Source organism: Cupriavidus sp. F041 (genome assembly GCF_057814235.1).
Map to the genome: position 1 here is coordinate 1,986,058 of NZ_JBVASY010000001.1, position 110,345 is coordinate 2,096,402.

The 110,345-nt window shown below is 62.4% G+C and carries 111 protein-coding genes and 4 pseudogenes (1 of these 115 running past the window's edge); 67 read left to right on the forward strand and 48 right to left on the reverse strand.

Annotated elements, in window-relative coordinates; translation table 11 throughout:
* The first annotated feature begins 148 nt into the window (after positions 1-148).
* From ACZY0R_RS08970 to ACZY0R_RS08990, 5 genes are all read left to right on the forward strand, one after another.
* Positions 149-832 (forward strand): 3-oxoacid CoA-transferase subunit A, encoded by a 684-nt coding sequence (locus tag ACZY0R_RS08970; RefSeq protein WP_441635438.1) that lies wholly within the window; start codon positions 149-151, stop codon positions 830-832.
* Positions 833-852: 20 nt separating this feature from the next.
* Positions 853-1,500, forward strand: coding sequence for a 3-oxoacid CoA-transferase subunit B (locus tag ACZY0R_RS08975; RefSeq protein WP_043357060.1), 648 nt, complete (start codon positions 853-855; stop codon positions 1,498-1,500).
* Between the two features lie 98 nt (positions 1,501-1,598).
* Positions 1,599-2,801 (forward strand): 3-oxoadipyl-CoA thiolase, encoded by a 1,203-nt coding sequence (gene pcaF, locus ACZY0R_RS08980; RefSeq protein ID WP_488858057.1) that lies wholly within the window; start codon positions 1,599-1,601, stop codon positions 2,799-2,801.
* 224 nt (positions 2,802-3,025) lie between these two features.
* Positions 3,026-3,757, forward strand: a complete 732-nt coding sequence (locus tag ACZY0R_RS08985; RefSeq protein ID WP_488858058.1) for an SDR family NAD(P)-dependent oxidoreductase — start codon at positions 3,026-3,028, stop codon at positions 3,755-3,757.
* 124 nt (positions 3,758-3,881) lie between these two features.
* Positions 3,882-4,901, forward strand: coding sequence for a Bug family tripartite tricarboxylate transporter substrate binding protein (locus tag ACZY0R_RS08990; RefSeq protein WP_488858059.1), 1,020 nt, complete (start codon positions 3,882-3,884; stop codon positions 4,899-4,901).
* Between the two features lie 200 nt (positions 4,902-5,101).
* Here ACZY0R_RS08990 and ACZY0R_RS08995 read toward each other — a convergent pair whose 3' ends face one another.
* Positions 5,102-5,323 carry a hypothetical protein gene (locus ACZY0R_RS08995; protein WP_488858060.1) on the reverse strand — a complete coding sequence of 74 codons (222 nt, stop codon included), beginning with the start codon at positions 5,321-5,323 and terminating at the stop codon, positions 5,102-5,104.
* Between the two features lie 379 nt (positions 5,324-5,702).
* Here ACZY0R_RS08995 and ACZY0R_RS09000 point away from each other — a divergent pair, with 379 nt between their 5' ends.
* Positions 5,703-6,254 carry a PadR family transcriptional regulator gene (locus tag ACZY0R_RS09000; RefSeq protein ID WP_488858061.1) on the forward strand — a complete coding sequence of 184 codons (552 nt, stop codon included), beginning with the start codon at positions 5,703-5,705 and terminating at the stop codon, positions 6,252-6,254.
* A 101-nt stretch (positions 6,255-6,355) separates the two neighbouring features.
* On the opposite strand, the gene ACZY0R_RS09005 is transcribed toward ACZY0R_RS09000, so the two are convergent.
* Both ACZY0R_RS09005 and ACZY0R_RS09010 read right to left on the reverse strand, forming a co-directional pair.
* Positions 6,356-7,357, reverse strand: coding sequence for an NAD(P)H-dependent flavin oxidoreductase (locus ACZY0R_RS09005; RefSeq protein ID WP_488858062.1), 1,002 nt, complete (start codon positions 7,355-7,357; stop codon positions 6,356-6,358).
* A 45-nt stretch (positions 7,358-7,402) separates the two neighbouring features.
* Positions 7,403-7,783, reverse strand: a complete 381-nt coding sequence (locus tag ACZY0R_RS09010; protein ID WP_488859596.1) for a nuclear transport factor 2 family protein — start codon at positions 7,781-7,783, stop codon at positions 7,403-7,405.
* A 389-nt stretch (positions 7,784-8,172) separates the two neighbouring features.
* Between ACZY0R_RS09010 and ACZY0R_RS09015 the strand changes: the two genes are divergently transcribed.
* Together ACZY0R_RS09015 and galE are read left to right on the forward strand one after the other, a co-directional pair.
* Entirely contained in the window at positions 8,173-9,201 is a 1,029-nt protein-coding gene (locus tag ACZY0R_RS09015; RefSeq protein ID WP_488859598.1) for a tyrosine-type recombinase/integrase, read from the forward strand.
* 173 nt (positions 9,202-9,374) lie between these two features.
* Positions 9,375-10,394, forward strand: coding sequence for a UDP-glucose 4-epimerase GalE (galE, locus tag ACZY0R_RS09020; RefSeq protein WP_488858063.1), 1,020 nt, complete (start codon positions 9,375-9,377; stop codon positions 10,392-10,394).
* Positions 10,395-10,578: 184 nt separating this feature from the next.
* On the opposite strand, the gene ACZY0R_RS09025 is transcribed toward galE, so the two are convergent.
* Entirely contained in the window at positions 10,579-10,884 is a 306-nt protein-coding gene (locus ACZY0R_RS09025; RefSeq protein ID WP_488858064.1) for an H-NS histone family protein, read from the reverse strand.
* A gap of 349 nt (positions 10,885-11,233) precedes the next feature.
* Between ACZY0R_RS09025 and ACZY0R_RS09030 the strand changes: the two genes are divergently transcribed.
* From ACZY0R_RS09030 to ACZY0R_RS09040, 3 genes are all read left to right on the forward strand, one after another.
* Positions 11,234-11,839 (forward strand): flavin reductase family protein, encoded by a 606-nt coding sequence (locus ACZY0R_RS09030; RefSeq protein WP_488859600.1) that lies wholly within the window; start codon positions 11,234-11,236, stop codon positions 11,837-11,839.
* Positions 11,840-12,035: 196 nt separating this feature from the next.
* Complete coding sequence (locus tag ACZY0R_RS09035) at positions 12,036-13,763, forward strand: methyl-accepting chemotaxis protein (RefSeq protein ID WP_488858065.1); 1,728 nt, start codon at positions 12,036-12,038, stop codon at positions 13,761-13,763.
* Positions 13,764-13,896: 133 nt separating this feature from the next.
* Positions 13,897-15,846, forward strand: a complete 1,950-nt coding sequence (locus tag ACZY0R_RS09040) for a putative bifunctional diguanylate cyclase/phosphodiesterase (RefSeq protein ID WP_488858066.1) — start codon at positions 13,897-13,899, stop codon at positions 15,844-15,846.
* A gap of 48 nt (positions 15,847-15,894) precedes the next feature.
* Here ACZY0R_RS09040 and ACZY0R_RS09045 read toward each other — a convergent pair whose 3' ends face one another.
* Entirely contained in the window at positions 15,895-16,647 is a 753-nt protein-coding gene (locus ACZY0R_RS09045; protein WP_488858067.1) for a hypothetical protein, read from the reverse strand.
* 396 nt (positions 16,648-17,043) lie between these two features.
* On the opposite strand from ACZY0R_RS09045, the gene ACZY0R_RS09050 reads away from it, so the two are divergent.
* From ACZY0R_RS09050 to ACZY0R_RS09155, 22 genes are all read left to right on the forward strand, one after another.
* Positions 17,044-17,427, forward strand: a complete 384-nt coding sequence (locus ACZY0R_RS09050) for a response regulator (RefSeq protein WP_045235471.1) — start codon at positions 17,044-17,046, stop codon at positions 17,425-17,427.
* A 169-nt stretch (positions 17,428-17,596) separates the two neighbouring features.
* Positions 17,597-18,073 carry a chemotaxis protein CheW gene (locus ACZY0R_RS09055; RefSeq protein ID WP_488858068.1) on the forward strand — a complete coding sequence of 159 codons (477 nt, stop codon included), beginning with the start codon at positions 17,597-17,599 and terminating at the stop codon, positions 18,071-18,073.
* Between the two features lie 45 nt (positions 18,074-18,118).
* Complete coding sequence (locus tag ACZY0R_RS09060) at positions 18,119-19,759, forward strand: methyl-accepting chemotaxis protein (RefSeq protein ID WP_488858069.1); 1,641 nt, start codon at positions 18,119-18,121, stop codon at positions 19,757-19,759.
* Positions 19,760-19,921: 162 nt separating this feature from the next.
* Complete coding sequence (locus ACZY0R_RS09065) at positions 19,922-21,763, forward strand: methyl-accepting chemotaxis protein (RefSeq protein ID WP_488858070.1); 1,842 nt, start codon at positions 19,922-19,924, stop codon at positions 21,761-21,763.
* A 76-nt stretch (positions 21,764-21,839) separates the two neighbouring features.
* Positions 21,840-22,574 (forward strand): DUF4088 family protein, encoded by a 735-nt coding sequence (locus tag ACZY0R_RS09070; protein WP_488858071.1) that lies wholly within the window; start codon positions 21,840-21,842, stop codon positions 22,572-22,574.
* 411 nt (positions 22,575-22,985) lie between these two features.
* Positions 22,986-23,303: a flagellar transcriptional regulator FlhD gene (flhD, locus tag ACZY0R_RS09075; RefSeq protein WP_006162633.1), complete on the forward strand. Its 318-nt coding sequence runs from the start codon at positions 22,986-22,988 to the stop codon at positions 23,301-23,303.
* Positions 23,300-23,905, forward strand: a complete 606-nt coding sequence (gene flhC / locus ACZY0R_RS09080) for a flagellar transcriptional regulator FlhC (RefSeq protein WP_276288384.1) — start codon at positions 23,300-23,302, stop codon at positions 23,903-23,905. Before flhD ends, flhC begins: the two co-directional genes overlap by 4 nt.
* A gap of 457 nt (positions 23,906-24,362) precedes the next feature.
* Complete coding sequence (gene motA / locus ACZY0R_RS09085; RefSeq protein WP_045235737.1) at positions 24,363-25,226, forward strand: flagellar motor stator protein MotA; 864 nt, start codon at positions 24,363-24,365, stop codon at positions 25,224-25,226.
* An 18-nt stretch (positions 25,227-25,244) separates the two neighbouring features.
* The gene (gene motB, locus ACZY0R_RS09090) at positions 25,245-26,237 is read left to right on the forward strand and encodes a flagellar motor protein MotB (RefSeq protein WP_488858072.1); all 993 of its coding nucleotides are present in this window, start codon (positions 25,245-25,247) and stop codon (positions 26,235-26,237) included.
* A 59-nt stretch (positions 26,238-26,296) separates the two neighbouring features.
* Positions 26,297-28,303, forward strand: coding sequence for a chemotaxis protein CheA (gene cheA / locus ACZY0R_RS09095; RefSeq protein WP_488858073.1), 2,007 nt, complete (start codon positions 26,297-26,299; stop codon positions 28,301-28,303).
* A 21-nt stretch (positions 28,304-28,324) separates the two neighbouring features.
* On the forward strand, positions 28,325-28,819 hold the full coding sequence (gene cheW / locus ACZY0R_RS09100) for a chemotaxis protein CheW (RefSeq protein WP_035866976.1): 495 nt from the start codon (positions 28,325-28,327) through the stop codon (positions 28,817-28,819).
* Between the two features lie 73 nt (positions 28,820-28,892).
* Positions 28,893-29,795: a CheR family methyltransferase gene (locus ACZY0R_RS09105; protein ID WP_488858074.1), complete on the forward strand. Its 903-nt coding sequence runs from the start codon at positions 28,893-28,895 to the stop codon at positions 29,793-29,795.
* A complete protein-coding gene (cheD, locus tag ACZY0R_RS09110) occupies positions 29,795-30,451 on the forward strand; it encodes a chemoreceptor glutamine deamidase CheD (RefSeq protein ID WP_045235733.1) in 657 nt (218 codons plus the stop codon). Before ACZY0R_RS09105 ends, cheD begins: the two co-directional genes overlap by 1 nt.
* Positions 30,452-30,474: 23 nt before the next feature.
* Entirely contained in the window at positions 30,475-31,551 is a 1,077-nt protein-coding gene (locus ACZY0R_RS09115) for a protein-glutamate methylesterase/protein-glutamine glutaminase (RefSeq protein WP_035866982.1), read from the forward strand.
* Between the two features lie 88 nt (positions 31,552-31,639).
* Complete coding sequence (gene cheY, locus ACZY0R_RS09120) at positions 31,640-32,035, forward strand: chemotaxis response regulator CheY (RefSeq protein ID WP_043357014.1); 396 nt, start codon at positions 31,640-31,642, stop codon at positions 32,033-32,035.
* A gap of 10 nt (positions 32,036-32,045) precedes the next feature.
* Positions 32,046-32,681, forward strand: a complete 636-nt coding sequence (gene cheZ, locus ACZY0R_RS09125; RefSeq protein WP_035866991.1) for a protein phosphatase CheZ — start codon at positions 32,046-32,048, stop codon at positions 32,679-32,681.
* 257 nt (positions 32,682-32,938) lie between these two features.
* A complete protein-coding gene (flhB, locus tag ACZY0R_RS09130; RefSeq protein ID WP_488858075.1) occupies positions 32,939-34,081 on the forward strand; it encodes a flagellar biosynthesis protein FlhB in 1,143 nt (380 codons plus the stop codon).
* A complete protein-coding gene (gene flhA, locus ACZY0R_RS09135) occupies positions 34,078-36,165 on the forward strand; it encodes a flagellar biosynthesis protein FlhA (protein ID WP_488858076.1) in 2,088 nt (695 codons plus the stop codon). Before flhB ends, flhA begins: the two co-directional genes overlap by 4 nt.
* Before the next feature lie 13 nt (positions 36,166-36,178).
* The gene (flhF, locus tag ACZY0R_RS09140; RefSeq protein ID WP_488858077.1) at positions 36,179-38,626 is read left to right on the forward strand and encodes a flagellar biosynthesis GTPase FlhF; all 2,448 of its coding nucleotides are present in this window, start codon (positions 36,179-36,181) and stop codon (positions 38,624-38,626) included.
* Between the two features lie 3 nt (positions 38,627-38,629).
* The gene (locus ACZY0R_RS09145) at positions 38,630-39,448 is read left to right on the forward strand and encodes a MinD/ParA family ATP-binding protein (RefSeq protein WP_488858078.1); all 819 of its coding nucleotides are present in this window, start codon (positions 38,630-38,632) and stop codon (positions 39,446-39,448) included.
* 39 nt (positions 39,449-39,487) lie between these two features.
* Entirely contained in the window at positions 39,488-40,204 is a 717-nt protein-coding gene (locus ACZY0R_RS09150; protein WP_006162649.1) for an RNA polymerase sigma factor FliA, read from the forward strand.
* Positions 40,201-40,629 carry a flagellar protein FlhE gene (locus tag ACZY0R_RS09155; protein WP_488858079.1) on the forward strand — a complete coding sequence of 143 codons (429 nt, stop codon included), beginning with the start codon at positions 40,201-40,203 and terminating at the stop codon, positions 40,627-40,629. The genes ACZY0R_RS09150 and ACZY0R_RS09155 overlap by 4 nt, the downstream gene beginning before the upstream one ends.
* A gap of 655 nt (positions 40,630-41,284) precedes the next feature.
* Here ACZY0R_RS09155 and ACZY0R_RS09160 read toward each other — a convergent pair.
* The 3 genes from ACZY0R_RS09160 to flgA form a co-directional block, all read right to left on the reverse strand.
* Entirely contained in the window at positions 41,285-41,743 is a 459-nt protein-coding gene (locus ACZY0R_RS09160) for a flagella synthesis protein FlgN (protein WP_488858080.1), read from the reverse strand.
* Between the two features lie 53 nt (positions 41,744-41,796).
* Entirely contained in the window at positions 41,797-42,099 is a 303-nt protein-coding gene (flgM, locus tag ACZY0R_RS09165) for a flagellar biosynthesis anti-sigma factor FlgM (RefSeq protein ID WP_488858081.1), read from the reverse strand.
* Between the two features lie 159 nt (positions 42,100-42,258).
* Positions 42,259-42,978, reverse strand: coding sequence for a flagellar basal body P-ring formation chaperone FlgA (gene flgA, locus ACZY0R_RS09170; protein ID WP_488858082.1), 720 nt, complete (start codon positions 42,976-42,978; stop codon positions 42,259-42,261).
* A gap of 220 nt (positions 42,979-43,198) precedes the next feature.
* Between flgA and flgB the strand changes: the two genes are divergently transcribed.
* From flgB to flgL, 11 genes are all read left to right on the forward strand, one after another.
* Entirely contained in the window at positions 43,199-43,612 is a 414-nt protein-coding gene (flgB, locus tag ACZY0R_RS09175) for a flagellar basal body rod protein FlgB (protein WP_035874951.1), read from the forward strand.
* A 7-nt stretch (positions 43,613-43,619) separates the two neighbouring features.
* Positions 43,620-44,027: a flagellar basal body rod protein FlgC gene (gene flgC / locus ACZY0R_RS09180; RefSeq protein WP_488858083.1), complete on the forward strand. Its 408-nt coding sequence runs from the start codon at positions 43,620-43,622 to the stop codon at positions 44,025-44,027.
* Between the two features lie 13 nt (positions 44,028-44,040).
* Positions 44,041-44,712: a flagellar hook assembly protein FlgD gene (locus tag ACZY0R_RS09185; RefSeq protein WP_045235724.1), complete on the forward strand. Its 672-nt coding sequence runs from the start codon at positions 44,041-44,043 to the stop codon at positions 44,710-44,712.
* Between the two features lie 34 nt (positions 44,713-44,746).
* Complete coding sequence (flgE, locus tag ACZY0R_RS09190) at positions 44,747-45,988, forward strand: flagellar hook protein FlgE (protein WP_488858084.1); 1,242 nt, start codon at positions 44,747-44,749, stop codon at positions 45,986-45,988.
* Between the two features lie 50 nt (positions 45,989-46,038).
* Entirely contained in the window at positions 46,039-46,782 is a 744-nt protein-coding gene (gene flgF / locus ACZY0R_RS09195) for a flagellar basal-body rod protein FlgF (RefSeq protein ID WP_035874962.1), read from the forward strand.
* Between the two features lie 50 nt (positions 46,783-46,832).
* On the forward strand, positions 46,833-47,618 hold the full coding sequence (gene flgG / locus ACZY0R_RS09200) for a flagellar basal-body rod protein FlgG (RefSeq protein ID WP_035874965.1): 786 nt from the start codon (positions 46,833-46,835) through the stop codon (positions 47,616-47,618).
* Positions 47,615-48,298 carry a flagellar basal body L-ring protein FlgH gene (locus ACZY0R_RS09205; RefSeq protein WP_045235722.1) on the forward strand — a complete coding sequence of 228 codons (684 nt, stop codon included), beginning with the start codon at positions 47,615-47,617 and terminating at the stop codon, positions 48,296-48,298. Before flgG ends, ACZY0R_RS09205 begins: the two co-directional genes overlap by 4 nt.
* 14 nt (positions 48,299-48,312) lie before the next feature.
* Entirely contained in the window at positions 48,313-49,446 is a 1,134-nt protein-coding gene (locus tag ACZY0R_RS09210) for a flagellar basal body P-ring protein FlgI (RefSeq protein WP_488858085.1), read from the forward strand.
* Positions 49,447-49,448: 2 nt separating this feature from the next.
* Positions 49,449-50,483, forward strand: coding sequence for a flagellar assembly peptidoglycan hydrolase FlgJ (gene flgJ, locus ACZY0R_RS09215; protein WP_488858086.1), 1,035 nt, complete (start codon positions 49,449-49,451; stop codon positions 50,481-50,483).
* A gap of 239 nt (positions 50,484-50,722) precedes the next feature.
* Positions 50,723-52,639, forward strand: a complete 1,917-nt coding sequence (flgK, locus tag ACZY0R_RS09220) for a flagellar hook-associated protein FlgK (RefSeq protein ID WP_488858087.1) — start codon at positions 50,723-50,725, stop codon at positions 52,637-52,639.
* 36 nt (positions 52,640-52,675) lie between these two features.
* Positions 52,676-53,905, forward strand: coding sequence for a flagellar hook-associated protein FlgL (gene flgL, locus ACZY0R_RS09225; RefSeq protein WP_488858088.1), 1,230 nt, complete (start codon positions 52,676-52,678; stop codon positions 53,903-53,905).
* Between the two features lie 2,798 nt (positions 53,906-56,703).
* Here flgL and ACZY0R_RS09230 read toward each other — a convergent pair.
* Positions 56,704-56,898: pseudogene (locus tag ACZY0R_RS09230) on the reverse strand (cold-shock protein); the annotation flags it as partial.
* A 615-nt stretch (positions 56,899-57,513) separates the two neighbouring features.
* Between ACZY0R_RS09230 and ACZY0R_RS09235 the strand changes: the two are divergent.
* Positions 57,514-58,122, forward strand: coding sequence for a hypothetical protein (locus tag ACZY0R_RS09235; RefSeq protein ID WP_488858089.1), 609 nt, complete (start codon positions 57,514-57,516; stop codon positions 58,120-58,122).
* Between the two features lie 38 nt (positions 58,123-58,160).
* Here ACZY0R_RS09235 and ACZY0R_RS09240 read toward each other — a convergent pair whose 3' ends face one another.
* The 4 genes from ACZY0R_RS09240 to ACZY0R_RS09255 form a co-directional block, all read right to left on the reverse strand.
* A complete protein-coding gene (locus ACZY0R_RS09240) occupies positions 58,161-59,855 on the reverse strand; it encodes an IS1634 family transposase (protein ID WP_488858090.1) in 1,695 nt (564 codons plus the stop codon).
* 382 nt (positions 59,856-60,237) lie between these two features.
* Positions 60,238-60,789, reverse strand: a complete 552-nt coding sequence (locus ACZY0R_RS09245; protein WP_488858091.1) for a cytochrome b/b6 domain-containing protein — start codon at positions 60,787-60,789, stop codon at positions 60,238-60,240.
* Between the two features lie 21 nt (positions 60,790-60,810).
* Complete coding sequence (locus tag ACZY0R_RS09250; RefSeq protein WP_488859602.1) at positions 60,811-61,077, reverse strand: PepSY domain-containing protein; 267 nt, start codon at positions 61,075-61,077, stop codon at positions 60,811-60,813.
* Between the two features lie 94 nt (positions 61,078-61,171).
* Positions 61,172-61,492, reverse strand: a complete 321-nt coding sequence (locus ACZY0R_RS09255) for a hypothetical protein (RefSeq protein WP_488858092.1) — start codon at positions 61,490-61,492, stop codon at positions 61,172-61,174.
* 464 nt (positions 61,493-61,956) lie between these two features.
* On the opposite strand from ACZY0R_RS09255, the gene ACZY0R_RS09260 reads away from it, so the two are divergent.
* Together ACZY0R_RS09260 and ACZY0R_RS09265 are read left to right on the forward strand one after the other, a co-directional pair.
* A complete protein-coding gene (locus tag ACZY0R_RS09260) occupies positions 61,957-62,607 on the forward strand; it encodes a hypothetical protein (RefSeq protein WP_488858093.1) in 651 nt (216 codons plus the stop codon).
* A gap of 668 nt (positions 62,608-63,275) precedes the next feature.
* Positions 63,276-63,611: a hypothetical protein gene (locus ACZY0R_RS09265; protein ID WP_488859604.1), complete on the forward strand. Its 336-nt coding sequence runs from the start codon at positions 63,276-63,278 to the stop codon at positions 63,609-63,611.
* A 58-nt stretch (positions 63,612-63,669) separates the two neighbouring features.
* Here ACZY0R_RS09265 and ACZY0R_RS09270 read toward each other — a convergent pair.
* The 10 genes and pseudogenes from ACZY0R_RS09270 to ACZY0R_RS09315 all read right to left on the reverse strand — a co-directional run.
* Positions 63,670-64,227: pseudogene (locus ACZY0R_RS09270) on the reverse strand (IS630 family transposase); the annotation flags it as partial.
* A gap of 166 nt (positions 64,228-64,393) precedes the next feature.
* Positions 64,394-66,178 (reverse strand): group II intron reverse transcriptase/maturase, encoded by a 1,785-nt coding sequence (ltrA, locus tag ACZY0R_RS09275; RefSeq protein ID WP_488858094.1) that lies wholly within the window; start codon positions 66,176-66,178, stop codon positions 64,394-64,396.
* A 271-nt stretch (positions 66,179-66,449) separates the two neighbouring features.
* Complete coding sequence (locus ACZY0R_RS09280; protein WP_488858095.1) at positions 66,450-66,866, reverse strand: helix-turn-helix domain-containing protein; 417 nt, start codon at positions 66,864-66,866, stop codon at positions 66,450-66,452.
* A gap of 214 nt (positions 66,867-67,080) precedes the next feature.
* The gene (locus ACZY0R_RS09285; protein WP_488858096.1) at positions 67,081-67,506 is read right to left on the reverse strand and encodes a PXPV repeat protein; all 426 of its coding nucleotides are present in this window, start codon (positions 67,504-67,506) and stop codon (positions 67,081-67,083) included.
* Positions 67,503-67,829, reverse strand: coding sequence for a hypothetical protein (locus ACZY0R_RS09290; protein ID WP_488858097.1), 327 nt, complete (start codon positions 67,827-67,829; stop codon positions 67,503-67,505). Before ACZY0R_RS09290 ends, ACZY0R_RS09285 begins: the two co-directional genes overlap by 4 nt.
* 198 nt (positions 67,830-68,027) lie before the next feature.
* Positions 68,028-68,471, reverse strand: a complete 444-nt coding sequence (locus ACZY0R_RS09295) for a GNAT family N-acetyltransferase (RefSeq protein ID WP_488858098.1) — start codon at positions 68,469-68,471, stop codon at positions 68,028-68,030.
* A gap of 358 nt (positions 68,472-68,829) precedes the next feature.
* Positions 68,830-69,498 (reverse strand): hypothetical protein, encoded by a 669-nt coding sequence (locus ACZY0R_RS09300; protein ID WP_488858099.1) that lies wholly within the window; start codon positions 69,496-69,498, stop codon positions 68,830-68,832.
* A gap of 329 nt (positions 69,499-69,827) precedes the next feature.
* Complete coding sequence (locus ACZY0R_RS09305; RefSeq protein WP_488858100.1) at positions 69,828-70,049, reverse strand: GDCCVxC domain-containing (seleno)protein; 222 nt, start codon at positions 70,047-70,049, stop codon at positions 69,828-69,830.
* Positions 70,046-70,333: a mercury resistance system periplasmic binding protein MerP gene (gene merP / locus ACZY0R_RS09310; protein ID WP_488858101.1), complete on the reverse strand. Its 288-nt coding sequence runs from the start codon at positions 70,331-70,333 to the stop codon at positions 70,046-70,048. The genes ACZY0R_RS09305 and merP overlap by 4 nt, the downstream gene beginning before the upstream one ends.
* A gap of 9 nt (positions 70,334-70,342) precedes the next feature.
* Positions 70,343-70,693, reverse strand: a complete 351-nt coding sequence (locus ACZY0R_RS09315; RefSeq protein ID WP_488858102.1) for a mercuric transporter MerT family protein — start codon at positions 70,691-70,693, stop codon at positions 70,343-70,345.
* Positions 70,694-70,756: 63 nt separating this feature from the next.
* Here ACZY0R_RS09315 and ACZY0R_RS09320 point away from each other — a divergent pair, with 63 nt between their 5' ends.
* A complete protein-coding gene (locus ACZY0R_RS09320) occupies positions 70,757-71,158 on the forward strand; it encodes a MerR family transcriptional regulator (protein WP_488858103.1) in 402 nt (133 codons plus the stop codon).
* A gap of 159 nt (positions 71,159-71,317) precedes the next feature.
* Positions 71,318-72,097 (forward strand): FTR1 family iron permease, encoded by a 780-nt coding sequence (locus ACZY0R_RS09325; RefSeq protein ID WP_488858104.1) that lies wholly within the window; start codon positions 71,318-71,320, stop codon positions 72,095-72,097.
* Between the two features lie 311 nt (positions 72,098-72,408).
* On the opposite strand, the gene ACZY0R_RS09330 is transcribed toward ACZY0R_RS09325, so the two are convergent.
* The 4 genes from ACZY0R_RS09330 to bufA1 are packed head-to-tail and all read right to left on the reverse strand — an operon-like array spanning position 72,409 to position 74,924.
* Positions 72,409-72,876: a DoxX family protein gene (locus ACZY0R_RS09330; protein ID WP_488858105.1), complete on the reverse strand. Its 468-nt coding sequence runs from the start codon at positions 72,874-72,876 to the stop codon at positions 72,409-72,411.
* 35 nt (positions 72,877-72,911) lie between these two features.
* Positions 72,912-73,727, reverse strand: a complete 816-nt coding sequence (locus ACZY0R_RS09335; RefSeq protein WP_488858106.1) for an HvfC/BufC family peptide modification chaperone — start codon at positions 73,725-73,727, stop codon at positions 72,912-72,914.
* Positions 73,699-74,589, reverse strand: a complete 891-nt coding sequence (gene bufB, locus ACZY0R_RS09340) for an MNIO family bufferin maturase (RefSeq protein ID WP_488858107.1) — start codon at positions 74,587-74,589, stop codon at positions 73,699-73,701. Before bufB ends, ACZY0R_RS09335 begins: the two co-directional genes overlap by 29 nt.
* A 14-nt stretch (positions 74,590-74,603) precedes the next feature.
* Complete coding sequence (gene bufA1, locus ACZY0R_RS09345) at positions 74,604-74,924, reverse strand: BufA1 family periplasmic bufferin-type metallophore (protein ID WP_488858108.1); 321 nt, start codon at positions 74,922-74,924, stop codon at positions 74,604-74,606.
* A 110-nt stretch (positions 74,925-75,034) separates the two neighbouring features.
* Between bufA1 and ACZY0R_RS09350 the strand changes: the two genes are divergently transcribed.
* Positions 75,035-75,718 (forward strand): sigma-70 family RNA polymerase sigma factor, encoded by a 684-nt coding sequence (locus tag ACZY0R_RS09350; protein ID WP_488858109.1) that lies wholly within the window; start codon positions 75,035-75,037, stop codon positions 75,716-75,718.
* Positions 75,715-76,368: an NrsF family protein gene (locus ACZY0R_RS09355; RefSeq protein ID WP_488858110.1), complete on the forward strand. Its 654-nt coding sequence runs from the start codon at positions 75,715-75,717 to the stop codon at positions 76,366-76,368. Before ACZY0R_RS09350 ends, ACZY0R_RS09355 begins: the two co-directional genes overlap by 4 nt.
* Positions 76,369-76,981: 613 nt before the next feature.
* Here ACZY0R_RS09355 and ACZY0R_RS09360 read toward each other — a convergent pair.
* Together ACZY0R_RS09360 and ACZY0R_RS09365 are read right to left on the reverse strand one after the other, a co-directional pair.
* Positions 76,982-77,347 carry a DUF3562 domain-containing protein gene (locus ACZY0R_RS09360; RefSeq protein ID WP_488858111.1) on the reverse strand — a complete coding sequence of 122 codons (366 nt, stop codon included), beginning with the start codon at positions 77,345-77,347 and terminating at the stop codon, positions 76,982-76,984.
* An 841-nt stretch (positions 77,348-78,188) separates the two neighbouring features.
* A complete protein-coding gene (locus tag ACZY0R_RS09365; RefSeq protein ID WP_488858112.1) occupies positions 78,189-78,332 on the reverse strand; it encodes a hypothetical protein in 144 nt (47 codons plus the stop codon).
* A gap of 303 nt (positions 78,333-78,635) precedes the next feature.
* On the opposite strand from ACZY0R_RS09365, the gene ACZY0R_RS09370 reads away from it, so the two are divergent.
* The 4 genes and pseudogenes from ACZY0R_RS09370 to ACZY0R_RS09385 all read left to right on the forward strand — a co-directional run bounded on the left by ACZY0R_RS09370 (position 78,636) and on the right by ACZY0R_RS09385 (position 80,458).
* On the forward strand, positions 78,636-78,944 hold the full coding sequence (locus ACZY0R_RS09370; protein WP_488858113.1) for an acylphosphatase: 309 nt from the start codon (positions 78,636-78,638) through the stop codon (positions 78,942-78,944).
* 57 nt (positions 78,945-79,001) lie between these two features.
* Positions 79,002-79,262 (forward strand): annotated as a pseudogene (gene hfq / locus ACZY0R_RS09375) (RNA chaperone Hfq); the annotation flags it as partial.
* A 137-nt stretch (positions 79,263-79,399) separates the two neighbouring features.
* Positions 79,400-79,717 carry a hypothetical protein gene (locus ACZY0R_RS09380; RefSeq protein WP_488858114.1) on the forward strand — a complete coding sequence of 106 codons (318 nt, stop codon included), beginning with the start codon at positions 79,400-79,402 and terminating at the stop codon, positions 79,715-79,717.
* Between the two features lie 363 nt (positions 79,718-80,080).
* Positions 80,081-80,458: a hypothetical protein gene (locus ACZY0R_RS09385; protein ID WP_488858115.1), complete on the forward strand. Its 378-nt coding sequence runs from the start codon at positions 80,081-80,083 to the stop codon at positions 80,456-80,458.
* Positions 80,459-80,648: 190 nt separating this feature from the next.
* Here ACZY0R_RS09385 and ACZY0R_RS09390 read toward each other — a convergent pair whose 3' ends face one another.
* Complete coding sequence (locus ACZY0R_RS09390; RefSeq protein WP_488858116.1) at positions 80,649-80,966, reverse strand: hypothetical protein; 318 nt, start codon at positions 80,964-80,966, stop codon at positions 80,649-80,651.
* A 362-nt stretch (positions 80,967-81,328) separates the two neighbouring features.
* On the opposite strand from ACZY0R_RS09390, the gene ACZY0R_RS09395 reads away from it, so the two are divergent.
* Positions 81,329-81,778: a hypothetical protein gene (locus ACZY0R_RS09395; RefSeq protein ID WP_488858117.1), complete on the forward strand. Its 450-nt coding sequence runs from the start codon at positions 81,329-81,331 to the stop codon at positions 81,776-81,778.
* 855 nt (positions 81,779-82,633) lie between these two features.
* Here ACZY0R_RS09395 and tnpC read toward each other — a convergent pair.
* The 4 genes and pseudogenes from tnpC to ACZY0R_RS09415 form a co-directional block, all read right to left on the reverse strand.
* Positions 82,634-84,244, reverse strand: a complete 1,611-nt coding sequence (tnpC, locus tag ACZY0R_RS09400; RefSeq protein ID WP_488856669.1) for an IS66 family transposase — start codon at positions 84,242-84,244, stop codon at positions 82,634-82,636.
* Positions 84,245-84,382: 138 nt separating this feature from the next.
* On the reverse strand, positions 84,383-84,736 hold the full coding sequence (gene tnpB, locus ACZY0R_RS09405; protein WP_488856668.1) for an IS66 family insertion sequence element accessory protein TnpB: 354 nt from the start codon (positions 84,734-84,736) through the stop codon (positions 84,383-84,385).
* Positions 84,736-85,209 (reverse strand): IS66-like element accessory protein TnpA, encoded by a 474-nt coding sequence (gene tnpA / locus ACZY0R_RS09410; RefSeq protein WP_488856667.1) that lies wholly within the window; start codon positions 85,207-85,209, stop codon positions 84,736-84,738. The genes tnpB and tnpA overlap by 1 nt, the downstream gene beginning before the upstream one ends.
* 57 nt (positions 85,210-85,266) lie before the next feature.
* Positions 85,267-85,566 (reverse strand): annotated as a pseudogene (locus ACZY0R_RS09415) (alpha/beta fold hydrolase); the annotation flags it as partial.
* A gap of 372 nt (positions 85,567-85,938) precedes the next feature.
* Between ACZY0R_RS09415 and ACZY0R_RS09420 the strand changes: the two are divergent.
* The 4 genes from ACZY0R_RS09420 (at position 85,939) to ACZY0R_RS09435 (ending at position 89,832) form a co-directional block, all read left to right on the forward strand.
* Entirely contained in the window at positions 85,939-86,904 is a 966-nt protein-coding gene (locus ACZY0R_RS09420) for an IS5 family transposase (RefSeq protein ID WP_488859606.1), read from the forward strand.
* Positions 86,905-87,200: 296 nt separating this feature from the next.
* Entirely contained in the window at positions 87,201-88,286 is a 1,086-nt protein-coding gene (locus ACZY0R_RS09425) for an IS630 family transposase (RefSeq protein WP_488857529.1), read from the forward strand.
* 159 nt (positions 88,287-88,445) lie between these two features.
* Positions 88,446-88,799: a hypothetical protein gene (locus tag ACZY0R_RS09430; protein WP_488858118.1), complete on the forward strand. Its 354-nt coding sequence runs from the start codon at positions 88,446-88,448 to the stop codon at positions 88,797-88,799.
* 793 nt (positions 88,800-89,592) lie between these two features.
* The gene (locus ACZY0R_RS09435; RefSeq protein WP_488858119.1) at positions 89,593-89,832 is read left to right on the forward strand and encodes a hypothetical protein; all 240 of its coding nucleotides are present in this window, start codon (positions 89,593-89,595) and stop codon (positions 89,830-89,832) included.
* 210 nt (positions 89,833-90,042) lie between these two features.
* Here the strand turns inward: ACZY0R_RS09435 and ACZY0R_RS09440 are convergent, their stop codons facing one another.
* The 3 genes from ACZY0R_RS09440 to ACZY0R_RS09450 all read right to left on the reverse strand — a co-directional run bounded on the left by ACZY0R_RS09440 (position 90,043) and on the right by ACZY0R_RS09450 (position 91,370).
* Positions 90,043-90,303 (reverse strand): hypothetical protein, encoded by a 261-nt coding sequence (locus ACZY0R_RS09440; protein WP_488858120.1) that lies wholly within the window; start codon positions 90,301-90,303, stop codon positions 90,043-90,045.
* A 3-nt stretch (positions 90,304-90,306) separates the two neighbouring features.
* Complete coding sequence (locus ACZY0R_RS09445) at positions 90,307-90,570, reverse strand: hypothetical protein (protein ID WP_488858121.1); 264 nt, start codon at positions 90,568-90,570, stop codon at positions 90,307-90,309.
* A 527-nt stretch (positions 90,571-91,097) separates the two neighbouring features.
* A complete protein-coding gene (locus ACZY0R_RS09450; protein WP_488858122.1) occupies positions 91,098-91,370 on the reverse strand; it encodes a hypothetical protein in 273 nt (90 codons plus the stop codon).
* Positions 91,371-92,118: 748 nt separating this feature from the next.
* Between ACZY0R_RS09450 and ACZY0R_RS09455 the strand changes: the two genes are divergently transcribed.
* Positions 92,119-92,895: a reverse transcriptase domain-containing protein gene (locus ACZY0R_RS09455; protein ID WP_488858123.1), complete on the forward strand. Its 777-nt coding sequence runs from the start codon at positions 92,119-92,121 to the stop codon at positions 92,893-92,895.
* Positions 92,896-93,250: 355 nt separating this feature from the next.
* On the opposite strand, the gene ACZY0R_RS09460 is transcribed toward ACZY0R_RS09455, so the two are convergent.
* Complete coding sequence (locus tag ACZY0R_RS09460; protein WP_488858124.1) at positions 93,251-93,667, reverse strand: glycine zipper family protein; 417 nt, start codon at positions 93,665-93,667, stop codon at positions 93,251-93,253.
* Between the two features lie 13 nt (positions 93,668-93,680).
* A complete protein-coding gene (locus ACZY0R_RS09465) occupies positions 93,681-94,112 on the reverse strand; it encodes a hypothetical protein (protein WP_488858125.1) in 432 nt (143 codons plus the stop codon).
* Between the two features lie 542 nt (positions 94,113-94,654).
* On the opposite strand from ACZY0R_RS09465, the gene ACZY0R_RS09470 reads away from it, so the two are divergent.
* Positions 94,655-95,068 (forward strand): IclR family transcriptional regulator domain-containing protein, encoded by a 414-nt coding sequence (locus tag ACZY0R_RS09470; RefSeq protein WP_488858126.1) that lies wholly within the window; start codon positions 94,655-94,657, stop codon positions 95,066-95,068.
* Here the strand turns inward: ACZY0R_RS09470 and ACZY0R_RS09475 are convergent.
* On the reverse strand, positions 95,065-95,571 hold the full coding sequence (locus tag ACZY0R_RS09475) for a hypothetical protein (protein WP_488858127.1): 507 nt from the start codon (positions 95,569-95,571) through the stop codon (positions 95,065-95,067). The two genes, ACZY0R_RS09470 and ACZY0R_RS09475, sit on opposite strands and share 4 nt — an antisense overlap.
* 202 nt (positions 95,572-95,773) lie before the next feature.
* Here ACZY0R_RS09475 and ACZY0R_RS09480 point away from each other — a divergent pair, with 202 nt between their 5' ends.
* On the forward strand, positions 95,774-96,721 hold the full coding sequence (locus tag ACZY0R_RS09480; RefSeq protein WP_488859608.1) for a pseudouridine-5'-phosphate glycosidase: 948 nt from the start codon (positions 95,774-95,776) through the stop codon (positions 96,719-96,721).
* 348 nt (positions 96,722-97,069) lie between these two features.
* Here the strand turns inward: ACZY0R_RS09480 and ACZY0R_RS09485 are convergent, their stop codons facing one another.
* The 3 genes from ACZY0R_RS09485 to ACZY0R_RS09495 all read right to left on the reverse strand — a co-directional run bounded on the left by ACZY0R_RS09485 (position 97,070) and on the right by ACZY0R_RS09495 (position 100,677).
* Positions 97,070-97,441: a hypothetical protein gene (locus ACZY0R_RS09485; protein ID WP_488858128.1), complete on the reverse strand. Its 372-nt coding sequence runs from the start codon at positions 97,439-97,441 to the stop codon at positions 97,070-97,072.
* 412 nt (positions 97,442-97,853) lie between these two features.
* Positions 97,854-99,593: an FAD-dependent oxidoreductase gene (locus ACZY0R_RS09490; RefSeq protein WP_488858129.1), complete on the reverse strand. Its 1,740-nt coding sequence runs from the start codon at positions 99,591-99,593 to the stop codon at positions 97,854-97,856.
* 31 nt (positions 99,594-99,624) lie between these two features.
* Positions 99,625-100,677, reverse strand: a complete 1,053-nt coding sequence (locus tag ACZY0R_RS09495; protein ID WP_488858130.1) for an alpha/beta fold hydrolase — start codon at positions 100,675-100,677, stop codon at positions 99,625-99,627.
* Between the two features lie 789 nt (positions 100,678-101,466).
* Here ACZY0R_RS09495 and ACZY0R_RS09500 point away from each other — a divergent pair.
* Positions 101,467-102,738: an epoxide hydrolase family protein gene (locus tag ACZY0R_RS09500; RefSeq protein ID WP_488859610.1), complete on the forward strand. Its 1,272-nt coding sequence runs from the start codon at positions 101,467-101,469 to the stop codon at positions 102,736-102,738.
* 403 nt (positions 102,739-103,141) lie between these two features.
* Here the strand turns inward: ACZY0R_RS09500 and ACZY0R_RS09505 are convergent, their stop codons facing one another.
* Positions 103,142-104,230: a sodium:solute symporter family transporter gene (locus tag ACZY0R_RS09505; RefSeq protein ID WP_488859612.1), complete on the reverse strand. Its 1,089-nt coding sequence runs from the start codon at positions 104,228-104,230 to the stop codon at positions 103,142-103,144.
* A 72-nt stretch (positions 104,231-104,302) separates the two neighbouring features.
* Here ACZY0R_RS09505 and ACZY0R_RS09510 point away from each other — a divergent pair, with 72 nt between their 5' ends.
* The 3 genes from ACZY0R_RS09510 to ACZY0R_RS09520 all read left to right on the forward strand — a co-directional run bounded on the left by ACZY0R_RS09510 (position 104,303) and on the right by ACZY0R_RS09520 (position 106,630).
* Positions 104,303-104,593: an IS4/Tn5 family transposase DNA-binding protein gene (locus tag ACZY0R_RS09510; protein WP_488858131.1), complete on the forward strand. Its 291-nt coding sequence runs from the start codon at positions 104,303-104,305 to the stop codon at positions 104,591-104,593.
* Positions 104,594-104,774: 181 nt separating this feature from the next.
* Positions 104,775-106,025 carry a site-specific integrase gene (locus tag ACZY0R_RS09515; protein WP_477111633.1) on the forward strand — a complete coding sequence of 417 codons (1,251 nt, stop codon included), beginning with the start codon at positions 104,775-104,777 and terminating at the stop codon, positions 106,023-106,025.
* Positions 106,025-106,630, forward strand: a complete 606-nt coding sequence (locus ACZY0R_RS09520) for a hypothetical protein (RefSeq protein ID WP_488858132.1) — start codon at positions 106,025-106,027, stop codon at positions 106,628-106,630. Before ACZY0R_RS09515 ends, ACZY0R_RS09520 begins: the two co-directional genes overlap by 1 nt.
* On the opposite strand, the gene ACZY0R_RS09525 is transcribed toward ACZY0R_RS09520, so the two are convergent.
* The 4 genes from ACZY0R_RS09525 to ACZY0R_RS09540 form a co-directional block, all read right to left on the reverse strand.
* Positions 106,627-107,625 (reverse strand): tyrosine-type recombinase/integrase, encoded by a 999-nt coding sequence (locus ACZY0R_RS09525; RefSeq protein WP_488858133.1) that lies wholly within the window; start codon positions 107,623-107,625, stop codon positions 106,627-106,629. The two genes, ACZY0R_RS09520 and ACZY0R_RS09525, sit on opposite strands and share 4 nt — an antisense overlap.
* Positions 107,622-108,533, reverse strand: a complete 912-nt coding sequence (locus tag ACZY0R_RS09530; RefSeq protein ID WP_488858134.1) for a tyrosine-type recombinase/integrase — start codon at positions 108,531-108,533, stop codon at positions 107,622-107,624. Before ACZY0R_RS09530 ends, ACZY0R_RS09525 begins: the two co-directional genes overlap by 4 nt.
* Before the next feature lie 17 nt (positions 108,534-108,550).
* On the reverse strand, positions 108,551-109,390 hold the full coding sequence (locus ACZY0R_RS09535) for a site-specific integrase (RefSeq protein ID WP_488858135.1): 840 nt from the start codon (positions 109,388-109,390) through the stop codon (positions 108,551-108,553).
* A gap of 198 nt (positions 109,391-109,588) precedes the next feature.
* Positions 109,589-110,345 carry the 3' portion of an IS630 family transposase gene (locus ACZY0R_RS09540; RefSeq protein ID WP_477115608.1) on the reverse strand. 278 nt of this gene lie beyond the right edge of the window, so only the last 757 of its 1,035 coding nucleotides appear in the window; its start codon lies beyond the right edge, outside the window; the stop codon is at positions 109,589-109,591.

A 110,345-nucleotide genomic window follows, 5' to 3' on the forward strand; every position in this document is an offset into this window, starting at 1 on the left:
TGCACTTTTGCAAGGAATTGCAAGGGCGCGCGAGCCGGATGGCTCTTCCGGCAGGACTGTCCGGAGACAGCGTTTGCGTGCCGCCTGATTTCCCTCCTTGGCGGCCGGTTCCGGATAGTTCGTCCGGACTCTCGGAACTGGAACGCAAGTGATCAACAAGCTATTCGACTCCGTGGAATCGGCCATGGCCGACATCCACGACGGCGCCACTATCCTGATTGGCGGTTTTGGCATGGCAGGCATGCCGGCGGAGCTCATCGACGCGCTCATCGCCCAGGGCGCGCGTGACCTGACCATCGTCAATAACAACGCCGGCAATGGCGACACTGGCCTGGCGGCGCTGCTGAAGACCAAGCGCGTTCGCAAGATCATTTGCTCCTTCCCGCGCCAGTCCGATTCCTACGTCTTCGATGCCCTGTACCACGCCGGCGAGATCGAGCTGGAACTGGTGCCCCAGGGCAACCTGGCCGAGCGCATCCGCGCCGCCGGCGCCGGCATCGGCGGCTTCTTCACCCGCACCGCGTACGGCACGCCGCTGGCCGAAGGCAAGGAAACCCGCATCATCGACGGCCAGGGCTATGTCTACGAGACGCCGATCCACGCCGACTTCGCGCTGATCAAGGCGCTGCGCGCCGACCGCTGGGGCAACCTGACCTACCGCAAGACCGCGCGCAACTTCGGCCCCATCATGGCGATGGCCGCCAAATGCCCCATCGTGCAGGTCAGCGAGATCGTCGAACTCGGCGAGCTGGACCCGGAACACATCGTGACGCCGGGGTTGTTCGTCAAGCGCGTCGTCAAGATCGACGGCGCCAGCCAGGCTGCCGCCTGAGCGCCAAGGAGATCCAGAATATGCAACGCCTGACCCGCGATCAGATGGCCGCCCGCGTGGCCAAAGACATTCCCGACGGTGCCGTGGTCAATCTCGGCATCGGCCTGCCCACCCTGGTCGGTAATCACCTGCCGGCCGACCGTGAAATCCTGCTGCACAGCGAGAACGGCCTGCTCGGCATGGGCAAGGCACCGCCCGCCGGCGAGGAAGACGGCGACCTGATCAACGCCGGCAAGCAGCCGGTCACGATCAAGCCGGGCGGCTCGTATTTCCACCATGCCGATTCGTTCGCCATGATGCGCGGCGGCCACCTCGACTTCTGCGTACTCGGCGCCTTCCAGGTGTCGGTGAAGGGCGACCTGGCCAATTGGCATACCGGCGCGCCCGGCGCGATCCCGGCCGTGGGCGGCGCCATGGACCTGGCCATCGGTGCCAAGGAAGTGTTCGTGATGATGGAGCACCAGACCAAGCAGGGCGAGAGCAAGATCGTGGCGGAGTGCACGTATCCGCTGACTGGCATGACCTGTGTCACGCGCATCTATACCGACCTGGCTACCATCGACGTCACGCCCGACGGGCTGGTGGCGCGCGACCTTGTCGAAGGCTTGTCCTTCGACGAACTGCAACGCCTGACCGGCGTGCCGCTCAAGCAGGGCGCTTCTGCCTGAGTGCCGGCCTGACCGGCGGGGCCAGCCCCGGTGAGCACCCTTCCAAGCTTCACGCTTTCACGTACAAGCAAGAGAGAGAGAGAGAGAGAGAGACAACCATGACCGAAGCCTTTATCTGCGACGCCATCCGCACCCCCATCGGCCGCTACGGCGGCAGCCTGTCCGCGGTGCGCGCGGACGACCTGGGCGCGGTGCCGCTCAAGGCCCTGATGGCACGCAACCCGAACCTCGACTGGTCGGCCATCGACGACGTGATCTACGGCAATGCCAACCAGGCCGGCGAAGACAACCGCAACGTGGCGCGCATGTCGCTGCTGTTGGCAGGCCTGCCGCAAAGCGTACCGGGCGCCACCATCAACCGCCTGTGCGGCTCTGGCATGGACGCCACCGGCACCGCCGCGCGCGCGATCAAGGCCGGCGAAGCCGGCCTGATGCTGGCCGGCGGCGTGGAAAGCATGAGCCGCGCGCCGTTCGTGATGGGCAAGGCCACCAGCGCCTTCTCGCGCGATGCGCAGATTTTCGACACCACCATCGGCTGGCGCTTCATCAACCCGGCCATGCGCGCGGCCTACGGCGTGGACTCGATGCCCGAGACCGCCGAGAGCGTCGCCACCGATTACAAGATCAGCCGCGAAGACCAGGACCTGATGGCGCTGCGCAGCCAGGAAAAGGCATCGCGCGCCCAGGCTGACGGCACGCTGGCGCAGGAAATCACCGCGGTGACGATCGCCCAGAAGAAGGGTGATCCGCTGGTGGTGGAGCGCGACGAACACCCGCGCGCCACCAGCATGGAAGCGCTGGGCAAGCTGCGCGGCGTGGTTCGCGCCGACGGTACGGTCACGGCTGGCAATGCCTCGGGCGTGAACGACGGCGCCTGCGCCATCCTGCTCGCCAGCGAAGCCGCGGCCCGCCAACACGGCCTGACGCCCAAGGCCCGCATCGTCGGCATGGCCACCGCCGGCGTGGCGCCGCGCGTGATGGGCATCGGCCCGGCGCCGGCTTCGCAAAAGCTGCTCAAGCAACTCGGCATGACCATCGACCAGATGGACGTGATCGAGCTGAACGAAGCGTTCGCCGCGCAAGGCCTGGCCGTGCTGCGCGAACTCGGCGTGGCTGACGACGACGCTCGCGTCAACCCGAATGGCGGCGCCATTGCGCTGGGCCACCCGCTCGGCATGAGCGGCGCCCGCCTGGTTACCACCGCCATGTACCAGTTGCACCGTACGGGCGGCCGCTACGCGCTTTGCACGATGTGCATCGGCGTGGGCCAGGGCATCGCCATGGTGATCGAGCGCGTCTGATCGCAGCGGGTGCGGTTTCGGCGCCCGCGGGTTTCGGCCCGCGGGCGCCGTCTGCTAAAGAATGCCGCATCGCCGCCGTTAGTACCCGGTGGATGTGCAGGCTTTGAAGTTCCCCAACGCAAAGAAGCAGTGCGACTGGGCCGACTGGGCCGACCGGCTCGCCGGCTCTGGTCGCATCCCTTTCCAGCATGACCCGGCGCAGTTGCGGCCGGTCGGAGTACAAGATGTCCCTTCCCGTTGCCACGCTCGTTACCGGCGCCAGTTCCGGTATCGGCCGTGCCATCAGCGAAATGCTGCTGGCCGATGGCGTGACGCAGGTGGTCAATGTCGACTATGTCGCGCCCGCCTGGTCCCATCCCAATATGACGTTCTTCCAGGCCGACCTGACCGATGCCGCCGCGACCCGCGCCGTGGCCGAGCAGGTGACCTCGCGCTTTGCCGTCACCCGGCTGGTGAACAATGCGGGCGCCACCCGCCCCGGTACCGCCGACACGGCGCGCGTGGAAGACCTGAATTATGTGGTGGGCCTGCATCTGCAAGCCACCCTGTTGCTGACCCAGGCCTGCCTGCCCGCGATGCGCGCGGCGGGCTTCGGCCGTATCGTGAACATGGCCTCGCGTGCGGCGCTGGGCAAGCCGGAGCGCGTGGTGTATTCCGCCACCAAGGCTGGCCTGATCGGCATGACCCGCACGCTGGCGATGGAGCTGGGCGGCGACGGCATCACGGTCAACGCCGTGGCGCCCGGCCCGATCGCCACCGACCTGTTCCGCAAGAGCAACCCCGAAGGCAGCGAGCAGACCAAGCGCATCCTCGCCAGCATCGCGGTCAAGCGCATGGGCACGCCGGAAGACGTGGCGCGCGCTTCGATGTTTTTCCTGTCGCCGGAGAACGGTTTCGTGACCGGCCAGGTGCTCTACGTTTGCGGCGGCACCACGCTCGGCGTCGCACCCGTGTAGTAGTCCCTGGGCGTGACCGGGGCAATCGCGCCACGTCATCACGCCACAGCATTTAGTCAGTAAAAACTAAAAAGATGACCCGCGCCACAAGTGCGGGCTTACAGCGATCTATCCTGGAGTAAACATGAAATCCGATTCCCAAGCCCGCACCCTGCACAACAGCGCGCGCCGTCGCCTGCTGGCCGCCGGCGTGGCACTGGCAGCAACCGTTGGCGGCATGAGCGGTGCAGCCTACGCCCAAGGTACCTACCCGACCAAGCCGATCACGATGATCGTGCCGTTCTCGGCCGGCGGCACCACCGACATCCTGGCGCGCATCGTCGGCCTGCAACTGGGCAAGGTGCTTGGCCAGCCGGTGGTGATCGACAACCGCCCGGGTGCTGGCGGCAATATCGGTGCATCGATCGCGGCCAAGGCGCCGGGCGATGGCTACACGCTGTTCATGGGCACCATCGGTACCCATGCGATCAACCAGTCGCTGTACTCCAAGCTGCCGTACGATCCGGTCAAGGATTTCGCGCCGATCTCGCGTGTGGCGATGGTGCCGAACATCGTGGTGGTGAACCCCAAGGTGCCGGTCAACAACGTCAAGGAACTGATCGCCTATGTGAAGGCCAATCCGGACAAGCTGTCGTACGGTTCGTCGGGCAGCGGTTCGTCGATGCACCTGTCGGGCGAGTTGTTCAACTCGATGACCGGCCTGCATATCCAGCACATCCCGTACAAGGGCAGCGCCCCGGCGGTGAACGACCTGCTGGGCAACCAGATCGGCCTGATGTTCGACAACATGCCGTCGTCGTATCCGCACGTGAAGGCCGGCAAGCTACGTGCCATCGCCGTGACTTCGGCCAAGCGCTCGCCCGCGCTGCCGAACGTGCCGACCGTGGCGGAATCCGGCGTGCCGGGTTATGAAGCTACCTCCTGGTTCGCGCTGTACGCCACCGGCGGCACGCCGCAGCCGATCATCGATCGCCTGAACGCGGAAGTGGTGAAGATCCTGGCCATGCCGGAAGTGAAGAAGCAGATGGCCGACCAGGGTGCCGAGCCGCGTCCGGAAAAGCCGGCTGAACTGGCCGCGTTCATGAAGTCGGAAACCGCCAAGTGGGCCAAGGTGGTGAAGGCTTCGGGCGCCACGGTGGACTGATCGGTTCCTGATCGCCAGCCCGGCCCGGACGCAACGCCCGGCCTGCCGGCAGCCACGAAAGCCGGCCCTTCGGGGCCGGCTTCTTTACGTCCGTGCCACAGAAAAAAGCCCGCGATTTCTCGCGGGCTTAATCCTGGCCCGCTGGAACAGGGCAGGAGGAGACAAGGGAAGAAACCACGGAAAGAAGCGGCCGGCGCGGATCAGGCCAGGCTGTACTTCACGACCTGTTCTTCGACACCGACAAAGCGCACCAGCTGGCGCAGGCCGCTGGCGTACTCCTTGATATGGTGCCCTTCCGGCGTGTCCGGCAGGCGGTAATACACCGGCATGGTTGCCGCCGGTACCGCTTGCCACACTACAGGAGGGCCATCCGTTTCCCACTGGACATCCCGGTCTTCGGCGAAATCTGTTTGTCCTTGCATGGACCACTCCTGGTGAATGACGGGCATGCGCTGCGCCGCGGCCGAGAACCGGCGACAGGCATGCGAAGTGACTATGTCTGCAAATGTATTGCAGACAGCTGCAAAATGCCATTCAGCATTTTTAATATCTGGATCTGATCTGTCTCTTATCTGTCATATTCCCCGCAATTAACCGCCAGCTGCTGCACGCATCCATGGCAGCGGCCCTCTCCGGGGCCGCGGGGCTGGCAGTGCGGATGCCGGCGACCCGGGACGGTCGCGCCCTGCGCGGGCGCGGCTTTGCACTACCTTTGCGCTACCATAGGCGCTTGCCATCAAAGCCACGCCGGGAGGGAAGACTTCACTGCCTGGCGACAGCCTCTCACGTTACCCTTCCCGCATGTCCGTTCAGCACGCACTCCTGACTTCCCTGTTGGAAAGACCGTCCTCCGGCTACGAGCTGGCGCGGCGCTTCGACCGTTCGATCGGCTATTTCTGGCATGCCACGCACCAGCAGATCTATCGGGAACTGGGCCGCATGGCCGAACATGGCTGGATTGCCGCGGAAGAGGGCGAGGGCGAGAGCGATGCGCGCAATCGCAAGAAGGTTTATTTCGTGCTGCCGCCGGGGCGCGACGAGCTAGCGCGCTGGGTGCTTGCGCCTACCGCCGGGTTGGACCTGCGCGACGAGATCCTGGTGAAGTTGCGGGCGGATGCCGTCGTGGGTCCGCTAGGGTTGAGGCCGGAGCTGCAGCGCCTGATCGCACTGCACCAGGAGCGGCTTGACACCTACCGCCAGATCGAGAGGCGCGATTTCTCCGCCGCGCAGCCCACGCGCGCGCAGCAACTGCAACATGCACTGCTGAAGCGGGGTATCCGCTATGAGGAAGATTGGGTGTCCTGGGCGGAAGAGCTATTGCCGCTGCTGGATAAGCAGGACGATCCGGCTTGAGGCGCCGGCCGCCATTGGCTCCGCGATAAGGTTCCCCGCCAGCGGCGCGGGGGAAAGGGCAATCCGCCGCCGAATGCGACGGACTGCCCGCGATGACGTAATCAGGCCAGGTCGGCTGCCGTGGCGCCGCTGGTGTGCGCCGTTTGCGGGGCAAGGCCCAGCCGGCGGCGTGCCAGCGCATATTCCTCGGCAAAGCGGCGCACCAGGTCGGCTGCCGGCACCACGCGCTTGATGGCGCCCACGCCCTGCCCGGCGCCCCAGATGTCCTTCCACGCCTTGGCGCTGCCCGAGCCGAAATTCATCTTGGACGGGTCCGATTCCGGCAGCGCCGCCGGGTCGAGCCCGGCGTTGACGATACTCTGGCGCAGGTAATTGCCGTGCACGCCGGTGAAGAGGTTCGAGTAGACGATGTCGGAGGCGTTGCTATCGACGATCATCTGCTTGTAGGCGGCCTGCGCGTTGGCTTCCTCGGTGGCGATAAACGCCGAACCCACATAAGCCAGGTCGGCGCCCGCGGCCAGCGCCGCCAGGATGCCATCGCCGCTGGCGATGGCGCCCGACAGCAACAGCGGGCCGTCGAACCACTCGCGGATTTCATGCAGCAGCGCAAACGGCGACAGGACGCCGGCATGGCCGCCCGCACCCGTGGCGACCGCGATCAGGCCGTCGGCGCCTTTCTCGATGGCCTTGCGCGCGAAGGTGTTGTTGATGATGTCGTGCAGCACGATGCCGCCATACGAGTGCACCGCGTCGTTGACCTCGGTGCGCGCGCCCAGCGAAGTGATGACGATGGGCACCTTGTAGCGCACGCACAGTTCCAGGTCGTGATCGAGCCGGTCGTTCGACTTGTGCACGATCTGGTTGACCGCGAACGGCGCCGCCGGACGATCCGGATGCTTGGCGTCGTGTTCGGCCAGTTCGGTGGTGATGCGGTCCAGCCAGTCGTTGAGCACCGGGCCCGGACGCGCGTTTAGCGCGGGGAAGGAGCCGACCACGCCGGCCTTGCATTGGGCGATCACAAGGTCGGGGTTGGAGATGATGAACAGTGGCGAGCAGACTACCGGCAGCGAAAGACGGTCCTGCAGGATGGCGGGAAGAGACATAGCGTTCTTTTGCGAAGTTGAAACGGTGAGTGGAAGATGCCGGTATCAGGCGCTGGCGCCCTGCAATACGGACTTCTGGCTGGCGAGCCGGGTGCCCATGGCGGCGGCAAGCGCGTCCAGGCCGCTCTTGGGGCGGACCATGACCTCGAAGTCGTCGATCTTGCCGGCGTCGTTGAAGCGGATCATGTCGATGGCCTTGACGGACCTGCCGTCGACTGTCGCACTGAACTCCAGCACCACGCTGCGCCCGTCGTCGCTGACAAAACTGCGGTGATAGCGGAAGTCCTGGAATACCTGGTTGACGGATTCCAGCACCATGCGCAGGGCGATGCGCCCCGGGTATGGTGTGTGGGCGACGGGCGAGTGGAATACCACCTCATCGGCCACGATGCTGTCCAGGTCGGCCATGGAATGGGTGGCGATCATGCGGTGCCAGATTGCCAGCGAGGCCTGCGCCGCCGCTGACAAGGTTGCTTGGGTCACGGTGTCTCCTCCGGGGTGGGCCGAGGGCGCGGAAATCGCCCGTTCCGGCGCGCTGCGCTGCATCGTTCCGCTTGCCCGGCGGGCGCCGCGGCGACGGCAGCTTACACATCGCTATGCAACCAGTTGCATAGCGATGTGTAGAAAGGTAGCAGCACGCGGCGGCAATTGCAACGTTTTGGCGTGTATGTGCCTCGTAAGGCGTTTGCTTGGCCGAAGGGAGGGGCCGCAGGCACCTCCGATCCCTGCGACCGCCGGCCTCGGTCTTTTGTGGCGACTTGTCTACAATACGGGCATTGCCGCAAAACAGCGCAGGAGCGCGAGTGAGTACTGACATGAGCGCCAAAGGGCCGTCCGGGGCCCTCTTCGATGCGGACCTCGAGGCCTGGCGGACCCAACCCGAGCGGGCCTTCGACGGCTGGCTGGTCAGCCACGGCTTTGGCCATGGCACCGCCGTGGTCTATCGGGCGATGTGGGGCAAGCTTTTGCGGTGGTCGGGGGAGCGCGGGGTGGCGCCGCTGGCATGGTCGGCGGAGCAGATCGGAGCCTTCCTCGACGAGCAGGACTTGCACAAGCACCACCGCTACCGTTATGCACGGTTGATCGAGCGCGTCTTTCACCATCTCTCGCTGCTGCAGGACGGCTTGCACAATCCTGCGAGCCAGGCGGTACGCGCCCACCTTGCCGAAGGCGAGAACGATCCCACCGCCTTCTTGCTGCCTGCCGAGCGCGAAGCCTTGATTGCCCGGGTGCTGGCGCCGGCGGCCAAGCCGCCGGGCCAGGATGCCGTCGTGCTGTCGCCTACCCAATGGAAGCGCGCGCGCGACACCGCGCTGGTCGCGGTGTTGCTGGGCGCCGGCCTGAAGGTGGGGGAAGCGCGTGGCCTGGGCACCGGTAGCATCGCGGAGGACGCCGCCAGGCTGCGCCTGGTCCGGGCCGACAACGGCCGCGCCTACGAGGCGCCGGTCTTTGCCTTCGCGCGGCCGGCATTGCTGGCCTGGCTGGAGATCCGTGGCGCTAGCGGCACATTGGGCAACCTGGTCTTTCCCGCCATGCCGAGCGGGCGGCACTTGCATGCCGCTTCGCTGTACCGCCGGGTGGAGATCCTGCTGGATGAAGCCGGCGTGCTGGCGGGCCGCAGCGAACGGGCGTCTCCGCAGACGCTGCGCAATACTTGCGGCGCGCTGCACTTCGAGGCCGGCGCCGGCCCGGCTGAAGTGGCGCAGTGCCTTGGCATGCGCGACCTGGAGTCCGGCTGGCGCCTGCGCGCCGCTTTCGAGGCCTGGCAGGCGCGCGCGGGCCTGGCGGCAGGACGGAATTCGGCCGGTGACGCCGGCACGACAGATGCGTCCTGCTATGCTTAGTCGCCATTTTCGCCGTTCCGGCCCAATGCGGGCGGCGCTATCCTGGAGCCGCTGCCAGCCGCCGATGGCAGCCTCGCGCCAGGGGATGCAGAAACAGGCGCTTCGCCCGATGTACCAGGCGCGCTGTCGTGGCGCCCGCTCCGTCTCTTTTCACAACCTATTGATGAACCGCTATGTCTGAAACTTTGCTGCTCACGGGAGCCACCGGTTATATCGCATCGCACACCTGGGTCGCCTTGCTCGAGGCCGGCTATCACGTGATTGGCCTGGATAATCTCTGCAACAGCAATCGCGTCGTGGTCGAACGGCTTGCGCAGATTACCGGCCAGCGTCCGCATTTTGTCGAGGGCGATGTCCGGGACCGCGCTTTGCTGGACCGTTTGTTTGCCGAACACCGGATCTCCGGGGCGATTCATTTCGCGGCGCTCAAGGCGGTGGGCGAATCGGTCAGCAAACCGCTGGATTATTACGACAATAATCTCAATGGCTTGCTTGCCCTGTGCTCGGCGATGAACGCTGCCGGCGTCAAGCAACTGGTGTTCAGCTCCTCCGCCACGGTATATGGCAATCCGCATTCGGTGCCGATCCTTGAGGACTTTCCCCTCTCGGCCACCAATCCGTACGGCCAGACCAAGCTGATGGGCGAGCAGATCCTGCGTGACCTGGAACGGTCCGATCCCGACTGGCGGATTGCGTACCTGCGCTATTTCAATCCGGTGGGCGCGCACGAAAGCGGCCTGATCGGCGAAGACCCCGGCGGCGTGCCGAACAACCTGATGCCTTATGTAGCGCAGGTCGCCGGCGGGCGCCGCCAGAAGTTGATGGTGCACGGCGGTGACTACCCCACGGTCGACGGCACGGGCGTGCGCGATTACATCCACGTCTGCGATCTTGCGGCCGGCCACCTTGCCGCCCTGGTCTACCTGCGCGACAAGCAGCAATGCCTGACCGTCAATCTCGGCACGGGCCGGGGCTACAGCGTGCTGGAGGTCGTCGCGGCCTACCAGCGTGCCAGCGGCCGCCCGGTACCCTACGAAATAGGGGCTCGCCGCCCCGGCGATATCGCCTCTTGCTATGCCGATCCCGCACTGGCGCACACGCTGATCGGATGGCGCGCGCAGCACGATATCGATCGCATGTGCGAGGATTCGTGGCGCTGGCAGTCGATGAATCCGCTGGGGTTTGCCGGCTGAGTGGCGTGGCCGGGCAGGCGAGGCGCGTACCCGTTTCTGCGTGCCCGGCTTTGTGGACGCTCTGTGGATACGGCCAGGACCGGGCAGTGAAAATGAAAACGGCCGGGCACTAGCCCGGCCGTTTTCAGGAGCGCAGCGGGTGCGCGGCAGACTCGGCCGCGACGCCCGTTGCCGGCGCCCGGCTTCAGCGAATCAGGAAGTCATCGATATTCTTGCCAGCGGCCAGGGCCTGGGTCAGCCAGCCCGGACGCTTGCCGCGGCCGGTCCAGGTATTGCCCGCGCTGTCGCGATAGCGCACCGGTACCTTGCGAGTTGCCTTCTTGCCGGCGGCAGGCTTGGTGCCGAAACCCAGATCGTCCGCGGTCAGGCCATATTGGTCGATTTTCTGGCGAATATCGGCGATGACGGAAGCCTGCTCGCGAGCCTTGATTTCCTCGGCCTGCTTTTGCAGTTCACTGATTTTCTGAACAATTTCCTGATAAGTCGCCATTACGAGCCTCGATTTACTGGGTGAGCATGATGAGTCGGATGAATTATAACGGCACCAAGCGATCCTGCAAACGCTTTTAAACCGCGATGGAGAGAATTCTGATAAATCGGCGGTATGATCTAATTAATGAACTTCCGCGCAGGCCACGGGTCAGCGGCAGTTACGCATTTGCCGGCAGAGCGGCCGCTTTCGGATGTTCGAGAAAACAGCGTGCTGACACCATCCAGCCGTTTTGCAATCCGGACTGCGTAATAACCCTGATCGCCGTAATGGCGCGCAGCGGGAAGTGATTTTGCTGCAACAATTCCGATCCCGTCGCAAAACGACCAAACCTACATTCGCCTCAAACATGTCTTTCGATTCGATTAACGCCGGCGCTGCGGGCAGACTCGTCCCGGTCGAACTGGCGAAAGCCTATCGCCTGCTGAATCACGGGCCGGTTACGCTGGTCACCAGCGCCCACGCTGGCCGGCGTAATGTCATGGCGGCGTCCTGGGCGATGCCGCTGGATTTCCAGCCGCCCAAGGTCGCGGTCGTGATCGATTCCCGCACCCTCACGCGCGAACTGGTCGAAGCGTCCGGCGAGTTCGCGTTGAACATCCCCGCCCGCGCACAGGCCGCCGCCACGCTGGAATCCGGCTCGCGTTCCGGCCGCAAGCAAGATAAGTTTGCCGCCACGGGCCTGGCCACCTTTGCGGCGAAAGAGATTGCTGCACCGCTGGTTGCCGGCTGCCTTGGCTGGCTGGAGTGCCGGGTAATCCCCGAGCCGGCCAACGCCGTGCGCCACGATCTGTTCATTGCCGAAGTGGTGGCTGCGTGGGCAGACTCCGCCGCTTTTTCGAATGGCAGATGGCATTTTCCGGATCAGGAGTGCCGTTCGATGCACTACCTTGCCGGCGGCGCATTTTTTGCCACCGGGGAGGCTTTCCAGGTGGAGCCGGGGGCCTCCGAATGAGCGCAGCGCAGGGACACTGGCCTAATTGGCGACGCAGGGTAGAAGAGGGGGCGCTGCCGGCGTGGCGGGCACGGCACCTCGCTCAAGGAATCGCGCGACCCCGCCGTTATCTGCCCTGAGCGGGTCGCTGGGGTGTCGATCCGCCGGGCCGGGGCCGGAGGAGGTCCTGTGCGTTCCTTTCCGTATCGGGTGCTTCATGTCTATCCATAACAATATCCAGATCAAAACCCTGTTGCGCGGCGCAATGGCAATGTTGTCGCTTCTGCTGATTCTGGTTGGCGGTGCGGGCCTTTATGGCATGTCGCACAGCAACGACGCGCTCCAGGAAACATATGGCAATCAGCTTGCGTCGGCGCAGGCGCTCAGTGAAACCATGCTCGGCACGACGCGCATGCGCCTGGCGCTGGACCGCGGCGTGATGCCTGGCGATGGTGACGATGGGAAAGCGGTGGTAGACCGCTCCATGGTGTTCGTCGACAGCGCCGAGACAGCCTGGAAGCGATACACGGCGCTGCCGCAGGACGCCGAGGAAAAGGCGCTCGCCGCGGAATTTACCCGCAAGCGCCAGGAATTCATGGAGAAGGGCATCCTGCCTTTGCAGAAAGCGCTGATCGAGAACAACGCGGACGGGGCGCTTGCGATTGCCAAGAAGGCCCTGCCCGAATTGCAGCGCAGCCTGGCTACCGCCTATGAAGCCCTGCAGGCTTTCCAACTCCGTACCGGCGAAGCCAACTACATCGCGTCGCAAGCCCGCTTCCAGCAGGTGCGCGTGCTGTGCTTCGCGCTGATCGCCCTTGGCTTGCTGGTCGCCGTGCTCTGTTCCGTGACGCTGCACCGGGCTATCGTGCGGCCGGTGGAGGAAGCCCTGGGGGTGTTCGAGCGTATCGCCGCCGGCGACCTGACCTCGCGCATTACCAATGTGTCGCGCAACGAGGTGGGGCGCATGATGCAGGCGCTGGTGGCCATGCAGGAAAGCTTGTCGAATATCGTCGCCCAGGTGCGCGGCGGTACTGACTCGATCGCCTCGGCCACGCAACAGATTGCCACCGGCAACCTCGATCTGTCGCAACGTACCGAAGAGCAAGCCTCCTCGCTGGAGCAGACCGCGGCCAGCATGGAAGAACTGACGTCGGCAGTGCGCCAGAATTCCGATAACGCGCGCCAGGCCGGCGTGCTGGCCAGCGATGCCTCGGAGATCGCGCTCAAGGGCGGCGACGTGGTAGGCCGTGTGGTCGACACCATGAACGAGATCAATGGCTCGTCGCGCAAGGTAGTGGAAATCATCGGCGTGATCGAGGGCATTGCCTTCCAGACCAATATCCTCGCGCTGAACGCCGCGGTGGAGGCGGCCCGGGCGGGCGAGCAGGGCCGCGGCTTCGCGGTGGTTGCCGGCGAGGTGCGCACCCTGGCGCAACGCTCCGCCGCCGCCGCCAAGGAAATCGAGGCCCTTATCAGCGAATCCGGCCAGCGCGTCGAAAGCGGCACCAGGCTGGTCGCCGAGGCTGGCCAGACCATGGGCGAGATCGTCAATGCGGTCAAGCGCGTCACCGACATCATGAACGAGATCAGCGCGGCCACCCAGGAGCAGACCAGCGGCATCGAGCAGGTCAACCAGGCGGTCACGCAGATGGACCAGGTCACCCAGCAGAATGCCGCGCTGGTGGAAGAAGCCGCCGCGGCCGCGGGCGCGCTGGAAGAGCAGGCGCAGAAGCTCAACGGCGTCGTGTCCGTGTTCCGGCTGTCAGGCAGCCATGCCGTGGCCACGCCGGCCCCGGTCACGCGCGTCGCCGCCACCGCCAAGGCTGTCGCGGCCATGCCGACGCGAGCCCGCCCGCCGGTCCAGCGCAAGGCACGTCCCGCACCTCCGGCGCCCCCCGCACTGGCGGCAGCCGGTACCGGCGGCGACGACTGGAGCGCGTTCTGAGCCATGGCGTACAGCTTGCCGCCGATTTCATCACCGGGGAAGCGCGCGTGATGCGATGATGCGGGTCTTGCGCCCGCATCGTTCGGATCGTCGCGCCATCGCCCCCAATTTTTTGCGCAGCTTCCTTACTGACATGAGTGCTAGCCTTCTGCTGCTCGCTGCCTTCTCCGGCCTCGCGGTCGGGTTGGGTATACGCGCAGCCAAGCCGGACCGGGAGCCCGCGGGCAGACCCAGCCGGGCGCTGCAATGGGCGGTCTTGCTGTTTTCCCCCGCGTCCGTCGGCCTGCCATTGTGGGTCGCGCTGGGTTCCGGCAGCCTGCGGGGCACGCGCGAGGTGTCGCAGGCCGCGGCCGTGTTCGCCATGACTGCCGGGCTCACGCTTGCCATCCCCTGGCTGCGCCGGCACATACCGCTGCTGCGCGGTACCGCGCTGGCGGTGACGCTGGCCGGCGCCGGGGTGGTGGTGGCCACCGGCGCGCGCCTGAGCGCCCTGTGCGGCAACGCGCAGCGCCCGTCCGCGCTATGCGTGGAACCCGGCAACTTCATGCAGCCGGCCTGGCTGGCGGTGGCCGCGCTTCTCCTGGTGGCGCTCGGATACTTCGGCCTGCGCCGCGCCAACCTGCGCGCATGGCAACTGGCCAACTCGCCCGGCTTCGCCATCCCGGACACCAATGCGCCGGACGATATCTTCGATAACCAGCCGCCCGCCACGGGTGGGAGAAGCACCCCGCCGGTACGGCGGCGCGGCCGCATCCCGGGCCGCCTGACCGTGCGCGCGACGGCGCGCGGACACGGCACGGTCGGGGAGTACAGCGTCAGCACCGATCTTCCCGACCGCACCGCCTTTGCGCGCTGGCTCGATCAGTCGATCGCGCAGGCACGCCTGGCGGAGACCGGCTGTGCCGTGCTGTTGGTGCATATCGCCGACTTTCGCGAGGTCGATGAAGTCTTCGAGGTGCGCGCGGACGATATCCTGGCGCAGGATGCCGGGGCGCTGGCGCAGGCAGCGCTGGAGCCGCACGATTTCCTGGCGCGCCTGGCGCGCGACGAGTTCGCAGTCGGCGTGCCCGAGATGATCCAGCACAACCGCGCCAATGAACTGGGCACGCGGTTGCTGAGCTCGCTCGCGGAGTTCGTGTCCACGCGCGGCCTGCAGATGCAGATCGGCGTGAATATCGGCATCGCCATCTACCCGCGCGACGCGCAAACGTCGGAAGCCCTGATGCAGGCGGCACGCGTGAGCCTGAGCGAAGCGCGCGAGAGCGGCTCCAACCAGGTGCGCGTGTTCAATTCCGCCGCCGGCGAGCGCGCGCGGCGCATGCGGGTCATCCGTCGCGACCTCTGGCTGGCCATCCAGGACGACGGTCTCGCGCTGCAGTACCAGCCGAAGTTCGACGTGCGCCAGCGCACCGTGATCGGCGCCGAGGCGCTGTGCCGCTGGCGCCATCCGACGCTGGGGCAGGTCAATCCCGCCGAGTTCATCGCGGTGGCGGAGCAGTCGGGCCAGATCGACAAGCTTGACGACTGGGTGATCGCCACGGTGTGCCGGCAGATCCGGCAGTGGCAGGACAAGGGCATTCCGGTGGTGCCGGTGGCCATCAATGTCTCCGGACTGCGCTTTGCCAGCCGCGATTTCCCGCAATACCTGCTCGAGCAGATCCATCAGCACGACATTCCGCCGTCGGCCGTCACGCTCGAGATCACCGAAACCGCGGCGATGAAGGATATCGCGCAGTCGCTGGAGACGCTGGCCGAGCTGCAGGCGCTTGGCATCCATGTCGCGCTGGACGATTTCGGCAGCGGCTATTCCAGCCTGGGGTATCTGAAACGGTTGCGCGTCGGGACACTGAAGATCGACCGTACTTTGATTGGCGGGCTGGATGCCGACCCGCAAGGTCGGGCCATCGTCGGGTCAATGGTGGCGCTGGCGCATGAGCTACGGATGCGGGTGGTGGCGGAAGGGGTGGAGTCGAATTCGCAGCTGGATATTCTGGCGGCGATGGACTGCGATGAGGTGCAGGGGTATTTGTTGTCGCATCCCTTGGATCCGGGGGCGTTTGCGGAGTTGGTCTCGGGGGATTGAGGCGTGAGATGCCGCTCAAAAATCCAGCGACATCCGGCACTCACCCATTCACCGCCTGGGCGTATAAGGGTCAGGCAGCGCCCCGGCAGACGGAAACAGCGCCAGCAGGCGGGTAAATTGCCCGCTTTCCGGCACCAGCAACGCAAACCGGGTCTCGCAATAATGCCCCGTCAGCGCCCCCAGCCTGCGCAGCTGCTGGCTGCAATTCACCAGCGAAGGCAACCCCCGCGGCAGGTAAATACTGGCCAGCAGCGCCTCGGGTTCGATGCGGGTACGTCCATGGAAGCGCGCCAGCTGCATCAGCAGCTCATCCGCCATGCTGGCCTCGCTGGTGGTTTCCACGTGCAATGCCAGGCCGATTGCATCGCGGCTGGCCACCGCCTGTACATCCCGCCATGTCAGGGGCATGGGCCCGTCCCCCAGCACCGGCGCGAACAATACCGAGGAAAGCAATTCGAGGGTGCGTGGCAGTCCCTCGGCGGTGGTCGGCACGATCGGCCCGCAGCCCGTGGTGGCATACGCCGGGCCATCGACGAGCAGGGTGACAACGAGGCGATCGGGGTGCCGCAGCGCGCGCAGGCGTTGTGCCATGGCTGCGCTGATCTGCCGCTCCACGATGACCAGCTGCACATCGGCCGGCTGGCGCGGACGCCGCGATACCCAGTGCAGCCGTCCGCCGAAATCCGGCAGCGGCGCCAGCAATGCGTCCGGCGCGCCTTGGATGAGCACCGTGAGCTTGTCGGTTTGACGCGATTCGGGCGCATCCCGTTTGCTCCACTGCGGGCCTGGCAAGTTCGACATGCTGACGTTCCGATAGTGTTGCTGTGCCACTGCCCCGGGTAGCGCAAGCCGTCCACGGCCAGCAATGGGAGTCGGACGTTTTGCGCGGCGGCCGTAGTATGCCGACCCTCGGCGAGCGGATGCACCCCATAACCGGGGGGTAACAAATCTGCGCTTATCAGCGCAACCGTACTACGGTTTCGGCCAACTCTGCCGATATTCCCCGCAGGGGCGCGGTTCGCACCGCGCTGCGCGAGTGCCGCAGCAGCTTGCATCCGCGTTGTCCCTGGCATGGGAACGCACAGGGAAATCGCTCGGGTTTGCCCGCCGCCGCCGTCCCAGGCGAGAACGAATATCGGTCCACCGGGCCAGGACCTGGGCTTGTGGACTCACCATCGTGCTGTCAACGGAGCCGTTATGTCTTTGCCTCATATTCTAGTCGTCGACGATTCTCCCTCCTTGCGCCGCATGATCGGCGCCTGCCTGCGCGCCGGAGGTTACACCGTATCCGAGGCCGCCGATGGCGACGAGGCCCTGGCGCTGGCCATGGATACGTCATTCGGCATGCTGGTGACCGACCAGGTCATGCCCGGCACGGACGGCCTGACCCTGATCCGCACGCTGCGCAAGACTCCGGCCTATGCGGCAATCCCGATGCTGATGCTGACCACCGAGGCCGACGGCCAGGTGCGTGAGCAGGCCCGCGATGCCGGCGCCTCCGGCTTCCTCGCGAAGCCGTTCGATCCCGATCAGCTGATGGAAGCCGTCGGCGCGCTGATGGACCCCTCGAAGGTAGGGTAAATGCCTTGCCAATGTTTCCCTTCAGGCACGCGGCGTACTGCCGTTAAGAGGTAAACGATATTCGTGCCTTGGCGCAGGCCGGGTCTCGGCAAGGCTGCCCGTTTTCGGGCCGGCCGGCCGTGGCTTTGGCTGCGCGCGATGGCCGGTCATGGCAGCGGGAGCCAGGAAAATGAAAACCGGGAACAAGACAGAGGGCGCGGGCGAGGAATTCCTCGCGTTCAGGCTGGGCGGCGAGGAATACGGCGTCGACATCCTCAAGGTGCAGGAGATCCGTGGCTATGAGAATGTCACGCAGATCGCCAATGCACCGGCCTACCTCAAAGGCGTGGTCAACCTGCGCGGTATCATCGTGCCGATCATCGACCTGCGCATCAAGTTTCGCCAGGACAAGGTCAACTATGACCAGTACACCGTGGTGATCATCGTCGACCTGCACGAGCGTATCACCGGCATCGTGGTCGACGGCGTGTCCGACGTGCTGACCCTGGCGCCGGGCCAGATCCGTCAGGCACCCCAGCTGTCCGGGGACACCGAATACATCCGCGGCATCGGCTCGGTCGAAGACCGCATGCTGATCCTCGTCGATATCGAGAAACTGCTAGACACCGAAGAGCTCGCAGCGCTTGAGGCAGCCGCGGCCGCCTGAAGCGGCTGCAATCAGACAGAGCCCGATCCACGCAGTCCTCCATCCATGCGAAATAACCAACCCGTTACATCCCGAGAGCACAAGCTCTCCGCAGACGATTACCTGATTTCCCGGACTGACCTCAAAGGGCGCATTACGTTTGCCAATCGCGCCTTTATCGAGACTAGCGGCTTTGAGGCAGAGGAATTGCTCGGTGCCGCGCACAACCTGGTGCGCCATCCGGATATGCCGCCGGAAGCGTTCGCGGATCTGTGGAAGACGATCCAGGCTGGCCGCTCGTGGGTCGGTATCGTGAAGAACCGGCGCAAGAACGGAGACTTCTATTGGGTCACCGCCACGGTGACGCCTACGGTCGTCGACGGCCAGCTGGCGGGCTACACCTCCGTGCGCTCGATGCCGCAGCGAGAGCACGTGGAGGCAGCAAGCGCGGCATATGCGCGCTTGCGCGACGGCAAGGGCCATGGACTCGCGGTGCGCGATGGCGCTGTGGTACGGCGCGGCCTGGCGGGATTGCCGGGGCGCCTGGCCAAGACCACGTTGAAGCGGCGCATCCTGATGTCGCAAGTGGCGGGCCTGGTGTGGTTCCTGGCTGCCTTGGCCGTATTCGAAGCGCTGCCAGATGGCGAGGCCGCGGGTTCGCTGCGGCCCTGGCTGTGGGGTGGATTCGCCCTGGCTGTGGTGTCCTCGTTCGTCGCCGGCACCTTGCTGCTGGCGCGCGTGAACCGGCCGGTGCAGGACATGCTCGATTTTGCGCTGCGCATGGGTGCCGGCGACCTCACCACGCGCCTGGACTACCGCGCGAGCGATGAGGTCGGTGCGCTGGCGCGCGCCATGCGCACCATGCAGCGTAGCTTGCTGTCGGTGGTTGGCGAGATCCAGGACGGCATGTCGAGCATCTCCACGGCTACCCGCCAGGTTGCCGCGGGCAACAGCGACTTGTCGCAACGTACCGAGCAGCAGGCCGCGTCGCTGGAAGAAACCGCATCGAGCATGGAAGAGCTGACCAGCACGGTGCGCCAGAACGCGGACAACGCGCGGCAGGCCAGCGGCCTGGCGACGAACGCATCGGAGATTGCCGTCAGGGGCGGCGAAGTGGTCGGCCGCGTGGTGCAGACCATGGACGACATCAGCGGGGCGTCGAAGAAGATCGTCGACATCATCGGCGTGATCGAAGGCATTGCATTCCAGACCAATATCCTGGCGCTGAATGCGGCGGTGGAAGCCGCGCGTGCTGGCGAACAGGGTCGGGGCTTTGCCGTGGTGGCGGGTGAAGTGCGCGGCCTGGCGCAGCGCAGCGCGAACGCGGCCAAGGAAATCAAGGGCCTGATCGGCGATACGGTGGCGCGCGTGGACAGCGGCTCGGCTCTGGTGGGCCAGGCCGGGCAGACCATGGGCGAGATCGTGCAGGCGGTCAAGAGCGTGACCGACATCATGGGCGAGATCAGCGCGGCATCGTCCGAGCAGAGTTCGGGCATCGAGCAGGTGAACAAGGCGGTAGCCCAGATGGACGAGGTGACGCAGCAGAACGCGGCACTGGTGGAGCAGGCCGCTGCCGCTGCCGGTTCGCTGGAAGACCAGGCCACGCGCCTGCGCGATGCGGTGGCCACCTTCCGCGTCACCATGCGGCCGGAAGCGCGGCCGGTGCGGGCGGGCCAGGGCAGCGCCCAGCGGCTTGCGCAAGCCTGACGCGGCCAGGTATCCGGCCAAGGCAACAAGTTGAAACAGTCAGTCTTAAGCACTGTTCCAGAAAAAAAGAAGTGGCACCTGTCGTTCGCATTGCCCGCAATCCGCGGGCACGGGCAGACGGGGCACCCGGTCAAGTCATTCAGAAAATGAGAGGTGGTCTGCATGCAATGGTTCAATCAGCTGCGCGTCACGACCAAGCTGGTCGTTGGCTTTCTGGTCGTGTCGCTTATCGGCGTGGTGATGGGTCTGCTGGGCGTCGTCAATATGGGACGCATGGCCGACTGGACCGGCAAGATCTATAACGGTGACTTGCAGGCGCTCAAGGCGGTGCAGTCCGGCAATATCAGCCTGCTCTATGGCAGCCGCGCGCAGATCGCCCTGCTGTCCGCATCGACCATGGGCGAGCGTGCCGCCGAGAAAGACCAGATCGAGAAATCGCTTGGCATGCTGGACGAGAGCATGAAGCGGGCGCGCCAGGCATTCACCCAGCCGGAAGGCCTGGCCCTGGTCAAGCAATACGATGCCTTGCTGCCGGCCTACCGCGAGCGGTTGGGCAAGTATGTGGCGCTGGTGGGCAAACAGCCGCTCGATACCTCGCAGTTCGAGAGCCAGGTCTTTAGCGAGAGCGCCGACCTGATCAAGGAGAGCCGCGCGCTTGAGGACTTGATGGCCAAGATGGTCAAGCGCCGCGACGATCGTGCGCTGACCAATATGGAAGAAGCGCGCGGCGTCTACGAGGGTACGCGCCTGTGGATGCTGGGCCTGGTGCTGGGCGGCCTGGCCGTCTCCGTGCTGCTTGGCGCATTCCTCGCCCGCACGCTGTCGCGCCAGCTGGGTGGCGAACCGGCCTACGCCGTGGCCATCGCCTCGCGTATCGCCGAAGGCGATTTCTCCGCAGAAGTGAAACTGCGCAGCGGCGACAAGGACAGCCTGCTGCACGCCATGAAACAGATGCAGCAGCAACTGTCCACCATGGTGCGCGATTTCAAGGACTCGGCAGAGTCGATCGCCTCCGCTTCGCGCGAGATCGCCGCGGGCAACAGCGACCTCTCGCAGCGTACCGAGCAGCAGGCCGCTTCGCTGGAAGAAACCGCATCGAGCATGGAAGAGCTGACCAGCACGGTACGCCAGAACGCGGACAACGCGCGGCAGGCCAGCGGCCTGGCGGCGAACGCATCGGAGACAGCCGTCAAGGGCGGCGAAGTGGTCGGCCGCGTGGTGCAGACCATGGACGACATCAATGGGGCATCGAAGAAGATCGTCGACATCATCGGCGTGATTGAAGGCATTGCATTCCAGACCAATATCCTGGCGCTGAATGCGGCGGTGGAAGCCGCGCGTGCTGGCGAACAGGGTCGGGGCTTTGCCGTGGTGGCGGGCGAAGTGCGCAGCCTGGCGCAGCGCAGCGCGAACGCGGCCAAGGAAATCAAGGGCCTGATCGGCGACACGGTGGCGCGCGTGGACAACGGCTCGGCTCTGGTGGGCCAGGCCGGGCAGACCATGGGCGAGATCGTGCAGGCGGTCAAGCGCGTGACCGACATCATGGGCGAGATCAGCGCAGCATCGGCCGAGCAGAGTTCGGGCATCGAGCAGGTGAACAAGGCGGTAGCCCAGATGGACGAGGTGACGCAGCAGAACGCGGCACTGGTGGAGCAGGCCGCTGCCGCCGCCGGTTCGCTGGAAGACCAGGCCACGCGCCTGCAAACTTCGGTGGCCAGCTTCCGCCTGGCGCCGGCGGATGCCATTGCCGGCTCGCGCGTCGAAGCGCCGCGTCCCAGCGTGATTGCCGCGGCCAGGCCGGCACGGACCGAACCGTCCACGCATGCCGCCCGCCAGGAAGACGCCGGGGCCGCCGAGCCGACGCCGGCGGACAAGGGGGGACGTGAGGGAGGCCGTGAGGGAGGCCGTGAGGGAGGTCGTGAAGCGAGCACGCCCGTCCTGGCCCGCACTGCCCGTCCCGCCGCGCTTGCCACGTCCGACAACGGTGACTGGAGCGCCTTCTGACGTCAAGCGCAAGGGTTATGCCGCCGGCCCCGGGCCGGCGGTGGCTCGCTGTTAGCATCACTCAGCACCGCACATTATGACTACCGACATCACCCTGGCGCTTCCCGAGGAAGCCGCGGCCAAGCTGCGCTCCGAGTTCGAACATTTCGTCAAGGTCTCCACCGGGCTGGACAGCGAATTCAGCCCGCCAAGCTTTGACGATTTCCTGCGCGCGCGCCTGCTTCAGCATGACGGCCCGCTGACCGAGCGCGCCGTTACGCGGCTGCTGTCGGGCGGGGAGTACGCATGGGCCAAGCGTGTGTTCAACAAACAGCTGCCCAATGCCATGGCGACCCTGATGCGCGACGCGCAGCGCTTTGGCTACGGCCTGGCGACGCGCTACGAATGGACGCCGCAGGAACGCCTTGCACACGCCCGTGACTGGTCCCGGCAGATCCTGGAGGACGCGGGGGCCGACCTGGCCTTCATCGAGCTCCTGGCGTCGCAACTGGCCACCTCGGCGGTGGACATCCGTGCGCTCGAAGAGCAGATGCAGACGCCGGCGTGGCGAGTGGCGGAAAGCCTGCGGCGCCGGGTCTACGACCTCATGTACATGGTGCAGACTGAACGCATCGCGGGCACTGCCCGCTCGCGGCTGGGAGAGCTGCGAGCGGTGGTGGCGCTGGCCATGGACTATGGCACCGTGAGTGCCGAAGAGGCAGCGCGCGTCATGGAGCAGGTTGAGCAAACCTGTCCGCACCTGTTCAGCGAGGAGCCCAATGACCTGCTCGCAAGGGTCGCCGCATGGCTGCGCCGCGTGCTAGTGCAGTGACGTCCCTTTCGTCAATAGAGGAATGTGATTAGTGCACTTCGGATTTGAGTGATCCAAGGGACATATTTAGAGCCTTTACTCTGTTACAGAAACGTAACAGTTTTGATGCAAATCACATTACAAAGGCGTGACTTGTTACAAACTTCGTCTCCCATGTATGTTTCGTGCGACATTGCTGTACCCCAACGTTAGAGGGGATTGGCAGTCCGGTTGAATTGCCGATATAACTCTCACAGTCGCACTTACACTCTGTAACACTTGTAACGTTTCGGATAAGTCTGACCAAGCGCAGTTCCTTAGTCGTACGCAGTACCCGTCGAACACGCACTCAAACGATCTGGTCGCCTTCAGCCTTCGGCTGCGGGTAAGCGCCGGACAAGCGGTCGAAGGGTTTTTGGTAGCGGGGAAAAATTGGAAAGCAGTGAAGTTCTCCAGGAGATCAGGGAGGTCAATCTCGCCTATCTGCTGCTCGCGCAACGCCTGGTGCGAGAAAATCATCTGGAAGCCATGTTCAGGCTTGGCGTCAGCAAGGAAATTGCCGACATTCTCGCCAAGTTGACACCGGCCCAGTTGGTCAAGCTGGCAGCATCAAACATGGTCCTGTGCCGTTTCCGGTTCGACGACCATGCCTTGCTGTCGACACTCACCCATACGGCCAAGAGCCATGATATGCAGCAGATCCATGCTGCGATCCTGCTCGCACGGCAGCCCGTGGAGTCGCTCAATTGACCGCGCTCCTTCAGGCCCCGTCAGTCCGGAGTACCACGGCCACTCCCGTTCCCAATCGCAAGAGCGTCTTGCAGGACGCCAACCAGACCCAGCTCGCCATCGAGCTGATCGGCCTGGGGGCGCGCCTGCAGGTGCTCGAAGCCGAGACCACGCTCTCGCGCGATCGATTGATCCGCCTCTACAAGGAGCTGCGCGGCGCCTCGCCGCCCAAGGGCATGCTCCCCTTCTCGACCGACTGGTTCACCACCTGGTTGCCAAACATCCATTCCTCGCTGTTCTTCTCGGCCTATCAGTTCATGGTCCAGCAAGGCGAGACGGTTGGCATCCGCGCCGTGGTGGCGAGCTATCGGCTCTATCTTGAGCACGTATCGCTGCTCGAAAGCGAAATTGTCTTAAGTTTCACCCGTGCCTGGACGTTAGTACGGTTTTTCGAGAGCAACATGCTGCAGCTTTCCAGCTGCACGTGCTGCGGCGGGCAGTTTGTTACACACGCGTACGAGCCGCATGCGAATTTCGTATGCAGCCTGTGCCGACCGCCCTCACGTGCCGGCAAGGCGAAGAAGCTCTCGAAGAACGTCGCTCCCGCGCAAGTTGTTGCCTGACTGAAGCGATTCGGCTGAGACGTTACCAAGCGGATAGTCCGGGCACATGCCCGGCCTGCCGTTGGGAATCCTGCCGCCGTGCGCCGCGGATGCCGGAAGTACCCGGCATCCACGCGTATTCCCGTGGCAGCCTGCCAAGCGTACCAACGCTCAGGCAGGGCCATCGCGGGAACTCGGAAGGAAACCCAAGCTTATTCGCCGGATCGCCGGTCCCCGCGTTGGAAGATCATCGATGCCGGGTCAATAAGTCTTCAAGTCTTGCCGTCTTGCGTCGTTAAGTCATAAGACTGCAAGGCATCAGGACTCCAGATCACTGGGCCTTCAGGTCACTGGGTCTCGGGTCCGAGGGCGGTTTGCGTGGTTGGTGAGTCTTGCCAGGGCAGGCGGTAAATCCGCTTCTCCCGGAGGGCGACCCTTGTGCGTGCCTGACGCGTGTTTTTCTGACGGGGAATCAATCGTGCTAGTTGTAATTGGCTTTGTTGTCGTAATGGCGGCGGTGCTTGGTGGATACGCCATGACCGGCGGCCATATGGGCGCGCTTTATCAACCGGCAGAGCTTGTCATCATTGGTGGCGCGGCAGTCGGCGCGTTTATCAGCTCCAACAACGGCAAGGCAATCAAGGCCACCATGCGTGCGCTGCCGGCGCTGTTCCGCAGCAGCAAGTACAGCAAGGCGCTGTACATGGAAGTGATGGCGCTGCTCTACGTCCTGCTGTCCAAGGCCCGCCGCGAAGGCATCCTGTTCCTGGAAAAGGAAATCGCGGATCCGGCGGCCAGCAGCGTGTTCAGCCAGTATCCGCGCATCCTCGCCGATCCGGGAATGATGGAGTTCCTGACCGACTACCTGCGCATGATGGTCAACGGCAATATGAATGCCTTCGAGATCGAGGCCCTGATGGACCACGAGATCGAGACCTTCCGCCACGAGGCCGAGGTGCCGGCGCACGCGCTGCATCGCGTCGGCGACGGTCTGCCGGCCTTCGGCATCGTCGCCGCCGTGATGGGCGTGGTGCATGCGCTTGCCTCGGCGGACCTGCCGCCGGCCGAACTCGGTGCGCTGATTGCGCACGCCATGGTCGGAACCTTCCTCGGCATCTTGCTGGCCTATGGTTTCGTTTCGCCGCTGGCCGCGCGTGTCGAGCACCAGGTGGACGAGAGCGTGAAGATGTACGAGTGCATCAAGGTCACGCTGCTCGCCTCGCTCAACGGGTATGCGCCGCTGGTGGCCGTGGAATTCGGCCGCAAGGTGCTGTACTCGACTGAGCGGCCATCCTTCCTCGAGCTGGACGACCACGTCCGCGAAGTCAAGAGCATTACCTGACGTAGAGGAGCGGCAGCGATGAGCAGTGAGCACGGTTCGCATCCCATAGTCGTCAAACGCATCAAGAAAAGCGCCGCCGCGCATCATGGTGGTTCATGGAAGATCGCGTACGCGGACTTCATGACCGCGATGATGGCGCTGTTCCTGGTGCTTTGGTTGCTGAAGGCACAGACCCCCAAGGATCTACAGCAGTTGGCGGAGTACTTTCGCACGCCGCTGAAGGTGGCGATTGCGGGCGGCAACAAGAGCAGCCTGTCGTCCAGCGTGATCCCGGGTGGTGGCCTCGATATCACCCGCCAGGACGCGGAAGTCAGGAAGACCCCCGACGATGCCGTGCAGAAGGCCAAGGAGCGCCAGGAAAGCGAGCGTCTGCGCGCGCTCAAGAACCGGCTCGAGCAGATCATCGAGAATAACCCGGTGCTGCGCCAGTTCCGCCCGCAACTGCTGCTCGACATCACCAGCGAAGGTCTGCGCATCCAGATCCTCGACACGCAGAACCGGCCGATGTTCCGCACCGGCAGCGCCGCGGTCGAGCCGTATATGCGCACCATCCTGCGCGAGATCGGCCCGGTGCTCAACGAGATGCCAAACAAGGTCAGCCTGTCGGGCCATACGGACGCGGCCAACTATTCCAACGGCGAACGCACGTACAGCAACTGGGAACTGTCCTCCGACCGCTCCAATGCCTCGCGGCGCGAGTTGATTGCCGGCGGCATGAACGAGGGCAAGGTGCTGCGCGTGATCGGCCTGGCCGCGACCATGCCGCTCGACAAGAAGGACGAGATGGCACCGGTCAACCGCCGCATCAGCATCGTGGTGCTGAACCAGCGCGCGCAGTCCCGGATCGAGGCAGAGAATGCCAGCGCCGCCGAAGTTTCGGTGGCGGCAAAGGCCGGCGCAGCCGGCCAGGAAGTGCAGGCAGGCCTGGCGGCCGCCTCCGCCCCCGCAGCGCCGGCCGCTGCGCAGGGCAACGCCGCCGCGGCCCCGGCCAAGCCGGGCAGTGTTCAATGAAGACCGCTTGCCATGCGGGCAGCGGGCTTCGCAGCGAATTTCAGTGAGCCAGGACGGTTATGTCTGTCGATATCGATATCACACAGTTCTACCAGACCTTCTTCGAAGAGGCTGAAGAGCTCCTCGTGGAAATGGAGCAGCTACTGCTCGGGCTGGATCTCGAATCCCCCGACGCGGAAGAGCTGAATGCGATTTTTCGCGCAGCCCACTCTATCAAGGGCGGTGCCGCTACCTTCGGCTTCGCCGCTCTGACCGAAACCACGCACCTGCTGGAAAACCTGCTCGACCGTACGCGGCGGCGGGAACTGGCGTTGTCCCGGACCATCATCGACACTTTTCTGGAAACCAAGGACGTGTTGCAAGATCAGCTCAACGCCTACCGTAACGGTACGGAACCCGATCCGGAAACGCTGGCGCGTATCTGCGCCGTTCTTCAGCAACTGGCGCTAGAGGCTGCGGGCGGTGCGCCCGCGGCAGCGGCCCCCGCGCCGGCTCCGGCGGCAGCCGCCGTGCCGGCGCCGGCGCCCGCCGCGGGCGGCGGGTTGAAGGTGACGCTGATCAAGGTATCGCCGTCCGACCAGGCGCTGTTGCGTGAAGAGCTCGCCAACCTGGGCGAGATCACGGGCCAGCAGGAGCAGGGCGGCGATCTCACCGTCTGGCTGCAGAGCCAGTGCAGCGCCGACGACATCCTCGCCGTGTGCTGCTTCGTCGTCGATGGCGACCAGATCGTGGTGGAAGCGGCGGACGCGCCGGCTGCCCCGGCAGCAGCGGCACCGGCTCCCGCTCCGGTTCCGGTTCCGGTTCCGGCTCCCGCAGCCGCCGCACCGGCTCCCGCCAAGGAAAAGGCCAAGGCGCAGCCCGCCGCCGCAGCCCACGCACAGGAGTCCGGCTCGATCCGTGTGCCGACCGAAAAGGTCGACCAGATCATCAACCTGGTGGGCGAGCTGGTCATCACGCAATCGATGCTGGCGCAGACGGCCTCGGCGCTTGATCCGGTGCTGTTCGACCGCCTGTTCTCCGGCATGGGCCAGCTTGAACGCAATGCGCGCGACCTGCAGGAAGCCGTGATGTCGATCCGCATGATGCCGATGGACTACGTGTTCTCGCGCTTCCCGCGCCTGGTGCGCGACCTGGCCGGCAAGCTGGGCAAGCAGATCGACCTGGTCACCTTCGGCAAGGCCACCGAGCTCGACAAGAGCCTGATCGAACGCATCATCGACCCGCTCACCCACCTGGTGCGCAACAGCCTGGACCACGGCATCGAGACACCGGACTTGCGCGTTGCCGCGGGCAAGGAACCCACCGGGCAGCTGATCCTGTCGGCGCAGCACCATGGCGGCAACATCGTCATTGAAGTGAGCGACGACGGCGGCGGCTTGCGCCGCGACAAGATTCTCGCCAAGGCGCTGCAGAACGGCCTGCCGGTGTCGGAGAACATCAGCGACGAGGAAGTCTGGCAACTGATCTTCGCGCCGGGCTTCTCCACCGCCGAAGCGGTGACCGACCTGTCCGGCCGCGGCGTGGGCATGGACGTGGTCAAGCGGAACATCCAGGAGATGGGCGGCCACGTCGAGGTCACGTCGCGTCCTGGCCAGGGCACCACCACCCGCATCGTGCTGCCGCTGACGCTCGCGATCCTGGACGGCATGTCCGTCAAGGTGGGCGCGGAGACCTTCATCCTGCCGCTGAACTGCGTGATGGAGTCGCTGCAGCCCAAGCCGGAAGACGTACACACGGCTGCCAACAACGACCGCGTCATGCATGTGCGCGGCGAGTACCTGCCGTTGCTGGAACTGCATCGCGTGTTCAACGTGGCCGATGCCGTGCATGAGCCGACCCAGGGTATCGCAGTGATCCTGCAGGCCGAAGGCAAGCGCTTCGCGATGCTGGTGGACCAGCTGATCGGCCAGCACCAGGTCGTGCTGAAAAATCTCGAAACCAACTACCGCAAGGTGCCTTGCATTTCCGCCGCCACCATCCTCGGCGACGGCAGCGTGGCACTGATCGTGGACGTCGGTGCGCTGCAGCGCACCGGTGTGCGCCGCCAAGACCCGGCGCTTGCTTAACGCTCAGGAGAACAAGACATCATGGCCGGCATCGGACACATCGATACCCCGGGGAGCGAAGCCTCCGGGCAGGAATTCCTGGTTTTCACGCTGGGGAGCGAAGAATATGGCATCGACATTCTCAAGGTGCAGGAGATCCGCGGCTACGACGCGGTGACCCGCCTGGCGAATGCGCCTGACTTCATCAAGGGCGTGACCAATCTGCGCGGCGTGATCGTGCCGATCGTCGACCTGCGCCTGAAGTTCCGGCTAGGCAACGTGCGCTATGACCACCAGACCGTGGTCATCATCCTCAATATCGCCGGACGTGTCGTCGGCATCGTGGTGGATGGCGTTTCGGATGTGCTGACCCTGACCGGCGAAGCCATCAAGCCGGCACCGGAGTTCGGCGTTTCGGTCTCGAACGAGCACCTGACCGGCCTCGGTACTGTCGACGGCCGCATGCTGATCCTGATCGACATCGAAAAGCTGATGACCAGCCCGGAAATGGAACTGGTGGAAGCCGAGTTCGCCTGATCCCGCATTCCGGCGCGCGCAAGCACGCACAAGCGCGCATTAGCAAGACCACGGCCAACCGCCCTCGCAACACATGACGCAGCCTCGCCCAACCGCCTTTGCCGCCGGCCCGCAATCGGCGCAGCCCGTTTCCATGCGGCGCGACGAGCCGCGTGACTTCCTGCTGACCGAGCGCGACTTCGAGAAGATCCGCGCCATGATCCATCGCCGCGCGGGTATCTCGCTCGGCAGCCACAAGCGGGAGATGGTGTACAGCCGGCTGGCCCGGCGCCTGCGCACGCTGCAGCTCGTCGACTTCGGCAGCTACCTGGCCATGCTCGATGCCGACGATGGCTCCGATGAGTGGGAGTTCTTTACCAACGCGCTCACCACCAACCTGACATCGTTCTTCCGCGAGGCGCATCATTTCCCCTTGCTGGCGGAGCATGCCAAGAAGATCGGGCGGCCGTACTCCGTATGGTGCTCGGCCGCGTCGACCGGCGAGGAGCCATACTCCATCGCCATCACGCTGGCCGAAGCGCTGGGCGAGCGTGCCGCCACCGTGCTCGCCACGGACATCGATACGCAGGTGCTGGCCAAGGCCCGTTCCGGGGTCTATACCACCGAGCAGGTGAACAAGCTCTCGCAGGAACGGCTCAAACGCTTCTTCCTCAAGGGCACCGGCCAGCGCGCAGGCGCGGTCAAAGTCAAGCCGGACCTGGCAAGCACCATCAGTTTCGAGCCGCTCAACCTGCTGGCGCCGGACTGGGGAATTCGCGAGAAGTTCGACGCGATCTTCTGCCGCAACGTGATGATCTATTTCGACAAGCCCACCCAGGCCAAGCTCCTGGAGCGCTTCGTGCCGCTGCTCAAGCCGCATGGACTGCTGTTCGCGGGCCACTCGGAGAATTTCTCCTACGTGACGCGCGCGTTCCAGCTGCGCGGGCAGACCGTGTATGAACTGGCGCCGCCTTCGGCCCGGCTGGGAGGTTCGTGATGCGCACCCCCCAGTTGCCTGAAGCGATCGCCACTCGCAGCTATTTCGACCGCGAGTTCGGCAAGCAGGCCATCAAGCTGTTGCCGAACGAGTATTACGTGACGCGCGAGGACGTGGTGCTTACCACCGTGCTGGGTTCGTGCGTGGCTGCCTGCATCCGCGACGAGAAGGCCGGGGTGGGGGGCATGAACCACTTCATGCTGCCGGACGACGACGGCGCGGGTGCGGACCGGTTGCTCTCCGCATCGATGCGCTACGGCTCCTACGCGCTGGAAGTGCTGATCAACGAATTGCTGAAGATGGGCGCGCGCCGCGAGCGGCTCGAAGCCAAGGTATTCGGCGGTGGCGCGGTGCTGGCCAATATGACCACGCTGAATATCGGCGATCGCAATGCCGAGTTCGTGCTCAGGTACCTGAAGGCCGAAGAGATCCGCGTGGCCGCCCAGGACCTGCGCGGCCCGCATGCGCGCCGCGTCAGCTATTTCCCGCTTACCGGGCTGGCGTTGGTGCGCCGGCTCACACGCCAGGATGACCAGGTGGTGGTCGAGCGCAACGAACGCGCCCTGGCGCGCGCCATTGCCAGCTCCGGCACCGCGCCCGAGAAGGGCGGCGCGGAACTGTTTCCACGGCGCACGCCATCGGCTGCCGTCTCCTGAACCGATAAGGATTTTTTCAAGACATGACCGCGGCCAAGATCAAGGTGTTGTGCGTGGACGATTCCGCGCTGATACGCAGCCTGATGACGGAGATCATCAATAGCCAGAGCGATATGGAGGTGGTGGGTACCGCCCCCGATCCGCTTGTGGCGCGCGACCTGATCAAGCGACTGAACCCGGATGTGCTCACGCTTGATGTGGAAATGCCGCGCATGGATGGCCTGGATTTCCTGGAGCGGCTGATGCGGCTGCGGCCGATGCCGGTGCTGATGGTATCGTCGCTGACCGAGCGCGGTTCGGAAATCACGATGCGCGCGCTGGAGCTGGGTGCGGTGGATTTCGTCACCAAGCCCAAGCTCGGTATCCGCGACGGCCTGATGGACTACACCGACACCATCGCCGACAAGATTCGCGCGGCTTCGCGCGCGCGCATCCGCAGCGCCGCGCCGGCCAGCGCGGAGGCGGCAGTGCCTGCGGCCCCGATGCTGCGCAGCCCGTTGCTGTCCACGGAAAAGCTGATCATCGTCGGTGCATCCACCGGCGGCACCGAGGCCATCAAGGAATTCCTGATGCCGATGCCGCCGGATTGCCCGGCGGTGCTGATCGTCCAGCACATGCCGGCCGGCTTTACGCGCTCGTTCGCGCAGCGCCTGGACGGCCTGTGCCGGATCACGGTCAAGGAGGCGGAGCACGGCGAGCGCGTGCTGCCCGGCTACGCTTATATCGCGCCGGGAGACTCGCACCTGCTGCTCGCGCGCAGCGGGGCCAACTATGTGGCCCACCTGTCGCAGGAGCCGGCGGTCAACCGCCACCGGCCGTCGGTGGAAGTGCTGTTCGACTCCGCGGCCAAGCATGCCGGCAAGAATGCCATCGGCGTGATGCTGACCGGCATGGGCAAGGACGGGGCGCAAGGCATGCTGCGCATGCGCGAGGCCGGCGCCTACAACCTGGCGCAGGACGAAAGCAGTTGCATTGTGTTCGGCATGCCCAAGGAGGCGATTGCCGCCGGCGGGGTGCATGAGGTAGTACCGTTGCACGCGATGAGCCAGCGCGTGATGGCGCGCCTGGCCACCTTCGGGACGCGCGCGCAGCGGGTTTGACGGGGCACAAGCGCTTGCCCGGCCGCATACCGGAAGGGCAGGCGCAGGTATTGAAGCAACTTTCCACAACTGTATTGGAGCCGTTAGAGTGGACAAGAACATGAAGATCCTGGTGGTCGATGACTTCCCCACCATGCGTCGCATCATCCGCAACCTGCTTAAGGAACTGGGCTTTGCCAACGTCGAGGAAGCCGAAGACGGCGCCGCCGGCCTGGAGAAGGTCAAGGACGGCAGCTTCCAGTTCGTCATTTCCGACTGGAACATGCCGAACATGGATGGCCTGAGCATGCTGCAGGCGATCCGCGCCGAAGGGCCGCTGGCCAAGCTGCCGGTGCTGATGGTGACGGCCGAGGCCAAGAAGGAAAACATCATCGCAGCCGCGCAAGCCGGCGCGAACGGCTACGTGGTCAAGCCGTTCACGGCAGCGACACTCGACGAGAAAATCACCAAGATCTTCGAGAAACTGGCGAAGGAAGGGGCATAAGGTGGGCGATATGTCGACGACTCCGACTCTCAGCAACGAATCTGCCGAGCAGCTGTTCCAGCGCATTGGCGCCCTGACACGGATGCTGCGCGACAATATGCGCGAATTGGGGCTCGACAAGGAAATCGAGCGTGCCGCCCAGGCCATCCCCGATGCGCGCGACCGGCTCAGCTATATCGCCTCCATGACCGAGCAGGCTGCCGAGCGCACGCTGACCGCGGTGGAGCTGGCGCAGCCGATCCAGGCCGGCATGGAGAAGCAGGCCGAGGCGCTGGACAAGCGTTGGGAAGCCTGGTTCGACAAGCCGGTGGAGCTGGGTGACGCGCGTGAACTGGTGCTCGATACCCGTGCCTTCCTGACCGACGTGCCGCAGCAGGCCCGCGCTACCGGCAGCCACCTGCTCGACATCATGATGGCGCAGGACTTCCAGGACCTGACCGGCCAGGTCATCAAGAAGATGATGGACATGATCCATTCCCTGGAGCAGGAATTGCTGCAGGTGCTGATTGATAACGTGCCGGCCGATCGTCGGGTGGAGGCGCCGGCTACGCTGATGAACGGGCCGCAGGTCAACCCGGAAGGCAAGGCCGATGTGGTCTCCGACCAGTCGCAGGTGGACGACCTCCTCGCCAGCCTGGGGTTCTGACCGTCCTGTCCAGGCCGCCGCGGCGCCCTTGCCGCGGCGTCGCGGCGGCCTGGCCGGATTTGCCGGCGCATTGCCGGTAAAGCCTCCGCCGCCATGGCGGAGGGTGGCGCGCCGCATCCGCCCGCGCCGCGCCCGGGGCGGCGCCATCCTGCAAACAGCGCCAGAATCCCCGCCCTATTCCCCCTAATGCCCGCCGCTTCCCGCTCCGATAATCGTCCCTGACGAACGGCCGCATGCCGCTTCGTAACGGAGCGGCCATGTCCGAAGAAAGCGATCTCGAGAAAACCGAACCTGCCTCATCGCGGCGCCTGGAAAAGGCACGCGAGGAGGGGCAGGTCGTGCGTTCGCGGGAACTCGCCACGCTGATCATGCTGATGAGCGGCGTGGCGGGCCTGTCGATGCTGGGCGGCACGCTCGCCAGCAAGCTCGACGCTGTATTGCACGCCGGCCTGGCCTTCGAGCCGGCCGTTGCCTTCGATACGTCGCGCATGATGTCGCACTTTGCCATGACGGTCTGGGAAGGCCTGCTGGCCTTCCTGCCGCTGCTGCTCCTTTTTGGCGCGGCGGCGCTGGCCGGCCCCATGCTGCTGGGCGGCTGGCTGTTCTCCGCCAAGTCTTTTGCCCCCGATTTTTCCCGGCTCTCGCCGCTCAAGGGGTTGGGCCGGCTGTTCTCCTCGCAATCGCTGGTGGAACTGACCAAGGCCATCGCCAAGGCATTGCTGGTTGGCAGCGTGGCCGGCTGGGTGCTGTGGCGGCGGCTGCCCGAGGCTGTCGCGCTGATGAGCGCACCGATCCACGAGGCGCTGCTGCACATGCTGGAGATGGTGCTGAGCGGCTGCGCCATGGTGGCGGGTTCGCTGGTGCTGGTGGCGGCGATCGACGTGCCCTGGCAGTACTGGACGTTTTACAAGAAGCTGCGCATGACCAAGGAAGAGGTCAAGCAGGAGCACAAGGAAAGCGAAGGCGACCCGCATATCAAGGCGCGCATTCGCCAGCAGCAGCGCGCCATGGCAAAGCGCCGCATGATGTCCGAGGTGCCCAAGGCTGACGTGGTGGTGACCAACCCCACGCACTTCGCCGTGGCGCTGCGCTATGAGGAAGGCCGCATGAGCGCGCCGCGCGTGGTGGCCAAGGGCAGCGAGGCGATTGCCGCGCGCATTCGCGAGATCGCCGTCGAGAACGGCGTGCCGTTGCTGTCCGCGCCGCCGCTGGCGCGCGCGCTGCACCGTCACGTAGAGCTGGGCCAGGAAATCCCGGCCGGCCTGTACACCTCCGTGGCCGAAGTTCTGGCCTGGGTCTATCAACTGAAGCACTGGCACCACAGCAACGGCCCGCACCCGGAGGCACCCTCCGAGTTGCCGGTGCCTGACGAGTTTGCCGTACCGGAAAGCCAAGCATGAACGCATTGACCTCGCTGTTCAACCTGCCCGGCGGGCGGGGAGGCGGCCAGATGAAGGCCCTGGCCGGCCCGCTGCTGATCATCATGATCCTCGGCATGATGATCCTGCCGCTGCCGCCTTTCGTACTGGACCTGTTGTTTACGTTCAACATCGCCCTGTCGATCATGGTGCTGCTGGTGGGCATGTACACGCAGAAGGCGCTGGATTTCGCCGCCTTCCCGGCGGTGCTGCTGTTCACCACGCTGCTGCGCCTGTCGCTCAACGTGGCCTCGACCCGTGTCGTGCTGATGGAAGGGCACACCGGGCCGGACGCCGCGGGCAAGGTGATCGAGGCCTTCGGCCACTTCCTGGTGGGCGGCAACTTCGCCGTGGGTATCGTGGTGTTCGCCATCCTGGTGGTGATCAACTTCATGGTCATCACCAAGGGTGCGGGGCGTATCGCCGAAGTTGGCGCGCGCTTCATGCTCGATGCCATGCCCGGCAAACAGATGGCGATCGACGCCGACCTCAACGCCGGCCTGATCAACGAAGACGGCGCCAAGAAGCGCCGCGCCGAGGTATCGCAGGAATCGGACTTCTACGGCGCCATGGACGGTGCCAGCAAGTTCGTGCGCGGCGATGCCGTCGCCGGCCTGCTGATCATGTTCATCAACGTTGGCGCCGGCATGGTGGTGGGCATGCTGCAGCATGACCTGGATTTCTCCACCGCGGTGCGCAACTACACCCTGCTGACCATCGGCGATGGCCTGGTGGCGCAGATCCCCGCGCTGGTGATTTCCACCGCCGCCGGTGTGATCGTGTCGCGGGTCTCCAACGAGCAGGACGTGGGCCAGCAGCTGACCGGCCAGCTGTTCTCCAATCCGCGCGTGCTCTACCTGACCGGCGCCATCATCGGCATGATGGGCATCATCCCCGGCATGCCGCACTTCGCTTTCCTGGCCTTTGCCGGCGCACTGGTGTGGTTCGGCCGCTACGTGGCACGGCGTGATGCGTCGCAGGCGCAGGAGAAGAAGCGCGAGGACCGCGCTCCCGCGATGGTGCCCGAGTCGACCGAAGCCAGCTGGGACGACGTCAGCCTGGTGGACCCGCTCGGCATGGAAGTGGGCTACCGCCTGATCCCGCTGGTAGACCGCGCGCAGAACGGCGAACTGCTCGGCCGCATCAAGAGCATCCGCAAGAAGGTGGCGCAGGAGATCGGCTTCCTGGTGCCGGTGGTGCATATCCGCGACAACCTGGAACTCAAGCCCAACGCCTACCGCATCACGCTCAAGGGCGTGGAGATCGGCCGCGGCGAAGCGACGCCCGGGCAGTGGATGGCGATCAACCCCGGCCAGGTCTCCGGCCCGTTGCCGGGCACGCCCGGCCAGGATCCGGCATTCGGCCTGCCGGCGGTGTGGATCGAGGGCGGACTCAAGGAGCAGGCGCAGGTCTACGGCTACACCGTGGTGGACGCCAGCACGGTAGTGGCCACTCACCTCAACCACCTGATCCATATGCACGCGGCCGAACTGCTTGGCCGCCAGGAAGTGCAGTCGCTGCTAGACCGCATCGCCAAGGAATCGCCCAAGCTGACTGAAGACCTGGTGCCCAAGGTCATCACCCTCACCGCGCTGCAGAAGATCCTGCAGAACCTGCTGGACGAGAGCGTGCCGATCCGCGACATGCGCACCGTGCTGGACGTGGTGGCCGAGCACGCGCCGAAGATCAGCGATCCCAACGAACTCACGTCGCTGGTGCGCGTGGCGCTGGGGCGTGCCATTACCCAGCAGTGGTTCCCCAACGGCGCCGACCTCCAGGTCATCGGCCTCGACGCCGGGCTGGAACGCGTGCTGTCGCAAGCGCTCACTAACGGCGGCGGCATCGAGCCTGGCCTGGCCGATGCCCTGCTGCAGCAAACGCAAAATGCGGTGAACAGGCAGGAACACCTGGGGCTGGATCCCGTGCTGCTGGTGCCGCATCCGCTGCGCCCGCTGCTGGCGCGCTTCCTGCGCCGGACCATGCCGCAGCTCAAGGTGCTCTCGCATGCCGAGGTGCCGGACAACAGAAATATCAGGATCACCGCCATGATCGGTGGCGCAGCGTGAGGGGTTTCGCAAAATGAGCGTAGCTAAATTCGTGGCGGCCAATGGCCGCGAGGCCTTGCGCCAGGTGCGCGAGGCAATGGGACCGGACGCCGTGGTGCTGTCCAACCGCACCGTCGAGGGCGGCGTGGAGATTGTCGCCATGCGCGACACCGATCTCGGCGCCATCGCCAGCAGCGCACCGGTATTCACGCCGCCGCCCGCCGCTGTGGTGGCCGTCGACGGCGCCCTTGGCGACCTGCGCGGCGAACTGCAGACCATGCGCGCCATGATGGAGCGGCAGTTCTCCGGCGTGGGCACCCACAGCCTGCCGTCGCTGGGCGGCGATCCGCTGCGCGACTCGCTGTTCACCTGGTTAGTGACTGCCGGCTTCTCCGGACAGCTTGCGCGATCACTGCTCGGCCACCTGCCGCTGGGTCATGACCGGCCCGCCGCCATGACCTGGATCCGCCAGGAACTGGCGCGCAAGGTCCCGGTGCTCAACGACGAAGATGCGCTGTTCGCCCAGGGCGGCGTGCTGGCGCTGGTAGGCCCCACCGGCGTGGGCAAGACCACCACCACGGCCAAGCTGGCAGCGCGCTTTGTGCTCAAGCACGGCCCGGAACGCCTGGCCCTGCTGACCACCGACACTTTCCGTATCGGTGCGCACGAGCAACTGCGCATCTACGGCGACATCCTGGGCGTGCCTGTGCACGCGGTCAAGGATGCGGCCGACCTGCGCTTCGCGCTGGCGGCGCTGACCGATAAGCACCTGGTGATCATCGACACCGTCGGCATGAGCCAGCGCGACCGCAACCTGTCAGAGCAGATCGCCATGCTGGCCGGCGTGCAGGCACCGGTGCAGCGCATCCTGTTGCTCAACGGCGCCAGCCACGGCGACACCCTCAACGAAGTCGTGCACGCCTACCGCCACGATGCCACGCCCGACGGCGGCATCGACGGCTGTATCGTCAGCAAGCTGGATGAAGCCACGCACCTGGGCTCCGTGCTCGACGTGGTGATCCGGCACCGCCTGCCGGTCTACTACGCCTCCGCCGGCCAGCGCGTGCCCGAGCACCTTGAACTCGCCAACGGCGCGTCCCTGGTCGAGCGCGCGTTCCAGACGCCGCGCCGCGGCTCCGTATTCGCCGACGCGGAAGCCGCGCGCCGTGCCATGCCCGCGCAGGACGATGGCGACGCCACCCGCGCGGCCAGCGCCGGCGGCGCCGACGGGATGCTGCGCTCGCTGACCGACAACGCCAACGCGGTGGGCGATTGCGTCCAGCAGCTGAACGCTGGCAGCTACAGCTTCGAGCTGGTCCGCTCGCTCTGGCAGCAGCGCGCCGAGAACGCGCCCTCGCCGCGCCTGATGGCGCAGCAGGTGCGCGAAGCCGCCTGCCGCGACCTGAGCCGTCATTGCGATCGTTTCGTGCTTTCGCTCAGCGCCACGGTCGCCGCGCCGGTGGCAGCGCGCCGCGCGCCGCGCCCGTGGCAACACACGCTCTGGCTGGCGGACCGCGACGGCCTGCCGCTGGCGGCGGCCGCCGCGCCCGCCGGCCGCACCGGCCCGGCGCTGCAAGCCGGGCAAGGCGGATGGGAAGCCGACGCTGCCACCCTGTGCGCCGCCATCGCCGCCGCCCGTACCGTGGTCAATCTGCTGGATGCCATGCCCGCCGCCGCCACGCTGGCGCGCTGGCAGCAAGCCGGCGAGCGCTGGCTTGCCACCGCGCGCAAGACCACGCGCGTGGTCAGCGGTGGCGCGGCCGTCAAGCTCGATGCGCTGGCCGAAACGCTGACCTTCCACGCGGTGGAAGACATGGACTATCGCGGCCGCGACGCCGTGCAGTGGATCGCGCAAACGCCGGTGCGCGTGCTTGAGGGGCAGGCACGTGGCACGCGCGGCGCCGCCGAGAGCGGCATCGAGGCCGGCCTGCTGGTGTCGCGCGTGGTCGATCGCGAGAACGGCCAGACGCTAGCCGTGCACTACCTGCTGTGCGACCCGGCGTTGTCGGCCGAGGGCGTGCAACTGGCCCGCTGGGCCCGCTGGGCTGAAGCCGGCGAAGCGCAACTGCGCACGCTGCGCCACGCAATGGATCACCTGGGGCAAGGCGGGCAGGCAGGCAGCAACGAATCCTCGCTGGCCGAAGCGCAAGCCTGCGCGCGTCTGCTCGCCCTGCAGATGGCGGTAGCCGCGCTGCGGCTGGAGCAAGCGTGCGACGACAGCGCCGCCGCGTTCCTGGCGCGGCTGACCGGCCGCGCGCCCGCCCGCCAGATGCCGGCCGCCGCCGTGCTGGTGGAAGGCCTCGGCCGTTTGCTGGCCTTGCTCGACGTGCTGGAGAGCTACCCCGGCCGAGGCGGCCGCGCCACGCCGTCCGCTACCCACGAAGCGCCGCAGGAGGCCTTTCATCCCGGCGACGCCGGCGGCCTGCTCGAAGCGAGCATGAACGGCAGCCGCATGTTGCAAACGCTGACGCAGGGAGAATAAGACGTGACTTCACTCGCCTCCGACCAGGCGGAAAGCTTGCGGCGCATGCTGGCGCCCCGCGCCACGCGCCGCATCGCGGTGGTCGCGAGCGATGCCGGTGCGGGCGCCACCACGGTAGCCCTGGGGCTGGCCAACGCACTCGCCATGCAAGGCGAGCGCGTCCTGCTCATCGATGAAGACCGCTTCGGCGCCCGCGCGACCCGCCTTGCCGGCGCCATGCCGGAAGGCACCCTGGCCGCCGTGCTGGGCGGCACCGTGACGCTGGAAACCGCGCTGGGCAAGCGCCCGGCCGGCGCCATTGCGGTGTTGCCCGGCAGTCCGCAGGCCAGTGGCGGGCTGCAGGCGCTGAACGGCTTTCGCACCGTGCTTACCGACGCCCGCAGCGACGCGGACGGAGGCCTGTCGCAGGTAGCCGGCACGGCGCACAACCTCGTTGTGGTGCTGCGCGCGGAGCCGGCCTCGATCAAGGCCGCCTATGCCTGCATCAAGCGGCTCAATCACCTGTACGCCTGCCGGCGCTTCCACCTGGTGATCAATGCGGCCGCCGGCGATGCCGCCGCGAGTGCCGTGCTGGGCAACCTGGCGCGCACCGCCAGCCAGTATCTCGGCGTCGAGGCGAGCCCTGCCGGCAGCCTGCCGTACGACCCGCTGGTGGAACGCAGCGGGGCACTAGGCCGCTGCGTGGTCGAGGCCTTTCCCGCCGCGCCCGCTACCGCTGCGCTACGCCGCATCGCCACGGGCATTGCCAACTGGCCCTTGTCCACCGATTCCCGTTCAACCCCGACGGCGCCGCTGGCGCCGTCAGCCCCGGCCCTGGCTTAAACGCCGCGGCCTGCAGCCAGGACTCACGAGAATTCCACCATGTACACGATTCAGGGAAAGCTCGAACAGACCGACACCGTGACGGCGCATGCCTCGCTGGTGCGTCGCATCGCCCTGCAACTGGCAGCCAAGCTGCCTGCCAGCGTGCAGCTCGATGACTTGATCCAGGCTGGCATGATCGGCCTGCTCGACGCCGCCAAGCGCTACGAGGACACCCACGGTGCGCGTTTCGAGACCTATGCCAGCCAGCGCATCCGAGGCGCCATGCTTGACGAGGTGCGCGCCAACGACTGGCAGTCGCGCAGCCTGCGCCAGTTCACCCGGCGCATCGAACGCACCGTGCGCGGCCTGGAGCAAACGCTGGGCCGCGCGCCGCTCGACTCCGAAGTGGCGCAGGAGCTTGAGCTGCCGCTCGACGAATACCAGACACTGCTCAATGAAGTCTATGGCTGCCAGCTGCTGCACTACGAGGACTTCGAGCGCTCCGGCGAAGAGGACTTCCTGGACCGGCACCTGAGCGTCAGCGACGATGGCAACCCGCTCACCGTGCTGATGGAAAGCGGCATGCGCGAAGCGCTGATCCGTGCCATCGAGCGGTTGCCGGAACGGGAAAAGCTGGTGCTGTCGTTGTGCTACGACCAGGAGCTCAATTTGCGCGAGATCGGGGCGGTGCTGGAGGTGACGGAGTCTCGGGTCTGCCAGATTCGCAGCCAGGCTATTACGCGGCTTCGTTCGCAGTTGCGCGGCTTGCTATGAGGGGCTGGTGCCATCGTCTTGGCGCTGCGGTGCTGGCCGCAGCCTGCTGCGCGGCCTGGGCCACGCCCGCCGGGCCGCTTCATTCCTGGTCGGCTTCCGTGAACGGGCCTGCGCTGCATGGCAAAGGGTTGCGGACGATGTCGCCGCCGATCTTGCCTACCGGTTACTTGCCGCAGGCGGAGGGGGCTATTACCACCGTGCGGTGGCGATATAGTTTCGCAAGTACTCCGCCTAATGAGCTGCAGGCTTATTTGTGCAATGCGCAGCGTTGTGTGTTGCTGCCGGGGGCGGAGGGGCTTACCGAGGCGTTTAGCGGGGATGATGCGGCTAAGGGGTTTGTGTTTGCGTTTCAGGTGCCTGGGCGGGGGGCGCTGATGCCGGTGTTGTTGGGGCAGTCGAATCAGGTTACGGTTAGTTTTAGGTGATGTTTTGTTGTTGTTGTTGTTGTTGTTGTTGCTGGCGGCGGTTGGTTATAAAAACATAAATTCAAAAGCTTAATGTCAAAGGCTTAAAGTCAAAAGCGGTTTCACCCCCCCTGCGGGGGGCGACCTACTTTCTTGTCTTGCCAAGAAAGTAGGCAAAGAAGCGCGCCCCATACGGCCTGGTACACCTTGACGGCTCGCTTCGCATCGCGGGTCGGTGCGGCCCGCCCCTCGGGCGCTCCGCACGGCTACACCGATCGTGGTTCTGGCGGTGTAGCCTTCTTCCTGCAATTCCTTCTCGTTTTCAGCCTTGTAGCCTTTGGGTTTGACGGGGCGCTTTTGTCCAATGTTGCGCCGGAGCAGTCCGGTGCGCGGTGCGCAAGGCCAGGGTGTGTTTATCGGGGATCTCGAAGGCACGCCGTTGATTGGCGCATTGACTCACCTCGCGCAGCACGGTTGCCGCTCGCCGGCGTTGGCAGCTGCCGGTGAACAACGTCAAAGGTGGTTTCAGCTCACTGCCCGGGGCGGCCTGAGGGGGGGCCGTCGCCTTCTGTTACTAAGCGGCCTTTGATCCGGGTGGCCCCGAGAACCGCTTCTTGATGTTGCGGACTAACCAGTGGCAGTCCAGGTTGGATCCAGAATCAAGATCCGGAAACCATCAGCCGCTGGCCAGGCTGACCCCTTGCGGCCCAGTCTGCGTCCGTCCATCCTTGCCGTAGAGCGTCGCATTGTCCCCACGCTGACGCAGCGCCAGGATTGCCTCTTCGGTGAATTCAAGATGCGCGTCCACCACGGCGGAATTAAGCGCATTGGCATCGCGCGCGGTGCGCGCGGCAAACACCAGCGTCCGCCATGCGGCTTCAACGCCCGCATCGATGTGCCGCCCGAACAATTGTCCGCCTGCGCCGGTGCGAATGCCCAAAGCCCCCATCTGTGCCTCGCGGGTGCGCGTCAAGGCACTCAGTAAGCTGGCCAGTTCGACCTTGCGTTCCAGCAACCCGGCCAGGGCCTGGTAGTCGCCGGCCTTGATCATGGTTCTTTCCTCGTCTAGCACGGCGGCGAATTCCTGCGCCAGCTCGGTTTCGCGGCGCAGGTTCTGGATCAGGGACTGGCTCATGGCTTGCCTATCGTGGGTATGGGTTGGCTAAACAAATGGCCGCGCAGCAGGGATCAGGCGCCGCCGTTCAGCTCACGCAGGGACGCGAGCAGGCCGTCGGCGATCTTGCTGGGGTCGATCCTGATCCGGCCTTCGGCGATGGCCTGGCGGATTTCCTCGACCTTGCCGGTATCGATATCGTCGTCATGATCTTCTACCAGGCGGGCGCCGATCTCGCGCACCTGGGCCGACAGGGGGCTGACACGCACGCTGGACGTATCCGGGGCCGTGGTCGGCCCGGGGGCGCCGGCCACGCTGCGCACGGCGCCGTCGACGGCGTCGCCTGCCCTCGACGAGGTGGTCTGCTTGATCTTCACGGGAATTCCTTGCTGGGTACCTTTGGCTTATCGGATGGCTCAGGCAAAACTTTAGGGTGAAATGGCGCCGGGAAGCCCCGCTTTCCTGGCCCTGGCCCTGCGCGCCATTGTCTCATGAGACGGTTGCGTAACCCCATGGGCCATGCTGGCCGCGTCCCCCTATTGTTGCAGCACCACCGTGTCGCCGCTGCGCACCAGCGCATTGACTACCTGACCGTTCTTTAACCGCACCTGCACGTTGTTGCCCACCGGCGCGTCGGCCATCACCTTGCCTTCGCTGCTGAGCTGGAACGATTCGCCTTCCACCACCACGGTCACGTTCTGCCCCTGCCGTACGGCAATGGCCTTCTTCAGCAGATCCATCCGCAACGGCGAGCCCGCGGCGATGCGGTTTGCCGCCACCGCGCCGGTCACTTGCACCGGATCGGTCACCACCGCGCGCGGCAGCGAGGCCAGGTCGCCCTGGCGGACTTCCATGTCGGCCGCGTCGACGGGTTCGCCGGGCATGAGGTTGCGCGCGGCCACATAGTAGTCGGCAACCACCGACACGCGCGCCTGGACATAGCGCGTCCACGGGCGCTCGCCCGCGCAGCGCACGCCCACGGAGACGCGGCCCCAGGGCGACGCGCCTGGCGGCAGGAAGGGTTCGGGAAGCGGGCAATCCGGCGCGCGCCCGCCCGAAGGCGGCACCACCTGGATGTTGGCCTTGCCCGGCAGGCCGGTGGTCTGGCGTTCGAGGAACTGCTCGACCGCGGTACGCACCGGGTCTTCGGTGAAAGGCGAGGGCGGCGCCGCGCCGGCGCTGCCGGGCAGCGTGCCGCCGGCGGCGAGCACGCAGAGCAGGGCGCGCGCCGCGGCGGCCCGGAAACGAGTGTTCATGTGTGTATCCCGGCAAGAAAACGACGCAGGGCGCGCCGCGGGAGCGGGCGCCACGTGCGTGACAACGGGTCCCATTGTAGGCAGCCCTGCAATCTTGCTCGGGTCGAAATACGCAGGTTTCTTTGCCCTATTCGTGCGATTGGCATGGCGGGGCCGCCCCTAAGATGACACACCTGAAAAGGTCGACCTTCATCGCTCTCCCCTTCAGCGAGACACAGACATGATTGACAGACTCGATGCGGCATTGCGCTTCCAGCAAGAAGCGCTGAGCTTGCGGACCCAGAGGCAATCAGTGATTGCCTCCAATATCGCGCACGCCGATACACCCGGCTACAAGGCGCGCGACTTTGATTTCTCCAGCACGCTGGCGCAGAGCGTCGAGCGGGGCAAGCGCGCCGAAGGCGTTTCGCTGTCCACCACGTCAGTGCGGCATTTGCCGGGCCAGGCGTCGGCGTCGGGGATCGACGAGAGGAACCTCGAGTACCGCATCCCGATGCAGTCGAGTATCGATGGCAATACGGTCGAAATGGATACCGAACGCGTCGCCTTTGCCGACAACGCGGTGCATTTCGAATCCGGGCTCACCGTGATGAGCGCCAAGATCAAAACCATGCTGTCAGCCATCCAGCAGTGAGCGCACCATGCCAGCCATGAACATCTTCGAAGTCACCGGTTCGGCCATGGCTGCGCAGTCGCAGCGCCTGAACGTGACCGCCTCCAACCTCGCCAATGCCGACAGTGCCGTCGGCCCCAATGGCCAGCCTTACCGCGCCAAGCAAGTGGTGTTCGGCCTGGCCGCGACACCAGGCCAGAGCGACATCGGCGGCGTGCAGGTGGAAGGCGTGCTTGAGGATCCGTCGCCGCCGCGCATGGTCCACAACCCCACGCATCCGCTGGCGAACGCTGACGGCTACGTGACGATGCCAAATGTCAACCCGGTGGAGGAGATGGTCAACATGATCTCGGCCTCGCGTTCCTACCAGGCCAACGTGGAAGTCCTCAACACCGCCAAGAACATGATGCTCAAGACACTGACCATCGGTCAGTAAACCGGGATACGCAATGACTACGACCTCCGCCACAAGCAACAACACCAGCGCCGCCGGGATTGCCAATACGCTGCAAAGCGGCAGCGCGAGCGCGGCCGACCTGCAGAACAACTTCCTGAAGATGCTGGTCACCCAGATGAACAACCAGGACCCGCTCAACCCGATGGACAACTCGCAGCTGACCACGCAGCTGGCGCAGATCAGCACGGTGAGCGGCATGCAGACCATGAACGCCACGCTGAATACGCTGCTGGGCCAGGTCAGCGCCAGCCGCGCCATGGACTCCGCGGCACTGATCGGCAAGACGGTAATGGTGCCGGGCAGCGCCACGTCGGTGGCCGGCGGCGTGCCGGGCAAGATCGGTGTCGACCTGCCCGCGACCGCGGATGCGGTCACCGTGCAGGTGCTCGACAAGGACGGCAACACCGTGCGCACCATCGACATGAAGGGCCAGGTCGCCGGCGTGCACGACATCGCCTGGGACGGCAAGAACGACGCGGGCGTCGCGGTAGCGGACGGCGACTACAGCTTCAAGGTGACTGCCACCGCCAACGGCAAGGATGTCACGCCGGTGGCGCTGGTGTACGGCAAGGTCAACAGCATCAGCGGTGACTCTACCGGCGTGCTCGTCGATATCGGCAATGACCGCACCGCGTCGGTCGACGACGTTCGCCGCATTCTTTAAGACATCAGCGAAATCAGCTAACTAGGGGAATATCATGGGTTTCGGTCAAGGGGTAAGCGGCATCAACGCCGCCGCATCGAATCTGGACGTCATCGGCAATAACATCGCCAACGCCAACACCGTCGGCTACAAGCAATCGACGGCCCAGTTCGCCGACGTGTATGCCGGTACCAAGATTGGCCTGGGTACCACGGTGAACTCGGTGGTGCAGTCATTCAACCAGGGCAATATCGAATCGAGCGGCAGCGCGCTCGATGTGGCGATTACCAACGGCAATGGCTTTTTCCGCCTGACCGACTCTTCGGGCTCAGTCTTTTACTCGCGCAATGGCCAGTTCCAGCGCCAGCAAGACGGCCGCATCACCAATGCGCAGGGCCTTCAGCTGAGCGGCTATCCGGCAGGCGTGACCGGCGGCGGTGCGGTGCAGCCGCAACCCCTGGTCGTGCCGAACACCACGATGGCGGCCAAGGCGACGACCACGCTGGGCGTTTCCTTCAACCTGGATTCCGGCAGCAAGGTACCGGGAGCGGCGTTCGCCAGCACGCCGGCGGCGCTGCCTACGTCCAATATGTACAACTACAGCACCGGCGTTACGGTGTACGACTCGCTGGGCAACGCCAGGCAGCTGACGGCGTATTTCTCCACGGGTACCCCCGGCGCGGGCACGTTCCCTGCAGCCGGTGGCGGCGGCACCGACTGGACGATGAACCTGACCGATGCGGCGGGCAATGTCGTCGGCGCGCCGATCACGCTGAAGTTCGACTCGAAGGGCACGCTGCAGGTACCGGGCGCAGGTGCTACCACCACCATCAATATTGCCGCTTCCAACGGCGCGGCTCCGCTGGCCATCGCGATGGACCTGACCGGCACCACGCAGTTCGCCGGCGCCAGCGATACCAAGCCGCCTGTCCAGAACGGCTATACCGCCGGCAGCCTGCTCGGCTTCGCGATCCAGCCGGACGGCACGATCCTCGGCAGTTATTCGAACCAGCAGAAGCAGTCGCTGGGCCAGGTCGTGATGGCCGGCTTCGGCAACGCGCAGGGCCTGAAGCCCGAAGGCAACAATGTGTGGTCCGAGACCGGCGCGTCGGGTCAGGCGGTGATCGCCGCGCCCGGCGGCAGCCTCGGCCAGCTCAAGTCCAATGCGGTGGAAGCTTCCAACGTGGACTTGTCGGGCCAGCTCGTCAGCCTGATCGTGGCGCAGCGTAACTACCAGGCCAACGCGCAGACCATCAAGGCGCAGGACACGGTCATGCAGACCCTGGTCAACCTGTAATGCGCAGCGTCGGCAAGATGGGCCGGACGAGCGGGAGTTAAAGGGACGCCATGGACCGCATGATCTATACCGCCCTGTCGGGCGCCAAGCAGACGCTCGACCAGCAGGCCGCGGTGTCCAACAACCTGGCCAACACGTCGACCCCCGGCTTCCGCGCGCAGGTCAATATGTTCCGCGCGGTGCCGGTGGTGGGGCAGGCGTCGCCGACGCGCGCCTTCACGCTGGCCTCCACGCCCGGCGCCGACCTCAAGGCCGGTCCGCTGACCTACACCGAGCGTCCGCTGGACGTGGCGCTGCAGGGCAACGGCTGGCTGACGGTGCAGGCGCCGGACGGTAGCGAAGCCTACACCCGCGCGGGCTCGCTGCAGGTGTCGGCGGACGGGCAACTGCAGACCAGCACCGGCCTGCAGGTGATGGGCGACGGTGGCCCGATCGCGGTGCCGCCGGGTGCGGCGGTCAGTATCGGCAGCGACGGCACGATCACAGCGCGCGGCCCTGGGGAAACCTCCGCCGGCCTGGCCCAGATCGGCAAGCTGCGCCTGGTGAATCCGCCGCCTGATTCCATCGCCCGTGGCGACGATGGCCTGTTCCGCCTGCGCCCCGGCGCGCAGCCGCTGCAGGTCGATGCCAACATCCGCGTCATTTCCGGCGCGATCGAGGGCAGCAACGTCAATCCGGTCGAGTCGATGGTCGACATGATCGCCAACGCCCGCCGCTTCGAGATGCAGATGAAGATGATCCAGAGCGCGGATTCCAACGAACAGCGCTCCAACCAGCTGCTCTCGACCAACTGAAATTGAATTGATGTGCCGCCGCGGCTCGCGGCGGCCTTGTGAGGACTAACATGATCCGCTCTCTCTGGATTGCCAAGACCGGCCTCGATGCGCAGCAGACGCAGATGGACGTGATCTCGAACAACCTGGCCAACGTCTCCACCAACGGCTTCAAGCGTGGACGCGCCGTGTTCGAGGAACTGATGTACCAGACCGTACGCCAGCCAGGCGCGCTGTCTTCGGACCAGACCACCCTGCCGTCCGGCCTGCAGCTGGGCACCGGCGTGCGCCCCGTGGCAACCGAGCGCATCCATACCCAGGGCAATCCGCAGCAGACCGGCAACAGCAAGGATGTGGCCATCCTCGGCAACGGATTTTTCCAGGTGGCACTGCCCGACGGCACCACCGCCTACACGCGTGACGGCTCGTTCCAGAGCGACCAGAACGGCCAGCTGGTGACGTCCAGCGGCTTCGTGATCCAGCCTGCCATCACCCTGCCGGCCAACTACACGTCGCTGACCGTGGCGCGTGACGGCACCGTCTCGGTGACGCAGCCCGGCTCGGCCAACAACGTGCAGGTGGGCCAACTGCAACTGGCGACGTTCGCCAACCCGGCCGGCCTGGAAAGCCTCGGCGAGAACATGTACGTGCAGACCGACGCATCTGGCGCACCGAACACCACCGTGCCTGGCCTGAACGGCGCCGGCACGCTGCAGCAGAACTACGTGGAAGCATCCAACGTCAACGTGGTCGAAGAGCTGGTCAGCATGATCCAGACCCAGCGCGCCTACGAGATCAACAGCAAGGCCGTGCAGACGTCCGACCAGATGTTGCAGCGTCTCACCCAGCTCGGATGATCATGATGGCCTCGCTGACTCGCCTGGGCGCGCTTGCCTTGTGCTGCTTCGCGACCGGTTGCGCGATGGCGCCGCGCGAGCCGCTGGTGCAGCTTCCCACCACCGCACGGGCCGAGCCGCGCGCGCCGGCGCGGTCGAGCGGATCGATCTACCAGTCGTCGTATGCCGGCAATCCGCTGTTCGAGGATCGCCGGCCGCGCAACGTGGGCGACATCCTGACCATCATGATCACCGAGAACGTCAACGCCAGCAAGAACTCCGGCACCAATGCCAGCCGCACGTCCAACAGCGCGCTGGCGTACGACGCGCTGCCCAAGGTGCTGGCTGGCGTGTTCAACGGCAGCCAGACCGCCACGATGAGCGGCGCCAACTCGCTCAAGGCCAGCGGTGGCGCCAGCGCCACCAACACATTCAACGGCACCATCACCGTGACCGTGCTGGAAGTGCTGGCCAACGGCAACCTGATCGTCTCCGGCGAAAAGCAGATGGCGATCAACCAGGGTGCGGAGTTCATCCGCTTCTCCGGCGTGGTCAACCCGCGCACGATTACCGGTGACAACGCGGTGCCCTCCACGCAAGTGGCGGACGCGCGCATCGAGTACACCGCCAAGGGCTATATCGACGAAACGCAGAACATGGGCTGGCTGCAGCGTTTCTTCCTCAATGTCTCACCGTATTGATCACCGACCGCGTCATGTTCCTGTCTTCGCTCCCTGCCTTGCGCTGCCGCTTTGTCCGCGCTCTCTTCCTTGCGCTGACGCTGGGCCTGCTCGCGGGCGCGGCGCACGCGGAACGGCTGAAGAATCTCGCCACCTTCCAGGGCGTGCGTGACAACCCGCTGGTGGGCTACGGCCTGGTGGTGGGGCTGGACAACACCGGCGACCAGACCATGCAGACGCCGTTCACCACGCAGAGCTTGACCAATATGCTCTCGCAGCTGGGCATTACCCTGCCCGCCGGCAAGAACATGCAGCTCAAGAATGTGGCGGCGGTCATGGTCACGGCCACGCTGCCGCCGTTTGCACAGCCGGGCAGCCAGCTCGACGTGGTGGTGTCCTCCATGGGCAATGCCAAGAGCCTGCGTGGCGGCACACTGCTGATGACGCCGCTCAAGGGCGCCGACGGCCAGGTCTACGCGATCGCGCAGGGCAATATGCTGGTGGGTGGCGCGGGCGCGTCGGCCAACGGCAGCAAGGTGCAGGTCAACCAGCTGGCGGTGGGCCGCATCGCCAACGGCGGCATCGTCGAGCGCGCGGTGCCGGCGTTCCAGCCGGAAGGCGGCATCCTGAACCTGGAGCTGCGTGAAACCGATTACGGCACGGCCGAGCGGGTGGTCGAGGCAATCAATCGCTCGATGGGCGGCGGCGTAGCCAGTGCGCTGGACGGCCGGGTGGTGCAGGTGCGCACGCCCGCCGCGCCAGGCGCGCGCGTGGGCTTCATGGCCCGCATCGAGAATATCGACGTCACGCGCGCCAAGGCTGCCGCCAAGGTCATCCTCAATGCCCGTACCGGCTCGATCGTGATGAACCAGGCCGTTACCGTGGACGACTGCGCCGTGGCGCACGGCAATCTGTCGGTGGTGATCAATACCCAGCCGGTGATCAGCCAGCCGGCCCCGTTCAGCGGCGGCCAGACCGTGGTGGCACCGGTATCGCAGATCAACCTGAAGCAGGAGGGCGGCGCGCTGCAGATGGTCAAGGCCGGCGCTTCCCTGGCCGCCGTGGTCAAGGGCCTGAACGCGCTCGGCGCGACGCCGGCCGACCTGCAGACCATCCTTGAGGCGATGCGCGCGGCCGGTGCGCTGCGCGCCGACCTCGAGATCATCTGACCATGTCCAGCAGCCGGCTGGCCGCCCAGGCCGATCTCTCGCAACGCTTCGCGCTCGACACGCAGGGCTTCGAAGGCCTCAAGCAGAATGCGCGTACGGGCGCCAGCCCCGAAACGCTGCGTACCGCCGCCCGGCAGTTCGAGGCGGTGTTCACGCAGATGGTGCTCAAGAGCATGCGCGATGCCACGCCGCAGGATGGCTTGTTCGACAACGAGCAGACCAAACTGTACATGTCGATGATGGACCAGCAGTTGTCGCAGCAGATGTCCTCGCGCGGCATCGGCCTTGCCGATGTGATGGTGCGCCAACTCGCGCGGGCCAGCGGCGCGGGCCTTCCGCCCGAGCTCGCCGGCGCGGCCGCGAAGCAGGCGGCCGTGCAGGCCGGCATGGACGACGCGGCTCCCGGCCTGGCGCGCGCGCTGGACATGCGCAACGGCGACGGCGCGGGGGATGCCGACAGGCCGCGCGTCGGCAGCGTGGTGGCCGGCACCAGCTGGAACCCCACGGCGGGCCTGCGCCACTACCAGCCGCAGGAACCAGGCGCCTGGCAGGGCGGGGCCTCCGTGTTGCCGGAAGACACGCCCGCCCACATCAGCGCCTTCGTCTCGCGCATGGCCGGATCCGCCCAGTCGGCGGCACGTGCCACCGGCGTGCCGGCGAAGCTGATCCTCGGCCAGGCGGCGCTCGAATCCGGCTGGGGCCGGCGCGAGATCGCCTACCCGGACGGCAGCACCACCTTCAATGTCTTCGGCATCAAGGCGGGCGCCAACTGGAAGGGCCAGGTCGCGGAAATCACCACCACCGAATACATCGACGGCCAGCCGCAAAAGGTGCGCGCGCGCTTCCGCGCCTACGCTTCGTACGACGAAGCCTTCGCCGACTACGGCCGCTTGCTGAGCAACAACCCGCGCTACGCCGAGGTGCTGGCCGCTGCCACGCCGGACGACGCGGCGCGCGGCCTGCAGCGGGCCGGCTACGCCACCGATCCGGCTTATGGCGAGAAACTGGTGCGGATCATGCGAAAAGTGCCCGTCTGAGCGCCCGGAACAGGCTGGCCGGACGCTGTGCCAGGCGGCTGGCGCGGCCACCGGAGAGCCAGGCGTAAATTCCCCGCGCCGCGCACTAAAGTCTCTTTGTACTTCTGCCGTTACTTACATCATTCACCGCCGTCGATGTCCGGCAGCGGCGACCCGGCATCGAAGGGCCAGCACAGGCGGCCACGGTGCGCGGATCGCCCGGCCAGGCGCGCGGCAGCCACCAGACGCGGGGTTAGAGCATGTCTCTCTTCAATATCGGACTTTCCGGCCTGAACACGGCGCAGAACGCGCTGACCACGGTTGGCCACAACGTCAGCAATGCGGCCACCACGGGCTATACGCGGCAGAACACCATCATTGCCTCCGCGGGCGGCCAGTACACCAGTTCGGGCTTCTATGGCCAGGGCTCCAATGCCACCTCGGTGGTCCGCGTCTATGACGAGTTCCTGACCGGCCAGTTGCGCGGCGCGGTGACCGCCAGCGCGCAACTCTCGACCTACTCCGCCCAGATCAGCCAGATCGACAACCTGCTGGCCGACCAGAAGGGCGGCCTGGCACCGCTGATGCAGAAGTTCTTCGCCGCGGTCCAGGGCGTATCGGATACGCCGGCGGATCCGGCCGCGCGCCAGAACATGCTCAACGCCGGGCAGTCGCTGGTGGGGCAGATGCGCGCCGCCAACTCCTACTTCCAGCAACTGCGCGATGGCGTCAACACCCAGCTGCAAAGTTCGGTGACCCAGGTCAATGCCTACTCCCAGCAGATCGCCAAGCTGAATGACCAGATCACGCGGGCTGTCGCTGCCGGCGGTGGCCAGCAGCCCAACGACCTGCTCGACCAGCGCGACCAGTTGGTCTCCGAACTGGCCCAGATAGTCGGCGTCAAGGTCGTGCCGCAGGACAATACCTACAACGTCTTCATCGGCAACGGCCAACCGCTGGTGATGGGCACTGCCTCCTATGACCTGAAGGCGGTGCAATCGTCCGCGGACCCCTCGCGTACCGCGATCGCGTACACGCAAGGCAACGGCAACGTGGTCGAGATGGACGACAGCACGCTCACCGGCGGCTCCGTCAGCGGCCTGCTCAAGTTCCGCAGCGAGACGCTGGACTCCGCGCAGAACGCCATTGGCCGGCTGTCGGTGACGCTGGCCCAGACCTTCAACGACCAGCACAAGCTCGGTGTGGACCTGAACGGCCAGGTTGGCGGCGACCTGTTCAAGCTGGGCTCGCCGTCGGTACTGCCCAAGAGCACCAATGCCGGCAACTCGCTGGTAACGGCCACCATCAGCAATACGTCGCAGCTGACCACCAGCGACTACACCCTGAGCTACGACGGCACCAACTACAACCTGGTGCGCATGTCGGACAATAAGACCGTTAGCCAGCCGGGCGCCGCCGCCACCTATCCGCTGACGCTCTCGCTCGATGGCGTGGACGTGCAGATCCCGACGGCCATGTCGGCCAACGACAGCTACCAGATCCAGCCGACCCGCAACGTTGCTGCGGCGATAGACATGGCCATCAAGGATCCGGCCAAGATCGCGGCCGCGAAGGCCCCGCTGACTGGCAGCGCAGGCGCCGCAAACACCGGTACGGGTACTGCGAAGGTCACCAACGTCGCACAGGGCGCCAGCAAGCCGCTCACCGCGATCACGGCCACCTACGACAGCGCCACCGCCAAATACATCTTTACCGACCCGACCGGCGCCGCGGTGCCGTCGACTGGCCCGACTCCCAACGGCAGCGCCCAGGACTACGTGATCAACGGCATCACCGTAAGCTTCAGCGGCGCGCCGGCGAACAACGACAAGATTACGCTGACACCCAACGCCAGCGGCGCCTCCGACAACGGGAACGCGCTGGTGCTGGCCAAGCTGCAGAGCGCCAAGACCATCGGCGGCGTGTCGAGCTACAACGACGCTTATGCGCAGCTCGTCAACGACGTTGGCAGCCGCGCCAAGTCGATCCAGATCGCATCGACCTCGCAAGACAGCGTAACCACTCAGGTGACGACGGCGCAACAAGGTGTGTCCGGCGTCAACATGGATGAGGAAACGGTCTCCATGCTGCGCTTCCAGCAGCTCTACCAAGCCAACGCCAAGGTTATCCAGACTGCCACCACCCTGTTCGACACCATCATCGGCATCGGCCGCTGAGCGCCCTGACGAATCGGACCCCGAAAAGGAACAGACATGCGCATCGCAAGCTCCACGCTCTATCAACTCGGCCTGGCCTCGATGAACAGCCAGCAGGGCTCCCTGCTGCATGTGCAGCAGCAGCTCGGCACCGGCCGCCGCATCCTCTCTCCGTCGGACGACCCGGTGGGAGCAACCCGGGCGCTGGTGGTAGCGCAATCCAGCGCGGTTAACGACCAGTACGCTACGTCGCGCAAGCAAGCCAACAGCAATCTCGCGATGGAAGACAGTACGCTCAAGAGCGTGACTACCGCTATTCAGAATATCCAGACGCTGGTGGTACAGGCCGGTGACGGCACCATAAGCGACGCCGATCGTGCCTCCGTCGCCTCGCAGCTGGAAGCCAACTACAACCAGTTGCTCGGGCTGGCCAACAGCGACGACGGCAACGGGAATTTCCTGTTCGCTGGCTTCCAGTCGCAGTCGCCGCCGTTCAGCAAGGACAGTGCCGGCGCCGTGCAGTACAGCGGCGATAGCGGTCAGCAGTTGCTGCAGGTCGACGTGGCACGTCAGCTGGCGACCGGCGACAACGGCCGCGATATCTTCCTGAGCGTGCAGAACACGGCCACGTATGTTGCCTCGGCAAAAAGCAGCAACACGGGCGCGGCAACCTACAGTGCAGTCACGGTGTCGGACCCTACCAACGCACTGTATGGGCACAGTATCTCGATCAACTTCGGCACAGATCCGGTCACCGGCATCTTGCAGTATCAGCTGAACGACGAAAACGCTGTTCCGCCTGCGGCAATCGGCGCGCCAGTGACCTACACGGATGGCGCCGGCATCCAGGTGGCGGGCCTCTCGCTGTCGGTCAAGGGTACGCCGGTCGCTGGCGATCGCATGGACCTGCAACCTGCGCAGCTTGCCGGAACCGATATTTTCAGCAACGTCAAGGATGTCATCAACGCGCTGAAGAAGCCCCTCTCGACTGATGCCGATCATGCGGCACTGGCCAATGTGCTGGCCACCGCCAATCGCAAGATGAGCAATTCGCTGGACAACGTCAGCACGATCCAGACCGGCGTCGGCGCGCGGATGCAGGAACTGGACGCGCTCGATACGATCGGCTCCAACCGCAGCCTTAATTACAGCCAGACACTTTCCGGACTGCAGGATCTGGATTACTACTCGGCTATTACTGAGTATTACCAGCGTCAGACTTCGCTGCAGGCTGCGCAGCAATCGTTTATGCAGATCCAGGGGATGAATCTGTTTAAATTTTTGTGATTGGTGGTCGGCGCTCGGCGCGCCGGTGTCTGTTAGGAAACAATAAAGGCCATCACGCGAGCGCAACAAAGCCCGCAACGGGGCGGTAGAACCAACTGGAAATCGTTTGCTGGCATTGCTTTTCGACCTTTATTGTCCGGGCCCGCAATGGTCTCTCACAGCATCGCCGGGACTCCTCCAATAGGAGGAAGTAACTTTTCCTCAACAAATTGAGGTCGGAGGAGCTCGGAAACATCGCTTCCTCATATCGCGAATCGCCCCGCAAGCTTTGAACCACAGGGCTTTCTGGGCTTTTTTGGGCTCAGAACAGTCTATTTGCCCAGCATAGTGCGCAGGATTGATGCGTTTGCACCTGTAAGGCGCTCCATCTCTGTAGCGTAGCTGTAGAGCCGGTGCAGTGCCAGCGCGATAGCGCACGGCCGCGAGTAGCCCCCTTCACAGTGCACGACGACGGTTATCTTCCTCACCCGGTAGCTCCCCCGACGATGTCCCGAGTCGCTTCCGCATGCACCGGCTGGAAGGAATGTGCAAGCTTTTCCTGCACCCTAGCCGAGAGGTCCGGGCTCATAAAGTCGACATCCGCGAAGCTAAGCCGCAGTACGCGTTCGAATCCATCGAGGCTGGCTGGCGGGCGTCGCTTCGCACGCGAGTTGTCTTCCGGAGGATTTCGCGCCGTCGAGTATCCGTTTCGAGCGGATGAAGGTTGAAGGTGACATCGTTATGGCGATTCAACTACAACTCGGCACCAGGGAGATTGTCTGGCTCGCGGATATCCTTGACCCTGATCTTTGGGTGACTATCGACTTCTGGAAGCGGTAAAGGCAGTGCCGATTGTGCTCGGGGGTTGAGAATGAGGATGGATGGGACTACCGATTCTTCATGACGGAAATGCCGACAGGCAAGCTGCGGAGCGAAGACTTGCTCTCGGACATGGGTGAGTCTCAATCCTCGAACCTGTGCCATAACATGGTGTGTCTTGCCAGGACGCTGCACGAAGCAGCGGATGTGCGTGGAGCCGTGTTGCCGAAGTGCTTGGCATATCCATTGTTGTCAGGCAGGATGCCGCCTTGGCTAAGTCCAGTAGAACAGTCGCTGAAATTGGTGACGGCGCCTGTGGATATGGAAGGCGGTAGGACGCGATAGGGTCGGCTGCTGAGGCTCGCGAGTACAAGTAAATCCTCCCCTCACGCGGAAGTCGTCGCCAACTAAGGTGGCTGCGTTGCGCTCAACCGGCACATCCTACCTCTACGGTCATCGCTATACTGTGCTTGCGCCTACCATCGACCGCATATCTCGACGTCCATGACCTTGCCGCCTTCCTCAAGGTCAGTCCTGCCACCATTCTTCGTTGCGGCCAAGGCAAGCCGCATACTTTGCCGCCACCGCCTGCTCACCTTGGCCCCAATTCTCCGCTTCGCTGGCGCTGGACGGGCCTCGTTTTCTAGCCGACCAGTCCCTGGCGGCCGATTACCGCGCAGGAATTGCCGCGCTCCGCGCGCGAACCGGCCATGGCGGATACATGGCATATGCTTTGCTTTGCAACGTGCTGAACTCAGACCTATTCTCGAAAAGAGGTCTTTGTGCTTCGCAAACTTGCCGGAGGCCCGCCATGAAACCGTTGTTTCACCACTCTCACGCCAACCCGCCTCATCACGGTGCGCGGTACTACCTGGCGATTGCGGCCTGGCTACTGGTACCGGGACTAGCCTACGTGCTTTGGCAGCTTATGGCGGCAAAGGCGTGAATCGGCTCAATCCGGCCCGGTAGAAAGCCGGATATGAGGAAAGCTCACTAGTTGTCACAATCCGCGAGTTGGCGAGCCGCCAGGCATCACAAAAGTAGCGGCGCCATAACGGAGCTACATCATGCTTTGGGTCGCGGGGTTCATCCTGTCTTCACTCGTCTTGCGGGCGGTCTACTTGCATCGCCACGTGGCGGCAATGGGGTTGGTTCGGCGCGACGCCTCGGGTTGGCTCAGCCACGAGGTGCGGCGGCGCGTTTTATTGGTTGCGCTCCCGGGACACGTCTCCGCATATCCGGTTCCAAGAGAGGAGCGCGTTCGAGTCGTTCGGCTTGCCGGTGTGGTCCTGTGGCATACAGAGCTGAGCATTGCGCTGCCGGACGAGGCATGTTCGCATCTGAGCGATATCTCTCCGCAGGATTTCGATGCCCGCTTTCCAAGTCGACTGCGGTTGGGTCCTCCGAGGCAGGGAGCTTAGTGCGCGCCTGCATCCGAGGGGAGTGAAGGCGCCGGTACGAGGCGTTATTGGGAGAATGTCACGCCTTCGCTTTGAGGATCTGCAGCGCAGGCTCTGCGTCCATCCGCTCCGCCGGGTAGGGCCGCATGAAGCTGCACGCTCGTTCCGGATTCCGGCAGGTCAGGCAGTCGTCCCATTCCGCCCGCGGCAAGGCTCCCAGGTGCGCGGACATTGATGCCGCGGCGAGTTGTTGCGCTGGTGGAGGTGCGGCAGCGTGCTGCCTATGAGGTGCTGCTAGAGGTTTCAGTGGCGGCTTGCCAGTGACCGGTCGGAAGAACGAGGTGCGTGCGCGCAGGCGCGAGTGGGTGCCGCCGTCAGACCAAGGAGCCTTTCCAAGCCGGCTTTCTGCGCGGAGACGGATTGTTCGGGGATAAGAGTGCTCATCACTGCTCCATAGGGTGAGGCTGCGAGTGTTCGAGGGGGAAGTCTGACGTGGATGCGCCGCAGTGATGGTGTGCCCTCGAAAGAACAAAGCCCTTCGTCACTGCGAAGGGCTTTTCTTCTATCTTTGCCGCTTACGTGCGCAGGCGACCACAGCTTGCGAATCTGCGAGGCTTGCAAGCCCTTGGGGCCTTGCTTCGGCTCAAATGCCACCTTGGCGCCCTCGTCCAGGGACCGATATCCCGCACCCTGAATTTCCGTGTGGTGCGCAAACAAATCCGAGCCACCGCCGTCCGGCGTAATGAACCCAAAGCCCTTTTCGTTGTTGAACCACTTCACAATGCCAGTCGCCATTTCATCCTCGAAGCAACGCGCATGCATATTGCATGCAGAAATAAAAATCCAAACTAGACCTAATACTGCACCCTGGGCATTTCGCCGTCGCGAGAATTTTGTGCATATTGACCCTTCAATTTCGCTGCGCCTGGTTTCGCTTGGTGCTGTCGCGCGAAGGAATATTTTTTTTGTCGCGGCAATGAGTGGTAGCACGTCTGAGAGCAGGGTGACCAGCAGCGACGATGAACCGAGAATCCTCGCAGAAGCCGACCGCGCATTGGACACACTCAACGTGACAATTTGGTGTCAGCCTAGTGCGCCAAAAGGATGATATCGGCAGGGATAAGGGTTGCACGGAATCTGTGTGACGTCAATTCAACATGTGAGCTAGCCAGTATCAGGGGGGCCGCAATACCAAGAAATAGCGCGAAAATGTTTCTCATATCTGACCTGAAAATATTTTAACTTCACGTAGATTTATGGGGTAGTCATTGCTACCACCCGCGTATCCTCCCCGGCGACGCGGGCTTCTTTTCTGTGCAACAGCGCACAGGAATTTTTGCGCTGTTTGACCTACACTTTCCAAGCATAAGTCGCACTTAGTCCGCCAATTCTGCTGGGGCTGTCTTGGCCATGGAAATCTACCAACTGCATCTTGTTTCTTCGGGTGTGAACCCCCGATGTGTTATTGAGGGACACAGAGCTCGCGTGCCTGTTGAAGGCAATCAAGTAAGTCTGGATGGGAAACAGTTCGAGGTTTACGGTTGCCGTACCGCAAGCGGAAGAGTGCGAACGGGACCGGTTGGACTTGCATCGGGAACCCTAGTCGAAGTCTGGTGCGATAACAACGGAATGCTCGTGTGTGCACGGGCTGATGATGTAGACCGGGTGCGTGCCGCGAAGGCGGCGAGAGAAGCGGCAGAGGAGGCCGCCTTACGGGAGCGCGAAGAGGAACTTCGCATTCGAGCACAGGTGTTTAACGCTAGCCTTCCTATTCCCATCAGGTGGGTTCCCGGTGCAGTCGCAAGTGAACCCAGTCGCCTGCTCGGAACGCCAGACGACGAGGGGCAGCTTTTGGCCAACAATGTTCATGTCTTGCTGAAACAGGACTTTCGCGACGGACGTCTGATGCGCAGCGCTGGTGATTTGCTTTGCATGCGTTCGCGGCGAATCACCGAAAAGCATTTAAAGCTGCGAAAGGCGGAGGCGTATGCCGCCCGAGTTCGACAGTTAGAAGCGTAAGTCTTTGATTTGATTGGAGCCGACTGCGAAACGCTCCACTACAAGAGAGTCAGTTGCGTCGTTTTGGCTGGTTTGCGAACCTTCAATGCGGAGAGAACCCGGGCCTGCTCCTGGCTGATGGCCGAGAGCCCTGCCACGGACTTGGATTGGTCGATGACGATGCGGTGGTGCTGAATGCGATTGAGCATGGCAAGAGCTCGCGCGGGCGACAGCTCGCTGTTGGCGGCCTGCAAGCGCATCCGCATCACCCGATACAGAATCAGTGCCATGAAGCAGATGGCCGCATGGGCGCGGATACGGTCTGGCAAGCGGTGGTAGACCGGGCCAATCTCGATCTCGGACTTGAGCACACGGAACCCGCGTTCAATATCCGCCAATGACTTGTAGCGGTCGACGACTTCACGTGGTGAGAGATCCGCGGCATTGGTGACCAGCAGCAGCTTGCCATCCATCATGCGGGCACGATGCAAGGCTCGCTCATCGATGGCATAGCAGAAGCGCTCGCTCTTTAGATCGACCTGGATGATACGAGCCAGATGGGCCTCGCAGACCGCATGGTAGAAACGTGCGCGGGCACCGCCATCCGAGAGCTTTTTGCCACGGCTGCGATGGCCGGTGTCTTGCGCATCAAGCTTACCCACCCACTGCGCGGCAAGCTGCTCCAGGTGCGCAATCTGCGCATCGCGCTGCCTGCCTTTCTCCTGCGCTGCCACGGGGTCGTGCGCCACGATCAAGCGCAAGCCGTTCCACGGCACTTCGCCCAGGACTTCTTCATGGGCCGGCAGGCATTGCTGTGTGTGGAGGCCTTCCAATGAATCGACCACATCGCTGTAGCGACGGCCCGGTACCGCCAGGATAAATTCCAGCGGCGCACCGTCTGGCAAGGTCATCGCCTGCAGCTCTGCCAGGTTGTCGATCGAGAGCAGTCCCCGATCGGCGACGACGATGACGCGCTTGACGGGGAACCGGCTCAGCACCTTCTCGAGGGTTGGCTTCAGCGTCGTGACTTCCGCGGTATTGCCGTCAAACACTTCGTGATAGAGCGGCAATCCTTCTGCCGTCTGCACGACCCCCAACATGAATTGCCGGGCAATGACGCCTTCCTTGGCCATGCCGTACTGGCGCACATCATCTTCTTGCTGCGACAGACCCTCGGCACGAATGGTCGTCATGTCGTAGAACACCACCGATAAGGTTTGATCGACCAGCGGACGCAACAGCCCCGCCAACACGGCGTCGACGTCTGCCTGATGCGTGACCAGCGCGTCCATTGCGCGCAGCAGATGTTGGTGGTCGACGGCTTCGATGGACAGCCCTGGCAGGCCAACCGTTTCCAGCCAGCGCAGCACACCCAATTTGGATTCCGGGTCACACAGGCGATTGAAGACCATGATGCGCACAAGCGCTTCGACATCGATGGCATGGCGGGTGCGTCGGAACACGCGGCGCAAGCCGTCGAAGCCGAGCTCTTGCCACAGTTCGGAGAGCGCCCACACGTCGCCGAGCGCACGGGCCGATTCGAACGTCACCGCGGGTTCGGCGGCTGCCTCAAGTGCGGGGCGGCCGGTGACTCGCAACAGCCCATTGATCACGCCTTCCATGCTGTCGCCAAGTTGATCAAGACGGCCTAAGGTGGCAACGGTGCGCTGCTTAGGCTGACCGTTGTCATCGCGATAGGACTCGACCAACTGCACATAACGGCGAGAACCGGAGGAGGTGACTTTGACGAACATGCCGTTACTTTACAGGCATCGAGTGCCTTGTCAAATATAGGCTTCGTTGTTACAAACGTGCCACTACAAGAGTTTGGCGCCCACGACCCGGGAAGCCGCGCCAGTGCTAGGGGCGACGGTCAGAAATGGCGAAAATCGGGCTCAAACTGTCGAACTCGGGATGCCGAGGTTTCTTGCAGGGAATGCCTTGCCGTCGCGAAGCGGTGGCGCAGCGACTGATTGATGTTGCCCGGCTCGAACCGCACAACATCCAGGGCGCGCCCGTTGGCTAGTCACGTAATGTGCCGTCTTCATATCGCCCGCATTGACAACTGTGCGAACCAACTCACTGCATGTCGCCGGTTACCCTCAAAGCAGTTTGCTTCCCACAATGGTAGTAAACCTACAGAGCAGAATTGTCGTGGGCCCCGTCCTGTCGTTTGCGACCAGTCAGCATGGCGACGATGAGGTTCTCTTTGTGAACCTTGCCGATGGCGATGGCGGCAATGATGTGTACCACTATCAGTGCCATCAAGATATCCGCGAGTAGTCCATGCACATCCTTCGGCCAGTCCTCGCCCCAGAATTCATCTAACCTGGACATCCAACCCGATACCGCGAGTGCAAGGATGAGCGCCCACATTGTGAGCATCATCAAAGCACCGAGCGGTGTATGGCTTAGATGCCGCGTTGGCCGGCGGGCAATGATTCCTTTTAGGTCCGAGATGACCCTGGAGGGTGTAGGGACCCAGGTAGAAAACCGTGCGGGCTCAGTGCCGATGAAGCCCCAGAGAATACGAAACAACACGAGGGCCGTGGCAATGTATCCGGTGGCGCGATGCAGCGGTCCGCCGGAGTCCTCGAACAGGTTCCACAACACAAGCGCCGCTACGCTCCAATGGGTCACGCGAACCGCAATATCCCAGACACGTACCGATGCGGTGCTTGTCACCATGTCGAGCTTAATCGGCTACCGCTATTTCTCGATTTCCGATTTCACGACGTCCAGTGTCTTGGTGTCGTAGTAAATCTCGGCCTTCTTGCCTTCCTTCGTGGTGCCATAGATTTCATAGCAGTTGCCATCCACTTTGAATTTTTTTATGTTGTAGCCCTGCGCCTCAATCTTCGATTTGGCATCGGCTTCTTTCATCCATTCGGCTTTGGGATGTGCGACGCATTTGGCACCGGCGAAAGCGCCGGTAGAGAACATGCCGGCGAGGACGAGCAAACCAATCCGCAGCATAGAAGGTCTCCAGTTCAGTAGTGGATGGCCGCATAGCATATCGAATTCAATAATGATTCGCAATACACTTTTGCCTTCAGCATTCCCCCCATGGTCAGTCTTCGTCATCGTGCCAGCGATGCCATTCGCGGTGACGCTCTCTCCACTCGTGCTCTCTCCAGCGCTGTTCACGCCATTGGCGTTCCCGCCAAGCTCGCTCGCGCCAGTCGTCGTAGTACCCAGGAGCAACAACGACGGGTTGCGACTCCACGACGACTGGTGGTGGAGCGTAAACGGGAGCGGGGGCATACACGGGCGCAGCTACGAAGGGCATCGGGACGCCGATGCCGACACCAACATTCACATGAGCCTGCGCGCCGGCGGATGCAACGGCGGCGACAGCCGCCAGGATGGCCAGCGAAATAGCTTTTCTCATGGTTACATGTCCTAAATGAATGCTGCCTACCTGAAAGGTCCCCAGCCTCGGAAGGGCTCGTGTGAAAAGCAGCAGGCAGCTATCAACAGGAACGAGGGGAGCGGAATGCTCGTTGACGGAATCATCCCAGGACTTTGTATCCAAATCTGTCCGCAGCGGGTAGGTGCCGGGAGCGTGTCGCCTTGCACGGCAACGGACGACAGGCCCGGGCGACCACGGGGGAAAGCTCCCATGCCGGATGCAGCCGTTCAGCGCTGCCATAGGCAGTTGGAAATTTGGGAGTCTGTCTCAATGCGTACGACATAGCCGTGTTCGGCCGCACAAGCGCTGCTGCTGCGTCTTCGTTGGGAAAATGATGGCGGTTCCCGAGGCTTTAGTTTGGGCACGGCGTATGTGTGTCAAGTTGTCACACGCATGTAACCTGGAGGTCTTAGGTTTGCCGCCTCCAGCAGGGAGCGCGCGTGATGGAAAATCTTTTGGGGCTGTTAGGAAAAACAGATAGAGGTCGGCAGGAAGTGACCGTACGGTCGGGGGCACTCGATGGTCGCCGCCGCGCGCTCCTAATTATGGTGGATGGCCGGACCAGCTCGAAGGAAATTCTCGCCTTTGCCGGGGAACTCGGACTGGATGCGAGCGCAGTGCTCCAATTGCTGCACGCGGGCTTCATCCGAACAGTCAGCGAAGCCGATGACGAGCCTTCTGTTCAGTCGTTTGCGGAAGTGCCGCCTGTATCCGCAAAGTCCGAAGCTGCCCTCCAAAGGCGGTCGCTTGCCACGGCCAGGATGTATTTGATGGACGCAATGGTCCGAGCGTTCGGTACAACGGACCACGCCGTCAGGAGGCGGCTCATCGAAGCAACGGACCCAGTTTCCATCGAAGCGGTGTTCGGAGAGTTTCTTGGGATACTGCAGGAAATTGCCACGCCGTCGATGGTGGGGCAAATCGAGGAATCGTTCCGGAGTCTTATGCCCGTTGGCAACCAGGATTTGGTGTGCGGATTAAAGGCATGCGCAGCTGTGCCTGCAAGGGACGAATCAACCCAGCAGAATTCTGCATTGGTGGTCGAGCAAGTCGCTGCTGCTGCAAGCATGCCGACGCGGCAACCGAAAGCTTGAGGTATCAGCTCTCACCCGAGCGAGACCCGCCCCGGCAGCTCAGGCTAACCCGATGACTGCGTGGCGCCGTGGGTGCCTGCAATTGGCCACTACTAGTCGTCGTGTCCGTGTCGGCCGTGCTCCCCGTGGCCATGCTCCCCGTGGCCATGCTCCCCGTGGCCACGCCCACGCCACCTCCGCTCGCCTTGGTCGTCGTCATCATCGCGTCCCCGCCAGTAAGGGGCATACACGGGAGCCGGACCCACTACAACCGGTCGCGGGACATACACCGGCTGCGGCGCAACATATACAGGCGGAGCCACATAGACTGGAGCAGGTTCGGCATAGACGACACCGGGCACCCCAATGCCAATGTCGACATTCACGTGTGCCTGGGCGGTCGACGCAATTGCGAGCAGTGTGCCGGCCAGCACCCCGAAGAATGGAAGCTGTTTCATGTGTTCCCTATCGCAAAACGGAAGTTATTGTGCCGGCCCGCGCCGGGAACCCATGTGCGTCAACTGTAAAAAAATGTAACGTAATCATCTGCTGATTGTGAGGTGCATGGGCAATGCGGTTTTCGGCGGGGAAAGCTTTCATATGAGATACGAGTAATGTCAACGATTCTGCCGCAGAATCGTTGATAAGGGGGAGGCAGTGTGCCTTATATTCTGAGGAGGGGTATCGTGGTGAAAAGATTCTGTGCGCTCTTCGCTGCAGCGCTTTTTTCGGTAGGTTTTGCTTCCGCGCAAACAGCTGCACCAGCGGCCGCCGCAAAACCTGCAGCGCCCGCCGCTGTAACTCCGGCTGGCTCCTCGAATTGCGAAGCGCAGGCGGTTGACAAAAATGGCAAACCGCTAGCAGGAGCTGCTAAGGCCTCCTCTATCAAGAAGTGCGAAAGTGGCAACAAAGGCAACGCGTCAGCCACCTGCGAAGCCAAGGCAGTGGGGAAGAACGGTAAGCCACTTGCCGGAGCTGCGAAGGAGTCGTTTATGAAAAAGTGCGAAGCTGAAGCCGGAAAATAATCTCCAATCCGCGTAAAAAAGCCGGCAACACGCCGGCTTTTCTCTATTCTCTAAGCTTTCAACAAAAAGTGAATCTGTAGTCTGCCCCGAATCCCTGAAGGATTACATCGACATCAGCTTCAAGGGTTTTGGTGTCGCGGGCCTTGAAGGCCAGCCACTCGTATTTCATCTTGTGCCAGAGCTTCTCGATGCGATTGAGCTCCGGGCTGTACGGTGGCAGGAAATACAACGTCAAGCCTTTCGTTTGTAGCAGCCGGAGATAAGGCCGCAGTGCGCGGGCCGTGTGGACGGAAGCATTGTCGAGAATCACGGTCAGCGGCTTGCCGACGTGTTCGACCAGCAGGCCGAGAAATCCAGCGAACAGCATCGAGGTCATCGTCTCCCACAACTTCGCTGCAAACAGTTCTCCCGAAGACAGCAGTGCTCCGACCACGTTCAGACGCTTACCGCGCCGGGCTTCAATCATGTGTTGCTCCCCGACAGGTGTCCACGCACTTCGATTCGGCTGCGCTTGCGCGAAGCCAACTTCGTCTACGTAGGCGAGTTCGATTTCGCCACGCTGGGCTTGCTGGACCAACTCCCCAATTTCGGATTGGGCTTGTCGGAACCGCTGTTCGTCCCGCTTTTTTTTAAGCTATGCCGGGTTCGCTTCCATACCAGCCCCGCCCGTTTGAGAATCCCTGTCAGCGTATTGCGGTCGGGTAGCAGCGACGCATTACTACGTCGCCGCCCCCTAAGAACCGGACGTGCGAGTCGCCCCGCATCCGGCTCAAGCCATTCGTTCAGCACCATTGTGTGGCACCGGGCAGACCAGCGGAACGTTTCGCGGTTCGACGGCGGGCAAAGTAGGCGGCCCATGCCGGGTCAAACGGATTGGCCAGTCCCCGGATTTTGACGTGTCGCTGGATCGCGACGGTCGTTGCGCGGAAGAGTTGCAGGCCGCAGGTGTCACCCTCGGTTGAACCCTCTGTTGCAAAATCCCAGGACCGGTATCCGTCGCGCCGGAAGTACCGTTGCCGGACCCATCGGGCTCCTTTCATGGGGTGACGACGCTTCGCCCATCTCCAGAGCCGTTGCCAGATGTGGGAGTCGATTGAGGAGAAGATCGCTTTCGACACGACGTGACGGTGATACTGGGCCCATCCCCGGATCACAGGGTTGAGCTGTCGTATCAACGCCTCCTGCGTGGCGCTCGCGTTTTCCTTGATGATTCCCCTGACCTTGTCAAGCAGCGACTTGATGCTCTTGTTCGCTGGCTTGATCAGCAACTTGCCGTCGTACTTGCGCACGTTCTGGCCAAGGAAATCGAAACCCGCCGCTATGTTCGTGATCCGGGTTTTCTCTTCCGAGAGCTCCAGACCCCGAGCCGCCATGAACTGCCTGACTGCCGGAAGTACCCGGGATTCCAGCACATCTTTCGATACGCCAGTCACCACAAAGTCATCGGCATAGCGGACGACGTTGAGCTGCGCCTTTCTGCACTCAAGTGTGGATGTGCCCACACTTGCATGAACTGCTGCTTCAAGTCCGTCCAACGCCATATTCGCGATCACAGGCGAGATCACACCCCCTTGGGGTGTGCCCGCTTGTGACTCGAACAAGGTTCCTTCATCGATATATCCGGCTCGAAGCCACTTGCGCAGAACCTCCTTATCCATCGGTACGTTCTCCAGAAACCAGGAATGACTGAAGTTGTCGAAACAGCCCCGAATGTCACCCTCCAGAATCCATTCTGACGAGGCACGCTTGGCCAGAACGTTGAAGCACTGTTCGATGGCATCGGCGGTCGAGCGCTCGGGCCGAAAGCCGTAGGAATTGGCGTCTGCAAGGGTCTCCGCGACGGGTTCCAGAGCGAGCTTCCATAAGGCCTGCATCGCCCTGCACCGCATACACGGGATTCCTAACGGACGCTTCTTCCCATTACTCTTGGGAATGTAGACACGCCGCAACGGCATCGCACGATAGCCACGATGTCGTAGCGACAGCATTCCGTTCCATCTGGCCGCCGGGGATGACCATATCTTGCCGTCCACCCCCGGCGTTCTCTTACCGCGATTCTCCGTCACACGCTTGACGGCGAGCATCTTGCCGCCATGCGAGCGGGTTAGCAGACGTTGCAATGCTTTCACCTTGCCCCATCGGCCTTCCTGAGCGGCCTTGGCGATACGCATCTGAAGTCGCTTCACCTCTGCTTCGATGTGCGACCAGTTTGCATGGTCCCACATCTGCGCAGCGCTCGAGAGTGCACCAGCGTCAGGAGCTTTCGCGTCCGTTGCCGTCATCTGCTTTCCCCCGTATAACGATTGTTCAAGGTTATCTCGCCATGAATGACCACGCGGAAGTCTGCCCGCTTTCGCGTCGGGCGATGTCTCAGCCCGTATCCCGTCCAATACAGCCGGGCGTTCGCTTTCTCCGCATTCCTTTACCCACCGCGCCAACAGCGTTCCTCGCGGTTCGCCTGCCGTTGCCGGCGCCGCGATGGGCTTACCCTGTTCCGCATGAATTTCCGAGCGGGGCGGACCCTTCCTCTTCGCCGGCGGCTTGTCGTCCATGGTGGCCCAGTTCACGAAGGCCACTCCACACCGCGTACCGTTTTGGTCCAAGCCTGTCAGCACGTTTGGCTTGTTGATTCTGACGACGTTTATCGGAAGTTCACATATGTTGATCGTACCCACTCATCCCTTGCTCCTCTCCGCCTCTGTGCTGGCAGATTCCGCCTTACCTCGCGGCTCGGCGTACCGGTTATCCGGCGGCTACGTTGTCCCCAGAGCTTCACACCGAGCTGTTACCGGCTCCGCATGCCCGGGTAGGGAACGGTTGATGGAACAACCGGTTTCATCAGGTAATACCTGCTCCAGTGAAACAGAAACTCAAGCGACTTTCAGGTCGCACATGAACTCGAATCCCGAACTTCTCTTCGAGTCGTGCCAGCAGTTCCGCGGCCGTCAGCGCCTCCTGCGTCGCCCACATCTTCAACTGCTCAACCTGCGCCGGCGACAGCTTCGACGGCGCACCGCTACGCGGCGCGTCCGACAGCCCTGCCATGCCTTTGTCCAACCAACGATAGCGCCTCTCGTACACCGCCTCCAACGTCAACTCCTGCCGCCTGGCTATCTCCTTGGCTGGCACGCCGTTGCTAAACATCAGAATCGTCCGAGACCTGTCTCGTGTTCTCCAATCACGGCGGCTTCTCGCCAAAACCTCAAGCTCGGTACGTTCTTCCTTCGTCAGTTCCAGCGGCTTCAATACGGCCATCGTCTATGTCGCGGTTCTTGTTCGGCCCGATAGTATAGAGATATTTATTGTGAGGCGCTTAACACCGTGCTCGATGGCGGTCATGCTTGCGAGTTAAATCGCGGGTACGCTGACGACGGCCGGTTCAGTGCTCCTCCGGTCGTCTTCTCCTGGTTATAAGATTCGCCGCATGGCTAATGCCTCGCGGGCTTTTTTTTTGGTCTAGTGAGCAGTGTCAGCTTTCGTGTCCGTGTTGGCCGTTTTCCTCACGGCTGCGATGGCCTTGGTCGCTATGCTCCTCCTGTTCGCGCCACCTCCGTTCACGCCAGTATTCCTCCCGTTGTTCGCTTTCACTCCTATAGGGTGAGTATCGTGAGCTCGGAACTACAACATAGACAGGCCGGGGCGCAACATAGACCGGGGTGGGTTCCGCATGTGCGACGCTAGGAACGCCAACGACAATATCGACATTTGCTGCGGCAAAGGCCGACGAGGCGAGGCAGAACAGCGTGCCGACAATGGCCCTACCGATTGCACGGTACTTCATTCCCGATTTCTCCTGGCTTTTCGTGCCCGCAATTCTATGGACACAACCTTGTCCCTTGGATGATGTTTTTTTGTTAATTCGCTCTTTCGAGGCGAGCATATGAGCGTGGCTCAATCCTCCTCCTCATCATGCCAGCGACGCCACTCCCGATGATGAATGCGCCACTCACGCTCGCGCCAGCGCCTTTCTCGCCACTGCCGCTCTTGCCAGGCACGAGCGCGCCAATCGCCGTAATAGCCAGGCGCAACAATAATAGGCTGCGGTTCGACATAAACGGGGGCCGGCTCATAGTAGACGGGAGGCGGCGGGTAATAAACGGGAGGCGGTGGAACCACGTACGCTGGCCCGGGACGGCCAATCCCAATGCCCACATCCACACGTGCCTCAGCGACGCCGGAGGTAAGGGCGGCACCTGCAGCCAGTAGGCAGATGGCCAAGGCTTTTTTGCATGATGATGCTCCTTACGTTTCTACTGGCACTCTATACCGCCACTGGGCGCGAGGGTACTTGTGAACTAATACAGGGGTTACGACCTGTAACAAGGCTAGGGTGCCGGAAGTTGATGAGGCCGCAGCTACACACGCCGCCATCGTGCAGGATGAGGTAACGGGCCCGTCAATCTGGCTATCTCCGCGCTAGCGCAACTCGCACCGCATGCAGAGTGCGGACGTTTGAATTGCACGTTGAAATGCCCTTGAGGCCGTGACTTCCGGTGGCGCTTCTTCGGCAGGGATAAGGGAGAATCCCCAACGCGCGAAATAGGCTGGGGCCGCAGTGGACAGGAGATAGGCGTCTCGTGCTTCATTGCCGCGTGCACGCATCAAGAGCGCCTCAACCAATCGGCTGGCGATGCCTCTCTCGCGATATGCAGGTTCAACTGCTACAGAGCGGAAGAGGATGCACTGTCCATGGTGCTCTGTCGCTGCGCAGCCAACGATGCGGCCATCACACAGAGCGACGTGGAAATTCTCGATAATTTCGACAACATCTGCGGCAGGTAGCCTGCAGCGTTCAAGCAATGCAACGATATGCTGCCAGTCTGAGTGAGAGGCCGAGCGTAGGTGAATGTCGGTCAACATGATGAAGTGACTCCAACTTGCGCTTCCTTAGGCTAGAGAAGCCTGCGGCACGCTCTAGTAATACTGAAGGCATATGTTTGCCTTCTTTTCGGCGTTTGGACCGGCTATCAGGCGCTGCCGGCGGTGAATCAGGAGAGGGGAAGACATAGTCATGCGCGGGAACAGTCTGCCGGCGCGGGGAAACAGGCTGGCCATACCTTCCATACCAAGAGCCCTGCCACGTAAGGCAGATGGTTGATGAAGGTGGTCACCCCAAGTCACCCCACAGTCGGCACACATGGTCATGCTGGCATTGGCGCGTTCAGCGTAGCGCGCGGAACTGCTGAACCATCCTGTCCAGCAGTCCTACATGAAAGGATTACGGCCGTGCTATCAGTTGATGATGCGCGTCGATACCAATCTCACCCCGCATTTTCCCGTGCGTCTTGCCATCTGAGTGGTAGATGACAAGAACGGCGTTGTTGTGGGTGATTGTCGTCGGTGACATCGTCGTCAAGACCGCCTTGCCCCCTGCATCGGCCACGACATCGTTATCCATGCCATTGCCATCGAGCGGCGTGAAGCCAACTGGCTTCTGGTCAAAGTGATTCTCGAACAGGCTATAGCGACCGTGCGGCTTCAGACCAGCCAGTACTACGGTGACTTTTTCCCTCCCATTGGGCTGCGGCGTCAGAATGACCTGCCCCTTGGCGCTAAGCCAAGCGCCGAGGGACATATCGAGAGCCCGTCCCGATGCGCTCATGATAGGCAAGGTCGGTGCGTCAGCAATCAGCGCATTGCGCAAGCCGGCGCTGCGCTTGATATCTTGGGGGCCAACGGCCGCTGGTGCGCCTTGGGCCGCGACAAACACCTGTGGGTCTAGTGGCGACTTCTGCTGCGTCTCCTTCGAAAAGAAGGCCGCATGTGTTTCAAAGTCCAACACCCGGCTTTCGCTGGCCGCATGGGTTGCCATGGGCGTCAAACTTCCCAGGCCAACCAAGCAGGCGGCTACGGCGCGTTTGAGTTTCAGATTCTTGAGTGCGTTCATGTTCTTTCCTCAGTGGGAATTTTCAAACTCTGTAGCTCGCTGGCTCGGCGACTGAACCTAGGTAGCCGCACCTATGGGTCAGGGCGCGCTGGGAGCAGTGCGATGTGCCAACCTGAGCGCGAAGCGCAAACATGCCGGAGAAATTGTACCGGCGCAGAGCCATGTGTTTGGTCGACATCTTCGCGGTAGCTGCAGTAACACGTCAATTGGATATCGGCCGCGTGCCCGCAATGCGGCATCTCCGGCTTGGGCAAAATCTATGTCGACTGGCGACAGGACCTTGGCTCACCGGTCATCCAGTGCGGCGCAAATGTTCCTATGCTCCGATGTTAGCCACGCGAGCAGCACGAGCCCGATGGCTGTTGCATTGGGGGACACTTATTGGTGCCATACGAGCAGAAAACGCAGCAGTCTCCGGCCTTGGGCCTGAGCACCGCGTTGCATTCCTCGCACTCGTAGAACCACTGGCAAGCGTCGGTCGGCATAGTCTCTGCCTTCGCGTGTCCGCACATGGGGCAGGTAATGATTGATTGCAACTCGGTGCTCATCATTGCCCCTGCCTGACGGTCGACGGATAGCCGGCATTCGCCGTGGCTGCGGTCAACGCTTCCGGTGAAGTCTTCGTGGGGTCAAAGGCCACGGCGGCGCGTTTGGTCTTGAAGTCGACCTTCGCGGACTGGACGCCCGGCACTTTCTCCAGCGCTAAGCGAACCGTGATTGGACAAGCTGCACAGTCCATGTTGGTCACGTCAAGCGTAACGGAGCGCGTACTGGCGGCAAGGGCTGTCGCGGCAACGAAGGCTGTCGCTAGCACCAGTGCTGGCTTCCTAAGCATGGTGATATCTCAATAAAATAGCGGCGCATATAGTGGGAACGCCATCAGCGCCGTGGCGCCAAGCGCGACAGCCCAGAACACGACCCGTTGGCGGCGCCGCACGGCTGGAACCACGCAGACCTCCCCCGGTTTGCAGGCTTCAGGCTTGCGGTAGAGGCGATGGAAGGCGAACGCGAAGAATGCGAGCGAGCCGGCCATGAAGAATGGCTGAAATGGCTCCAGGGCGCTCAGTCGAGTACCCCACGCGCCACCGAACCCCAACATGACCAGCAGTAGCGGCCCTGCGCAACAAGCTGACGCTCCAACTGCCGCCCCTGCGCCGGCCATCAGAGCACCGGGTGTCGTCCATCGACTTGCCATCACACTTCCTTTTCGACCTGCTTACACGTAGTCTAGGTGCGTACTTAAGTACGGAGTCAAGTAATGAAATCGGCACTGACAATCGGGCAGTTGGCCAAGGCGGCCAATGTTGGCGTGGAGACGGTGCGCTACTACCACAGGTGCGGGTTGCTACCGATACCGGAACGCGCGTATGGCGCTATTCGCGAATATTCGCGGGAGAGCCTTCAGCGGCTCCATTTCATTCGCCGGGCGCAGGCGCTCGGTTTCACCCTGGATGAGGTTCGTACGCTGCTACAGCTCAACGACGGCAGCACATGTGGAACAGCCCGCGCGCTGGCCGAGCACAAACTCCAGGTCGTGGAAGAGCGGTTGCGGGATTTGCGCGTACTACGAACGGAACTGCGAAGCCTGGTGGGGCAATGCCGCGCCAATCGCGGAGAGATTTCCTGCCCCTTGATTGACTCGCTGTGTGAATCCGACTGACGGCATGTGGCGCCCTGGGTCGTGTGCCGCATGAAGCACAGGCCTACCCGCTACGGCGGGCTTATGCCGTTCTCGATAGTTTCACGCGGTCTTCTCCTTTGCACTAAGATGGTAATGATTCTTGTTACTATTCGTTGGTGCGACTGAACGAGGGCCGAAATGTTCGCGATGCTCATGATTACCTTTCGTGAAGGTGTGGAGGCGTTTCTTATCGCCGCCATTACATTCGCATTCCTGCAGAAGACTGGGCGCCAACACCTTGCAGGTGCGGCAAAGACCGGCCTCGTAGCTGCGCTGGTGGTGTCGGCGGGACTCGGGCTTGTCCTATTCCGCGCGGGTGGCGTGAGCCCGCTCGCGGAAGGTTGGCTGGCGCTGCTGGCGGGTGCTCTTGTGATTTCCTGTACCTGGCATATGCTCCGGCACGGCAAAGCTATTGCAGGAGAAATCCGAAACCGGCTTTCTAAAGTCTCTGACGAGAAGGCGGTGGGGCCGTGGCTTGCTGTTTTTGCCTTCGTGCTCCTGATGGTCGGGCGTGAAGGCGTCGAGGCGGCCACGATGATTGCCTCCCTCGCCGCTGGCGCTGCTACAGGCCAGCTAGCCTTGGGCGGTGTGCTGGGGCTCGCTTGCGCCGGTGTGCTGGCCTGGGCGTGGACTCAGTACGGGAGAAAGGTCAACCTGTCACTGTTCTTTCAGGTTACAGCTGTCTTTATGGTGCTCTTCTCCATTCAGTTGGCCATCTACGCGGTTCACGAGTTTTCGGAGGCAGGCGCACTCCCGTTCGTCAATAATGAGGCCTGGCATAGCGCGACTGAGCCCTATGGACCTGAAGGCCTCTATGGCATCTGGCTGAGTTACAGCCTCGTCCTTGTGCCTCTGGCATTTCTCATCTTCGCTACGGTGTCCCACCGAAACATGTCGAAGCAGGTGCAAAAAAGCTAAACCGACTTGGCTACATTAACTTAAAAAGCTCTTGGTCAAGAAGGGGACTTCTGCAAGAACCAGTACTACTAACTGGTAGCACTCGAACGTCGGCTATTTGCTTGTGCCAGAGTGTCGTTTTGGCGAGGGACCGGCGTGCGTGACAAGCCGGTCGATTTGCCACGAGGCACCGCCTTCGACGCCCGTTACCGTCGGAAGGGTAAGCGCTATCTTTGTTGGCCGGCACGAGTGGAGGTCTTGTGTACTCTCCCGTGGTGGATGAGCGCCTCGCCAACATGCAGTGAGTTTGTCCGAGCACATGAGTCCGGGCACTAGTGCTCAATTTCTGCTGCGTGAGTCGGCTTACGAGCATGCATGCGACCGAATTTCCTATATAGCAAGTAGTCCAACGACCAGTTGCCCGCGCCTCGGCACAGGAGCACCAATAGCATGGCTGCCCACTGGATGTGCGTGGGCCATGCCAGCGGGTAGATGAATACCTCAATGACTGCCGTCATACCGAGCAAGACCAATGCGACAGGGCGGGTCGCCAAGCCCAGTACAAGCAGAATCGGCGCGATTAGCTCGATTGACACAGCCATATAGGCCGCAGGCTCCGGTGGAAGGAATGGCAAACGATAGTCCTCCCTGAACAACTCAAGTGCGGTGTCCCAGTTGGCCAATTTTGTCGTCGCAGAGTTCCAGAAGACCGTGGCGACCGCGAGCCGTAGCGGGAGCGCGAGGACCGTGTGCGGTACTCGTTTGAGCCAGCCGACGGCGCGCAGTATGAGGTCTGTCATTGGTGAGCGTGGAGGGATAGACTGAATTTCGTGTGTCATATGGCAAGGTCCGCGGATGGTCGGTTGAACACTTGACTGGTTGGGTGGGGCTCAGTGAAGCATCCCGATGCGAGCAAGGTGGCGAGCCAGACGTGAGCTGCGGGGTCTGCTGTTTCGTCCAGCGCAGCATGCAAGAGGTCTCCCGCAAGTAATGCCGCCGCGAAGTGCCACTGACGCTCGGCTAAGCGGTCGATGGCCACGCCGGACGCAGTTCGGCGAACACACAGCCAGACCGGGCCGTCGGCCAGATTGATAGCCGCCAAGGCACTGTCGTCGCGTGCCAGCACCGCGCGCCAGATTGCGTCCACTGGGAAGGCTGACTGAATCAGCTGCACCGCAGGGTGCGGTGCGAAACGGATTTGCCATAGTTCGGCGTGCTCCAGTTCCGCGAGGCGGCCCAGGTCAAGCGGCGTCGCATCCGGTGCGTGCAGCACAGCATTGACAGCCCATTCGAGCCGGGCAGTGTCCGGCAGGTAGGCAAGCGACGCGGCTTCCGGCATCCGCACCAGGAATTCCGGGAACGACGCGCCATATGCATCCAGCCACGCGCTCTGCGGTGGACAATGCTCGATGAACAATCTGGCCGCACCTTCGAAGAACTCGGGCCCGACCAGAAATTGGATAGATGGAAAGGATAAACGCAGCGCGGTGAGAGATGCGCCGGTTGCCGTATTTCGGTAAATTCCGAGCCGTGCCTGCGGGTCCAGCCCACCGGGTACCAGATATGCGGACGCGTCGCCAACCGAAAGGCCCAGCATCTCCTGGCGGATGGCGTGCTGCAATTCAAGCAGCGTTGGGGTACACGCTTTCATTTCGCCGTTTCTCCAAAGCCGCTTCGGCAATCGCCGCCTCTTCCATCAGGACATCGAGCGCTGGAATATCGGTGTCCCATTCAATGAGCGTGGGAACCGGCCCAAAGCGCTTGAGCGCGTGCTCATATAGGGTCCATACCGGAGGCGCGACGCGTGAACCGTGGTCATCGATGCGCAGGACCAGCCCCCGGTCAAGCCGCCGCAAGCTGTGGCCGGCGAGATGGAGCTCGCCAATCGCCTCCGGCAGCAATGCATCCAAATAGGCCTGTGCATCCCATCCGTGATTGCTGGCGCTGACGTAGATATTGTTGACATCGCACAAGATGCCGCACCCCGTGCGCTGCGCGACCTCGGCGAGGAATTCCCACTCAGGGATGGTTGAGTGGCGGAAATGCAGATAGGTCGATGGATTCTCAATGAGGATGCTTCGCTGCAGGCGGGTCTGGACCTGGTCGACATGTCTGCACACGATAGTCAATGCTTCGTCGGTCAGAGGCAGGGGCAGTAAATCGGCGAGATAAGTGCCATCGCTGACGCTCCAGGACAGATGCTCCGAGACCAGCCCGGGCTCGACTCTCTCGACAACAGAGCAAACGCGCTCTAGATGCGCGGCATCTATCCCTTCCGCGCTGCCCAAGGATAGGCCTACCCCGTGGAGCGAGATTGGGTAGTCTCGGCGAATGGCGTCCAGGTAGCCTGGGGCACTCCCTCCGCCCATGTAGTTTTCGGTATGCACCTCGAACCACGGGATTGCGGGGCGTTCCTCGGCAACCATTCGGTGGTGGCAGAAGCGCAGTCCGACCCCGGCGCACGCCGGAATCGGGCCGGATGCACACTGCGATGCAACAGAAGCGGCATGCATAGGTTGCCCCGTGCTCAAGCCGGCTTCAGCTTGCCACCCTGGATTTTGCCGCAGTCACCAGCAGGCAGCAGGATGAACGACTTCGTGTCGCGCGCCTGGGTAGCTTGCCCTGCGCAGGAATGGGCTCCCTCGGCGCAGTCGTTCTTTGACACGGCATTTATCCCGTAACACTTCTCCAATTTATTTTTTTCCATCCTGGCCATGTTGTCTTTGACAATCTGCGGCATGCCGCTCATGTCCTTCATGGCCTGGGCTTGAGCTGGCAGAGCCTGCATTGCTAGCGCCAGCCCGATGGCGGATGAGAGCGTCGTGGCGGCCAATACATGCTTGTTCATCGTGCATTCTCCGAATGATTGCGGCCAGGCATTCAGGCCGTATCTGAAAGTTCGGCTGGTCAGGGCCGGAGGTTACGTCGCAAGCAAAATATTTTCTGCGCGACAAACCAATGTTCGTGACGCAAAATGCCGACATGCACCAGCACCCACATCAACCCCAAGCAGCGCAGGGTTCCGATAGGGATGCCCGGGATTCGGTCGCGCCATGCCCTCAGACCGAGCGACCGGCAAGCCGTCCAGACGGCACGCCGGATTGGTCTATCGCCATGGTCAAGGCGCAGGGCGGTGACCAGGACGCCTATCGTCGCCTGCTAGAAGGTATTGCACCGTACGTCCGCGCGCTCGCCGCGCGCCAAATGCGCAATCGTGATGACATTGAGGACACGGTTCAGGATGTGCTGCTGACGATACACGTTGTCCGTCATACATATGACCCGTCCCGGCCGTTTGGGCCATGGCTGGTCGCTATCGCCAACCGGCGTATTGTCGACGGGCTACGCCGGCGTGGACGCGCGGTCGTGCATGAAGCTCCGCTTGAAGCCGAACATGAAACATTTGTGGCTGCCGACGCGAACCTACAAGAAGAGGCCGCGGACGCGCGTGTGGTTAGGGACGCAATCGAGATGCTATCGGTCGGTCAGCGTGAAGCGGTGCGGATGCTGAAACTGGAGGAAATGTCCCTGAAGGAGGCTGCTGCTGCGAGTGGAATGTCGGTCGCAGCATTGAAAGTGGCCACGCACCGGGCAATGAAGCGTCTGCGAGCACTGTTCCAGCAGCGAGGTGGCAACCGATGACGAGGACTTCCGACCTGATTGACCTCCTTGTGGCCGAAGCAACACCGGTACGGCGCCTGCGCGCACCGGCAGTGCGGGCTGCCTTCTGGCTAGCATTTGCGGCGCTAACGGTGCTATTTGTCGGAGTCGGACATGGCGTGCGGCCCGACCTGTTGTTCAAACTGCATCAGCCAGTCTTCATCACGGGTGTTGTTGCCGCCATCGCAACCAGTGTTCTGGCGGCCGTGGCTGCGTTTATTGCTAGTGTTCCAGGCTGGTCTCGCCGTTGGTTGTTCTTGCCGGCACCGGCCGTTGCCATCTGGGTTTCCACAATTGGCTATGGTTGCCTTTCCAATTGGGTCAATATTGCGCCGAACGGCATGTCTCTCGGTGAGACTGCGCGCTGCTTCGCAACACTGACATTGGTCGGTGTCCCAATATCGCTGGTGATGCTAATGATGCTGCGTCACGTAGTTCGGCTGTCGGCGAAGCCGGTCGCGATGGTGGGAAGTCTCGCGGTTGCCGCAATGACGGCGACGGCATTGTCAATCTTTCACCCGCTCGACGCCACAATCATGATTCTGCTATGGAACTTTGGTGTGGCTGTGCTCTATCTCTGCTTGAGTGGCTGGTACGGACACAGGTTTCTTGAATGGGTGTCGCAGCATTGACGATTGCATGGAGAGGAGCGGACTGGTGAGCTCGAGCCCATAGTCGACTTGGTCGGCGAAGAAACAAATGTCGCCTGTAACAGCAAAGGGCAGCTTTGAGTCGGCCATGGGAATGAGATGACGGCCCTGGGTTTTTGCATCGGCCGAACACCGAAGCGGAGAGCGCTCCTCGCCGTTGACAGGCGGCAGGAAAAGGTTCGGTCATGGTCCGATACAGGCAAAGCGCTACCAAAGCGCTTTCGAGGGTATCGCCTTCATAGTAGTGTCATCTGCGTGTCGACATAATCTGTCGTCGAGTATCCCTTCGAATGATATGCACGTAACGATTCGTACATTTACTATCCCAGGAAAGCGGAGCCGCGAGCCTCTGCACCAGGCGGCCGTGTACGCCACAACAGAACAGGACGCCGCCCCCCTAATGAGAAGTGATTGGAGTCAGCAAGAGCTCGAGGTATTCGAAGCAGCGCAGAATTGGGCTAGACGAAATTCTTTTATCGTGTTGAATCCCCGGTCGGACTCATTCTATGGAATCGTTGCCGGCCGCTAAGTGGAAAGGCTGCCATGGCGCTGCTGCCCGGTACCATGGGATTCAGGCGCGATAGTACGTTCCAACCTACCCACGTATAGCGCTCGGTACCATTGCGGCGCCGTTGTGGGCAGAGTGCTGGCTTGCTATTTTGACCTTGCTCGCGGCGGAGCGGCTTGCACGGAGTTCAGCCGTCACTTCCACCTGAAAGTCCAGAAGGGCCTCTTGTGCCGCCAAGCCGGAGGAGAGTGTTTGAGTTCCAGACTCGCCATTGACGTTGCGCAGCCGAGCGATTGTGCGCTTTGCTGCGAACAAAGGCAGATAGACGTGAACCCGGGCATCGGCGCTTAGTTCTAGGAAAGCTGCGAGGTAGGTTTCCCTGACGACTTCGGCGGGGAAGCCTGTCTCCATCGCGATTCTCATGACCAGATGGTCTGGGTTTTCTATTCTCATGGTTCCCCACTTTCTTCTTGGCCTCCCGTCAATTCAATATGACGTGGAGCACTCATGTGATTTCGCGTCCCCTCAAGCCCATCTCTCTCGGCGGTACGCTGCCGGTAGGGACGGATTACCAATCTAGTCAACTTTGAGGGCAATTGCCGACGTGCGTGTGTTCCCGCCGCAGATGTTTTTTTGGGGGGGCAGCTTGCGGCACATGTAGACATGGCTAGCGCTTGGTGGCAAGGCGCCCAGTCTTCCCAGTCTTAAGGGCAGCTCTGTTTTGCAGTGCGTGCGACCGCGCCCCCTTGATGCTGAACCAAGGCCTCTCGAAGCCTGATGAGGCGCCTGGGGCTTGCGCATTGGTGGTGGGCCCAGCGGAACTCTTTACTACTCCCAGGTGAGCGTCGCGTGCTTCAGCAAGTGAACCGCCAAAATATAGTCAGCCGTGCTGAATTGCGCGTGCTTCCAGTTCACACAGGCAGGCCTCCGGTAACGCGGTGAACTCGAACGTGCAATACAAATGCCGCTGCCTAAATGTGAGTTTTGGTGCTCGTAGCCCGCGAACAAGGGCTTCCGGAGAGCGCACAGCAACATGCTCGATGGTTCGGAACTGCCCGAGGACGCCATATTGCTGCCCGAGCCTTCCAAGCTCGAACGAATCTTCCCAGGCGGTCTCATAGTCGAGGTCTACCGTCCCCTCTATCCGGGAATTGATGCGTTCAACCGCACTGGCCCGATTGTGTGCGACGTAGACGGCCTTGGGCGTACCTAGTCGGTGGAGTCGCGGTGCCAGAAAATATATCGAGAACTGTAGGTCTGCGCAACCGGAAGCGGCGCGCGATTGAAGTACCTGCTACATCGCGCTGCTGGTCGAGAAATAGTGCCCCACCAGCACATGGCCCTCATGAAACGTCAGTTCAACCTCGCACTTGCCGCCAGACTGGGGCGTGACCCGTATCGACGATACCCGCTTGGGCTGCCCAGCCTGGATGCGCACGTTATCCGCTTTGTGAGATGGATGACGTTTCGACTCTGCCTGTGTTCTAGGAGTTTCTGGGGGCTATTGGCGCACCCACGAGTCGGCTACACGATACACGGGTCGCGATAGGTATCATCTCCCACAGCCGTGGCCCCTATATGATTAATATGGACCTCGCCATAGAGGGAGGGGCAAGCGTAGCTTGCCGTCAGGACACGAACCGAGCGGGCCACCGCGCCGCAGGCGATTGTGTTCATTCCTAGTAATGGCGGCACGGCGCTCATATGCGTCGGGCGCATCCGGCATAAGCGGAGAGCGAGCGTGAAATCAGTCGATGAATGCAGCGCCTTGGAGACGTGGCTAGTGCGGGTGAGTGGTCGAGTGCAAGGCATCGGTTATCGCGAGGCGTGCATACACGGCGCACGGGCGTTGGGCATCACCGGTTGGGTTCGGAACCGCATGGACGAGTCGGTCGAGGCAATGTTGCAGGGCTCACCAGCGGTGCTCGCAGAGATGTGCGATTGGATGCGCGATGGCTATGCGGCCGCGCTCGTCGGCGACATTAAGGTGACGGAGGTAGAGCCTCCGTTTCCAAGGCTCGACCGTTTCGAACTCTTGCCTACCCTGTGAGCATAGCAGGCGTTCATTTCAGCAATAATGGCAGCTGGTCTCAATCTGAGCTAAGCAATGCAACCTATCCCCACTAATCCGCAAAACGATTTCTTGAACACAGCACGCAAAGAGCGGAAGCGTGTCGAAGTGTACTTAGTCAACGGAATCAAGCTGACCGGCTCAATCGCGTCATTCGACCAGTTCGTGGTGATGCTCAGCGGGCCAAGCGGTATGCAAATTGTCTATAAGAGCGCAATTTCGACCATCCAGGTGCCGAGCGGCGTCCGTCAGCCAGGTTCGGGCACCCGCTCCGAAGGGCGAACGAACTTCGGCGGTGAGTCGAAGGAAGATGTTGTTGTCACGCGAAAGCGACGTGTCACGGAGGGCGATAGCGGAAACGAGTAGCTCCCTTTTGCACTTTGCAGCCTGCGAAGGCGGGTATTTTCGACCGGCAGCCCAAGTGTTACACGTTCATGTCGCATATTCTTTCTTCATTTTTGCTTTCCTTGGCATTGCTAGCGAGCCACGGCACCTTCGCCCAGTCCTATGTCGAATGTAAGCCTCTGGACAAGGCGGAACTTAAACTGGCTCCCAAGGCGACGCTGTTGTATCTTCGTTGTCGCGCGAGGCAGACTTCCTATGAAGCTCAACGCATCAACGGCGCTTCGCAGAAGTTCAAGGACGATTTGTTGTTCGCGTGCCAAGACCAGGTAATTGCGGTCGAGCATCAGTTGCGCGTGAGCCACGGTTTCACGACGGAGTCGCTGGCTAAAGAGAGATGCGATTACTGAGGTTCTTTTGGTCGCAGATGGAGGTTTGGTGAGTGCGCTGGTAACGCCTCAACAGAACGGTCGGCGAACAGGGAAAACGCCCCGGGGGACGAGGATTGCATCTGCCGGGCTTCTAACACGGCGGGCGAGGTCGTCATTGATTCTCGCTCGGTTCCGCCGAGAAAGCTCAACCTCAGTGACCGTGATTACTTCACAGTTCAACAGCGGTCGGCCGATGCCAGCCTCTTCATCAGCAAACCGTTCTCACCGCATCTAACGAAGACGATTGGACTAAGCCGACGGCTGACGGATAGCCACGGCCAATTTGCCGGCACCGTTGTTGGGACACTTCGGCTGAACTACTTCCACCGCCTGTTTGATGGGATGACTCTTGGCGACCACGGCTCCATCACGTTGGTGCGACCCGACGGAACGGTTCTGATGCGACGTCCCTACAACCAGAGGGATATCGGTCAAAGCATTGCAGGCGTCTCGTCATTCAAGCCGCTGATTCAAGCTGAGCGAGGCAGTTACATTGGTACTGCGGCGCTGGATTGTGCCCAACGCCTGTACAGTTTCAGGCATATCGGTAAATACCCGATACCGCGCGAACGTACATCGGCCACCAGTGCGGAAACCAGAAGAGCGGCCAGACCTGCACGTCTCGCCCGTTCGGCCACGGCGCCCCGTTGTAGCAGGCCAACCTTGCCGCCAAGTTCTTCGATACGGTGCACCCAAGGAGGCCAGTCCGGTCTCGGCTGACATGAAATTACACCGCTTCGCTATGTATTCCGCCAACGGACAGCGAGCACGACCGAAGCAATGCCTCCACATCACGAAGGTCTGCCTCGGTCGCACGGCACGGCCTCATAGCGTTACCTGTGAATTCGATGAGTGATGACGAACGCCTTGGCGTTCCGGCTGTTACCCACCAGCATAGCGCCCACCCATCTTAGTCATCGTAGTCGTCATGCCAGCGTCGCCATTCGCGTCGGCGCTCGCGCCACTCGCGTTCGCGCCAGCGCTGCTCCCGCCACGCACGCTCCCGCCAGGCACGGGCCCGCCAGTCGTCGTAATAGTAGCCCGGGGAAACTACCACGGGCGGAGGCTCGACCACCACCGGCGCAGGCTCGTAGTAGACAGGGGGCGGGGCGACAACCGCTGGCAATGGGATGCCGATGCCGATACCTACGTCCACCCGCGCTTGAGCAACGTTCGAGGCAAGGCCGGTCGCCCCGGCCAGTATCAAAAGTGCTGCGACCCTTCGCATGGTTTACTCCGTTTCCTCTTACAGAGACTCTAGGTCGGCATGGCTCAATGGTGTATTAGCGGACTCGCACAGCGGTTACTTTCTGTAACGCGATGTGGGGCGCTTGGTGTCCAGCCGGATTGGACGGGCTACAACACAGCGCGCATCTTCGGCGTGGGACCGGGGTCGGAGTACGTCCGAAAGGACGAAGACCCGCGCTGATAGTGGGGGCACATTCGGCCACGCTTGCGAGTCAAGCTTGCCTGTTTCAGAACTTACGGATTGTCACGAGTTTCGAGTCAACTCGGCTCGGGACAGTACCGTTCTTGCCTGTAAGCACGGCGCATTGCCGAGCTGCTAAAAATTCCTCAGGAGTTCACGTCATGAAGAAGCTGTTCACTGCTCTCGCCTCAGCAGCCCTCGTCGGTACGGTTTTCGCGCAGACTGGTGTGCCAGCTTCCGCGACTCAGCTGCAAGCAGAGGCGACGAAAGACCAGGTAAAGGTCGTCAAGGAAAAGAGCGCCACGCAGGCAAAAACCGACAAGGACAAGAAGAGTGTCAGCGCGCAGGGCGATGAAGCAAAGGCTCAAGCCAGCGCCGGCAAGGAGAAGGCTGACGTAAAAGCTGACGCCAATAAGTCCGTCGCCAAGGGCACGCACCACAAGGCGAGCAAGATGGGGGCCGCCAATACCGAGGCTGGTAAGGCGAAGGCTGAAGTAAAGAATGATGCCGACAAGACGAAGGCCAAGGTGGATGTTCCGAAGCCGGAGGCGCAGGCCGACGCAGCGAAGGCTGCAGCCAGCGCCAATGTAGACAAGACGAAGAAGCAGTAAGCTGCTCCCATCGAGCGGACGGGGGGTACGTTGCCAAGGCAAAGGCCATCGCGACGAAACTCGAGTGCAGGAGCTTTTTGGAGAGTGCCAGTTAGCTGGAAGGCCAGCCTGGCCTCTCCGCATTTGTCAAGAATGGGAAGCGCCATGAATGCCTTTCTCGCATTGCTAATTGCCGCATCCACGCTGCTCGGCGGTTGCGTCGTGGTGCCATACGATGGCGGGAACTATGGTGGATATTATGGTCCGTACGGGTACTGGGGCTACCGGCACCATGGGTACCATGGGCACCACGGACACCACGGGGAAGACAACGACTAAGGCGGAGTTTCGCGCTTTCGTTGCAACCGCAACGCTAGCCCCACCAGTCTCGTCATCCGATAAAACGATATCGGCCTGCGCGTGGCGACAAGCCACAGTAGTCATTTGCCGCGCTGTTAGGTAAGGATGGCGCGACAGATGACAATTCCGAGGCGGTCGATTAGCCCCGGCTGTGCACGCACGGCCAAGCCGAGAGCGTGGTCTGTATCGAGGATGTCTACAATTTCCGCGTGCTCCGCGCGTCTGGCGTTCGCAATGAGCAGCTCACCGATGGTGGCCGGAACGACGGTGTCCTCGGTAGCGCGGACCACCGTTAAGCGGCCAGGAAACGACGCTATCTGGGCGAAGACAACCGAGCGCTGCCAGCTTTGCGGCGTGCGGAGTATCGTAACCGCGCAATTCAGCACACTGTATTGAGAGTCGTTCTCGGCGAACAGGCGGGCTCGGCCCTATTGCGACGCTCGAGCAGGATCGGCAATGTCCGATGGAGGTACCAGGAATCGCGCGCCGGGGCAGTGCCGGCGCCCTGTCATGTCATCAACCGGGGTTCGTCATTGCGCTCTGCTGGCTGGCGTAGTTGAACGGCAGCAGGTCGCTGATGTCGGCGTCCGCCGCACGCTGCGGCAGCTCGGTGAGAACGTGAAGCAGATACGCATACGGCTCGACGTTGCAGGCGCGGCACGTGAGCATCAGGCTGTAGATCGTCGCGCTCGCCTTCGCACCGGCAACCGTGTCTGCAAAGAGCCATGCCTTTCGCGCGGTTGCAAAGGGTCTCACGTCGCGCTCTATCACGTTGTTATCGAGGGGTGCACGCCCATCGATAACATAGCGGCTGAGGTATTCCCACTGATTGCGCGTGTAGCTGATCGCCTTGCCCAGCAGGCTTTCAGGCAGAACCTGCGGTGCCAGTTCGTCCAGCCATTTCCTGAGCGCCTCCAGTAGCGGTACGCTGTGTTCCTGCCGCAGTCGGTAGGTGTAGCCGGCCCGTGTCTCGCCCTCTGGCAGTTCTCTGCGAGCAAGTGTCTCGACCTGATACAGCGCCTTGAAGTACTCGAGCGCCTGCTGTGCGCGACCGCCGGGCTTCTTCTGGCCCTTGTGCGCGTCGACGAACAGTCGTCTCGAATGTGCAAGACACCCGAAGTGCGTGACGGCTTTGAGCGTGCGCCAGGCGCTGTAGCCGTCGGTCATCAGCATGCCTTCGTAGCCGGCGAGAAACGCCTGCGGATATTGCTGACCACGCCCCGGCTGGTAGTCGAACAGCACCACAGGCTGTTCGCAGTCCTGTGCGCTTCTGTAGAGCCACATGTAACTCTTGCTCTGCGCGGTCTTGCCTTCTTCCTTGAGCACTTGCACCGTCGTCTCGTCGCCGTGGATCAGCGGCTGCGACAGCAGCGTCTGGCGCATCGCCTCGTACAACCGGCTGTAGTGCAGTTCGGCAGGCCTGATGATCCAGTTCGCCAGCGTGCCGCGGCCCGCCGGAATGCCCGCACGGGCCAGCGCGTCTTCCATCCGGTATAGCGGCGTGCCATCCACGTACTTGCCGGTCGTCACCGTCGCGATCATCGCCGGACTCGCGTTGCTACCTGGCAGCGGTTGTACTGGCATCGGCGCGACCACGATCGGCGTGCGCTCCGCGTTGCGCTCGCAATGGCGGCACGCGTATTTGAACCGTACGTGCTGCAACACCGAGGCCTTTACCTCGATGTGCAACTGCTCGCTCGTCTCCTCGCCCATGCGATGCAGCGGGCTCTGGCAGCATGGACAGATTTTCTGTTCCTCGGGCAGGTCGTACTCGATGCGCTGGCGCGGCAACGACGCCGGCAGCGGCTTGCGTCCCCGCTTGCGGTGTGCAGACTCATCGACTTCCGGAAGTCCCGTATCGGGCAGCGTGAACGCGTCATCGGGATCGTCGCCAGCAGGTTCTGTCGCGGCGATCTGCTCGGCTTCGTCAAACACCCGATCCTTGAGCTTCTCGCTGCTCGGCGCGTAGCGTTTGAGCTGCGCGAGGCGGAACTGCTCTTCGAGCTGCTCGATACGCTGCGAGAGTTGCTGGGCTAGCGACTCGAGATCCAGATTCTTCTTCTCGAGTTCTCGGATATAGGCCTGGACGTCAGGCGGCAGATCAGGGATGAGGTCATGTGCAGGCATGCCATTCACGATAGTGCAATCGCATCGCCAACAGGTTTACGTCGAATCCATATCAATGGTATCGGCCAATCCCCTGGCGAGCAGCCGCCTCGCGAAGCCTATGGCCAGAGCCCGCACCCTGGCCTCCCTCACGCTGACTCAGCTCGCGTGCCGGTAGCGCCGCGAAGGGTGTCGGCGAACGGCTTCGATGTCGATACCTTCAAGCAGCCAGTGCAGTTGCTCGGTGGTGAGTTCCATCACCGCCTGCTGGCGGCGTGGCCAGGCGAAGTGGTCTGCTTCCAAACGCTTCATCAGGAGCCAGAATCCGGAGCGGTCATAGAGCAGAAGCTTGACCCGATTGCGGCCGCGGTTATGGAACGCGAAGACGGCCCGGGCGAACGGATCGAGTTGCATCGACTGCTCGACCAACGTCACCAGACTGTTCAGGCCGGCCCGGAAGTCGATAGGCTCGCGGTGCAGATAGACCCGCAGGTCAGCGTCGAGGCGGAACATCAGGTGTCCCCCAGCGCCGCGATCATCGCCTTCACGAGCGTCCCATCTTTCGGTGTGCATTCGAGCTCGATGGTTACGCCGTTTGGCAGCCGTGCCGACAGGCGTGCCAATTGTGGCGAAGATGAAGATTGCGGCACGGGAACAGATGTCGATTCCGGCGATGCCGGCCGTGACCGCTGGGCTTGAGGAGGTACGCCGCGAACCTCTACTACCGGAACGAAGGCCGATGGCGCGCCTTCGACGGCGCTATCCATGTCAATACCACCTTGTCTTTCTGCTTTGTACTGCTTGACCCAGCGCCACAATTGGTTCGTGTTCACCCGGGCTCGGATCGCCATGCTGGCAACCGATACGCCGGGTTCAAGGCAAGCCTCGATCAATCTTCGCTTGCCCTGCCTGTCGTAGCTGCGTTTCCCGTTGGCGCCGACATTGGTCACTCGCAGCGGCAGGAAGTCAAAATCGCTATCGTCCATGAATTGTGCCCACGAAAAAATCGTGGGCACAATCCTGCGCCTTTCGGGGCGTCAACGCTACGTGCGGAGAAAATCGCGCTTACGGAGTATCTTGGTGAAGGCTGGCCCGAAGGGAACCTCGAAAGCGGCTGAATTGTAGGCGGCGCCGACCAATGTGACCAGTCGCCCGATGCGATTGTTAGGGTCAGCGGCAAGGCGCACTGCGATTTCGCCGCTCATGCTGATGCCGGCAACAGCGCGCGGCTCGACTTCATCAAGGTACTGCAATACTGCAATTGCCTCAGCGTAGCGTTTACTCAGGGAGTTGGGTGTTTGCGCCGAACTCTCTCCGTGCCCGGAGAAATCCACGGCAAGACGTGCGAAAGTCCGAGATACGTGAACTCATCCATTCGCGGATATGGTTCGGCGGCGGGAGAAGAAGCATTATGCCGCTGTATCGGCTTCGAGGTGCACCAGGTGTACGACGCGTCGACACAAATCGAAGAAAGGTCGGTAGGCCAAGGGAAAAATTGCAAGCAGGGAAGCTGCAGCGGGTAAAAAGCAACGATGGCCGAGTGACACCGTACTGGATTGCGATATTCAAAGAGGTGCTGACTGATTTCTATAGAGGCCAGCACTTGACTTCGTTCTCCTTCGTCTATGACCAGATGGTCGAACGCTTAAGGATGGTGTTCAAAACTCGCCGCGGACCGGGCACTCATGACGGGTTTTTCCAGCGACAATAAGTGCATGAAACAAACTGACCTTGGCCTGGACCTGAGCAACCGCCGCACGCGCAAGCGCGTGTTTCTCGATGAGATAGAGCGCGTGGTACCTTGGGATGAGTTTCTGACGCTGATTGCGCCGCACGCCCCGACTAAGGCAACGGGCCGCCGGCCGTTTCCCCTCGCAGCGATGCTGCGTATTCACCTGATGCAGCAATGGTTCGGTCTGAGCGACGTGGCGATGGAAGAAGCGTTGTACGACACGCCGCTGTACCGCGAATTCGCTGGCCTGGGCGGCATGAGCCGCCTGCCTGACCGCGTTAGCATCCTGCGCTTTCGGCATCTGCTCGAGCGACACCAGCTTGCCGAGCAGTTTCTCAAGACGGTCAACGCGCAGCTCAATGCCAAAGGCTTCCTGCTCAGGGAAGGCACGGTGGTTGATGCCACGTTGATTGTCGCGCCGAGTTCGACCAAGAACAAGGACGGCGAGCGTGACCCTGAGATGCACCAGGCCAAGAGAGGCAACCAGTGGCATTTCGGCATGAAGGCGCATATTGGTGTGGATGCCGAATCGGGGCTGGTGCACACCGTCGTGGGCACAGCAGCCAATGTCAAGGATGTCACGCAAGCTCATGCCTTGCTGCATGGCGAGGAGAGCGATGTGTTCGGTGATGCTGGTTACCAAGGTATTGAAAAGCGTAGCGAGACCCAAGACATCGCGGTCAACTGGCACGTCGCAATGCGCCCAGGCAATCGGCGCGCTTTGGACAAGGGCACACCGAGGGGCAAGCTGCGCGACAACGTTGAGCGCGTCAAAGCCCGCATCCGCGCCAAGGTGGAGCACCCGTTTCGCATCATCAAGCGCCAGTTCGGCCACATGAAGGTGCGCTACCGTGACTTGATGAAGAACACGCTGCAACTGCAGACGCTGTTTGCCTTGAGCAATCTGTGGATGATGCGCCATCGACTGCAGCCGGGCGCCAAAGGATGAGTGCGCCTTCGACGACGCGAAACACGGGCGACAACGCCGGTGATGATGCCGAAGGCAGTGCCGAATTCTGGCAGAAGCGCTCATCAAATTCATCTTGTCACGCTTACACTGTCAGCACGAACCTGCTGACGTCGTTTTGAACACCATCCCTAACGGGGGATGGAGCGGCGCGGTACTACCTTGCGATTGCGGCATGGCTACTGGTACCGGGACTAGTGTAGTGTTGCACTCTTGAATGAACGTATAATATTCGCATGCCTCCAAGGTTCCACTATGAGGCAGAGTGGAGAGAGTGAATGCGAGTTGCCCCTGAGATTGTGCTGACCGACGAAGAGCGCGCCGAATTGACGAGACTGGTTCGTTCGAAGCTGACCAGTGTGAGGCTGGTACAGCGTGCGCACATCGTGCTGCTTGCGGCTGAGGGGATGCAGAGCAAGGACATTGCCGCGCAACTGAGCGTGGGCCGGGTGCAGGTCTCGCGCTGGCGCGAGCGCTATGCCCAATCGCGGCTGGCGGGCATTGAGCGCGACCGTCCACGTGGCGCGCCGCCGGTCAAGGTGGACGTCTCTCGCCTCGTGACGCTGACCACCCAGAGCCAGCCCGAAGCGGCCACGCACTGGAGCACGCGCAAGATGGCCGCCGAGTTGGGCGTGAGCGCCAGCACCGTCATGCGCCATTGGCACGCCCACGGGTTGAAGCCGCACATCGTGCGCGGCTTCAAGGTCTCGCGCGATCCGAAGTTCGTCGAGAAGCTTGAAGACATCGTGGGCCTCTACATGTCGCCACCCGAGCACGCGCTTGTGCTGTGCTGCGATGAGAAGAGCCAGGTGCAGGCGCTGGATCGCACACAGCCCGGGCTGCCGCTGAAGAATGGGCGCGCGGCCACCATGACTCACGACTACAAGCGCAACGGCACGACCACGCTGTTTGCCGCGCTCAACGTGCTCGATGGCCAGGTCATCGCCCAGTGCCAGCAGCGCCACCGCCATACCGAGTGGTTGACGTTCCTGCGCAAGATCGACCGCGAGACGCCCAAGGACAAAACGCTGCATCTGATCGCCGACAACTACGCCACGCACAAGCATCCTGCGGTGCAGGACTGGCTGGCCAAGCATCCGCGATTCAACATGCACTTCACGCCCACCTCGGCATCATGGCTGAACATGGTCGAGCGGTTCTTTCGCGACATCACAACCGAGCGACTTCGCCGCGGCGTATTCACCAGCGTGCCGGAACTGGTCGCCGCCATTAACGAGTACATCGCTCACCACAACACCAACCCCAAGCCGTTCATCTGGACCAAGAGCGCTCGCGACATCCTGCAGAAGGTCATTCGCGCCAACCGCCGCTTAAGTTCCAAACAGAATGCAACACTACACTAGCATACGTGCTTTGGCAGCTTATGGCGGCAAAGCCGTGAATCGGCTCAATCCGACCCGGTAGAAAGCCGGATATGAGGAAAGATCACTAGTTGTCACAATCTGCGAGTTGGCGAGCCGCCAGGCATCAAAAAAGTAGCGGCGCCATAACGGAGCTTCATTATGCTTTGGGTCGCGGTGTTCATCCTGTTTTCACTCGTCTCGCGGGCGGTCTATTTGCATCGCCACGTGACGGCAATGGCGTTGGTTCGGCGCGACGCCTCGGGTTGGCTCAGCCACGAGGTGCGGCGGCGCGTTTCATTGGTTGCGCTCCCGGGACACGTCTCCGCATATCCGGTTCCAAGAGAGAAGCGCGTTCGAATCGTTCGGCTTGCCGGTGTGGTCCTGTGGCATACAGAGCTGAGCATTGCGCTGCCGGGCGAGGCATGTTCGCATCTGAGCGATATTTCTCCCCAGGATTTCGATGCCCGCTTTCCCGGTCGACTGCAGTTGGCTCCTCTGAGGCAGGGAGCTTAGTGCGCGCCTGCATCCGAGGGGAGTGAAAGCGCCGGTACGAGGCATTGTTGGGAGAATGTCACGCCTTCACTTTGAAGGATCTGCAGCGCACGCTCTGCATCCGTCCTCTCCGCCGGGTAGGGCCGCATGAAGCTGCGCGCCCTCTCTGGATCCTGGCACGTGTGCCAGCGATCCCATAGGAATATGGCTGATGCGTGGCAGTGAAAGCGCGCGGGATGGGTCCGTGATTTTGCGCGCGAAAGGCGGCCTCACCGGTACCTGGGGGAGCGGCGGGGCGAAAGGGCTCAGGCTGGCCGCGCGCGGCCTACGCGCAAGTCCCGAGGCGATAGACGCACCCCCGTCTCGCTGTCATGGCGTCTCGCAATGACGAACGGCCTGTAGGACGAAATCCGGCATGAAATCAGTGCGCACCCGATAGCATTTGCGCATGGCTCGAAGGATACTGGACTACCCAGTTCGGACAAGCCCATGCTGCTCTTTGTGATTGTTACCCTCGCGGCAATTGGGGTGATCGCCATTGCGATTTCCCTTATGAAATAGTGGCGATGCTCCGATCCAGTTCCCCAAAGACGAGACGGGTGAGCGCTGGATCGGCGAGCATCGCGCCAACGGCCGGTAAGCGGGTCGACTCCCACTACCGCGGAGCCCCCACAACGGCAGTCTTAGTTTCCAGCGACGGCGGTGAATTTGAAGTGTCACTTATTGCAGCCATTCGTTGTGAGAAGCTGCTTCAAGATGAAGTCGGAGTGGCTCAGTCTAAGCCCGCGGTCGCAGATCCTCCCTCGGAGATGCTATGGCTTTCAAATACACCTTCATTGATGTAACCAACGCCACGCCCGCGGGCGCCCCCGTTCTCGTGGCTGACCTGACCGCAGACGCGCCCATCCCGCATCTCGCTATTGGCGTGGTCATTCGCCTGCCGGACGCTGCCGGCAAGCCTTGGCTGGTAAAGGAACTGAGCCTGAGTCCGACGATCCAGACCAACGTAGTCGGCGCGGACCTGGCAGTTCTGGTCTATGTGACTGCCGAGTAAGCCTCCGGCTTTCGCGGATATCCACAAATGCGCTGTGTGGCTGTCACGCAGCTATTCCCAGCGTCCTTGCGGGCAAGTGGCGGGTACTGCCGAACCTGACCGCATGCCGAGCAGGATGCTCCGGTGGGTACCGCGGTCAGCCCGCCGTGGCTCGGGCTCGTCGAGCCCACACGCCCAGGCGCGCCGAATGTCTCGGGGATACATGGCGCATCAGACCCGGGGGAAGCGAGCCTGCAGCGGCGGCTTTAAATAGGGGTGAGCGATCCGGAACCGGTGGTGCTGGCCGTCCTGCTCGAAAGACAGATATTCGGCCATCCAGACCATCGCCTGGAGATGGCGTGTCTCGACGCCTTGCACGGTCACCGCGTCGTCCGACACTAATATAGTGTCGCAGGGCAGCCGCAGCTCGGCCGTATCACCTGGAAGGAAGTGGGATTCTAGGAAGATGGTCGTGGGACGGTAGGTCGTCATGGCTTATTGCTTCCCGTGGGCCGGCTTGACCACGAAATCGGGCGCGTTGAATTCGATGCGCGGAAGATCCCCTTCGGCTTGCAGACGACGCACGTCGACATGGACATGGGCGGGTAGGTGGCCGCGCGTGGCCTTACCAAAGGCGAGGCCGCCAATATGGTACGACCCACAAGAGGGGCAGACATACGAATAGCCGTCGTGTGACCGGAGGGGCGCTCGCTCGGCAGGCGATTTGCACAGCGGGCAGTCAGCGGGTTCGGATGGCATGTTAGTCTCCAGGGGAAGGAGGGGTACGCAAGTAGCGCCCGTCGTTCGTGAGGCGGACTTGTCTGGGGTCTTGTACCGTTCGATGCCGTTGTACAAGCCGCTGACGCTCAAGCGTCTTGAGGTCAGCGAGGTTCAAATAGAGATTCTCGTTTGCACTATTGAGAATCATCAAGGCGGCGATTTCATGTGGGCTGAGCATCTTCGTCTCCGGCGAAGGGGATGGGAGTGCTTGCTTTACAGCCGGCGGCTGCATCATGGAAAAGCCAACACACTTTCTATCGAGACGCCCAACCTCGCAATGCTGGATACATTTCCTTACGCTCCTGTGGTGGGACGTGGAGTCCTGGGATCGCTGGGAGTAAAGGATGTGGCGTTAGGGTGATTCGCTGCGGAAACGAGCACAAAGGTGCCGACCGACGCACCGAAAATCATGCTGTCGACTGCAGCCACTGCCAATAGTAGTCGTTCTTCTTTGTCACAGTGACAGGGAGCAGGCAAGATCGACGTCGGTGCTGGTTCTACATTGCTTAAATTGCGCAATCACCGGGCTCCACGCCACTCTGTTTGAGATCGAGCGACGTAACCAACGCCATCCATTGCTCGTTGTCGAATTCCTCCCCAATGGGGTCGGCCTCGTTGCGCTCGTCGTAGTCAACAAACGTAACGAGGTAGTAGCCGGGCAGATAGTCGTCCTCGCCCATCTCGTCGTCTTCTGCTGGGTCAAACACGTCGAGGACGATGAATTTGTCTCCCTGGTCGCTTTGCCAGACAGAGTGCAATGCAGGTTTTTCGAGCGCCATGACGCATTCCTTCTTCATTGATCGGGTCGATCCGCAACAGAAAACCGGGCCGTGGCGCGAGGCCGTGCTGCGCCTGTTGCCGATGCGGCGGAAACGCATCATAGCGCGCCGTGTCGCCCATCGGGCTATCAAGCATCGGGACTGGTGGCAAGGGAACGAATACATGAGGCGACACGCGGAGTGCTACCAGCAATCCGTATCCCCGCTGCACGCGACGGACGGCAAAAATCCGCGCCTGTGCCGAGGCGCGCGCCAAGGAAGCGATGGGCACGGCGGATCGCGCGCACGACAAGGAAACTATAACTCCCGTGCTAGAGGACGTGTGCATGGTTCGTTAGAATCGGTTGCCTCTGCTGCTTTCTTCCACCTCTGGGCGAGTGCGAATGCCCTATGCCTGAGTGGCTGCGAGAGAGCGCGATGACGCGATAGTGTCAGTAGGAGACCAGCCACTTCGTCATCAATTGGAAAGCCCTGCTCAATCCATCCGACAGCAAGTGCTGACCAGTAATCCGATGACCACTCGAGTCCAGCAATAACGACCTCCTTGGCGGAGAACTCGCCAGACCGGAATTGCGCAAACGGCTGATCAAGGTGAATAACCATAGCGGCAGGGTTCATAAAGATCTCCCTCTACCCACGGAATTCGTACAACGTCCGCTCCTGGCGTGCGCCGTGCAAAGGCGGCGCTTTTCCAGTGGGTGAAAGCCCCACCCGGCAACCGCTCCAGCCGGAAGCAACCGGAGCAGCTATGGAGGTAACGAAGTGGCTGAAGCCTTCGGGTAAGCATCTGATCAAGATGTGGCTGGAATGCGCTGTCGAGGAAGCCGGTCCGCGCGGACGGAAGAAGCGGACGACGGAGGCCAAGGACGCTGGCTGCGGCATCCCACAGGGCTCGCCCATCTCGCCACTCTTATCGAATCTGTACATGCGTCGATTCGTGCTGGCGTGGAGGAAACTTGGGTTGGAGCACAGCCTTGGTAGTCGGATCGTGACATACGCGGACGACCTCGTGATCCTGTGTAAACGCGGTAAGGCTGATGAAGCCCTATTGGCGATGCGCGCGATCATGGGGAAACGGAAGCTCACGGTCAACGAGGAGAAGACACGAATCTGTCGGGTTCCGGAAGGCGAGTTCGACTTCCTGGGATACACGTTTGGGCGGATTTACTCGGCGAAGACCGGCCAGCCCCGCATGGGGATGCGGCCATCGAAGAAGAGTATCCGGCGCATGGTCGAGAAGGTCCACGCGCTGACCGCCCTGAAGACGGGATGCCAAGAGACCACGGCGATGGTGGGCAAGTTGAACCGCATGCTGCGCGGCTGGGCTAACTACTTCAAAGTAGGAACGGTCAGTCGCGCATACCGGGCGCTCGACAGCTACGCCGCGACGCGGTTGCGCCGGTGGCTGCGCAACAAGCACAAGGTCAGACGACGCAGGGGCGGAAGCTATCCACTTCCGCACCTTTATGGGCACTTCGGGCTCGTACGTCTGAGCGCGCGCGGGGGTGCGGCCTGGCGTGTGTGAAGCCGTGAAGTCTTGTCCGAGAGCCGGATGCGGGAGATCTGCATGTCCGGTTCGATGAGGGGGATGTGGAAACGGAGTCATGGTCAGGCTACTAGGGCACCGCCAAACGAAAGGGGCGGAAACATCGATGCCTGGACCTACCGTCACCGCGCCACATCTCTACTCCACCGGTTTCTGCCGCCGGCGCTGCGCGCACGAATGCCCGGAGCGGCCTGGAAGAGCCGTCCGCCGCCTTGTCGGCCAACGGCGGTTCATCGGCCAAAGCGGTCAACCTGACCCAACCGGCGGCAGTCGCCGTTGCGCCGATCTTGCAACGGTCCCTTGCGTCAATTGCTTTGAAGATTCGCCAGAACGCTCAGGGGACGTACCCTTGTGGTGCCGGCGGCTGAGAGTAGGGCTTGTAGTTGGCAGGTGGTGTCGCGGGCGGCGCCGCAAGCATCTGGCCGTAGACCGGGACCCGGTGTCCGCTGGCGTACATGCACTGAATGTAGGCAGCGTCGTATTGGTGCTGCGCACTGTATCCTGAGTCGCTTGAATTGCTGGCACCGACCGCCGAACTGCTCACCGCCGCCGTGTTGGAGGCTTGATGTGAGCTCACGCCGCCGGCCTGGCCCAGCGCGAACTGGCGGCAGTTGTGGTCATCACCGAGAAACTGGTCGAACGTCTTGTTACTGCCCGGGAGCACCATCACGCTAGGGCCCGACGGCATTGCCGTACAGGCGCCCATAACGAGCGCGGCCGCCATCAGGAGGAGAACGGAATGCGTCTTCATCAATACCTCGGCATTACGGCGACGGCTGGGCCGGCACCGTTTGCCAGCCGCCCGGACAGTCCTTGATGTACGGGTAATAGCCACTGGGCTGGTCGCAGTGGTACCACCACGCGTTCGCCGACGCACCGTCCGACCCATCGCCTTGCTCGATGTATTGCACCGCGGGCGCGTAGTAACCGGGGTCGACATTGGGGTATGGCCAGCCGTCGTATGGATATCCCCACCAGCCCGGCCAGCCGCCGCCTACCACGAAGGCGACGTGCCCGTGCCCATGGTGAAAACCGTCATGGTGGAAGCCATCGTGACCGTGAAAGCCGTCGCCGTGCATGCCACCGCCGCCACCACGATCGCCGCCGCGACCGCCCGCCAGCGTCGGACCGCCGGCGACCATCGTCACCGCTGCCACGAATGCCAGGGCGATCTTGCAAAGCCTGCGCCCGTTCATGATGTGTCCCCTGCTTTGCTGCCTGACGGCCGGATCACTCGGAGCCGCGCCGGACCGTCCCCCCTGTATCGTTTAGGTTGTTTAGATACCCCGTGCACATATCTCCGCTTGTATTGAATACCAAATTGACGCATCCGGTGCCGGCCATGGAGCCCCGGAAAATGTGGCGTTGCAGCTATTACCGGCACGACACTCGGCCGCGCCTGGCCTGACGGGGCTCCGCGCAGTTATCTTGTAAACGGCTGACAGGTCGGATTTATTCCATCAACCAGTCCCCGACTCCCTATCATGCTTTCATGAAATATCAACGGATGAAGAAGTATCTCGAATGATCCTTTCGGAACGCTTGTTTCTGGCCGTGATGCTGGCTCAAGACTGGTCGCACGTTTTGTCGCTCGCCCCAATAGCTTTGTTGAATCACCCCAAATGGAAGAAGGATACCGGTCGTCGATCTAGGTTGCCGTTTGGTATCTCATTGCATCACAGATGCAATTTTCAAGTGGGCGGGAAGCAAGAACCGCCTCGAGCTCGGCCCCGGCGTGATGGCCCTCGCAACGGCCTTCCTGGGCCGAATGGATTTTCGTGCGCTGGCCAGGCCGCATATGCATCGCTTTGCCGAGCAGGTCGGTGTCAGCATGCAACTGGGCATGCGCGATCGGCCGGAGATGGTGCTGATCGAGAGTGCGCGGCCGATGTCGGCCGCCATCGTGATGCGCATCGGCAATGGCGGCCGGCTCGGCCTTGCGAGTTCGGCGCTGGGCCGCGCCTATATGGCGGCACTGGATGCCACGTCCCGCCAGACGCTGATTGCCGGCTTGCAAGTCGCCGGCGGCAATCGCTGGCCCGATGATGCCGCGGGGCTGGATCCCGCCATCGCGCACTTCACCATTGCTGCGGAGAGAGGCGCTAGCATGCGCGCGCCTGATGCGTCTAATGCATCATTAGGCCGGCGTTAGGCAGGCTCGGCTGGTTCGCTGGCCACCGTGGTCCAGGCAAGCATGAAGGCATCCGCGATCGCGGTTGCCAGTTTCTCCCCGGCCGACCAATTCATGGTCTCGAGGTGAATGGGCACCTCCACGGCGCCATGGATTGCCGCGACGATGCTGTCAGTGGCGAGCTTGAGCGGCATCGGATAGCGCGGCAGCGTCTCGAAGAAATCGCGTACCGCGGTTTGATAGAGCTGGTAGGCGCGCGTCGCCACATCCGTACGGCCGAACGGCGTGCCCTCGCTGGCGCGCTGCGCCGGCTGCCGGCGGGAACCGGAAAACAGGATCTCGTATTGCTCGAAGTGTGCGCGCCAGTGCTTGAGCATCGCTACCAGCAACCTGCGCAGGCGCGTACCGATGCCCGGCTCGGCGGTTTGCACACGCCACACATTGCGCCGAGGATCAACCGCGAAGGTCATCCATAGCTTAAGTAACTCATAGAACGAGGTCGTCCCCCATTCGTCGTAGTCCATGCCAGTGACGTAACGAAGGCGATCCCGTCCTTTGGGTCATACTCCGTCAGCCACCAGGTCGCGGATCCGGTACCAGTGTCAGCCGTGCGAACCCAGTTCGCTGTACCATGGGACATTGGACTGCTCCCCGCACTTGCGCCTCAAGCCGTGGACCAGCCTTGTGCTGCACACTCAGGTGAATCACGCCACCGACAGCATCGACATGTTTTCTGACCTTGCCCACTCTTGGTTGGCCTACAGCGCGCCTGTGGCCGCTGCACAGGCCGCCGGCCGCCCGCTCGTGGCGCTGGAATCGACCATCATTGCTCACGGCATGCCCTACCCAGAGAACGTTCGCACTGCGCGCGAAGTGGAGGCCTTGATCCGCGACTTGGGAGCCGAGCCTGCGACTATCGCGCTGATCGGTGGGCGAATCCGCATCGGCCTTTCGGACGACGAACTGGACCTGCTCGGCCGCTCGGACCAGGCTCACAAGGTCAGCCGCCGCGACCTGCCGGCCGTGCTGGCCCGCGGAGGACTCGGCGCCACGACGGTGGCTGGCACGATGATATGTGCCGCTCTGGCCGGCATTGAGGTCTTCGTCACTGGCGGCATTGGCGGCGTGCACCGTGGCGCGCAGGAGACCTTCGACATTTCGGCCGACCTGCAGGAACTGGCGAAAACCTCGGTAGCGGTGGTCTGTGCTGGCGCGAAGTCCATCTTGGATATCGGGCTTACGCTGGAATACCTGGAAACGCATGGCGTGCCGGTGCTCAGTTGCGAGCAAGACAATTTCGCGGCGTTCTACACGCGCGATAGCGGCTTTCGCGCGGACTTCAGGCTGGACGACGCGGCGGAGCAGGCGCGCTTCATCTGCACCAAGTGGGACTTGGGCCTTGCGGGCGGCGTGGTGTTAAGCGCCCCGGTGCCAGAAGCGGCCGCGATGGCGTCCGAGGAGATCGGCGCGCTGACTCAGCAGGCGCTCGCCGAGGCCAAAGCGCAAGGAATCACAGGCAAGGCCTTGACCCCCTTTCTACTGGCTCGCATCAAAGCGCTGACGAGTGGACGCAGCTTGGCCACGAACATCGCACTCGTGAAACACAACGCCGAGGTGGGGGCAAGACTTTCGCTTGCGTTGGCACATGTGGAACGCGGTGCGGGCCCATCGTAGCCGCCGAAGCGTCTGCTCTCCATCAGACTTCGCGTCAGCTTGCAACGAGCGCTCCTGGCCGAGGGCCGTGAGCCTCGCTGTTCGACGCAACCTGCCGTCGCTCGACCTGCTCTGCTTTTGAAGCGCTGTTTGCCAAATGGCCGCAATGGCCGACTAGCCGCCATCTAGCCTCTGCTCGCCGACCGGCCGGTGAGGGATGGTCAGCGGTCATCCGGCTCAAGGCGACGATCGTCGCTTGATCGGCCATTCCGGTCGTCGATTGAAAATGGCTCTTGGGGCTGGTGACCGAGACCTTCATGTTTTTGAGTGCGAACTGAGACAGGGAATGGCGAGCGACGCGAGGTACGATCAGAGTTGTTGCTGTGGAAACCAGTAGTGGACGGGTGCGCCCGTCGGAAAAAATGGCGAGGATTCGGACAGCGCGAGATCGTGCCAGCCGTCGGATGAAATAGCAAATGCATGCGCAGCAAACGCAGCCAGCGCTGCGTCCCTTATGTGTTCAACCGCGCCTGATAGATCGGGGCGCTTGGCAAACTTACTTGCCGCCTCGCATACCTTCAGAAGAGCTTTCGGATGGGCTTCAGTGATGGCTGCATCGGGCCAGTACTGGGCCGCCATCCTTGCAATGAGAATTCCTTGTACCAGACAGGCTCCCCGCAGCGAATTGACATGCGCGACTGTCCCATTGTGTCCGCCTGCGGCACGAACCAGCTTGCGCACCTCTCTATCTGCGCGACGGTCTTCTGTGGGAACCCAGAAAAGTGGCGCATCGCCTGCTCCAGGCCATTGGCGACTAGGTCTATCTCTCCGACAATGCGTTGCTGATCGTGACTCGGTCGCTCGATGGCCAGCCGGCCACCCCTGGCAACGGCGGCACGGTCGGTTTTACCTGCCTCGCTCGACTCCGTTTCATGCGAATTCTCCGGAATCCGCCAAAGTCAGAGCCACAGAACTATGATCACTGGCCCTGGCAGGTTGCGCAGTACCAGCATCAGTTCGGCGAATTCGATGGCTGCTGGCGGATCGAGCCTCGAAGCCGGCTCGTCCAGGAAAAGAAGCTACGGGTCCAATACAATCGCGCGCCTGGCCATGCCGCCGGACAGCCAATGATCTGCCGCTGCGCAAGGGAGTCTCAGACGTGCGCTGAATTCTCGAAACGTACGAGCGAAAGGAAATGATGGATCTGCGCGACGACGCCAGCGCCTTCGCCCACGGCCGACGCCACGCGTTTCGTCGATCCCGACCGAACGTCGCCGATCGCGAACACGCCTTCGACGCTGGTCTGGAAGGGCAGCAACGGCACGAAAGCGTCCCCTAGGTCGGCACCGGTCAACACGAAGCCCTTGGCGTCGCACGCCACGCGGCATTGCTGCAGCCAGGAGGTATTCGGCTGGGCACCGATAAAGACGAACAGATGATGCGTCGTCAAGCTGCCTTCGATGCCGCCGGCCCCTCGATAGTGGACACGCTCCAGGCGTGCGCCGCCTTCGAGCGCGCGGAGCTCGACCCGCGTATGCAGTGTCACGTTGGCGAGCGAGTGAATGCGTTCGATCAGGTAACGCGACATGCTGTCGGCAAGGCTGGCACCGCGGATGAACATATGCAGGTGGTCGACCTGTGACGCCAGGAAGACGACCGCCTGGCCCGCGGAATTGCCGCTGCCCACCAGCACCACGGACTGCTTGCTGCACAGCCGCGCCTCGACCGGCGTCGCCCAGTAGTAGACGCCGCGACGCTCGAAGCGCTCAAGATTGTCGATGTCGGGGCGTCGATACTCGGCGCCGCTGGCGACGACGACGGTGCGCGCGGTGATTCGACGGTTGCCGGCCAGTTCGACCACGCTCGGATGGCTGTCGCAGTGCAGCGCAGTGACTTCGCAGGGGATACCGATGTGCACGCCGAACTTCTGGGCCTGGATGAATGCGCGGCTCGCCAGCTCATGCCCTGAAATGCCGGTGGGAAAGCCCAGATAGTTCTCGATGCGGGAACTGGTGCCGGCCTGCCCGCCGGGTGCGCGGCAGTCGAATACCGCCACTGACAGGCCATCGGACGCGGCGTAGACGGCCGCCGCAAGCCCCGCCGGTCCGGCGCCGATGATCGCCACGTCGTAGACGCGTGCCGGATCGAATTCGGGAACCAGCCCCAGACAGGAGGCAAGCTGCTCCACGTCGGGGTTGCGCAGCACGGTGCCTTCCGGACAGACCACCAGCGGGAGGTCGTCGGGCTGCGGCGTGAGCTGCTGCAACAGGGCAATGGCGTCGGCGTCCTGCTCCGCGTCGATGATCATGTTTGGAAACCCGTTGCGACGCAAGAAATTCTGGAGCTCGACGAGCCGGGCGTCGCCAGCCGGGCCGACGATGACGATACCGCGGCCGCGTTCCATGGCCAGGGCGCGCCGCAGTATCAGCGCCCGCATGATCTTCTCGCCCAGGTCGGCCTCGCTGACCATCGCGGCGCTGAGTTCTTCGGGGCGCAGCAACAGGGCATCGACATCGTCGATGACGTGGGCATCGACCACCGCGGGCTTGTTCGAAAGCTGGGTGATATCGGACGTAAATTCGCCGCGCTGCCTGTAGGTGTGGATGATCCGCTTCGCGCTCAGCCCCTCGGGCGCCACGATCCGCACCGTGCCGGACAAGATCACGAATACGCCCGGGCAAGTGTTGCCGAAGCTGTAGAGATATTCGCCTTTCGCGTAGTGGCACGGGCTGCCGAAGCGGCGCAACCGGTCGATTTCGTCTTCAGTGAGTACCGGAAACATCTGTGCGCGGCGCGGATGATCGCGCACACTCGGGTCCTCGTCGATGACATCGTCCGCCGGTCCCGAAGGTTGGCAGGCCTGCGCGTTGTCGGATTTGGAAGGTCGATCCATCGCGAATCTCCTTGTCGAAACCGGTTGGCACCTAGCGTCGGGAAACGTCGAGCACCGCCTGGGCGAATGCCGCCGGCGCCTCCTGCGGGATGTTGTGGCCGATGCCGCCGGTCAGGTCCCGGTGTTCATACTTGCCGGTGAACTTGCTGCGATACGTACTCGGCTCGGGATGCGGTGCGCCATTGGCATCCCCTTCCATCGTGATGGTAGGCACGCCGATGGTAGGCGCGGTCGCCAGCCGCTTCTCGATGTCGTCGTACCGTGCTTCGCCCTCGGCAAGACCCTGCCGCCAGCGGTAGTTGTGAACGCTGATAGCCACGTGATCGGGATTCCGGAATGCGGCTGCACTGCGCTCGAAGGTGGCGTCATCGAACTTCCAGCGCGGCGACGCCAGCCGCCAGATCAGCCGCGTGAAGTCGTGCGTGTATTTCTGGTAGCCGTCGCGGCCACGATCGGTCGCAAGATAGAACTGATACCACCACTGGTATTCCGCATCCGGTGGCAACGGCATCCTGCCCGTCGCCTGGTTGCCGATCAGGTAGCCGCTGACCGCGACGAGCCCGGCGCAGCGCTCCGGCCACAGTGCGGCGATGATGTCGACCGTGCGCGCGCCCCAGTCGAACCCGGCGAGGACGGCTTTCTGGATATGCAGTGCATCCATCAGCGCGACGATATCCAGCGCTACGGCAGCCGGCTGCGCGTTGCGGACGGTGTCCTTCGACAGGAAGGTCGTGGAACCATAGCCGCGCAGGTATGGAACGATCACGCGGTTGCCGCGCGATGCCACCAGCGGGGCGGCATCGACGAAGGCGTGGATGTCGTAGGGCCAGCCATGGAGCATGACCACCGCGGGGGCGTCGGCAGGTCCCACCTCGGCGTAGCCCACATTAAGCAGCCCGGCATTGATCTGCCGGATCGAGGGGAAGGCCGTATGGGTGCCCGGCGCGGTAGCTGACAACGGCGCGGTTTTCGCCTGCCCGGTCTGGGCCATGGCGGACGACAGCGAGCCGACTTGCGCCGCGGTAAGTGTCAGGGCGGCGGTGGCCAGGAATTTTCTCCGAGGCCGATCGATATCGTTTGTCATTGTTGTCTCCTGCTGACGACGGATGAGGCTTGCTGCAACCCCTGATAGTAAATTTAGGGTTGCGGCGGTCATTTGCAAACCAGAAAGTGGTGTGCAGGGTCGCAAGATTGGACGCCCAGTGAAATTGACTTGTTCATCCCTACGTAGAGGCCGGGCCGCCCAGGAGAATCTGGCGTGAGGACGGCAGCGGCCTGGTCGGGACTACGCTAATGTGCTGAAAGGCTATGTCTAGCAAGCCGGGATCGACAAGACGCATCTGGTGATCTAGGCTACAGTTATTGGCGCCTTGCCGGCGTCGCTCGCGGCGATCGATGACCCGGCCATCGCTCGGCAGATCATGTGGGCGACTTCGCGCCATTCAATCGGCAAGTGCAAACGGCGGAAGTGCATCGCGCGGACCTTGTCCGGCACGATCTAAGCGTGCCGGATCGCGAGGGCATACAGGTACGCTTTGAATTCGATTCTGGCGCGTTCGTGCCGGAGCATTCGTATCCGGGGGAGGAAGTCGCCCACGTCCCGCAAGGGACGGTGGAGTACCAGCTTGGTGACAACCCACCGGTGACACTCAAGGCTGGCGATTTGTTGTTCATCCTCGCTGAGATGAGCACCCTCGGCGCGCAATGTTGGCAACGGCAAGGCATCGGAACCGGCAACCTACATTGTGAAGAAGGGTGCGCCACTCGTGGAGTCGGCCAAATGAGAGCCCGGTCTGGATCCGCTATGGACGGCAAAGGAGACATTGTCGTGGACACACAGGTATCGAAGCCGGGACCCAACCGGTCGCGCCGAATGCTGCTATTGGGCGGCGCGGCAAGCGCGGCCCTTCCCATGATTCAGCCGGTCCTGTCTGCCGCCGCGCCGGCCGGTACCGGGCAACCCGCCACGACGGACGCGATTCGCCCGTTCCGCGTGCAAGTACCGCAAGCAGCGCTCGCAGATCTGAAGCGCCGCCTTGCCGCCACGCGCTGGCCCAATGCGGAACCGGTCGGCGACCGGTCACAGGGCGTGCAGCTTGCGAAGCTTCAGCCGCTCGTGCGCTACTGGGAGACGGGTTACGACTGGCGAAAGGCCGAGGCGAAACTCAATGCCCATCCGCAGTTCCTGACGAACATCGACGGGCTGGATATTTACTTCATCCACGTCCGCTCCCGCCATCCCAATGCGCTTCCGCTGATCATGACCCACGGGTGGCCAGGTTCGGTCTTCGAGCTGCTGAACGTCATCGGCCCGCTGACGGACCCGTTGGCGCACGGCGGCTCGGCCAACGATGCGTTCCACCTGGTCATTCCGTCGATCCCCGGCTTCGGCTTCTCACAAAAGCCCACGGAAACGGGCTGGAACGCCGACCGCGTCGCGCGCGCGTGGGACGTCCTGATGAAGCGGCTTGGCTACACGCGCTATGTTTCGCAAGGCGGCGACTTGGGCGCCATCATCTGCGACTCGCTTGGCCGGCAGGCGCCCGAGGGGCTGCTGGGCATGCACGTCAACCGGGTAGAGCGCGCGACGACCTTGCCGCCGGAGGTCGCAAAGGCATTGAAGAACGGTGATCCCGCGCCGGCGGATCTCACGGTCGAAGAACGGGAGGTCTTTGACCAGGCCAGGGAGTTCCTTAACAAGGGATTCGGTTACGCCGCGATCATGCAAACGCGGCCACAGACCATCGGCTATGGCGAGGCCGATTCGCCGGCGGGTCTGGCAGCGTGGCTCTACGACAAGCAGGCTGACTGGGTATTTACCCGTGGTGACCCCGAGCGCGCGCTGGGCCGTGATGCGATCCTCGACAACATTACGCTCTACTGGCTGACCAACACTGGGCCGTCGAGCGGACGGATTTATTGGGAAGCAGCCGCGGCGCCGGCAAAGCCGGCTCCCATCACGATCCCGGTAGCAGTGACCATCTTCCCGGGCGAGGTCTACCGGCCGCCGAAGAACTGGGTAGCACGCGCCTATCAGAACCTGATCTACTACAACCGCGTGGACAAGGGCGGTCACTTCGCAGCATGGGAAGAACCGGAATTGTTCAGTAGGGAAGTACGTTCCGCATTCCGATTAATGCGCTGAGCTGGGGCATTACGCCGCCTGTCCGGATCGATTGCCCGGACGGGCGTATTGGTAGTGATTCGCGTTCAACTCGTAGCAAAACCATTCGATAAAGAAACCGGAATGTTGCTGGAAACATCCGGCACGCTACAGGGAATTACGGCATCGTCACGTAAGTGCATACGCGCGCAAATCCGGGCGGCTCAGCACTTGCGCAGATGCATGCCGCCGGCCATTGCCACGCGCATCGCCAGCAGTTCCCGGCCGACGACCTATCCCGCTCGCCAAGGCAACACGGATAGGCTTTCAAGCCTCCGGTGTTGCCCCGGCCAGGCAAATTGGATTCTCGGCGGTCTATCGCGCTGCCACATCTGCTGCGCGATGCCGAGGCGGCCCTTCACCGGATATACGCCTGCCGGCGCAGTTAGTGAGTGTTCGCGCTGTCCGCGCCGATGCCGGTGTGGGCCCGAACGAACTGGCTACTGTAGGCACGCTGCTCGGCATGGGCTCTCGCGCTGCGGTCCAACACGGACACCAGCCAAGTTACCGCGAATGCGGCGCTCATGGAGAACAAGGCCGGATGGTCATAGGGAACCAGCGGCTGAGCATTACCGAATACTTTGACCCAGACCGCCGGCGACAGCACCACCAGCGACACCGACGACAGTAGACCTACCATGCCTCCAGCAAGTGCCCCGCGCGTAGTCAGCCCCCGCCAGTACATCGACAGGATCAGGATCGGGAAATTGACTGAGGCGGCGACGCCGAAGGTCAACGACACCAAGAAAGCCACGTTCTGGTCCTTGAACGCAATGCCAAGCACGATAGCAATTACACCCAACACCACTGCAGCGCAGCGAGACACTAACACCTCGCTGCCCATGGATGCCTCACCCTTTCGAATCACTCTTGCATAGATATCGTGCGAGACGGAGGAAGCGCCGGCAAGCACCAGACCCGACACGACAGCGAGAATGGTGGCGAAGGCTACCGCCGACAGAAAGCCGAAGAAGATATCACCGCCCACCGCCTTGGCCAAATGCATTACAGGCATATTGCTCCCGCCGACGAGCTTGCCGCCTAATTGGCCGCCCACAAAGAACTGAGCATCAGTGCCGACAATTACAATAGAAGCCACGCCCAGCGTAGCGATGACCAGGAAGAACAGCCCGATTAGCCCGGTGGCGACGAAAACCGACTTGCGTGCCGCCTGCGCATCTGCCACAGTGAAGAAGCGCATCAGGATGTGCGGCATGCCAGCAGTACCAAACATCATGCCCAGTCCAAGTGAGATCGCGGAAACCGGATCGGACAGCATCGACCCCGGCCCCATGATACGGATCCCATCCTTATGCGCGCTTACTGCTTGAGTAAATAGCCGGTCCAGCGAAAATCCAAAACGGCTCATCGTCATCGCCACCAGCATGGCGCCGCCGCCTAGTAGCAGAGCCGCTTTAATGCATCTCCTTATACAGAAGTCCAGCGTCCTGACCGGGCGCAGTGCGGCCAGAATTTGATGGGACTTGGGCGGGAGGGGTTGTAAACTCGCGCGGACTCGCGTTTACTCTCAGATTTTCGAGCGCGAATGAACGACGAGTCGGGGGCATGGGTGGACGAAGAATTTGAGGCGCTGGATCTTGGCGATCCAAGGCGGGACCGACGGGCGAAGGGACTGCTGAAGCGACTGGCTGCGAGGCCGACTGCGAGCATTCCGGGCGCATGCGAGGACTGGGCAGAGACCATCGCTGCCTATCGATTTTTCGGCAACGAGGAAGTCGAGTGGACAGACATGATGCAGCCGCATTGGGAGCGCACGGCAGTACGGGCGCGGCAATTCCCGGTGGTGCTGTGCATTGCAGACACGACCGAGCTGTAACGCGGTGCACCGCGTTACAGCTCAAATGCGGTGTGAATTTTAATGCTTAGTAGCTCGGCGAAATCGACGTAGGTGGACCGGATATCAAGGCATTTCGAGTGTCACCTTTCCGGCGTTGCTCCGCATAATGTTGACGTCCTTCTGGCCACTCGACCGGAGACATCCACTCAAGGAGGACGTCATGCTGAGTCAGTACTTCAAATCACCGTCGCACGTTCAACGGCTTCTCTCTCGTCCCGGTGGCTCGCTGCTTGAAGGTTATTCGCAGTACCTTCAGCAGCGCGGCTACGCAAAGATTTCCGTCTGCACCCATATCACTGCGGCATCGCATTTCCTGTATTGGTCGGACGGAGAAGGTATATCGACCCTTGAACTTGATGAATTGGCTCTTCAACGCTTCGCCGAGCATTTGAGCCGATGCCAATGCCATGGATTTGGCAATCAGCGCGCCGTTGTCTCGTTGTGCGGTGCGCGAATGTTCCTGATGCACCAAGGTAGAATCAGCCACCGCCCAACCGGGCTTGCCGCCCTTGCGGCTGATCTGAAATCCGTTCAATTCTCCGCATTCTGCCAATGGATGCGCCAGCAGCGTGGAACCAGCGATGCGACTTTGTACAACTACGGCATTGCGCTTCGAGATTTGTTCGCTCGTATCGGAGATGCCCAACCCAAACTGGATGCAAGTGAATTGCGCCAGTTCATTCTAGAACAAAGCAGGAAGAAGGGGGCGGCGGTGGCGAAGCATTGCACGACCGCATTGCGCATGCTTGTCCGGTTTTACATAGCCGAAAGCAAATGCGCTATTGGTCTTGAGGGAGCGATACCCGCACTGGCGCATTGGCGACTGTCTGGCCTGCCACGATATTTACAGGTCGATCAAGTCGAACAGATTATCGATTCATGTGACACGGTGACGCCCATCGGTCGGCGCGACCGTGCGATTTTGTTGCTACTGGCACGCTTGGGACTTCGTGCCAGCGATGTTTGGCATCTGCGTCTCGACGATATCGACTGGAAAGGGGCATCAATCTCCGTCACGGGTAAGAATCGGCGGCAGACTCTCTTGCCTCTGACGCAGGAAGTTGGCCTGGCCATTGTGCAATATCTTCAAAAGGGCCGACCTCGAACGGATGCCGATGCTCTATTTGTGCGCACTTGTGCCCCGTTCCAGGCTTTTGCAGATCATGCTGCCATCTCCATCATAGTCAAGAAGGCGATGCGGCGAGCTGGCGTCACGTGCTTGACCCGAGGTGCCGCTCATGTACTGCGCCATTCAGTTGCAACCTCGATGCTGGCGCAAGGCGCTTCCCTGCAGGATATCGCCTCCGTACTACGGCACCAATCTGTCGCGACTACGGAATTTTACGCCAAGGTGGACATCGCCTCGTTGCGGCAGATCGCCCAACCGTGGCCGGGGGAAGGACCATGCTAATGCAAGCCGTGCAATCCTATCTGCAAGTGCGCCGTGCCTGTGGGTTCGAACTCAAGACACAGGGCAAGCTGTTGCGCAGTTTCGCCACTTACTCCGACGCTATGGGTAAATCCCACGTGTGTGCTGATACTGCTATCGAATGGGCTGGATCGGCGCGCCTGGTGGTGCGGCGAGCGCGTCGACTCGGGGAGGTGATTCGATTTGCCCGGTACGCGCGAGCCGAAGATCCTCGTCACGAAGTGCCCCCGCCGGTCTTTGGCAGCGGGCGACAGATCCGACCTGTCCCATACATCCTTTCCCCGGATGAGGTCCGTGGCCTCATTCGCGCAGCCTCGCAGTCGGGGCGCGAGACGTTACGGCGATATACCTACAGCACACTGTTCGCATTACTCGCGTGCACCGGGATAAGAGTATCGGAAGCCATCGGCTTACGCTACGAGGATATCACTTCAGATGGACTGCTGATTCGATGTTCCAAGTTTCGTAACTATGCCGCGTTCACGACAATGCCGATCAAGCTGGGATCGGATCACGATGATGCTTATAAAGAGCCCAGCAGGAGGTCATTCCCAAAGTCGCCGGATCGGCATAGTTTTAATGGCTAAAGACCCTTGAGAAACGTCGCGAGCTTACTGTCAGGCCGGTATCGTACGGGCTTGCCATCATGTGGTCCGACATTAGCGAGAATCTTTTCCTTCAGCTCCAGACTGGCATCCAGGTACATCTGGGTTGTCTGGAGCGATTCGTGGCCCATCCACAGGGCAATGTTGAATGGATCCACGCCAGCTTGCAATAATTCCATGGCTGCCGTGTGCCTCAGCACGTGCGGCGTCACTCGTTTCTTTCGCAGCGAAGGACATCCTATGGCAGCCTGGGTAGCGTACTTTTTCAGGAGACGTTGTACCGCGTCCGGACTGAGATGTCCACCTCGAACACTCGGAAATAGCGCGTCGCTGTTGGGTGTGCGAGGCTCTTTCATCCAAGCTTTTAGAATAGCGGCGGTCTCCTTGCTAAAAGGGGTAACGCGCTGTTTTCGACCTTTACCCATAACATTAATGTGCGCGCCTGCGCCGAGGGTCACGTCCTCGCGTGTGAGGCCGGTCATTTCCGACACACGAAGTCCCGTCTCCACACCCAGTCGGAGTAACGCATGATCACGACGACCACACCAGGTGCGCTTATCGGGTGCAGCGAGCAGCGCCTTGACTTCCGGCCGCGTCAGAAAGTGAATGAGCCTGCGATCGTAGCGTTTGTTGGGCATCGACAGCACGCGCTGGATCTGCGCGGAATACGCGGGCGTCTCGAAGGCCGCGTAACGGAAGAACGAGCGAATCGCTGTCAGTCGCAGATTTCGGGTACGGACACTGATAGCCCGGGTCTTCTCCAGATCATTCAGAAATGCTGTCACGAGCGGCGCATTGATGTCCTCAAATGCCAGATGATCCGGCGGTTTGTGCAGACGCTTGTAGGCAAAACGAAGCAGCAGCCTGAACGTGTCCCGATAGGAACTGATGGTGTGCGGACTGGCCTGCCGCTGTTGCATGAGACGTTCCGTAAAGAACCGCTGCACTAATGATGGGAAACCGACGGTAGATTTCATGACACATCCTTCCAGCGACGCTCCAGGCGCTTCATCGCCTGCTTCATGAGCTCTGGGTGCTGCTCGACATACCAGTATGTATCTCTCGCCCACTGGTGCCCGAGGAACGTCGACAGCACCGGTAACCAACGCACCGGGTCCTTACCCGACCGGTCTAATCTCGCCAGCGTCGTGACCGCAAATAAATGGCGATAGTCGATCAGGCGGGGAGCGCGCTTTGCTGACGAATCGCGAAGACCGATTTCCCGTGTGAGCGCCGTAAATGTATGAGAAACCATGTCTCCACTGAGTGGCTTGCCTTGCGAAGTGATGAACACATGGGTTTCCGGGCGCCCCGCAAGACATCGCGCGCGACGTCGAAGATAGTCTGCAAGTGCATCTCGAGTGGAGGAATGAATAGGAACCCACCTCGACTTTCCAAATTTGCTTCCCCGCACCGTCAGTACGCATTCTTTCAAGTCAACGTCTTCGAGTTCCAGATTGACCGCTTCGCCGGGGCGCAACCCCGTGACGCTTAGCAGACCTATCAGCGTAAAATATGTCCACCTCCGCAGTCCCGATTCCGGAGGAAGAGCCAGCGCGGCAGCCAATATCTTCTGGGTTTCCTCATCGGTGTAAAGGTAGGGAGCACGCCGATGATACCGGTGCGGCAACAATTCGGCCCGTGGAATCTCTGTATGCGGATCGAAGGCACTCAGATAGCGTGCAAAGCCACGCACCACACCTATTCGCTGAGCCCAGATCACCGGTTGAACCGACGGGGACTTTTGTGCCCAGGTCAACGCCAGTGACGCGCTGATGTGAGAGGCCCGACGTCGTTCCATAAAGCAGACGAAGTCTTCCAGACGTTGGCCTGCTTCATGAAGTTTGAATCCCAGACGACGACGCATCGTCAGGTATTCTTCCATTGATTTGCGTAACGTACTCATGATCGGGGGCTCGGCCATGGCGGCGCCAAGGTCCGCAGTGAATCCAGATCGACCTTCGCGTATATTCTCGTCGAGTCGGGACTTTTGTGGCGCAAGACTTCGCTAATCTCGGCCAGCGAGGATCCTTGACGCAGCATCTGCGTCGCTAACGCATGCCGGAATTGATGGGCTCCTTTTCTTGACGAATCGATACCAGCCCGCTCCAGAGCGTATCTGACTACATTGCATACCGCTTTTTCCGTCTTGAACCCACGAATCGGCGCGTTTATACGCAGGAAGACACTTCGACTCTCAGAATCCGCGCGACCGTTTTTCAGGTAGTCGGCGATCGCTTCACCCACCGGCGCGAGTAATGGCAACGGCGACTCCTGACCGCCTTTTCCATGAATGTTCAACGTGCCCGTTTCCCAATCGATGTCATCCAACGTCAAGGAAACCACCTCGCCACTCCGCAACCCCAGCCGGGCAAGGAGGAGCAGAATCGCATAATCTCGGCGGCCGACGGGGCGACGGCGGTCGCAACTGGCCAACGCTCGCCTAGCATACTCAGGGGATATCGCTTTGGGGATTGATGCCATTGACCAGTGGGCGACCCGGGGGATCGCTGCAGCGAGGTCAAGCTTGATCAAGCCACGATAACGCGCATACTGCAAAAACGAGCGCAAGACCTTTGCGATCGATTGCGCTCGCGCTGGACTTTGAGTGGCCTCATGCTGAACAAAGTCGATGATCTCGCGGGCACTGAGATCCGAGAGCCGCGTCGCCCCATCACCGAATTGCTTTGTTAAAAACAAATGCGCACACCACCGATATTTCCTGATCGTCGTGGCTGCCAAGCCTCGTTCCTGGTGCAGATACAAAGAGTATCCGTTTACCAATTTTTCAACTGGTGTCTGCGCAACGGACGCTTCCTTTGCAACGATTCCATTTTCTTGAAGCAATTGTACAAAGCGTCTTACCGCATATTTTGCGCCGTTCCGATGACAGCGGTGGTGTTCTCGGTAGCGCAGATACTAACTTTTCAGAAAGTATTGTCAGGCCGCAGCGTATTGGCACTCCGGCTGGCGAAAGAACGACTTGACTAACTCAGGCAGTCGTTGAATGCGACGTAACGCACTTCTCGCCAATTTCTTCATTTCGTTCTTTCCCTGGACTAAACGCTTGGAGACTTGCCGCTTCACGTGCGCCCACACCTGCTCGTCGGGGTTCAGGTGAGGAGAATACGGCGGCAGGTAGAACAGCTTCAGCCGGCCTTGCTCACTTTCGACGTATGTTTTGACTAGCTTGCTTCTGTGTACCGGATGCCCGTCCACCACCACAAAAACCGGCTTGGTCGCGCCGATCATCAATCGCTTGAGAAACTCGATAAACACCGTCGTATTGACGGAGCCGTCATGCACCATGAAACGGAACTCCCCACGTGGACTGACTGCCGAGATCATGTTCAGCGAGAAGCGCCGGCCGGTCACGCCAACCACAGGTGTCTGGCCACGCGGCGCCCAAGTCGTACCGGTGTGATAATCCGAGCGAATGCCCGCCTCATCCACGAAGTAGATCGTTGCGCCCGCCGCTCGCGCCTGAGCCCGGATCTCCGGATAGGTCTCAATTTCCCACTGCCGCACCAGCTTGGCGTCCTGCTGCCAAGCCTGATAGAGCGGCTTCTGCGCACTAAATCCCAGCAGCTTCATGATCCGGCTGACCGAGGCCAGCGACAACTTCTTGCCGAATTGGCGATGGATCAGCTCACCGATCAGCGACAGCGTCCACAGCCCGAACTCGAACTTGTACTGC

What these genes read in the sequence shown, in the direction of transcription:
- ACZY0R_RS08975 (WP_043357060.1), top strand. Translation starts at nt 853, where the DNA reads ATGCAACGCCTGACCCGCGATCAGATGGCCGCCCGCGTGGCCAAAGAC.
- pcaF (WP_488858057.1), top strand. Translation starts at nt 1,599, where the DNA reads ATGACCGAAGCCTTTATCTGCGACGCCATCCGCACCCCCATCGGCCGC.
- ACZY0R_RS08985 (WP_488858058.1), top strand. Translation starts at nt 3,026, where the DNA reads ATGTCCCTTCCCGTTGCCACGCTCGTTACCGGCGCCAGTTCCGGTATC.
- ACZY0R_RS08990 (WP_488858059.1), top strand. Translation starts at nt 3,882, where the DNA reads ATGAAATCCGATTCCCAAGCCCGCACCCTGCACAACAGCGCGCGCCGT.
- ACZY0R_RS08995 (WP_488858060.1), bottom strand. Translation starts at nt 5,323, where the DNA reads ATGCAAGGACAAACAGATTTCGCCGAAGACCGGGATGTCCAGTGGGAA.
- ACZY0R_RS09000 (WP_488858061.1), top strand. Translation starts at nt 5,703, where the DNA reads ATGTCCGTTCAGCACGCACTCCTGACTTCCCTGTTGGAAAGACCGTCC.
- ACZY0R_RS09005 (WP_488858062.1), bottom strand. Translation starts at nt 7,357, where the DNA reads ATGTCTCTTCCCGCCATCCTGCAGGACCGTCTTTCGCTGCCGGTAGTC.
- ACZY0R_RS09010 (WP_488859596.1), bottom strand. Translation starts at nt 7,783, where the DNA reads ATGATCGCCACCCATTCCATGGCCGACCTGGACAGCATCGTGGCCGAT.
- ACZY0R_RS09015 (WP_488859598.1), top strand. Translation starts at nt 8,173, where the DNA reads ATGAGCGCCAAAGGGCCGTCCGGGGCCCTCTTCGATGCGGACCTCGAG.
- galE (WP_488858063.1), top strand. Translation starts at nt 9,375, where the DNA reads ATGTCTGAAACTTTGCTGCTCACGGGAGCCACCGGTTATATCGCATCG.
- ACZY0R_RS09025 (WP_488858064.1), bottom strand. Translation starts at nt 10,884, where the DNA reads ATGGCGACTTATCAGGAAATTGTTCAGAAAATCAGTGAACTGCAAAAG.
- ACZY0R_RS09030 (WP_488859600.1), top strand. Translation starts at nt 11,234, where the DNA reads ATGTCTTTCGATTCGATTAACGCCGGCGCTGCGGGCAGACTCGTCCCG.
- ACZY0R_RS09035 (WP_488858065.1), top strand. Translation starts at nt 12,036, where the DNA reads ATGTCTATCCATAACAATATCCAGATCAAAACCCTGTTGCGCGGCGCA.
- ACZY0R_RS09040 (WP_488858066.1), top strand. Translation starts at nt 13,897, where the DNA reads ATGAGTGCTAGCCTTCTGCTGCTCGCTGCCTTCTCCGGCCTCGCGGTC.
- ACZY0R_RS09045 (WP_488858067.1), bottom strand. Translation starts at nt 16,647, where the DNA reads ATGTCGAACTTGCCAGGCCCGCAGTGGAGCAAACGGGATGCGCCCGAA.
- ACZY0R_RS09050 (WP_045235471.1), top strand. Translation starts at nt 17,044, where the DNA reads ATGTCTTTGCCTCATATTCTAGTCGTCGACGATTCTCCCTCCTTGCGC.
- ACZY0R_RS09055 (WP_488858068.1), top strand. Translation starts at nt 17,597, where the DNA reads ATGAAAACCGGGAACAAGACAGAGGGCGCGGGCGAGGAATTCCTCGCG.
- ACZY0R_RS09060 (WP_488858069.1), top strand. Translation starts at nt 18,119, where the DNA reads ATGCGAAATAACCAACCCGTTACATCCCGAGAGCACAAGCTCTCCGCA.
- ACZY0R_RS09065 (WP_488858070.1), top strand. Translation starts at nt 19,922, where the DNA reads ATGCAATGGTTCAATCAGCTGCGCGTCACGACCAAGCTGGTCGTTGGC.
- ACZY0R_RS09070 (WP_488858071.1), top strand. Translation starts at nt 21,840, where the DNA reads ATGACTACCGACATCACCCTGGCGCTTCCCGAGGAAGCCGCGGCCAAG.
- motB (WP_488858072.1), top strand. Translation starts at nt 25,245, where the DNA reads ATGAGCAGTGAGCACGGTTCGCATCCCATAGTCGTCAAACGCATCAAG.
- cheA (WP_488858073.1), top strand. Translation starts at nt 26,297, where the DNA reads ATGTCTGTCGATATCGATATCACACAGTTCTACCAGACCTTCTTCGAA.
- cheW (WP_035866976.1), top strand. Translation starts at nt 28,325, where the DNA reads ATGGCCGGCATCGGACACATCGATACCCCGGGGAGCGAAGCCTCCGGG.
- ACZY0R_RS09105 (WP_488858074.1), top strand. Translation starts at nt 28,893, where the DNA reads ATGACGCAGCCTCGCCCAACCGCCTTTGCCGCCGGCCCGCAATCGGCG.
- cheD (WP_045235733.1), top strand. Translation starts at nt 29,795, where the DNA reads ATGCGCACCCCCCAGTTGCCTGAAGCGATCGCCACTCGCAGCTATTTC.
- ACZY0R_RS09115 (WP_035866982.1), top strand. Translation starts at nt 30,475, where the DNA reads ATGACCGCGGCCAAGATCAAGGTGTTGTGCGTGGACGATTCCGCGCTG.
- cheZ (WP_035866991.1), top strand. Translation starts at nt 32,046, where the DNA reads ATGTCGACGACTCCGACTCTCAGCAACGAATCTGCCGAGCAGCTGTTC.
- flhB (WP_488858075.1), top strand. Translation starts at nt 32,939, where the DNA reads ATGTCCGAAGAAAGCGATCTCGAGAAAACCGAACCTGCCTCATCGCGG.
- flhA (WP_488858076.1), top strand. Translation starts at nt 34,078, where the DNA reads ATGAACGCATTGACCTCGCTGTTCAACCTGCCCGGCGGGCGGGGAGGC.
- flhF (WP_488858077.1), top strand. Translation starts at nt 36,179, where the DNA reads ATGAGCGTAGCTAAATTCGTGGCGGCCAATGGCCGCGAGGCCTTGCGC.
- ACZY0R_RS09150 (WP_006162649.1), top strand. Translation starts at nt 39,488, where the DNA reads ATGTACACGATTCAGGGAAAGCTCGAACAGACCGACACCGTGACGGCG.
- ACZY0R_RS09155 (WP_488858079.1), top strand. Translation starts at nt 40,201, where the DNA reads ATGAGGGGCTGGTGCCATCGTCTTGGCGCTGCGGTGCTGGCCGCAGCC.
- ACZY0R_RS09160 (WP_488858080.1), bottom strand. Translation starts at nt 41,743, where the DNA reads ATGAGCCAGTCCCTGATCCAGAACCTGCGCCGCGAAACCGAGCTGGCG.
- flgA (WP_488858082.1), bottom strand. Translation starts at nt 42,978, where the DNA reads ATGAACACTCGTTTCCGGGCCGCCGCGGCGCGCGCCCTGCTCTGCGTG.
- flgB (WP_035874951.1), top strand. Translation starts at nt 43,199, where the DNA reads ATGATTGACAGACTCGATGCGGCATTGCGCTTCCAGCAAGAAGCGCTG.
- flgC (WP_488858083.1), top strand. Translation starts at nt 43,620, where the DNA reads ATGCCAGCCATGAACATCTTCGAAGTCACCGGTTCGGCCATGGCTGCG.
- ACZY0R_RS09185 (WP_045235724.1), top strand. Translation starts at nt 44,041, where the DNA reads ATGACTACGACCTCCGCCACAAGCAACAACACCAGCGCCGCCGGGATT.
- flgE (WP_488858084.1), top strand. Translation starts at nt 44,747, where the DNA reads ATGGGTTTCGGTCAAGGGGTAAGCGGCATCAACGCCGCCGCATCGAAT.
- flgF (WP_035874962.1), top strand. Translation starts at nt 46,039, where the DNA reads ATGGACCGCATGATCTATACCGCCCTGTCGGGCGCCAAGCAGACGCTC.
- flgG (WP_035874965.1), top strand. Translation starts at nt 46,833, where the DNA reads ATGATCCGCTCTCTCTGGATTGCCAAGACCGGCCTCGATGCGCAGCAG.
- ACZY0R_RS09205 (WP_045235722.1), top strand. Translation starts at nt 47,615, where the DNA reads ATGATCATGATGGCCTCGCTGACTCGCCTGGGCGCGCTTGCCTTGTGC.
- ACZY0R_RS09210 (WP_488858085.1), top strand. Translation starts at nt 48,313, where the DNA reads ATGTTCCTGTCTTCGCTCCCTGCCTTGCGCTGCCGCTTTGTCCGCGCT.
- flgJ (WP_488858086.1), top strand. Translation starts at nt 49,449, where the DNA reads ATGTCCAGCAGCCGGCTGGCCGCCCAGGCCGATCTCTCGCAACGCTTC.
- flgK (WP_488858087.1), top strand. Translation starts at nt 50,723, where the DNA reads ATGTCTCTCTTCAATATCGGACTTTCCGGCCTGAACACGGCGCAGAAC.
- flgL (WP_488858088.1), top strand. Translation starts at nt 52,676, where the DNA reads ATGCGCATCGCAAGCTCCACGCTCTATCAACTCGGCCTGGCCTCGATG.
- ACZY0R_RS09235 (WP_488858089.1), top strand. Translation starts at nt 57,514, where the DNA reads ATGGAAATCTACCAACTGCATCTTGTTTCTTCGGGTGTGAACCCCCGA.
- ACZY0R_RS09240 (WP_488858090.1), bottom strand. Translation starts at nt 59,855, where the DNA reads ATGTTCGTCAAAGTCACCTCCTCCGGTTCTCGCCGTTATGTGCAGTTG.
- ACZY0R_RS09245 (WP_488858091.1), bottom strand. Translation starts at nt 60,789, where the DNA reads ATGGTGACAAGCACCGCATCGGTACGTGTCTGGGATATTGCGGTTCGC.
- ACZY0R_RS09250 (WP_488859602.1), bottom strand. Translation starts at nt 61,077, where the DNA reads ATGCTGCGGATTGGTTTGCTCGTCCTCGCCGGCATGTTCTCTACCGGC.
- ACZY0R_RS09255 (WP_488858092.1), bottom strand. Translation starts at nt 61,492, where the DNA reads ATGAGAAAAGCTATTTCGCTGGCCATCCTGGCGGCTGTCGCCGCCGTT.
- ACZY0R_RS09260 (WP_488858093.1), top strand. Translation starts at nt 61,957, where the DNA reads ATGGAAAATCTTTTGGGGCTGTTAGGAAAAACAGATAGAGGTCGGCAG.
- ACZY0R_RS09280 (WP_488858095.1), bottom strand. Translation starts at nt 66,866, where the DNA reads ATGGCCGTATTGAAGCCGCTGGAACTGACGAAGGAAGAACGTACCGAG.
- ACZY0R_RS09295 (WP_488858098.1), bottom strand. Translation starts at nt 68,471, where the DNA reads ATGTTGACCGACATTCACCTACGCTCGGCCTCTCACTCAGACTGGCAG.
- ACZY0R_RS09300 (WP_488858099.1), bottom strand. Translation starts at nt 69,498, where the DNA reads ATGAACGCACTCAAGAATCTGAAACTCAAACGCGCCGTAGCCGCCTGC.
- ACZY0R_RS09305 (WP_488858100.1), bottom strand. Translation starts at nt 70,049, where the DNA reads ATGATGAGCACCGAGTTGCAATCAATCATTACCTGCCCCATGTGCGGA.
- merP (WP_488858101.1), bottom strand. Translation starts at nt 70,333, where the DNA reads ATGCTTAGGAAGCCAGCACTGGTGCTAGCGACAGCCTTCGTTGCCGCG.
- ACZY0R_RS09315 (WP_488858102.1), bottom strand. Translation starts at nt 70,693, where the DNA reads ATGGCAAGTCGATGGACGACACCCGGTGCTCTGATGGCCGGCGCAGGG.
- ACZY0R_RS09320 (WP_488858103.1), top strand. Translation starts at nt 70,757, where the DNA reads ATGAAATCGGCACTGACAATCGGGCAGTTGGCCAAGGCGGCCAATGTT.
- ACZY0R_RS09325 (WP_488858104.1), top strand. Translation starts at nt 71,318, where the DNA reads ATGTTCGCGATGCTCATGATTACCTTTCGTGAAGGTGTGGAGGCGTTT.
- ACZY0R_RS09330 (WP_488858105.1), bottom strand. Translation starts at nt 72,876, where the DNA reads ATGACAGACCTCATACTGCGCGCCGTCGGCTGGCTCAAACGAGTACCG.
- ACZY0R_RS09335 (WP_488858106.1), bottom strand. Translation starts at nt 73,727, where the DNA reads ATGAAAGCGTGTACCCCAACGCTGCTTGAATTGCAGCACGCCATCCGC.
- bufB (WP_488858107.1), bottom strand. Translation starts at nt 74,589, where the DNA reads ATGCATGCCGCTTCTGTTGCATCGCAGTGTGCATCCGGCCCGATTCCG.
- bufA1 (WP_488858108.1), bottom strand. Translation starts at nt 74,924, where the DNA reads ATGAACAAGCATGTATTGGCCGCCACGACGCTCTCATCCGCCATCGGG.
- ACZY0R_RS09350 (WP_488858109.1), top strand. Translation starts at nt 75,035, where the DNA reads ATGTTCGTGACGCAAAATGCCGACATGCACCAGCACCCACATCAACCC.
- ACZY0R_RS09355 (WP_488858110.1), top strand. Translation starts at nt 75,715, where the DNA reads ATGACGAGGACTTCCGACCTGATTGACCTCCTTGTGGCCGAAGCAACA.
- ACZY0R_RS09360 (WP_488858111.1), bottom strand. Translation starts at nt 77,347, where the DNA reads ATGAGAATAGAAAACCCAGACCATCTGGTCATGAGAATCGCGATGGAG.
- ACZY0R_RS09380 (WP_488858114.1), top strand. Translation starts at nt 79,400, where the DNA reads ATGTCGCATATTCTTTCTTCATTTTTGCTTTCCTTGGCATTGCTAGCG.
- ACZY0R_RS09385 (WP_488858115.1), top strand. Translation starts at nt 80,081, where the DNA reads ATGACTCTTGGCGACCACGGCTCCATCACGTTGGTGCGACCCGACGGA.
- ACZY0R_RS09390 (WP_488858116.1), bottom strand. Translation starts at nt 80,966, where the DNA reads ATGCGAAGGGTCGCAGCACTTTTGATACTGGCCGGGGCGACCGGCCTT.
- ACZY0R_RS09395 (WP_488858117.1), top strand. Translation starts at nt 81,329, where the DNA reads ATGAAGAAGCTGTTCACTGCTCTCGCCTCAGCAGCCCTCGTCGGTACG.
- tnpC (WP_488856669.1), bottom strand. Translation starts at nt 84,244, where the DNA reads ATGCCTGCACATGACCTCATCCCTGATCTGCCGCCTGACGTCCAGGCC.
- tnpB (WP_488856668.1), bottom strand. Translation starts at nt 84,736, where the DNA reads ATGTTCCGCCTCGACGCTGACCTGCGGGTCTATCTGCACCGCGAGCCT.
- tnpA (WP_488856667.1), bottom strand. Translation starts at nt 85,209, where the DNA reads ATGGACGATAGCGATTTTGACTTCCTGCCGCTGCGAGTGACCAATGTC.
- ACZY0R_RS09420 (WP_488859606.1), top strand. Translation starts at nt 85,939, where the DNA reads ATGAAACAAACTGACCTTGGCCTGGACCTGAGCAACCGCCGCACGCGC.
- ACZY0R_RS09425 (WP_488857529.1), top strand. Translation starts at nt 87,201, where the DNA reads ATGCGAGTTGCCCCTGAGATTGTGCTGACCGACGAAGAGCGCGCCGAA.
- ACZY0R_RS09430 (WP_488858118.1), top strand. Translation starts at nt 88,446, where the DNA reads ATGCTTTGGGTCGCGGTGTTCATCCTGTTTTCACTCGTCTCGCGGGCG.
- ACZY0R_RS09435 (WP_488858119.1), top strand. Translation starts at nt 89,593, where the DNA reads ATGGCTTTCAAATACACCTTCATTGATGTAACCAACGCCACGCCCGCG.
- ACZY0R_RS09440 (WP_488858120.1), bottom strand. Translation starts at nt 90,303, where the DNA reads ATGACGACCTACCGTCCCACGACCATCTTCCTAGAATCCCACTTCCTT.
- ACZY0R_RS09445 (WP_488858121.1), bottom strand. Translation starts at nt 90,570, where the DNA reads ATGCCATCCGAACCCGCTGACTGCCCGCTGTGCAAATCGCCTGCCGAG.
- ACZY0R_RS09450 (WP_488858122.1), bottom strand. Translation starts at nt 91,370, where the DNA reads ATGGCGCTCGAAAAACCTGCATTGCACTCTGTCTGGCAAAGCGACCAG.
- ACZY0R_RS09455 (WP_488858123.1), top strand. Translation starts at nt 92,119, where the DNA reads ATGGAGGTAACGAAGTGGCTGAAGCCTTCGGGTAAGCATCTGATCAAG.
- ACZY0R_RS09460 (WP_488858124.1), bottom strand. Translation starts at nt 93,667, where the DNA reads ATGAAGACGCATTCCGTTCTCCTCCTGATGGCGGCCGCGCTCGTTATG.
- ACZY0R_RS09465 (WP_488858125.1), bottom strand. Translation starts at nt 94,112, where the DNA reads ATGAACGGGCGCAGGCTTTGCAAGATCGCCCTGGCATTCGTGGCAGCG.
- ACZY0R_RS09470 (WP_488858126.1), top strand. Translation starts at nt 94,655, where the DNA reads ATGGCCCTCGCAACGGCCTTCCTGGGCCGAATGGATTTTCGTGCGCTG.
- ACZY0R_RS09475 (WP_488858127.1), bottom strand. Translation starts at nt 95,571, where the DNA reads ATGGACTACGACGAATGGGGGACGACCTCGTTCTATGAGTTACTTAAG.
- ACZY0R_RS09480 (WP_488859608.1), top strand. Translation starts at nt 95,774, where the DNA reads ATGTTTTCTGACCTTGCCCACTCTTGGTTGGCCTACAGCGCGCCTGTG.
- ACZY0R_RS09490 (WP_488858129.1), bottom strand. Translation starts at nt 99,593, where the DNA reads ATGGATCGACCTTCCAAATCCGACAACGCGCAGGCCTGCCAACCTTCG.
- ACZY0R_RS09495 (WP_488858130.1), bottom strand. Translation starts at nt 100,677, where the DNA reads ATGACAAACGATATCGATCGGCCTCGGAGAAAATTCCTGGCCACCGCC.
- ACZY0R_RS09500 (WP_488859610.1), top strand. Translation starts at nt 101,467, where the DNA reads ATGCTGCTATTGGGCGGCGCGGCAAGCGCGGCCCTTCCCATGATTCAG.
- ACZY0R_RS09510 (WP_488858131.1), top strand. Translation starts at nt 104,303, where the DNA reads ATGAACGACGAGTCGGGGGCATGGGTGGACGAAGAATTTGAGGCGCTG.
- ACZY0R_RS09515 (WP_477111633.1), top strand. Translation starts at nt 104,775, where the DNA reads ATGCTGAGTCAGTACTTCAAATCACCGTCGCACGTTCAACGGCTTCTC.
- ACZY0R_RS09520 (WP_488858132.1), top strand. Translation starts at nt 106,025, where the DNA reads ATGCAAGCCGTGCAATCCTATCTGCAAGTGCGCCGTGCCTGTGGGTTC.
- ACZY0R_RS09525 (WP_488858133.1), bottom strand. Translation starts at nt 107,625, where the DNA reads ATGAAATCTACCGTCGGTTTCCCATCATTAGTGCAGCGGTTCTTTACG.
- ACZY0R_RS09530 (WP_488858134.1), bottom strand. Translation starts at nt 108,533, where the DNA reads ATGGAAGAATACCTGACGATGCGTCGTCGTCTGGGATTCAAACTTCAT.